Below are 114134 nucleotides of genomic sequence, written 5' to 3'. Positions count from 1 at the left end.
AACGGCAACCGGAAGGAGCGGGGCTCGTCCGGCTTCGTGTACCGGAACACGATCACCGACACGCAGACCACGATGAAGGCGGCCAGAATGCCGATGTTCGTGAGGTCGGCGACCTGCTTGATCGGGAACACCCCGGCGAAGACGGCTGCCGCGCCGCCGGCGATCCAGGTCACCCGCTGCGGCACGCCTCGCCGGTCCGTGCGCGAGAACCACCGAGGAAGGAGACCGTCGCGACTCATCGAGAACCAGACGCGGGTGACGCCCAACAGGAACGTCAGCATCACGGTGAGGATCGACAGGACGGCGAACACGGAGATGATCGTCGCCACCACGGGCAGGCCGACGCTCTGGAACGCCGATGCGAACCCGGCGGTGGGGTCGATGTCGGTGTAGTTCTGCATGCCGGTCAGCACGAGGGTGGCCGCGACGTACAGGAGCATGGCGACGATGAGGGAGAGGATGATCGCCTTCGGCATGTGCTTCTTGCCGTCTTTCGCCTCCTCGGCCGCCGTACTCATCGCGTCGTATCCGAAGACCGCGAAGAAGACCGTCGCGGCACCGGCGAACACCGGCCCGAAACCGCTGGGGAGGAACGGATCGTAGTTCTCCCCGTCGATGTAGAAGACCCCGAGGCCGATGATGAACAGGATGAGCAGGACCTTGATGCCGACCGCGATGAGCTCGAATCGACCGAAGGCCTTCGTCCCGCGACTCAGGATGAAGGTCACGAAGAGACAGACGAAGATGGCGGGGAGATTGACGAGGCCGCCCTTCCCCTCGTCGGCGGTCGAGGTCATCCAGGCCGGCATGTGGATCCCGATGCCGGACAGGAAGGCGTCGAAGTAGCCGGAGATCCCGATCGCGACCACCGCGACGATCGCGATGTACTCGAGCAACAGGTCCCAGCCGATGAACCAGCCGATGATCTCGCCGAGCGCCACATACCCGTAGGTGTAGGCGGACCCGGCTCTCGGGATCATGCCGGCGAACTCCGCGTACGACAACGCCGCGGCCGCGGAGGCGAGACCCGCGATCAGGAACGAGAAGAGGACGGCTGGCCCGACAGCGGGCGAGGTCTCGCTCCCATGAGCGACGAGTCCGGCGAGGGAGAAGATCCCCACCCCGATGATGCCACCGACCCCGATGGCCGTGAGTTGCCAGAGCCCGAGGCTCTTGAACAGCTTCGAACCGGAGGTCTCATCCTCGATCTCCGCGATCGGCTTCTTCCGGAGCAGCGAGCGGCTCCGATCGTCTGTACTCATGCTTGCCTCCGACGATGCTGCGGGCGTCGTTGCACCGCGCCATCGACGATAGCTGAGAACCAGCGCGGAGTGACCCGCCGATTGTCGGCCTACTCGGCCGCGTACCGCTGCGGGATCGCCAGGCGCTGCCCGGGCTCGACACCGGCGGTGCTGAGCTGGTTGAGGTTCATGATCTCGGCGATGACGTCGCGCGGGTCGGCGTCGGGCGCGATGGACTCGGCCAGCTGCCAGAGCGACTCGCCCGGGTCGACCGTGATGTACGTGAACGTGGCTCCCGCCGCCGCTGTGTTGGCCGCGGCACCGCCTGCGGAGAGTCCGACGACCGCGACGCCGATGACCAGCGGGATGGCGGCGAGCGTGGTGAAGACGACGCGGCCGCGCTTCGTCAGGCGGAGTCGGCGTGTGGACGGTGCGTCTGACGCCGGTGTCTGCGCCGTCCGTGCGGGAAGCGCCCGGTGGGACCCGATCAGTGCTGCGCTCATGTCAACCCTCCAAGAGTGTGCTCATCATGTGATGAGGACTCGTACCCGACACTCGACCAGGAGTGCCGGATACGAACCTGTGTTCCGAATATATCTTCGATTGTTCGAATACTCAACCCTGTCTTCGTACCTGAGACGCGCGGGATCGGCGACACGCTCGAACAGATGTTTGTCTGGACGAGCTGGTGCGGATACAGTTTCGAGTGTTGGAAGCAGTACACCACCACCCACCGACATCGGTCACCGACAGCCGATCAGGGCAGGAGCGAAGATGGCAGCGAACACGGCGGGCGACGGAGCCCGGGAGCGCCAGATCGGCGGCACCCGGCGACGGAAGAGCCTGAGCGACAAGCAGCTGGCGATCCTCGACGTCATCCAGCGTTCGGTCTCACAGCGCGGATATCCGCCGAGCATGCGCGAGATCGGCGACGCCGTCGGGCTCGCCTCCCTGTCGAGTGTCACGCACCAACTCGGACAGCTCGAACTCAGCGGATACCTCCGACGCGATCCCAACCGTCCCCGCGCCATCGAGGTGCTCATCGACCTGCCGAGCGCCGTCGAGGGGAGCGATCCCGACTCCGCTCCCCCGGTCGGCGACGCCGCCATGGTCCCGCTCGTCGGTCGCATCGCCGCCGGCATCCCGATCACGGCCGAGCAGCAGGTCGAGGAGATCTTCCCCCTGCCGCGTCAGCTGGTCGGCAAGGGCAGTCTGTTCATGCTGAAGGTCGTCGGCGACTCGATGGTCGACGCCGCGATCTGCGACGGCGACTGGGTCGTCATCCGCGAGCAGAAGACCGCCGAGAACGGCGAGATCGTCGCGGCGATGCTCGACGAGGAGGCGACCGTGAAGGTGTTCCGCCAGCGCGACGGTCACACCTGGCTGCTCCCCCGGAACTCGGCCTTCGAACCGATCCTCGGCGACCACGCCGAGGTCCTCGGCAAGGTCGTCGCCGTGCTCCGGACGGTCTGACCGACCGGACCACTCCGCGACACCGACGAGGGCCGGGACGATCCGTGGATCGTCCCGGCCCTCGTCCGTACCGGACCGACGACGTCAGCCGGTCGCACCGACCCGTGCGCGGACCGCACGCGTGGCCTCGACGATGTTGGCGAGGGAGGCGACCGTCTCCTCGTACCCTCGCGTCTTGAGTCCGCAGTCCGGGTTCACCCAGACCTGTCGCTGCGGGATCCCCTCCAGCGCGATCTCGAGCAACGCGGTCACCTCCGCGACGCTCGGCACCCGAGGCGAGTGGATGTCGTAGACGCCCGGGCCGATGCCGTGGTCGAAACCACTCGCCCGGATGTCGGACACGACCTCCATCCGAGACCGTGCCGCCTCGATGCTCGTCACGTCGGCGTCCAGACGCCGGATCGCGTCGATCACCACCCCGAACTCGGAGTAGCAGAGGTGGGTGTGGATCTGCGTCTCGACGCGCACGCCCGCGGTCGCCAGCCGGAAGGAGCCCACCGACCAGTCGAGGTACCGCCCCTGGTCGGCCCGCCGGAGCGGCAGCAGCTCGCGGAGTGCGGGTTCGTCGACCTGGATGATGCGGATGCCGGCCCGCTCCAGGTCGGCGATCTCGTCACGCAGGGCGAGGGCGACCTGGTTCGCCGTCTCGGCGAGCGGTTGGTCGTCGCGCACGAACGACCAGGCGAGGATCGTCACCGGGCCCGTGAGCATGCCCTTCACCGGCTTGGTGGTCAACGACTGCGTGTAGGCCGACCACTCGACCGTGATCGGCGCCGGCCGCGAGACGTCACCCCACAGGATCGACGGACGGGTGCATCGCGAACCGTAGGACTGCACCCACCCGTGCTCCGTCACGGCGAACCCGTCGAGGTGCTCGGCGAAGTACTGGACCATGTCGTTGCGCTCGGGCTCACCGTGGACGACGACGTCGATGCCGAGGTCCTCCTGCAGCGCCACGACGCGCCCGATCTCCGCGCGCATCGTCGCGACGTAGGCCTCCTCGTCGAGCGTCCCGGCGACCCGCTGCGCACGGGCGCGACGGATGTCGCCGGTCTGCGGGAAGGAGCCGATCGTCGTCGTCGGGAGGAACGGCAGGCCGAGCGCCTGCTCCTGCGCCGTGGCGCGCTCCTGGTAGTCGTCTCGGGTGAAGTCCGCTGGTGCGAGCGCTGCTGCCCGTGCGCGGATGGCGGCATCGACGACCCCGGGCGCGGCCAGCCGATCGTCGAGCGCGGCCGACGCTGCGGTGAGCTCGGCCGCGATGGACGCACGCCCTTGGGTGAGACCGCGTGCGAGGACCGCGATCTGATCCACCTTCTGGTCGGCGAATGCGAGCCAGCTCCGGAGACGGGGGTCGAGCTTCGTCTCCACCGACACGTCGTGCGGGACGTGCAGGAGCGACGTCGAGGTGGACACCGCGAGCTGAGGGAAGCGCTCCGCCGCGCTCGCGAGCAGGTCGGCCGCGGCCACGAGGTCGCCGCGCCACACGTTGTGGCCGTCGATCACTCCCGCGACGACGGTCTTCGTGGCGAGTCCGGGAGACGAGTCCGGCAGGCCTCCTCGGACGAGGTCGACACCGACAGCCTCGACCCCCGAGTCGGCCAGCACCGGGAGGGCGTCGCCCAAGGCGCCGTAGGGAGCCGCGACGAAGATCGACGGACGGTCGGACACGGCGGACAGGACGGCCGTCGATCGTTCGAGCGCCGCGAGGACCGTCGACCTCGGCACGTCGAACGTCTCCGAAACGAGTGCGGGTTCGTCGAGCTGCACCCAGGGCGCGCCGGCAGCGGCGAGGCGCTGGAGGAGTTCCGCGTAGACGGGCAGCAACGCCTCCAGTCGATCGATCGGGGCGAATCCCGCTGAGGCCCCCTCGGCCGCCTTGGACAGCAGCAGGAACGTCACGGGGCCCACGATGACCGGCCGCGTCACGTACCCCTCGGCGAGGCCCTCGCGGAACTGCTCGACCACTCGGTCGTCGGAGAGCGCGAACGGCGTCGACTCGCCGATCTCCGGGACGAGGTAGTGGTAGTTCGAGTCGAACCACTTCGTCATCTCGAGCGGGGCGAGGTCGCCGGCGCCACGAGCGATCGTGAACGCCCCGGCGAGGTCGACCCGACCGTCGGCCCCGACGAGCGACGAGAAGCGCTCCGGGACGGCGCCGACGGTGAGCGCGGCATCCAGGACCTGGTCGTAGAACGAGAAGCTCTCGGGGATCGCGGCGTTCGTCGGGTCGAGGCCGAGCCCCGCGAGGCGGGCACGCGTGGCGGCGCGCAGCTCGGAGGCCGTCCGCTCGAGCGCTTCGGCGTCGATCCGGCCGGCCCAGAAGGACTCGACGGCGCGCTTCAGCTCCCGGTTCGGCCCGATGCGCGGGTAGCCGAGGATGGTGCCGACGGGGAATGCGGAGGTGGGGTTCATCGTGCGTCCTTGCTGGTGAGTGGATCGGGGATGGGATGACGGACCGGTCGGTCGCCTTGCACGGGGATGCCGGCACGGTGCAACACGTCGAGCACCGTCCGATGCTGGTTGAAGGCGTAGAGGTGGACGCCCGGCGCGCCGCCCGCGACGACGTCGCGGATGAGTCGGGCGGAGTAGTCGATGCCGATGTCGATCCGTCCCGCTTCATCCGGCTCGACCTCGAGCGCGATGGCCAGGTCGCTCGGGAGCGCCTCGCCACTCAGCTCGAGCACCCGACGCAACCGCGCCGGACTCGTGATGGGCATCACGCCCGGCAGGATGGGCATGGTGACGCCGTGACGTCTCGCACGTTCGGCGAAGGCGAGGTAGTCGTCGGCATGGAAGAAGAGCTGGGTGATGGCGAGCGTCGCCCCCGCCGCCTGCTTGGCCAACAGGGTGTCGAGGTCCTGCGTCGTCGACCGTGAGCGCGGGTGACCGTTGGGGAACGCGGCGACCGCGATCCGCGGCCGATGGCGTCGCCCGAGCTGCACCGCGCCCGGCAGACCGACCAGCGACCCCTCGGCGTAGGGCTCGTGCTCGGCACTGACCCGGCCGATGAGCTGCACGAGTTCCGCGGCACTCCCCAGATCACCGAGGAAGGCGTCCCCCTCGACGGCTCCGGCGGGCGGGTCGCCGCGAAGGGCGAGGAAACTGTGCACCCCGGCATCGAGGAAGTCCTTGATGAGTCGGCTGGCTTGCGCGTGCGTCGAGCCGACGCACGTGAGATGGGCCATCGGGTCCACCGAGGTCGACGTCCGGATGCTCCGCAGCACGTCCAGGCTCGCCGTTCGCGAGGAACCACCGGCGCCGAAGGTGACCGAGATGAACTCCGGCCCGGCGGCGGCCAGGTGCTCGACCGTCCGAGCGAGCGCGAGGCCGCCGTCGAGCGTCTTGGGCGGGTACAGCTCGAACGAGAAGGGGGTGCGCCCGGGACAGGCGGGCTCCGTCGTGATCATGAGGTCTCGTCTCGGTGGCAGCGGATCGAGAGCCGGCGACCACGCAGCACGCAGCGGTTCCGCTGGTGTGTCGTGGGCGGGTGCCGGGCTCGGCTGTCGCTCCGAATCCGCCGGTGAGGGCGGGTACGATGCGCACGACGATAGCAACGCCCGACGATCCGCGCGACGGACATCTGTCCGACAGCGTCATCCTGCGACACATTCCCCCGGCGGCGCTCCGGTCCTACGCTGATGCCATGACCGTGGGCACCAGGCACCGGGGCGCCGAGCGCCGAGTACTCGGTTCGCGCGTCATCGCGTCCTGCGTGGCGGTGGTGATCGCCCTGTCCGGGTGCACGGCCGCCGGTTCGTCCGCGCCGACGGCGACACGTGCAGCCTCAGCGGAGGACCTCGTCGTCGAGTTCCGTCAGAACCGGGACCAGTACGCGAGCGACGCCGCGATCGTCCGGGTCGGCAACGGCGGCGACCACGACATCACGATCGTCGGACTCGAGCTGGCGGGGTCGGCGTTCACCGCGCCGACCGTCCGGGACCGATCCTCGACGATCCGCGCTGGACAGACCACGGACCTCGCCGTCGAGCTGCCCCCGATCGACTGCGACGCCCGCGACGGGGAGTCGCAGGTCGATCTCCTGCTCCGAGTCGACGACGGCGCGGTCCTCTCCGCCGCCGACCTCCCCGATCCGACGAACGCGCTGCAGCGGATCCGTGCCTCGACGTGCACCGTGGCGGCGGTGCAACGCATCGCCGAGGTGGCCGCGGCTCCCGGGATCCGCCTCGAGGGTGCCGGAGCCACGACGGTCGCCGTCCTGACGATCACGGCCGTGCCGACCGGCGCTCCGGGTCGGCTGGAGCTCGTCGCACTGCGCTCGACCGTCCTGCTGCGACCGGCGCCGACGGACGGCGGCGGTGACCCACCCCAGGACTGGCCGCTCAGCCTGACCGTGGACGCCGCCGACGGTCCGCAGTCCATCGAACTGCGGATCGTGCCGACCCGGTGCGACCCGCACGCCCTGGCGGAGGACAAGGTGGGGACCCTCTTCCCACTCGTCGTGCGGATCGACGACGGCCCGGAGGCCGTCATGACCCTGCCGCTCGACGCCGACACGGCGGAGGCGCTCAAAGATGCCGTCCGCGCGCGCTGCGCGTGAGGAGTCGGGTCAGCCGGCCACGGCGGGTGCCGGGACGACCTCGGCGAACGGCGCGAGGGCGGCGGCGAGCTCGGCACCGACCAGGGCGTGCACGATCGTGCCACGCTCGTCGTAGTCCGTCGACAGCACCTTGCCGCGTTCGTGCAGCAGCGTGACCAGGTCTCCGCGGTCGAAGGGCACGATGACGTGGACCTCATTGCTCGGCGACGGGATCAGCGTCTCGATGCGCTCCATGAGCTCGTCGATCCCGAGCCCGGTCCGGGCCGACACGAAGACCGCGTCCGGGACGAGACCGCGGAGCACGAGCAGCTGGCCGTCGTCCACGAGGTCGGCCTTGTTGAACACGACCAGCTCGGGGATGTGCCGAGCTCCGACCTCACCGATGACATCGCGCACGGTGGCGATCTGGCCGGCGGGGTCGGGGTGCGCGGCGTCGACGACGTGCACGATGACGTCGCTGTCGGCGACCTCCTCGAGCGTCGAACGGAAGGCCTCGACCAGCTGGTGCGGCAGGTTGCGCACGAAGCCGACCGTGTCGGCCAGGGTGTACTCGCGTCCGTCGGAGGTCACGTTGCGGCGGACCGTCGCGTCGAGCGTCGCGAAGAGCGAGTTCTCAACCAGGACGCCGGCCTTCGTGATGCGGTTCAGCAGGCTGGACTTCCCGGCGTTCGTGTACCCCGCGATCGCGACCGACGGCACCGTGTTACGGCGACGGTTGGCCCGCTTGGCCTCGCGCGCAGGCTTCATCGCCGTGATCGACTTGCGCAGTTTCGCCATCCGGGTGTGGATGCGGCGTCGGTCGAGTTCGATCTTCGTCTCACCGGGGCCCCTCGACCCCATACCGGCACCGGCACCACCGACCTGGCCACCGGCCTGACGGCTCATGGACTCACCCCAGCCGCGGAGGCGGGGCAGGAGGTACTCGAGTTGGGCGAGCTCGACCTGCGCCTTGCCCTCTCGGCTCTTCGCGTGCTGGCTGAAGATGTCGAGGATGACCGCCGTGCGGTCGATGACCTTCACGCCGACCGCGTCCTCGAGGGCGCGACGCTGGCTGGGTGCGAGCTCCGTGTCGGCGATCACCGTGTCGGCGCCGAGCGCCTGGACGATGGACTTCAGCTCCTGGGCCTTGCCTCGACCGAGATACGTGCTCGGGTCGGGGTGCGGTTTGCGCTGCAGGAGCCCGTCGAGGACGACGGCGCCGGCGGTCTCCGCGAGCGCTGCGAGTTCGCGCAGGGAGTTTTCCGCGTCGTGGAGCGCACCCTGCGGGTAGACGCCGATGATGACGACGTTCTCCAGCCGGAGCTGCCGGTACTCGACCTCGGTGACGTCCTCGAGCTCGGTCGAGAGCCCGGCGACGCGACGGAGGGCCTGTCGGTCCTCGCGGTCGTACTGCTCGCCGTCGTCGGAGCTGCCGCCCGAGGTATCGCCGGTCTGCAACGCCGCGGCACCGCTGCCGAACAGGGTGTACCCGCTCGATCGGGACGCGGCGCTCGTGAGCACGCGTGCGACGACGTCGTCGGAATCGGTGACCGAGGCGTCGTCCACCACCGCCTCGACATCGACATCGGTGTCGTCTGCGTGGTCCTGGGGTGCGTCCATCGGTGGTCTAGGCATCGCGTTAACCCTACTTCCTCCTGGTCCGGTACCGTTCCTGTATGTCGAACGAGCACTACTTCACCGCCGAACCCGCGAGCGAGTTGCAGCTCAAACCGATCACCGCACGGCTCAGCGGCGTCGACCGTTCGCTCGTCTCGGCGGGTGGCGTCTTCAGCCCGGGCCACCTCGATCAGGGCACCCAGGTGCTGCTCGCGAACACCCCTCCTCCCCCGCCGACGGGCGACCTCCTCGACATCGGCTGCGGCTGGGGCCCGATCGCCCTGTCGCTCGGGCTCGCGTCACCGGACGCGACCGTCTGGGCGGTCGACGTGAACGAACGCGCGCTCGACCTGACCCGGATCAACGCGGAACGCCTCGGACTCGTCAACATCCGTGCCGTCCTCCCCGACGACGTCCCGGACACGGTCCGCTTCGCGACCATCTGGTCGAACCCGCCGATCCGCGTCGGCAAGGACGAGCTGCACCGCATGCTCATGCACTGGTTGCCACGGCTCGAGGACGAGGGTGACGCCTGGCTCGTCGTGCAGAAGAACCTCGGCTCGGATTCACTGCAGAAGTGGTTGCAGGAGCAGCTGCCGACGTCGTTCCACGTCGGACGTGCGGCCATGGCCAAGGGCTTCCGCGTCCTGCACGCCCGGCGCCGGGAGCTCCGTTCGGCCTGAGCGGCTCAGGCCAGGGTGATCGTCCCGGAGTAGACGAGCGTCGCCGGACCGGCCAGCACCACGTGCTCGCCGTCTGCGCCGGGAACCATGCGCACCCCGAGCACTCCGCCCGGCACCTCGACGCGCCAGTCGTTCGGAGCCGCCGCGCCCGCCCAGTGGCGGAACGCGAGCGCCGCGGCAGCCGTCCCGGTGCCACAGCTCAGGGTCTCGCCGCTCCCGCGCTCGTGGACGCGCATGCGGATCCGGGCCACGCCGTCGGCGATGAGCGGCTCACCCGGGACGACCAACTCGACGTTGGCACCGTGCGGCGGTACGGGGTCGAGCTGTGGGACGTACTCCAGTTCCGCTCCGTCGAGTTCGGCGGCGTCGGCGACCGCGACGACGATGTGCGGGTTGCCGACGTCGATACCGATCCCCGGGCGTGCCACGGGCAGCCCCTTCACCCGGACGAGCGTCTCCCGCTCGTCGAGGCTCCAGCGGCCGAGGTCGACGACGTAGCCGAGCGGGTCGTAGCCGACCATCCGGACGCCGGCGCGGGTGCCGATGGCGAGCTGCTCGCCGGGAGCCAGCTCCACGAGTCCGCTCTCGAGCAGGTAGTGCAGGAACACCCGGATGCCGTTGCCGCACATCTCCGCGACCGAACCGTCGGCGTTGTGGTAGTCCATGAACCACTCCGCGGCAGGGTCTTCAGCGAGCACGGCCGCCCCGGCATCGAGGTTCGCGGACCGGACGGCGCGGATGACGCCGTCAGCACCGATCCCGAAGTGCCGGTCGCAGAGCGCCGCGATCTGGCCCGGATCGAGGGCCTCCTGGCCGTCAGCATCGGAGAAGAGCACGAAGTCGTTGCCCGTGCCGTGGCCCTTCGTGAAGGAGAGTGTCGACGCCATCCGACCAGTCTACGGGCGCACTCGGCGGGCCAGCTCACTCGCCTCGGCGCTGCCGCCCTCCACCCAGGTGATCGCCGGATAGCGCTTGAACCAGCTGACCTGACGGCGCGCGTACCGCCTCGTCAGACGCTGGGTCTCGGCGATCGCCTCCGCTTCGGTGAGCTCCGACCGCAGTTGCGCCACCGCTTGGGCGTACCCGATCGCACGGCCGGCGGTGACGCCCTGCTCGAGGCCGTGCTCGAGCAGCTCGGCGGTCTCCGCGACGAGTCCTGCGTCCCACATCATCTCGACGCGCCGGTCGAGGCGCTCGACGAGGACCTCTCGCGGCGTCGAGACCCCGACGACCTCGACCGGCCGCCAGTGGACGGGGCGTTCCGGAAGCGCTGCACCGTGGCCGCGCTCGGCCAACTCGTGGACTTCGAGTGCGCGCACGACCCGGCGGGCGTTCGCCGCATCGATGCGGTCGGCGGTCGCGGGATCGGCCAGGCGGAGCCGCTCGATGAGCGCCGGGAGCCCCTCCTCCTCGAGTTCCCGTTCCAGGCGCTCGCGCAGGGCGCGGTCTCTCGGGGGGAACCGGAAGTCATGGATGACGCTCGAGACGTACAGCCCGGAACCGCCGACGAGGATCGGCGTCACCCCACGCGCGGTGAGCTCGTCGATCACCGCGCGAGCCGTCGGCTGGTACCAGGCGACGGACGCCTCCTCCGTGACGTCCAGGACGTCGAAGAGGTGGTGCGGGATCCCGCGCCGCTCCTCCATGGGCAGCTTCGCGGTCCCGATGTCCATGCCGCGATAGAACTGCATGGCATCGGCGTTGACGATCTCGGCTGGACGCCCCGCCTCGCGGAGAGCGGTCGCCAGCTCGAGCGACAGTGCGGACTTCCCCGTCCCGGTCGCTCCGACGACCGCGAGGAAGCCGGTCACCGACGTTCGCCGTCGCTCGGGTCGTAGATGGGAGACGTGGTCACGCCGACGGTCGGCGCCCCGATGCGCAGCCCCGGCAAGCCGAGTGAGACTCGGCCTGGCTCCGCCGCGGCGGCCGTCGTCGGCACACCGCAGGAGTCGGCCTGAGCTCGATCCCAGGCGTCTCCGGCACGCGTCCGACGGACCCGCAGTGGCTCACCGCCGGGTGCGTCGGCGATGAGGTGGAACGACGCTGCCTCGGTGATGGTCACGGTCACGACGTCGCCCGGTCGCGGCACCTCGGAGCCCGCCGGCACCTCGAAATGGACGAGCCGGGAGTCCTCGGCCCGCCCGCTCAGTCGATGCGTGGCGTCGTTCTTGCGCCCCTCGCCGACCGCGACGAGCAACTCGACCTGCCGGCCCACCTGGCGCTGGTTCTCCTCGAGACTGATGCGGTCCTGCAACGCGATGAGGCGCTCGTACCGCTCCTGCACGACGGCCTTCGGGACCTGATCGGGCATGGTGGCCGCCGGTGTACCGGCACGGATCGAGTACTGGAAGGTGAAGGCGCTGGCGAACCGTGCGGCCTCGACCACGCGGAGGGTCTCCTGGAAGTCCTCCTCCGTCTCACCGGGGAACCCGACGATGATGTCGGTCGAGATGGCCGCGTGCGGGATCCTGGCACGGACCCGGTCGAGGATCCCGAGGAAGCGCTCGGACCGGTAGGAGCGACGCATCGCCTTGAGGATGCGGTCGGACCCCGATTGCAGCGGCATGTGCAGTTGCGGCATCACGTTCGGCGTCTCGGCCATCGCATCGATCACGTCGTCGGTGAAGGCGGCCGGGTGCGGGCTCGTGAACCGGACGCGCTCCAAGCCCTCGATCGTGCCGGCCGCCCGCAGGAGCTTGCCGAACGCCTGACGATCCCCGAACTCGACACCGTAGGAGTTCACGTTCTGCCCGAGCAGCGTCACCTCGATCACGCCGTCCTCGACGAGCGCGCGCAGCTCACCGAGGATCTCGCCCGGGCGACGGTCCTTCTCCTTGCCACGGAGCGACGGCACGATGCAGAAGGTGCACGTGTTGTTGCATCCGACGGAGATCGAGACCCAACCGCTGTAGCTGGAATCGCGTTTGGTCGGGAGGGTGGAGGGGAAGGTGTCGAGCGACTCCAGGATCTCCAGCTGGGCCTCGTCGTTGTGCCGGGCCCGCTCCAGCAGCGACGGCAGTGAGCCCATGTTATGCGTCCCGAAGACGACGTCCACCCACGGGGCCTTCCGGAGGATGACTTCTTTGTCCTTCTGCGCCAGACAACCGCCGACGGCGATCTGCATGCCGCTGCGCTGCTTCTTGATCGATGCCAGGTGGCCGAGGTTGCCGTACAACTTGTTGTCGGCGTTCTCGCGGACCGCGCAGGTGTTGATGACCACGATGTCCGCCTGCTCGCCGTCCGCCTTGATGTAACCGGCGGCCTCGAGTGACCCGCTGAGCCGCTCGGAATCGTGCACGTTCATCTGGCACCCGTAGGTGCGGACCTCATAGCTCCGCTGCCGACCTGACTCGTCGATCGCGGCGGGTGAGGCGCTGATGACCGTGGGCGTCTCGACGATGCTGCTCATACCGGCAGTCTACGCGCGGCCTGAGATGCCTCCGGTCAGCGGAAACTCACGCCGGAACGCTTCGACCCCGACAGGGCACGCGAGCACGCCTCACGGATGATCGCCGAGCCGTATCCGCGTCTCGCGAGATAGGCCGACAGACGTCGCTCGGCCGTCGCCTGATCGAGGGAGCGCAGTTGACCGGCGCGCTTCTCGGCGACGACGAGCGCTCGTCGGAGCTCGTCGTCGTCGTCGATGGCTTCGAGGGCCTCGGAGACGATCGAGGCGTCGATGCGTCGCGAGGAGAGTTCGCGGCCGATCACCGCACGGGACTGCCCCTTGCGGGTGTGCAGGCTCTCGACGAGTTGACGCGCGAGTTCGGCGTCGTCGAGATAGCCGCGTCGGCGGAGCTCGGCGAGGACGTGCTCGACCTCGTCGGGTGCGGCGTCGTGGCCACGGAGGAGTTCCGCGATCTCCCACTCGGAACACCCGCGGCGGGCGAGTCGTCGCACCGCGAGCAGATCGAGTTCGGCCAGCCGGACCTCCGGATCGACCGGAGCCTCGACCTCATCGGCTTCGGCGCGGTCGTCTGCGTCGTCGTCCTCCGGCGCCTCGACGACCGCGGTCCAGGCGAGGGTCCGCGGTGCGGGCTCGGGTGGTGTCGTCGGGTTCGTCGCCGCGGGGAGATCGCTCGACACGTCGCGCGGCGGGGTGGTCTCCGTCTCGGTGCGCTCGGTGGACGTCCGCCGCAACGGAGCGACGGGACGCACGACGGGCGCGGCCACGACCGGTGCGTCGTCGGTCTGCCCGACGAACCAGCCGCTGGGCTCGGCAGCGGCATCGGGCGCCGGACGGCGACCGAACAGCGAGGTCACGGGGGCCACGTGCTCCGACGACTCGTCGGCCGGACCGGCGGGAGGGAAGGAGACGACCATGGTGACCTCGCTGTTCGGGGCGCGCGTTACGCGCTGCGCTTCGCGGCGGACTTCGGTGCGCCGGCGGCTGCGAGCTGCGGGGCTCCACCGGTCGCCGCCTCGAGCGCCGCGGCCTCGGCAGCAGCGACCTCGGCTGCGGCTGCATCCGCGGCCTTCTTGGTGGCGGCACCCTCGGCACCGACACCGAGCTTGCCGAGGATCCGGCGCTCGATCTCAGCGGCGATGTCCGGGTTCTTCAGCAGGAAGTTCCGGGCGTTCTCCTTGCCCTGACCGAGCTGATCGCCCTCGTAGGTGTACCAGGCGCCGGCCTTCTTGACAATGGCGTGCTCGACACCGAAGTCGATCAACGACCCTTCGCGGGAGATGCCCACGCCGTACAGGATGTCGAACTCGGCCTGCCGGAAGGGCGGAGCCATCTTGTTCTTGACGACCTTCACGCGCGTGCGGTTACCCACGGCCTCCGTGCCGTCCTTCAGCGTCTCGATGCGACGGATGTCGAGTCGGACCGAGGCGTAGAACTTCAGGGCCTTACCACCGGCGGTCGTCTCGGGGCTGCCGAACATCACACCGATCTTCTCGCGCAGCTGGTTGATGAAGATCATCGTCGTGTTCGTCTGGTTCAGGCCACCGGTCAGCTTGCGCAGGGCCTGCGACATGAGGCGGGCCTGCAGACCGACGTGCGAGTCACCCATGTCGCCCTCGATCTCGGCGCGGGGCACGAGCGCCGCGACGGAGTCGATCACGATGAGGTCGATGGAACCCGAGCGCACGAGCATGTCGGCGATCTCGAGCGCCTGCTCACCCGTGTCGGGCTGGGAGACGAGCAGCGAGTCGATGTCGACGCCGAGCTTCTTGGCGTACTCGGGGTCGAGTGCGTGCTCCGCGTCGATGAAGGCGGCGATGCCGCCGGCACGCTGGGCGTTCGCGATGGCGTGCAGCGTGAGCGTCGTCTTACCCGAGGACTCAGGCCCGTAGATCTCGACGATGCGGCCTCGCGGGAGCCCTCCGATGCCGAGCGCGACGTCGAGGGCGATCGAGCCGGTTGAGACGACCTCGACCGGTGCGCGCTCGTCGCTGCCGAGGCGCATCACCGAGCCCTTGCCGAACTGACGGTCGATCTGGGCGAGTGCGGTTTCGAGGGACTTCTCGCGTTCAGCTGGACTTGGCATGGTGTGCTTCTCTCTGCTCGGTGTCGGGTGCCTATAGGCTGTCGCCGCGTGTTCCGGGACCCGCTTCTGCTGAAGGTCGGGGCCCGAGGGAGACAAGGCGTCGGTCGTTCCTGATGTCTCCGACGGTACGCGCCACCACCGACATACACCGGCGGACGGCCCGATCCGTGCAGAACGCACTCACGAATGATCCTGTGGAGGACACTAGCACCACTAGAACGGATGTTCGATACCGATCGGGCGGCGTGTCGAAGACCGCTTCGCCCGTGGCCCTGGACGCGCTACGCGCCCGGCTGCAGTCGTCCGACGCCGTGGCGTCGCTCGTCCGGCACGTCGGTCGCGGTGCAGAGCGCGATCCAGACGTCGCGGGGCGGGACACCGGCGCGCAACGCCTCCTCGGCGGTCTTCGAGCCGAACTCGGTGAGTCCGAGGTCACCGGTGAGTACCGCTCCGTAGGCCGCGCCGAACTCGTCGGCGACGGCCGTCCTGAACTCACTCAGCTTCATTCCTGCTCCTGTCCCTTCCTCCGTCGTCCGTCCGGACGCGGAAACGCCCCGGGAGAGGGATCCCGGGGCGTTCTGCTGCCGTGCTCGCTCGATCAGCGGGAGACGAGTTCGTCCAGCTCGTTGACCAGTTCGTCCGGAACGGTGTCCGGGATGTTCGGGGAGAGACCCTCGATGACCGCGAGGCGGTCTCCGACCTCTCGCATGATGACGGAGATGGGGGTGTCGAGGGCGTCGGCCACCGATGCGAGGATCTCGCTCGATGCCTCCTTCTGGCCTCGTTCGACCTCGCTCAGGTATCCGAGTGCGACGCTCGCCTTGCTCGCCACCTGGCGCAGCGTGCGACCCTTCTGCAACCGGAAGTCCCTCAGCACGTCGCCGATCTCTTGACGGACTAGAACCACGTGACCCTCCCTCTGTGCTCTACGACCTCGTGTCGTACAGCGCTCTGCTTCTGCAACGCGGATTCACGTCGTCCCAGCTGATCGCCGTCTCGTTCGTGGATGGCCAACATTACAACCACCGTATGCCGAACAGTAACCAGGATCACTGGGCTTTTCTTGTGAATACGTCATCTGTAACGCGATGGAAACGGACGGTATTCCGCCGATCGGAGTCGGCGTTCACTCGAGTGCGCCGAGTTCGCGCACGAGGGCTTCCAACGCCAGCTCGACGGTCCGGTGTCGGATCTCCTGACGGCCCCCGTCCAGGGTGAGCGGCACCACCCGTCCACCCGCTCGCGTCACGATGCCCACGAAGACCGTCCCGACGGCCTGGCCGTCCTGCGGGTCGGGTCCGGCGACGCCGGTCGTCGCGATACCGACGTCGGCTGGAAGCCCGTCGATCGCCAGGGCACGGCGCACGCCGTCGGCCATCTGGAGGGCCACCTCCGGGTGCACGGCGCCATGGAGCGCGAGGAGGCCGGCGTCGACTCCGAGCAACGAGTGCTTCAGGCGGGTGTCGTACGCGACCACACCGCCTCGGACCGTGGCGGACGCACCGGGAACGCTGATGAGCGCCGCGGCCAGCAGCCCGCCGGTCAGGGACTCCGCGACACCGATCGTCAACCGGGCGTTGATGAGGGCGTGGACCGCCGAGGCGGCACCGGCATCGGCCGACTCGACGGCATCGGACGTCATCGCTTGACCTGCCGGTCGGCGCGCGACCCCCGGACGGCGGTGACGACGTAGTCGATGCCGCTCGCGATGGTCAGGAGCACGGCGATGGTCATGAAGACCCCGTTCACCCAGAGCACCCAGTCACCGAGGAGCACCCAGAACGGCGCGAGGGCGAGTGAGATCGCGACGGCCTGTGCGAGAGTCTTGAGTTTCCCCATCCACGCGGCGGCGACGACATGGTCGGAGATCACGATGAAGCGGTGGACGGTGATGCCGATCTCGCGCACGAGCACGACGATCGTGACCCACCACGGCAGTTCGCCGAGGATCGACAACGCGACGAGCGCTCCGCCCGTCAGCACCTTGTCGGCGATCGGGTCGAGGATCTTGCCGAGGTCCGTCACGAGGTTGCGACTGCGGGCGATGTGCCCGTCGATGCCGTCGCTCGCGATCGCGACGACGAAGAGCAGGGCCGCCCACCACCGCAGTGCGCCGTCGGATCCGTCGTCCGCCAGCAGCATCCACATGAACACGGGCGCGAGCACGATCCTCGCGACGGTGATCGCGTTCGGGAGGTTCCAGTTCGAGATGCGCGGCGCAGCAGCCGACGCGTTCGATGCCGTCATGTCTACTCCCGACCGGTGAGACTCCAGGCGTCTTCGTCAGAACCGCCCTCGACCTCAGGATAGTCCTGGAACTGGGCCTCGACCGGGTCCGCACCGTAGCGGTCGGGCTCGACGCCACCGGCGGCACCGACGACCGGGGCGGCCACGGCGGCTGTCGAGGCCGCCGCTGCGGGGGCCGGAGCGGCCGAACCGTCGTCCTCGCCGCGCAGACGGGCCAGGACCCCCGGCAGCTGCTCGGCGGTGACGAGGACGTCGCGGGCCTTCGAGCCCTCGGACGGGCCGACGATCTCGCGAGACTCCATGAGGTCCATGAGCCGGCCGGCCTTCGCGAAACCGACCCGGAGCTTCCGCTGCAGCATCGACGTCGATCCGAACTGCGTCGACACCACGAGCTCCGCTGCAGCGAGCAGGAGTTCGAGGTCGTCGCCGATGTCCGCGTCGATCTCCTTGCGCTCCGCGACGGCCTGGACGTCCTTCCGGTACTCCGGCCGCGCCTGGTTCGTGACGTGTTCCACGACCCGCTGGATCTCGTTCTCGCCGACCCATGCACCCTGCACGCGGATGGACTTGTTCGCACCCATCGGCAGGAACAGGGCGTCGCCCTGACCGATGAGCTTGTCGGCGCCCGGCTGGTCGAGGATGACCCGCGAGTCGGTGACGCTCGTGACGGCGAAGGCGAGGCGCGAGGGGACGTTCGCCTTGATGAGGCCGGTGACGACGTCGACCGACGGACGCTGCGTCGCGAGGACGAGGTGGATACCGGACGCACGGGCCAGCTGCGTGATGCGGACGATGGAGTCCTCGACGTCGCGGGGGGCGACCATCATCAGGTCGGCGAGCTCGTCGACGACGACCAACAGGTACGGGTAGGGCTTCAGCACGCGTTCGCTGCCCGCGGGGAGGACGATCTCGTTGGCCACGACGGCCTTGTTGAAGTCGTCGATGTGCCGGTACCCGAAGCTCGCGAGGTCGTCGTACCGCATGTCCATCTCCTTCACGACCCATTGCAGCGCTTCCGCCGCCTTCTTCGGGTTCGTGATGATGGGCGTGATGAGGTGCGGGACGCCCGCGTACGGCGCGAGCTCGACGCGCTTGGGGTCGATGAGGACCATGCGCACCTCGCTCGGCTTCGCGCGCATGAGCAACGAGGTGATCATGGAGTTCACGAAGACCGACTTGCCGGAGCCGGTGGACCCGGCGACCAGGAGGTGCGGCATCTTCGCGAGGTTCGCGACGACGTAGCCGCCGCCGACGTCCTTGCCGACGCCGATCGTCATCGGGTGGTTGCTGTTCGTGGCCGCCGTCGAGCGCAGGATGTCGCCGAGGGTGACGATCTCGCGGTCGGTGTTCGGGATCTCGATACCGATGGCGCTCTTCCCCGGGATGGGCGAGAGGATGCGGACCTCGTTGGACGCCACGGCGTAGGAGAGGTTCTTGCTGAGCGCCGTGACGCGCTCGACCTTGACGCCTGGGCCGAGCTCGATCTCGTACTGCGTCACGGTCGGGCCGCGGGAGAAGCCGGTGACCTTCGCGTCGACGCCGAACTGGTCGAGGACGCTCGTGATCGCGGCGACCGCTTCGTCGTTGGCCGCACTGTGGGTCTTCGCGGGCTCCCCCGCCGCCAGCGTCCCTGCGGACGGGAGACGGTACGGCGTGTCGTCCTGGCCCTGCTGCGCCATCGGGCGCGCCGAGAAGTCGATCTGGTCGGGTGCGCCGAGGAGCGCCGGATCGAGGTCTTCGATGACCTCGGTCGCGCCGGGGATGCTGTCGTCGTGCAGACCCGTCTGCGGCTTGATCTCGCCCGTGTTGAACCGCTTGACGGCGCTCTCCGCCGCTTCGAGGTCGCCGAGGAGCTCGGAGCCGAAGGCGTCGTGCACCGGCGCGGCTTTCGGCGACGCGGCAGGCGCGGCCACCGGTTCGAGCGGCGAGTCGAATCCGCCGGACGGCTTCTCGAGGCCGAGGAGCTCGGTCATGTTGTCGCCCATGAGCGGGTCCTCGAACGTCGGGTCGTCCTCGCGTCGGCTCGTGTTGCGACGCCACCACGGCAGGGCCGCCGGCTCGTCGGGTTCCTCGTCGAGGTCGTCGAGTCGCTTCGTCCGCGCACTCTTCGGCTCTGCGGGCTCTCCCTCTGGTGCCTCCGGCTGCTCGCCGAACATCCAGGTGGAGAACTGCCGCACGCGGGCACCGACGCGGTTCGGCGGCGTCTTGGTCACGATGAAGAGACTGAGGAGGATCAGGAGCGAGATGAGGACGGTCGCGCCGATCGGGGTGATGATCGCGGCGAGCGGAGCGCCGAGGATCCACCCGAGGAGACCGCCGGCCTGCGCCAACGCGGGCAGGCCCTGACTCGGGTTCGGCTGGCCACCGTGGATGTGACAGAGCGCCGAGATGCTGATCAGGAGCAGACCGAGGCCGATGCTGATGCGACCGTTGTCGTCGACCGAGGCCGGGTGCCGGAACAGCCAGACCGCGAAGACGATCATGATGACCGGGAGCACGAAGGCGAGTCGGCCGAAGAGGCCACCGAACGACCAGGCGTCAAAGGTCTGAGCGACCGGGTCGGCCGCGCCGAACCACTCGACGACGGCACCGACGACGGCCAGGAGGAAGAGCAGGAAGGGGAAGCCGTCGCGACGGTCCTCCTTGGCGATGCGCTCGGGACCGAGGGCGCGGACCGCTCCACCGACGCCGTGCGCGAGACCGAGCCACATCGAGGTCAGCACACTGCGCTGCTCCTCGGCGGCCGGATAGGCGACGGTCTTCTGCTGCTTCGTCGTCGACGCGCCCGCCTTGGGGCCGGGCTTGGTGTTCGTCTTCGTGCTCGTGGTGCGCGACGAAGCGCCACTCGGCGAGGAAGCGCTGCGCGAACGGCTGGTCGAGTTGGAACGTGCGGCCATGCGTTCACGGTACTCGTCGCCACCGACGCAGCCCGGCAAGCTGGCGGGGTGTCCACGATCCGCGATCCGCCGGGCGGTCAGCGCAGATTCAGGACCATCGTGTCGCGGGTCCCCCGCCGGTCCACGGTCGCGAACCCCTCGGTGCGGTACAGCGAGACGGCGTGGTTCGCCCGCTCCACGCTCAGGCTGATGCGCTGGTACCCGGCTGCTCTGGCGAGCTGCACGGTCGAACGGAGCAACTGCCGTCCGACGCCCTGGGCGCGGTGGATCGGGCTGACCCCGAGGATGAGTTCGGGGACCCCGCCCGCCACATAGCCGAAGCCGGGTGTATCGGACGGGAAGAGTCGATACCAGCACGCGCCGACGGGCGCTCCGTCCTGCCCGACGGCGACGACCCCGGCGTCGCCGGGTCGACGCCAGCCGTGCACATACCGGGTGTGCTGCGCATCGGCGAGGACGGCGGACCGGGGACGCGGCGCGACGGCGTTCCAGTTCGCCGCCTCGACCATCATGTCGGTGAGGACGCGCACATCAGCCACCGCGGCTTCGCGGATCGAGTAGACCGCCATGGACGGATGGTACGCCAACGGTGTTTCGAGCAGATGACGCGTGAGGGGTCGCCGGCGCTCAGTACCGGATGGCGTCGATCACCTTCACGCGGACGGCGACGAGCGCCGGGAGGAGCCCGGCGATCGCCCCGACGGCCGTGGCGCTGACCAGCCCGAGAACCGCCGCCTCGATGGGGAACGGCGGGAAGTCCGTCACGAGCCCCTGACCGATGAACTGCTCGACGATCGGACTCTTCACGACGGCGACGGCGAGCATGACACCGATGACCCCGGCGACGAAGGTGGCGACGACACTCTCCATCATCACGGCGAAGAACACCCGCGGCGCGGTCGCCCCGAAACTGCGTCGGATCCCGATCTCGCGGATCCGCTGGCGGACGGTGACGAGCGAGAGGTTGATCAGCCCGAGGGCCCCGAGCAGGAGGATGAGTCCGGCGACGGCACCGACCACGAGCTTCAACGACAGGAGCGGGTCCTCCCCTGTCTGGCCGAAATCGTTGCGGAACACGTCGACGCTGTACGCGTCACCGAGTTCGGCACGCAGGTCGGACTGGATCCGCTGGGTGAAGGCTTCGGCGTCCGCGTTCGGGACCCAGAACTCGAACTGCGGCAGCTGACCGGGCTGGCCCATGCCCTCCTCGGCGCCGGCCACCGGACCGATGAGCGCCGTCCCCGCGGGCAGGATCGACAGCTGCGGTTCGGTGTCCCACTCGTTGCTCGCGTACACCCCGACGATCACGGCCGTGACCGGGTGTTCACCGTGGACCGTGACCGTCGGGTGCGCCTCGATGGGCGGCGACCCGAGGCGCTGCCAGAACGCCGGGTTCACGACGATCGCGGGTGCGAGGCGGTCGCCGTCGTCCTCCTGGAACCAGGTGCCCTCGTCGAGTCTGATGCGGTGCATCTCGCCGTACGGGACGTCGACGACGGTCGCCGGTACCGCAACCGTCCCATCGGCGAACTGCACGTTGAGCTGGGTGCTGCCGGATTGCGAGACGTACCCGATGCCGTACCGCTCGGCGAGGTCGTGCACCGCCGCGATGTAGGTCTCCGGGTCGGGTTGCTCGGTCCCGGTGCCGTAAGCCGACGCCATCAGGGTGGCGGGTCGGCCGCCGTAGCGTTCCTGCGACTCGGTCTGGGCCTGCGCCGCGAGCGATGACATGCCGACCATGCTCGTGAGGGCGCACACCGCGACGCCGACGCCGATGAGCGAGAGGATGACCCGGCCACGATGGATCCGCAGCTCCTGGGCGGCCTCGACGACCGCTCCGACGATCGAGGTCAGGATCCTAGACATCCGCGGCCTCCAGTTCGTGGTCAGGGGTGAGCACGCCGTGGTCGAGACGGTGGTGGGTCGTCGCGAGTCGGGCGATCGCCCGGTCGTGGGTGATCGTCACGAGGGCGGCGCCCGTGGAGGTCGCCACCTCGTCGAGCAGGGACATGACGGAGGTGCCGGTCTCGACGTCGAGAGCGCCGGTCGGCTCGTCCGCGAGGATGAGCCGTGGCCCGCGGACCAACGACCGTGCGATCGCGACGCGCTGCTGCTCGCCGCCGGACAGTTTCGTCGGCATCGCATCGAGGCGGTCGCCGAGTCCGACGCGTTCGAGCATCGCGGCGGCGATCTCGCGGCGACGCCAGAACGAGCGTCCGCTCGCGTAGAGGAGCGGCGTCGTGACGTTCTCGAGCGCGGTCCGGCCCGGCAGGAGGTTGAACTGCTGGAAGACGAAGCCGATCTGGGCTCCGCGCAGGCGGTCGCGCGCACCGGACCCGAGACGCTCCGCCGGCCGGCCGTCGAAGACGAGCGATCCGGAGGTCGGCTTGTCGAGCAGGCCGAGCAGGTTCAGGAGCGTCGACTTGCCCGAACCCGACCGACCGACGATGGAGACGCGATCGCCCTCGTGCACCTCGAGGTCGACGCCGTCGAGGATCGTCAGCGGCGGCGCATCGGGGATCTGGACGACCCTGGTGATCCCGCGGAGTTCGAGGAGCGTCACCCGACCGACCCGTCGCAAGCCATGCTGCCGTCCGGAAGCGTGGTGCAGCCTTCGGGCGCGGGTGCGACGGCTCCAGGGACGAACTGGAGCACCGAGTCGCCTTCGGCGACACCGTCGACGATCTGCACCTGCTGCCCGTCGTTCAGTCCCAGCGTGACCGGCCGTTCCTCCTGCGCACCGTCGGCGCCGACGACCCAGACGGTCCCGGTCCCGGCAGAACCCTTGACCGCGGTCGTCGGGAGCACGAGGACGTTCTCGGCGACGCCGCCCGCGAGTTCGATCGTCGCGGCGAGTCCGGCGAAGACCCGGACGTCACCGGGCACCGCGCAGGTGACGGCGGTTCCGCCGGCACCGGGTGTCTGCCCGGATCCACCGCCCGTCGTCGGCTCCTCCTCGTCGCCACCACTCGACGGCGTCGTGACGCGCACCGCCGGACAGACGAACGGGGCCGGGCCGCCGTTGATGGTGACCGTCGCCTCGCCGGGGATGGTGAGCAGACGGTACTGCTTGTCGGCGCTCAACGCCCCGGTGATGGAGAACGTGGCCGGCGACACCTGCGCCACCGCGTCGCCGATCTGCACCGACTGCCCGTGGATGAGCTTGACGTTGCCGAGGGTGCCCGCGACCGGCGCGGTCACCTGCACGTACCGCTCCTTGCCCTCCTCGTCGATCGTCTTGACGTCGAGGATGGGATCACCCTCCGCGAGGACGGCCCCCTTGGCGGCGAACACCTCGTCGACGGTGCCGGCGACGGTCGACTTCGCCGTGCTGGCCGGGTCGGCGACGACCTGGCCCTCCACCGAGACGGTGTTGACCACGGTGCCGAGCGCGGCCTGGACCTGTGGTTCCACGAGGCTCCCCGTCGGCTGCGTCGGCCCCTCCTCCTGCGGTGCGTCCGGGAAGAACGCGACCTTCACGAGCGCCACCGCGATCGCGGCGAAGACGAGCAGTTTCAGAATGGGGAACACCCAGGTGCGGACAATGCCCACGCCGACCTCCGGAATCCACCGCAGTCGGAGTGACGAGCGGCCATAGGGGATTCCAAGGTAGCAACGCGGAAGGCGGCCGGACATCACCCTCGCGAATGATGTTCGACCGCCTCCTGGCGGGTGGGACCGAGCGGACCCGACCGGTGATCAGGCCTCGATGACGAGCGGGACGATCATCGGGCGGCGGCGGAAGGACGTGTTGACCCAGCGGCCGACGGTCCGACGGATCACCTGCGACAGCGCGTGCGTGTCTCGGACGCCGTTCTCCGCCGCCTCGGCGAGTGCCTTGGCGACCTTCGGCTTGATGTCGGCGAAGACCTTGTCGTCCTCGGCGAAGCCCTTCGCGTGCACCTCGGGGCCGGAGATGATGTGGCCGGTCTTCGAGTCGACGACGACGATGACCGAGATGAAGCCCTCCTCCGCCAGGATGCGACGATCCTTGAGGTCGGCGTCGGTGATCTCGCCGACGGTCGAGCCGTCGACGTAGACGAGCCCGACGTCGAGCTGGCCGACGACCTTCGCGACGCCGTCCTTCAGGTCGATGACGATGCCGTCCTCGCCGATGAAGGTGTTCTGCGCCGGGACACCGCTGTCGATCGCGAGCTTCTGGTTCGCAACGAGGTGACGGTACTCGCCGTGGACCGGGAGCACGTTCTTCGGCTGGAGGATGTTGTAACAGTAGAGCAGCTCACCGGCGGCCGCGTGACCGGAGACGTGGACCTTCGCGTTGCCCTTGTGGACGACGGTGGCGCCGAGCTTCGTCAAGCCGTCGATGACGCGGTAGACCGCGTTCTCGTTGCCCGGGATGAGGCTCGAGGCGAGGATGACGGTGTCGCCCGGGCCCGGCTCGATCGCGTGGTCGAGGTTCGCCATCCGACTGAGGACGGCCATCGGCTCGCCCTGTGACCCGGTCGACATGTAGACGATCTTGTCCTCGGGGAGGTCCTTCGCCTTCTTGTAGTCGATGAGCAGGCCCTCGGGGACGTTCAGGTACCCGAGGTCGGCTGCGATACCCATGTTGCGCACCATGGAACGACCGAGGAACGCAACGCGGCGGCCGTGGGCGTGAGCCGCGTCGAGGACCTGCTGGACGCGGTGCACGTGACTCGAGAAGCTCGCGACGATGACGCGGCGCTCGGACTTCGCGATGACCTGGTCGAGGACCGGCCCGATGGACCGCTCGAGCGGCGTGAATCCCGGCACGTCGGCGTTCGTCGAGTCGACGAGGAAGAGGTCGACGCCTTCTTCACCGAGGCGGGCGAAGGCGCGGAGGTCCGTCAGGCGGCCGTCGAGCGGCAGCTGGTCCATCTTGAAGTCACCGGTCACGAGGACGGTGCCGGCGTCGGTGTCGATGAACACCGCAAGCGCGTCCGGGATCGAGTGGTTGACCGCGACGAACTCGAGGTCGAACGGCCCCAGCGCCTCGATCTGGCCCTCCTTCACCGGCAGGGTGTAGGGGACGATGCGGTGCTCCTTGAGCTTCGCCTCGATGAGCGCGAGCGTCAGGCCGGAACCGATCAGCGGGATGTCCTTGCGGAGCTTCAGGAGGTACGGCACGGCGCCGATGTGGTCCTCGTGACCGTGCGTGAGCACGACCCCGACGATGTCGTCGAGCCGGTCCTTGATGGAGGTGAAGTCGGGCAGGATCAGGTCGACGCCCGGCTGGTGCTCTTCGGGGAAGAGCACGCCGCAGTCGACGATCAGGATCTTGCCGTCGATCTCGAAGCAAGTCATGTTCCTGCCGATCTCGCCGAGTCCTCCGATGGGGATGACGCGGAGCGTCCCCGGCTCGAGGACTGGCGGATCGATGATGGTATTGGGCATGTAGCCCCCCTCTGGTTTGTCTAGCGAGTCGTACCGGCGACCTTGGGCAGCGCGCCACCGGCGGCGGCGTTGCGGTCTGGCCGGAAGTTGCGGAAGTCGACGCCTGGGATGTCCTTCACCAGGTCGATCTCATCCTCGATCTGCGCGGCCTCCCACTCCTCCGGACCGACCAGCGGAAGACGTACCCGCGGGCTCTGGATCCGGCCGAGGCCGTGCAAGATGTATTTGGCGGCGACGGTGCCGGGCACGTGGGTCATGACCGCGCGCACGAGCGGCTCGAGCTGCCGGTGCGCTGCGGTGGCTGCGGGGAGGTCGCCGGAGTTCACCGCGTCGACCATGTGTCGGTAGGGCGTCGGCGCGATGTTGGCCGTGACGCCGATGAGGCCGGTGCCGCCGATGGCGAGCGTCGGCAGTGCGTTGGCGTCGTCGCCCGCGAAGTACATGAGGTCCGTCTGGTTCATGACCCGGCTCACCTCGCTGAGGTCGCCCTTGGCGTCCTTCACCGCGAGGATGTTCGGGTGCTTGGCCGCACGCAGGATCGTCTCGTAGGTGATGGGGATGCCGGTTCGCCCCGGGATGTCGTAGAGGATGACCGGCAGATCCGTGGAGTCGGCGATCATGCGGAAGTGGGTGAGCACGCCGGCCTGGGTGGGCTTGTTGTAGTACGGGGTGACGATCATGTTGCCGTCGGCGCCCGCCTGCTCGCTCTTCTTCGCGAGCTCGATCGCGTGGGCCGTCTCGTTGGAGCCACCACCGGTGATGATCTTCGCGCGCCCGCCCGCGACGGCCTTGCCGACCTCGACGAGCTTGACCTTCTCCGGGTCCGTCAGCGTCGAGGTCTCACCCGTGGTGCCGGTGACGACGATGCCGTCGGCCCCCGCGGTCACGACGTCGTCGATGTGTCGCTCGACGGCCTTCCAGTCGACCTCGCCGTCGGCGGTGAACGGCGTCACCAGGGCGACGAGGACTTGACCGAAGGGGTTCTCTGCACGCGACACCCTCTCAGGCTATCGGGTTTCCCTCTTGCGGGTCACCATCCGCACGGCCGTCACCTCGCGTCACACTGGCCGAGGGACCGGCACCCGGAACCTATGCTGACGGACACCATGTCCCCGCTGCCCGCCCTCTCGCTGATGCTCGTCCTCGTCCTGTCCACGACGGCGGTGGGTCTGGTCGTGCGTGCACGGAGCGGGCGTGCGTCGCACCGCACCGACGGGGACCGCCTCTCGTCGGCGGCACTCGGGACGACCACTCCGCTCGGCCGATCGGCCACCCTGGTGCAGTTCAGCACCGAGTTCTGTGCCCAGTGCCCCGGGACCAGACGACTGCTGCACGAGCTGGCCGACGGGGAGGCGGGCGTGGGCGTCCTCGACGTCGACCTGACCCACCGTCCCGACCTCGCGGACCGCTTCTCCGTCCTGCAGACGCCCACCGTCCTCCTCCTCGACCGCGCCGGGATCGTGCGCGGTCGGTTCTCCGGGGCCGCACGCCGTGCGGTACTCGCCGGCGAGCTCCGATCCGTCCTCGGGAGACCAGCATGACCTCGAACCCTCCAGCAGCACAGCCGACCGGCATCGACCCGCGCAGCCCGCGGTTCGGCGCGACCGTGACCGCCGTGCTCCTCCTCGTCGCCGTCTTCCTCGCGCTGACGGCGCCGCTCGCCGACACGCTGCCCGCGCGGGCCGGCCAACCGGCCTTCGTCCTCCTCGTCGTCATCGCAGCCCTGTTCGCGTGGGGCGCGTTCGCCGGGATCCGACGCCACCCGTACGGCGTCGTGTTCCGACGCCTCATCCGCCCGAGGCTCGGCCCGCCCGTCGAACTCGAGGCACCTGAACCACCGACCTTCGCGCAGGGCGTCGGGCTCGTGGTGGTCGCGATCGGACTCGTGCTGCACCTCGTCGGGTTGCCGGGATCCCTCGCCGTCTCCGCCGGTGCCGCGTTCGTCGCCGCCTTCCTCAACGCGGCGTTCGGGTTCTGCCTCGGCTGCCGCCTGTATGTGCTCCTCCTCCGCGCCCGCGTCATCGGACGACAAGCGTGACGGTGGCCTGAAGCACCTGTCGACACCGTTTGTCGACGGGGTGACCGTCCAGGTCGATCCGGTTAGGCTGACCCCACGAACACCAGCGCCGATGCGCTCCTGCACGGCCCGACGATGGAGGTTGCACCATGGCGGTAACAAGCGAAGCCACGACGGTCTGGAACGGCACGCTCTTCGAGGGATCCGGGCACACGAGCCTCGACACCTCCGAGGCGGCCGAGTTCGCCGTCGACTGGAAGGCACGCTCGGAGGGCTCCAACACGACGACGACCCCGGAGGAACTGCTCGGGGCTGCTCACGCCTCCTGCTACTCGATGGCGTTCGCCAACGAGCTCACCAGCGCCGGATTCCCGCCGGAGCGCATCCAGGCGACCGCAGCGGTCTCCTTCACCCCCGGCACCGGCATCACCGGCAGCCACCTGCTCGTCAGCGCGGTCGTGCCCGGCATCTCCGAGGCCGACTTCGAGCGCATCGCCACGGTGGCGAAGGACGGCTGCCCGGTCTCACAGGCGCTCGCCGGCATCCCGATCACCCTCGAGGCCAGCCTCGCGTAACCACCACCGTCCAGCAGCACGACCAGGAAGGCGACGCGCATGCGCATCGTGATCGGCGGAGCCTCCGGGCTCATCGGAACGGCGCTCGGGCGCTCCCTCGAGACCGACGGCCATGACGTCGTCCGGCTCGTACGACGTCCGGCGCGTGGTGCCGGAGAAGCGGAGTGGGATCCGCTGGCAGGCGTACTGGATCCGGCGGTCCTGAGCGGCGCCGATGCGGTCGTCAACCTCTCCGGCGCCTCCCTCGGCAAGCTGCCTTGGACGGCGGCCTACCGATCCACGATCCTCTGGTCACGACTCAGCGCCACCCGGACACTCGTCGACGCCATGAACCGGGCGGAGCAGCCACCGGCCGCCTTCCTCAGTGGTTCGGCGGTCGGGTACTACGGCGACCGTCCGGGAGAGACCCTCACGGAGGACTCCTCCAGAGGGACCGGATTCCTCGCCGATGTCGTCGTCGCCTGGGAGGACTCGGCGCTCGCGGCGCCCGACGCCGTCCGCACCGTGCTGCTCCGCAACGGCATCGTCGTCGACCTGGCAGGCGTGCTCAAGCCGCTGGCACCGCTCACCCGGTTCGGGGTCGCCGGTCCGCTCGGTTCGGGCCGCCAGTTCTGGCCGTGGATCGGGCTGCAGGACGAGGTCCGGGCGATCACCCACCTCCTGACCTCGACGCTCTCCGGACCGGTGAACCTGTGCGGTCCGCAGGCCGCCCGCGCCGACGACCTCATGTTCGAGCTCGCCAGACGGATGAACCGGCCCTATCTGCTCCGCGTCCCGAAGTTCGCCCTCAAGGCGCTCCTCGGCGACGCCGCCGACGGACTGCTGCTGAGCGATCAGCGCGTCGAACCTCGTCGGCTCCTGGACGACGGCTTCACGTTCAGCACGCCGACCGTCGAGCAGGCGTTGGCCGAAGCACTCGCCCGCGACTGAACGACGGGACGCCGCCGCTCCGGTCAGCTCCGCGAGAGCCGGATCGCCTGTCGGATGGCCTGCCGTGCGCGGCGGCGGTCTCCGGCACCGTCGTAGACGAGTCCGAGGCGGTACCAGGATCGCCAGTCGTCTGGAGCGGCCTCGGCCGCGTCGCGGTACTTCGGGAACAGCTCGTCTGCAGCATCACGCATCGGCCGGCCGCTCTCGCGGGTCTCGACCTGCTCGGGCGGAAGGCCGCCCTCGACCTCGAGGCGGACTCCGAGTCGCTCGGCGCCCAGCCCGAAAGCGATCTCGCGCCAGAGCGCCCAGACGCCGAGGATCGGCAGGACGATGAGCGCCGCACCCATGGCGATGCCGACAGGCTCGCCCGTGCCGAGGAGGACGACGGCACGGTACCCGACGAGGACGATGTAGAGGACGAGCAGGGCCGCGATGATCGCGACCATGACGCGGGTCTTCACAGGGCGCTGGCCGCCGCGGCTTGACCGGAGACGTGCTCGGGCGCCCCCTGGGCGGGCCGCCGACCCGCCGGCCCTGGGCGATCGAGTCCGAGGTCGAGCAGACTGTCGAGACCGACGGTGACCCCCCGGGCGTCGCGGGCGGCGACGAGGGCGAGCCGGATGCCCCGCTCGTAGGACGCGGGCGAGATCGTGTCGTGCGTGATCGTGACGAGTTCGTCGACGCCACCGAACACGACCTCCTGGCGGGCGACGACGCCCTGGAGCCGCAGGCTGTGGATCGGGATGCTCGAGACCTGCTGTCCCCTCGCCCGCTGGTCGGTGTGTGGGGCGGCGACCGGCCCACGGTCGCCACGCGCGGCCATCATCAGCTCGGCGGTGCGCACGGCGGTCCCGGAGGGCGAGTCCACCTTCGTGTCGCGGTGGGACTCGATGATCTCGATCGAGTCGAAGAAACGAGCCGCGACGGTCGCGAGACTCGTCGACAGGACGGACCCCAGCGAGAAGTTGGGGATGATGACGACGCCCTGCTCGGGCAGCTCGGCGAGCCGGCGGTCGAGTCGCTGGATACGCTCGGCCGACCAACCACTCGTCCCGACGAGCACGTTGATGCCCTGAGCGACGGCGTGGTCGACGATCCGCTGGCTGACACCCGGGACCGTGACGTCGACGACGAGGTCCGCCCCGTCCATCTCGCTCAGCTCGTTCGACGAACCGAGCGACGCGACCAGCTCGAAGTCGTCGAGTGAACCGATGATGCTGGTGAACAGTCGGCCCATCTTGCCGCTCGCGCCGGCTAGCGCCACTCGTGTCGTCATGCCCTCAGCTTACGTGCTGCCCGTCCGGGAGGAGGCGGGCCGCCCGGCTAGACGATGTGCGGCTCGGGAAGACCCGTGCGGAGCTCCATGGGGAGGTGCGCGAGGTCGTTGTGGGTGATGAGGCTCCACGGACGCCCGGCGCGCTGGTGCAGCACCGTCAGTCCGCCGTTGGCCTGGTTGATGCTCACCCAGCGCCATGCGGGCGCCTGGAGCGCCTCGCGGACGAGCCACCCGATGACGAAGTTGTGCGTGATGAGCAGCTCGTGATGGTCACCGCGCTTCGGCGAGAGGAACTCGGCGGCGGCGTCGGCCATCTGCGCTTCGCCCGCCTCGATCTCCGCCTCGGTGATCGAGCCGAAGAAGGGGTCGAACGCCGACGGCGTCTCCGGTGTCCGACCGCTCGGGACGCAGTCGAAGAGCAGTGACGACGGCTCCGGTGTGACGGCCGGCATCCGCTCGGCGATGATCTGGGCGGTCTCCGCGGCACGCTGCAACGGCGAGTGCCACGCCGCGGTCATCGGGACACCACCGAGGCGCTCCGCGAGCAGCTGTGCCTGACGCCGACCGCGTGCCGACAGTGGTCCGTCGGGCAAGCCGTGCTCAGCATGCTGCTGCTCGCCGTGTCTGACGAGATACAGGTAATGGGACATTCAACGCACCCCCGCGATGATCGGAGCGAAGGTGTCCTCGTCGACGGCTCCGACCGCCGACACCGTGATGGGCTGCGCGGCGAGGTGCTGCGCGAGCTGCTGGACGTCGTCCTGACCGACGGACTGCAGGCGACGGATGCTCTCGTCGAGGTCGATGAACTCGCCGAGGGTCAGCTCCGCTCGACCGAGGCGGCTCATCCGCGAGTCCGAATCCTCCAGCGCCAGCGCCGAGGCGCCGCTCAGCTGGCCGAGCGCGCGCGACAACTCCTCGTCCGTCACGCCGTGCTCGGCGAGCCGGTGGAGTTCGGCGAGCATGAGCTCGGCGACGGTCGCCGCCTTCGCCGTGGAGCAGGCGGCAGCGAGGCCGAAGACGCCGGCGTCCGAGTAGCTGCCGGCGAACGAGTACACCGAGTAGGCGAGCCCGCGCCGTTCGCGGATCTCCTGGAACAGGCGGCTGGACATGCCGCCACCGAGGATGGAGTTGAGCATGCTCATGGCGAATCGTCGCTCATCGCCCGCGATGAGGCCCGCTCCGCCGATCTGCAGGTGGACCTGCTCGGTGGGCCGGTGTACGACCGAGAGCGGCGAGCCGCCGACGATGGCAGCAGGAGCGAGCGTCCGACGCGCGACCGGTGCGGCCACCGCGTCCGCCGGCCAGCCCGCATGCACGAGCGCCTCGGACACCTGGGCGACGAGCGCGTCGTGGTCGACCGCGCCGGCCGCCGTCACGATGACGTCGTTCGCGCGGTAGTTGGCTCGGTAGTGCGCCACGACGGCGTCCCGGCCGACCTCGACGATCGACTGCGGGTGACCGCCGATGGGACGCCCGAGGGGGTGCTCGCCGAGCACGCGCTCGAAGAACCGTTCGTTGGCGACGTCCCCCGGATCGTCGTCCATCATCGCGAGCTCTTCGAGGATGACGCCGCGTTCGTTCTCGAACTCCTCCGGGTCGAGCAGCGAGGAGGTGAGCATGTCGGTGATGACGTCCACCGCCATCGGCAGGTCGCGATCGCGCACCTTGGCGTAGTAGCAGGTGTGCTCCTTGGCCGTGAGCGCGTTGTGCTCGCCGCCGACGGCGTCGAAGGCGACCGCGATATCGAGGGCGGAACGCGACGGCGTGCCCTTGAACAGGAGGTGCTCGAGGAAGTGCGTCGAGCCGAAGGTCGCCGGTCGATCGGCGGTCGCCGGTTGTTCGTCGCGGGAGCCGACGGCCACCCAGTAGCCGATCGTCGCGCTACGGCTGCCCGGCATGTGTTCGCTCAGGATGCGCAGCCCGTTGGGCAGGACCGTCCGGCGGACGAGCGCGTCCCCGGATGCGGTGAACGCGAGCTCGGGACGAGTGAGCGGAAAGTCGACGGCGGCGTTCATCACCCCAACCATACGTCAGGTTCCCGGGCGTCGCGCGCGAGCGACCGTGCGCAGGCGACCGCCGGTCGACTCAGCGCAAGCGACCGGAGACGCGGTCGAGCTCGAGGATCTGCCCGCGGCTCAGCCGCACGTCAGCGGCCGCGATGAGCGAGTCGACGTGAGCCGGCTGGGACGCGCTCGCGATGGGCGCGACGACGCCGGGACGTGACATGGCCCAGGCGAGCGCGGCCGAGGCCACCGTGCAGCGGTTCTCCTCCGCGATCTCGTCGAGGACGTGCAGGACCCGCAGTCCGCGGCGGTGGAGATGGGTCGCGGCGCGACTGCCGCGGGTGCTCGGGTCGAGGTCGGAACGAGTGCGGTAGCGGCCCGTCAGGAACCCGTTCGCGAGGGCGAAGTAGGGCAGGACACCGAGGTGCTGGGCCGTCGCGACGAGCGCCAGGGTGCTCTCGTACGGCTCCCGGTGCATGAGGCTGTAGTGCGTCTCGAGCGCGACGAACTGGGTGAAGCCGCTGGCCGAGAGGATCCGCGCCTCCATCAGCCGCTCGGGGGTCGTGTTCGAGGTGCCGAGGTAGCGGACCTTGCCGGTCTCGATCAACCAGTCGACCGTCCCCAGGCTGTCGGCCAACGGGATGCTCGGGTCGTCGTCGTGGAAGGACAGCAGGTCGATGTGGTCGGTCTGCAACCGTTCGAGCGCCGCCTCGACCGCACGGATGATGCTCACCGAGCCGAGACCCGGGTAGTCGGGGTGCCGGCCGATCTTCGTCGCGACGACCATGTCGTCCCGATTGCGTCGCTTCCGCATCCAGTTGCCGATGAGGATCTCGCTGCGGCCGCCCGCGTAGCTGTCGGCGGTGTCCACCATGTTGCCGCCGGAGTCGTGGAACCGGTCGAGGATGTCCGACGTCGTGTCCGGGTCGACCGTCCACCCGAACACGCTGCCGCCGAGCACGACCGGGAAGACCGACAACTCGGAATCTCCGATCGTGCGCCTCGGTGCTTCAGAGGGCTCGGGGTCCTGGACGGGCGTCGGGAAGGACGGGTGCGGGACGAGCTGCTCGGGACGCCGACTCGCGTCGTCGTCGACGCCGTCCGCTGCTCCGCCGACGAGAGAACTGCCACGGGTGCTCGACGAGCGCCAGAGGTGTGGCATCCCCTGCCCCTCTCTCGGTCCGCCGACCGGTGACGCGCTGCACCGTCGGGATCCGCGCGTGGAGCGACGGGCCGGTGCTTGCTCACCAGGCTAGAGGAGACCGGCGACTTCGGCCGGACGACATCACGACCGGGTGGCAACTGATTCGTAACGATTGCGGGAGTCGGTCGATCACCTCGGACCGACGGACACCTCGGCACGGGCGAGCACGAGTCGCGCGTGTCGCAGGAGGGGCTCGTCGACCATGCGTCCCTCGTGCCGGAACACGCCGGCGGCTCCCGCTGCGGCGTCGAGCAGCGCACGAGCCGCTGTCACCGATCGGGGGTCCGGGCGGTAGGCGGCGCGAACGGTCGGGACCTGACCAGGGTGGATGCACGCGGAGGCGATACACCCGCCGGCGGCCGCGTCCGCCGCCTCGTCCGCGAGCCCGTCGAGATCGTCGATGTCGAGGTGGACCGCGTCGATCGCGGCCACCCCGGCGGCTCCCGCGGCGAGCAGCACCCACGACCGCGCGTGTCCGACGACGTCCCGGTATCGCCCGTCGGCCCGTCGACTGCTCGTGCCGCCCAAGGAGGCGATGAGGTCTTCAGAGCCCCACATGAGCGCGACGACCGCAGGATGGGCGGCCAACGCGGGTGCCTGCACGACTCCGGCAGCGGTCTCGCACAGCGCGATGATCCGGACGTCCGGGATCGCGTCCACGAGCCGGTCGAGCGCCGCGGTCGTCTCCGTCTTCGCCAGCATGACCGTGCGATAGGCGGTGTCCGCGAGCGCCGCGACATCATCGTCGAAGTCGACGGTCCCAGCCGGGTCGACCCGGACGACCGTGTGCGAGGGATCGAGCGGATGGTCGACGATCGCCCGGCGGGCGGCCGGCTTGTCGGCCGGGGCCACGGCGTCCTCGAGATCGAGGATGACGGCATCCGCGCGCTCGGCCGCTTTCGCGAAGCGGTCCGGACGGTCCGCCGGGACGAAGAGGATCGCCGGCCCCAGGTCGAACGCCGCGGCGCCGGTCACGATGCACCCGAGCACTGGACGAGCGTGCTCCTGGTCGCGGTCGCGACGACGACGCCGTCCTGGTTCCGACCCGTGTGGAGCAGGGTGACGACACCCTCGCCCGGCCTCGACGACGACAACCGTTTGGCCGTCACGAGCGTCTCGGCGTACAGCGTGTCGCCATGGTGCATCGGGTTCGGGAAGGCGATGTCGGTGAAGCCCAGGTTCGCGACGATGGTCTGCTCGGTGAGCTGCGCGACCGACAGCCCCACGAGCGTCGAGAGGGTCAACATCGAGTTCACGAGCCGTTCCCCGAAGGGCCCGGTCGCAGACCACGCGGCATCCACGTGCAGTGATTGCCCGTTCATCGTGAGGGTCGAGAACAGGACGTTGTCGGCTTCCGTGAGGGTGCGCCCGGGGCGATGGCGGTAGGTCGCACCCACCACGAACTCCTCGAAGTACAGACCTCGCTGCTCGATCACGGGGCCGGACGACGTCTCGGACGAGTCGGTCATCATGACCTCACGACGCGAAGCCGAGTTCGCGGGCGATGATCATGAGCTGCACCTCGGTGGTGCCCTCACCGATCTCGAGGATCTTCGAGTCCCGGTAGTGCCGCGCCACCGGGTTCTCGTTGAGGAACCCGTAGCCGCCGAAGATCTGGGTCGCGTCACGGGCGTTGTCCATCGCGGCCTCCCCGGCGACCATCTTCGCGATGGAGGCCTCCATCTTGTAGGGCGCTCCCCGGAGCATGCGCGACGCGGCGTCGTAGTAGGCCTGCCTGGCGGTGTGGACCCGCGCCTGCATCTTCGCGATCCGGAAGGCGATCCACTGGTTGTCACCGATCGCCCGACCGAACACGACCCGCTCCTTGGCGTAGCGGATCGCCTCCTCGAGGCAGCCCTGGGCAGCTCCGACGGCGAGCGCGGCCACGGCGATCCGTCCACCGTCGAGCGCCGTGAGGAAGTTGGCGTATCCGCGCCCGCGTTCGCCGAGCAGGTTGCCCTCCGGCACGCGGACGTCCTCGAACCGCAGCGGGTGGGTGTCGGAAGTGTGCCACCCGACCTTGTCGTAGGGCGGTAGCGCGGTGAAGCCCGGCGTCGGGACCGGCACCAGGATCGACGACAACTCCTTCGTCACCCGGCCGTCGGATCGGACCCGCTCCCCCGTGACGGCCGTGACCGTCACGAGACGGGTGATCTCGCTCCCGGAGTTGGTGATGAACTGCTTCGTGCCGTTGATCACCCACTCACCGTCGACGAGTTCGGCGGTGGTCTCCGTCGCGCCTGCATCACTGCCGGCACGCGCCTCGGTGAGGCCGAACGCGGCGAGCGCCTGCCCGCTCGCGAGCTGCGGGATCCATTCCTCGCGCTGGGCGTCGGTGCCGTACAGGTAGATCGGCATGGCTCCGAGGCCGACGCCGGCCTCGAGGGTGACGCCGATGCTCTGGTCGACGCGTCCGAGCTGCTCGACGGCGAGGCAGAGCGCGAAGTAGTCCATTCCCCCGCCGCCGAGTTCCTTCGGGAACGGCAGCCCGAAGAGTCCCAGCTCCCCCATCTGCGCGATGATGTCGTACGGCAGACGGCGTTCGGTGTCGTACTGATAGGCGGCGGGCGCGACGACCTCGTCGGCGAACGCCTTGACCGTGTCGACGATCCGCTGGTGCTCGGGGCTGAGCTCGGTGTTCATGCTGATGCTCCGTTCGTGGGTGCTGGATCGGTTGGGGCTGCGTTCAGGTGGGCTGCGACGGGGTCTGCGGCGATCGTCGCGACCGACTGACGGGTGGCGACCGTGCCACCCGTGGCGACGTGGAGGGTGACCGTGCCGTCGGTCGTGGCGGTGAGGAGGTGCTCCATCTTCATCGCTTCGACGGTGACCAGCGGCTGACCGGCCGTGACGGCGTCGCCGCTCGTGACGTGCACGGCCGTGACGGTGCCGGGCATCGGCGTCCGCACCTCCGGATCGACCGCACCGGCCGCAGTCGGATCCCCGCCGGCTGGGAGCGCCTCACGCGGGACCACCTCGACCACACTGATGGCACCGTCGAGCGCGATCCATCGCTCGTCCCCCACGCGCACGGTCTCCAACGGGGCGCTGACGCCGTCGTGCTCGAACCGCAGGGTGCCGTCCGACCGGCTGAGGACTGCGGCCCGGGTCGGTGCCGCGTCACCGACGGAGACGCTCGCGTCGTCGCTCGACCCATGCACCTCGATGCGGACGATGCGTCCGTCCTCAAGACGCAGGTGCTGTCGCGTCGGTGCTGCCGCGCCGAGGCGCCACCCACCGGGATCCGACCACGGCGTCCCGAGTCCGGCGGTCCGTGCTGCGGCCTCGGATCGCCGGTCGTCCGTTTCGGCGAGCGCCACGGCGGTCAGGGCCCGCTCGGACGTCGCGGCGGACGGGCTGTCGTCGAGCAGGTCGGCGATGAGACCGGTGTGCAGTCGTCCCGCGAGGACGTCCTCGTCGGCGAGGAGCCGCCGGAGGAAGCCGAGGTTCGTGCGGACACCGAAGACCACCGTCGCCGCGAGCGCGGCGTCGAGTCGCCGGAGCGCGGTCCCGCGATCCTCGGCCCAGCACACGATCTTCGCGAGCATGGGGTCGTACCAGGGGCCGACGAACTGCCCGGCGACGATGCCGCCGTCGACGCGGACGCCCGGCCCGTGCGGCAGACGCACCCGCTCGAGCACCCCGGTCTGGGGCAGGAAGCCGCTCGACGCGTCCTCCGCGTACAGCCGTGCTTCCACCGCGTGACCACGCAGGACGACGTCGTCCTGCGTCATCGTCAGCGGTTCACCGGCGGCGACGCGCACCTGCCACTCCACGAGGTCGAGCCCCGTGACGAGCTCGGTGACCGGATGCTCCACCTGCAACCGCGTGTTCATCTCGAGGAAGGCGAACTCGTCGGGTCGGTCGTCGGCGACGAGGAACTCGACGGTCCCCACCCCTCGGTAGCCGACGCTCCGGGCGACCGTGCAGGCCGCCTCGCCGAGTCGCGCCCGCTGCCGGTCGTCGATGAGCGGCGACGGGGACTCCTCCACCACCTTCTGGTGCCGACGCTGGAGCGAGCACTCGCGCTCCCCGAGGTGCACGACCGCACCGTGGGCGTCCGCGAGCACCTGCACCTCGATGTGCCGGGGTCTCGTGACGAACCGCTCGAGGAGGAGCGTGGCGTCGCCGAAGGCCGCCTCGGCCACCCGGTGCGCGGAGGCGATGGCCGATGGGAGCTCCTCGGCGCACTCCACCACCTGCATCCCCTTGCCGCCGCCACCACCCGCCGGCTTGACGATGAGCGGGAAGCCGATGGCGACGCCGGCACGGACGAGTGCGTCGTCGTCGAGCGAGGCGTCGGCGACGCCCTCGATGATCGGGACGCCTCGAGCCGCGACGTGCTCCTTCGCCCGGATCTTGTCGCCCATGAGGACCAGGGCGCGCTCGTCCGGTCCGATGAAGACGATCCCGGCAGCGGCGAGCGCCCTCGCGAGCGCGGGTTGTTCGGACAGGAAGCCGTAGCCCGGGTGCACCGCCTCGGCCCCGGTCGCGACGGCGGCTCGGACGACGGCGTCGACGTCGAGGTAGCTGTCCGAGGCCGGCGCGGGTCCCAGACGGACGGCGCGGTCCGCGAGCCGGACATGCGGGGCGTCGCGGTCAGCGTCGCTGAAGACCGCGATGCTCTCGATGTCCATCGCTGTGAGCGTGCGGATCACACGACAGGCGATCTCGCCGCGGTTCGCGACGAGGACGGAGCGGAAGGGACGCGCGGATGCGTGGCCCGGCCGGTTCGGTGTCTGGATCGTCATGCCGTCACATCCTGAAGAGGCCGAAGCCGGGTTCTGGCAGGGGCGCGCGGGAGCACACCTCGAGCGCGAGTCCGAGGACCGTGCGGGTCTGGGCGGGATCGATGATGCCGTCGTCCCAGAGCCGCGCGGTCGAGTAGTACGGGTTGCCCTGCTCCTCGAAGTCGGCGAGGATCGGCGCCCGGAAGTCATCCTCCGCCTGGGCGGTCCACACCTCACCGCGAGCCTCGAGCTGGTCGCGCTTGACGGTCGCGAGCACGCTCGCCGCCTGCTGTCCCCCCATGACGGAGATGCGCGCGCCCGGCCACATCCAGAGGAACCGGGGGTCGTAGGCCCGGCCGCACATGGAGTAGTTGCCGGCGCCGAAGGAACCGCCGATCACGACCGTCAGCTTCGGCACCCGGGTGGTCGCGACCGCGGTGACCATCTTCGCGCCGTGCTTGGCGATGCCTCCGGCCTCGGCGTCCCTGCCGACCATGAAGCCCGAGATGTTCTGGAGGAACAGCAACGGGATGCCGCGCTGGTCGGCGAGCTCGATGAAATGGGCGCCCTTCAGGGCCGACTCGCTGAAGAGGACGCCGTTGTTCGCGATGATGCCGACGGGGTGCCCGTGCACCCTCGCGAACCCGGTCACGAGGGTGTCGCCGTACTCGCGTTTGAACTCCGAGAAGTCACTGCCGTCGACGAGCCGCGCGATCACTTCACGGACGTCGTAGGCCGTCTGCAGCTCCGCCGGCACGACGCCGTACAGCTCTGCCTCCGGGACGACCGGCGGCACGCTGGGACGCACCTCCCACGCGCGCGGGTGGGGCGCCGGCAGCGTCGCGACCGCATCCCGGAGGATGTCGAGCGCGTGCGCGTCGTCATCGGCGAGGTGGTCCGTGACCCCCGACACCCGGGCGTGGAGGTCGCCGCCGCCGAGTTGCTCCGGCGTCACGACCTCGCCGATCGCGGCCTTCACGAGGGGTGGACCACCCAGGAAGATCGTGCCCTGGCCACGCACGATCACGTTCTCGTCGCTCATGGCGGGGACGTACGCACCTCCGGCGGTGCAGGACCCGAGTACGGCGGCGAGTTGCGGGATGTCGGCCGCCGACATCCTGGCCTGGTTGAAGAAGATCCGGCCGAAGTGGTCCCGATCGGGGAAGACCTCATCCTGCGTCGGGAGGTTCGCTCCCCCGGAGTCGACGAGGTACAGGCACGGCAGTCGGTTCGCGGCCGCGATCTCCTGGGCCCGGAGGTGCTTCTTCACCGTCATCGGGAAGTACGAGCCGCCCTTCGCGGTCGCGTCGTTCGACACGACGAGCACATGTCGTCCGTGGACGAGGCCGATCCCGGCGATGACCCCGGCGCCGGGAGTCGCGTCGTCGTACATGCCGTGCGCGGCCAAGGGCGCGATCTCCAGGAAGGGGCTGCCCTCGTCGAGCAGACGGTCGACCCGATCGCGCGGCAGCAGCTTCCCCCGGGCGACATGCCGGGCCCGCGACGCCTCCGGTCCGCCCAGGGCCGCGGTCGCCATCGTCTGCTCGAGCACCGTCACGAGCGTCCGCTGGGCCGCCTCCTGCTCGCGGAATCGGGCTGAGGTGGGATCGGCATCGCTCGTGAGGGTGGGCACTCGGGCTCCTGTCGTCATCGACCGTGAGTGCATTCAGTTACTCACCACTCACTGAAAGAGAGGTTACAGTTCATTAACTGAAAAAGTCCACCCCGAGGAGATCCGATGACCGGTCGTGACACACCGTCCCCGAACCCGCCGCACCTCGGGCGCTCGGAGGCGAAAGCGGCACGTCGCTCGGCTCTCCTGCGGTCAGCAGCCGGACTGTTCGCCGAGCGCGGCTTCGCCGGGGTGTCGATGGAGGACCTCGGAACGGCCGTCGGCATGAGCGGACCCGCCGTCTACCGCCACTTCCCGAGCAAACAGGCCGTCCTCGCGGCACTCCTCGTCGGCGTCAGTCAGGATCTGCTGGACGGCGGGACCCGCGAGGTCGAGCAGGCTCCGGACAGCGATCGGGCACTGCGTTCACTGGTCACCTTCCACGTGGCATTCGCCCTCGACGACCCCGACGTGATCCGCATCCAGGACCACGACCTCGACAGCCTGGCACCGGACGACCGCCGCGCGGTCCGCACCCTCCAGCGGCGGTACGTCGAGCGGTGGGTGGACGTCCTCACGACGCTGCATCCCACGATCCCCGCGACGGAACTGCGGGTCCGCGCGCTCGCGGGCTTCGGACTGATCAACTCCACGTCCCACAGCACCTCCCTCGGCAGGAACGAGGCCGGGACACCCGACCGCGAAGCGGTGCGTTCGACGCTCGAGCGGATGGCACTGGCCGCCCTGCTCGCCGCATGAGGACGCGGGACAGGGTCAGTCGACGAGCACGGACAGGACGTTCCCCGCTGGATCGGTGAACCACGCGATGTCCGGGCCGTTCCCGCGCATGATCCCCTTCGCATCCGTCGGCAGGACGTCGTCGGGGTAGAGCTTCGTCACCACACCGCGGGCCTGCAGCTCGTCGACCGCCGTGTCGATGTCGTCGACCACGAGGTTCAGCACGGTGAACGAGGCTGGTGTGTGGTCAGGCTTCCCGTAGACGAGCACCGACCCGCCGGCGGGCAGCGCCACGTCCAGGAATCCCATGGCGTTGTCGGTGACCGTGAGACCGAGGACGTCCCGGTAGAACGCCCTCGCCGCGTCGATGTCGTCGACCGAGAACCCGCTGAAGACATCCGTGTAGGTGACCATGAGCCGCTCCTTTGCTGATTCCCGATGCGTACACGATGCACGATGCCACGTCGCGGCCGTCGCGTCCAGGCCCGAACGGCCGCCGGGGCCGGCGAGCGCGAGGGCCTGGACTCGACGATCACACCATCGTCAGGACCATCGCCGGATCGGAGAGCATCGTCCCGAGGTCGACGAGGAAACGGGACCCCTGCGCTCCGTCGATGAGCCGATGGTCGAACGACAGCGACAGCGTCACGACGTGTCGCAGCGCGACCTGCCCCTCGAACTCCCACGGCTGGCGACGGACGGCACCGAGCGCGATGATCGCCGCCTCACCGGGGTTCAGGATGGGCGTCCCCGCATCGACGCCGAAGACGCCGACGTTGGAGATCGTGATCGTCCCCCCTCGCAGTTCCGCCGGAGCGGTGCGTCCCTCGCGGGCCGTGCGCACGAGGTCCGCCACGGCGTCCGCGAGTTCGAACAGGCTGAGCTCCTCGGCCCGTGCGATGTTCGGGACGAGGAGTCCCCGCGGCGTCGCTGCGGCGATCCCGAGTCCGACGTGTCCGTACTCGACGATCTCCCCGGCACCCTCGTCCCAACTCGCGTTGACCGCAGGGGTGCGTCTGACGGCGATGCACACCGCTTTGGCGAGGACGGTCAGGATGTTGACCCGGTGGTCCCCGGTCCGAGGCGAGCGGGCGAGCGCGTCCAGCAGCGACATCGTCGGCGTCACGTCGACCGTCAGGAACTCCGTCACGTGGGGAGCCGTGAACGCGCTGCTCACCATGGCCTCGGCGGTCCGGCGCCTGACCCCCGTGATCGGCCGACGAACCGACCCGTCGGACGCCGTGGCCGGCGCCTCTGGGGTCCCGGCCGGTGCCGCTCCCGCTCCGCGAGCACGCTCCGGCAGCTGCCCGCTCAGGCCGGTCGCAGCGCGCTCGACCTCCTCACGCGCGATCCGACCACCGACACCGGTGCCGACGAGCGTTCCGAGGTCGACGCCCAGATCGCGCGCGAGTCGCCGGACCGGCGGTGTCGCGCGGGGCCGGGAACGCTCCGGCACCGGGGCGGTGTGCGCCGGGGCAGGTGTGTCATCGCCGTCGGACCGGGCACGACGCCGTGGCCGCTCCCCGCTCGCCGTGCGAGGGCCGTAGCCGACGAGGACCGGCTCGCGGTCCGCCGCCCCACTCGGACGGTCGACCTCCGCTCGGTCGGCCTCGGGGACCGACGGGGGCGGAGCGGTCTCACCATCGGGCGCGAAGTCGACGAGCGCTTCGCCGACGAGGACCGTCGTCCCCGGTTCGACGTGGAGCCTCGTGACCACGCCGGCGGTCGGCGCGGGCAGTTCGACGAGCGCCTTCGCGGTCTCGACCTCGGCGATCACCTGGTTGAGCTCGACGTGGTCGCCGACGGCGACGCGCCAGGAAACGAGTTCGCTCTCGGTCAGACCTTCACCGAGATCGGGTAGGGAGAACCGCTTCATCGCCGTCCCTCCCCACCGGTCACAGGCCGGGCATCGGCCCTGCCCACAGCGGAGGCCGAGGACCGACGCCCCAGCGCGCGATCCACCCCGTCCAGGATCCGGTCGAGGTCCGGGAGGAAGTGGTCCTCGAGCGCCGACGCGGGGTAGGGGGTGTCGAACCCCGTCACCCGCACCGGGGCCTCTTCGAGGAGGTCGAAGCAGCGTTCGGTGATCGAGGCCGCCAGCTCGGCTCCGACCCCTCCGGAGCGTTGCGCCTCGTGCGTGATGACGAGTCGCCCGGTCTTCTCGACCGAGGCGGCGACCGCGTCGACGTCCAAGGGCGCGAGGGATCGGAGGTCGATCACCTCCAGGTCGACACCCTCGTCGGCCGCAGCCTCCGCAGCCTCGAGCGCCGTTTGGACGAGCGGACCGTAGGCGACCAACGTCGCGTCCGTGCCGGCGCGAACGGTCCGCGCACGGGTGAACGCGAGCGGATCGGCGGGGAGGTCGTCGAGGACCTCACCCTTCGTCCAGTACCGCCGCTTCGGTTCGAAGAACAGCACCGGGTCGTCGCACGCGATCGCCTGACGGATCATGGTGTGCGCGTCCTGGGGGTCCGAGCACGTCACCACGCGCAGTCCCGCCGTGTGCGCGAAGTACGCCTCCGGGGACTCGGAATGGTGCTCGACGGCGCCGATGCCTCCGCCGTACGGCACGCGGATGGTGACCGGCATGCGCACGGCGCCCTTCGTCCGGTAGTGCAGCTTCGCCAACTGCGCGACGATCTGGTCGAAGCCCGGATAGATGAACCCGTCGAACTGGATCTCGCACACCGGGCGGAAGCCTCGGAACGCCAGACCGATCGCCGCTCCGATGATCGCCGACTCCGCCAGCGGCATGTCGACGACGCGATCGGCGCCGAACTCCGCCTGGAGGCCGTCGGTCACCCGGAACACCCCACCGAGCCTGCCGATGTCCTCGCCGAGCAACAGGACCCGGTCGTCATCGGCGAGGGCGTGGTGCAGTCCGGTGTTGATCGCCTTGCTGAGGGTGAGCGCGGTCATCTGGCACCGCCGTCGAACATCGCGAGGTACGAGCGGTACTCCTCGCGTTGCCGTTCGAGCCCGGGGTGGGCGGTGGCGTAGACCTCGTCGAAGAGCGAGAACGGGTCAGGTGCGGGCAAGGCGAGGCACCCCGCACGGACCCGGGCGGCAGCCGAGTCGGCGACAGACGCGACGTGGGCTCGGGCCGTCTCGTCGAGGACCCCCTCGGACTCCAGCAGACGCTCGAGACGGGCGATCGGATCCTTTGCACGCCACGACGCGACCTCGCTCTCGTCCCGGTACCGCGTCGGATCGTCCGAGGTGGTGTGCGGCCCCATGCGGTAGGTGACGGCCTCGATGAAGGTCGGCCCACCACCGGAACGTGCGCGGTCGACGGCGATCCGCATCGCCGCCGTCACGGCGAGCACGTCGTTGCCGTCGACCCGCATGCTCGGCACCCCGAAGCCCGGTGCCCGGTCCGCGATGGGGCGCTGGGCCTGCAGCCCGACGGGCTCGGAGATCGCGTACTGGTTGTTCTGGCAGAAGAAGACCACGGGTGCCTGGAAGCTCGCGGCCAGCACCAGCGCCTCGTTCACGTCGCCCTGACTCGTCGCCCCGTCGCCGAAATAGGCCACGGCCACCGCGTCGGACCCGTCGCGCTGACAGCCCATCGCATAGCCCGTCGCATGGAGCGTCTGGGCACCGATGATGACCGCCGGCGTCGCCATGCCGACCGCGAACGGATCCCAGCCCGACAGCGCGGTCCCCCGCCACATCGCCATCAGTTGGTCGAGTTCGACGCCCCGGCAGTAGGCGACGGCCTGTTCGCGGTAGCTCGTGAACACGAAGTCCCCGCGCCGCAGGACCCGCGCCGACCCCACCTGGGCGGCCTCCTGCCCGAGCGACGGCGGCCACAGACCGATCTCGCCCTGCCGTTGCAGAGCCGTCGCCTCCGTGTCGATGCGACGCGTGACGACCATGTCCTCGTAGAGCGCGAGCAGCTCCGCGTGACCGAGGTCGGCGACGAAGAGATCGTAGAGGGCGTCCTCCTGACGGACGCCGTCCGGATCGAGGAGCTGGACGCACCCCTGGTCGACCGGGACCGGTTCGCGTGCATCACCGCCCCGCTCGTCGGAATCCTGCGGGAATTGGGTGTGAGTCTCCATCGACACGATGCACGCCGCCTTGAGTTCGGTGACCTCACGGCGGTGCCTCGTGAGCGATGCCGTGCCCTCGCGTCATCGCGAGGTGGTCCGAGGCTACGCCGGATCACCCTGGCGCTCAACCGTCGACACTCCGCGCAACGGCGAACGCCCGCCCCGCGGAAGCGGGACGGGCGTTCGGATACAGCTGGTGAGACCTAGCCTTCGGCCGGGGCCTCAGGGCCCTCGCTGGCAGCGTCGCTGCCGTGCGTGTCGGCCTCATCGGCGACGACCGGAGCGAGCGAGAGCTTGCCGCGGTCGTCGATCTTCGTGATCTCGACGAGGATCTTCTGGCCGACGCCGAGCACGTCTTCGACGTTCTCCACACGCTTGCCACCGGCGAGCTTGCGGACCTCGGAGATGTGCAGCAGGCCGTCCTTGCCCGGGAGCAGCGAGACGAACGCGCCGAACGCGGCGATCTTGACGACGGTTCCGAGGAACTGCTCGCCGACCTCCGGGTTGGTGGGGTTCGCGATCGCGTTGACCTGGGCACGAGCGGCCTCGGCCGACGGACCGTCGACGGCGCCGATGTAGACGGTGCCGTCCTCCTCGATGGAGATGTCGGCGCCGGTCTCGTCCTGGATCGAGTTGATCGTCTTGCCCTTCGGGCCGATCAGCTCGCCGATCTTGTCGACGGGGATCTGGACGCTGATGACGCGAGGTGCGGTCGGCGCCATCTCGTCAGGAGCGTCGATCGCCGCGTTCAGCACGGAGAGGATCGTCGTGCGGGCGTCCTTGGCCTGCTGGAGCGCACCGGTCAGGACCGAGGTCGGGATGCCGTCGAGCTTCGTGTCGAGCTGGATGGCCGTGACGAACTCGGAGGTACCGGCGACCTTGAAGTCCATGTCGCCCAGGGCGTCTTCGGCGCCGAGGATGTCGGTGAGTGCCGCGTAGCGGGTCTCGCCGTCGACGACGTCGGAGATGAGGCCCATGGCGATACCGGCGACGGGTGCGCGGAGCGGCACACCGGCGTTCAGCAGCGACAGGGTCGAGGCGCAGACGGAACCCATCGAGGTCGAACCGTTGGACCCGAGGGCCTCGGAGACCTGACGGATCGCGTAGGGGAACTCCTCGCGGCTCGGCAGCACCGGCACGAGTGCGCGCTCGGCGAGGAAGCCGTGCCCGATCTCGCGACGCTTCGGCGAACCGACCCGGCCGGTCTCACCGGTCGAGTAGGGCGGGAAGTTGTAGTGGTGCAGGTAGCGCTTCTTCGTGACGGGCGACAGCGAGTCGATCTGCTGCTCCATCTTGAGCATGTTCAGCGTGGTGACACCCAGGATCTGGGTCTCGCCGCGCTGGAAGATCGCGGAACCGTGGACGCGCGGGATGACCTGCACCTCGGCGTCGAGCGGACGGATGTCGGTGAGGCCACGGCCGTCGATGCGGATGCCCTCGCGGAGGACCCGGCCGCGCATGACGACCTTCGAGACGGACTTGTACGCCGCCGAGAACTGGGTGAGCACTTCGGCGTCGAGCGAACCGGCCTCGACGCGCTCGGTGATCTCAGCCTTGACGCGGTCCTTGAGGGCGTCGTCGGCGTTCTGGCGCTCGATCTTGTCGGCGATCTGGTAGACGTTCACCAGTTCGTCGTGTGCGAGACCGGCGACCGCGTCGTAGCTCTCCTGCGTGTACGGGAGGAACACGGGGTAGGCCGCGATCTCCTTGGCCGCCTGAGCGGCGAGTTCGCTCTGCGCCTTGACGAGCTGCTTGAGGAACGGCTTGGAGGCCTCGAGGCCGGCCGCGACGACCGCCTCGTCGGGCTTCGTGGCGCCGCCCTTGATGAGGTTCCAGCTGTTCTCGGTGGCTTCCGCCTCGACCATCATGATCGCGACGTCTTCGTTGCCGTTGGCGTCGGTCACGATGCGACCGGCGACGATGATGTCGAAGACGGCCTCCTCGAGCTGGTCGACCTTCGGGAAGGCGACCCACTGGTCGGCCTCGCCGGCCTGGCCGGGGATCAGCGCGAGACGGACGGCGCCGATCGGACCGGAGAACGGCAGACCCGAGATCTGGGTGGACATCGACGCCGCGTTGATCGCGAGGGCGTCGTAGAACTCACCCGGAGCGATCGAGAGGACGGTGATGACGATCTGGACCTCGTTGCGGAGGCCGGTGACGAACGACGGGCGCAGCGGTCGGTCGATGAGGCGGCAGACGAGGATCGCCTCGGTCGAGGGGCGGCCCTCACGACGGAAGAACGAACCGGGGATCTTGCCGGCGGCGTAGGAGCGCTCCTCGACGTCCACCGTGAGGGGGAAGAAGTCGAAGTTGTCCTTGGGGTGCTTTCCGGCCGAGGTGGCCGAGAGGAGCATGGTCTCCTCGTCGAGGTACGCGGCGATCGCGCCCTGTGCCTGCTGCGCGAGGCGGCCGGCTTCGAACCGGACCGTGCGCTTGCCGAACTTGCCGTTGTCGAGAACGGCCTCGGCGAACTTGATTTCTGGACCTTCCACAGGTCTCTCCTTCGTACGTGTGCGCTCCCGTCGAGTGACGGGCCGCGCGTCCCGAATGGACGCGCCGTCGAGCGCGGTCGTGCATGATGCAGCGCGCAACACAGCCGCAGTACTTGCTCAAGCCGCCCGGTCTTCCGGGACTTGGCTGGCCACCAGTAGAACACCACCCGCGGATCGCGAGGGATACACCACCGAGGACCAGCTTCCTGTCGGCTGGCTGTGCGCGGAGCGGACCATCACGGTCCGCCGTCGGCCAGCCTAGCAGAGGGGGGTTCGGCGATCCCCGGAACGACACGGATCCTCAGGTGATGGGCGGGGTGCCAGGGGCGTCCGGAGACGCCGCGCGCCGACGGTCGCGTCCCCACGACACGAGCAGGAGGAGCATCGCGACGGCCGCTCCGAGGAGGGTGTCGAGCACGCGCTCCCCCACGATCGCGAGCACCGGTTGCGTCGACGAGGACGTGCTGATGATGAGCACGAGCGGCGTGATGAAGACGAGCGCCAACGCGTAATGCCGGATGACGACGAGCTCGATCGTGAACTGCAGGGCGGCCAGCACGAGCGCGAGGATGTAGCCGTGCGGCTGGAGCGAGGCCACGGCGAGGAAGATCCCGGCGCCGACGACCGTCCCGAGCACGCGGTGCACGCCGCGTGTCGCGCTCAGGGTGCGCGAGTGCCCGACGCTGAGGATGGCGACGGCGGACCCGGCGATCCAGTACCCGTGACCGAGGCCGAGGACCGCTCCGAGGACCGCACTGATCGCGAGCGCGACCGTGAGCCGTGTCGCGATCCGGCGGTCGGTCGCGCTCAGCCGGTACTCGGGGAACAGCACCCGCATCGGCGTCGGCTTCCCCGCGCCGCGGTGGACCGCCGGCACGAGCAACGGCGCGACGACCACCAGCGAGGCGAAGGCGGAACCGGCCGCCACGAGGAGGATGACCAGCCCGCCGTCGAGCCCGGCGCCGCCGATCGGGACGGGCGCGGTCAGGTGGCCGGCGATGCCGAACACGAGGATGAAGAACAGCGCGCCCGGAGGGCCGAGGACGATGCCCTGCACCAGCCAGATCACCACCGACCCGACGACGATGAGACCGATCGCGGTCAGCGGCCGAGAACCCGACATCGCGACACCCAGAGCCGCGGCCGTGACGAGTCCTGCTCCGATGAGCGGCAGCACCCGGAGACGGTCCCGGCGGCTGAGCGGCGCGCAGTAGAGCGCGGTGAACGCCCCGAGGCCGGTGAGCAGGCCGAGCGGGGTGAGTCCGAAGAACGTCGCGACCGCGACCGGCACGGCCATCGCGATGGCCGCGGTCAGCGCGGCTGGCCAACGTTTCGGCGACGGCGCGAAGCTGATCAGTGAGGTCTTCAGACCGCGTTCAGCCATCCGGTCCTCCGCTCTCGTGCAACCATCCAACGCTACGCCATCCTGAGCCCGGCGCCCGGGCCCCGTCGTCGCGCGTGCCGCCCCGGGCTACGCTGGTGCGGACCCCAGGAGGTGACGTTGACGCATCCCGCGCCGGCAGCCGCTCGCCCGAAGCAGCGCGTCCCGTTCTGGGACAACGCCCGTTTCGCGTGCATCACGCTCGTGGTCATGGGCCATGCGATCCAGCGCCTGACCTCCGAGTCCGACCCCGCGCTCGTCGTGTACCTGTTCCTCTACGCCTTCCACATGCCGGCGTTCGCGATCATCAGCGGGTACTTCTCGAAGTCGGCCCCTCCCGGACGACGACAGATGCGTCGGGTGATCACGGACATCCTCCTGCCCTACCTGATCATGGAGGGGATCTGGTCCCTCGTGCAGTTCCTCGTCGAGGGCAAACGCGCGTTCAACCCGACCCAACCGTCGTGGACGCTCTGGTTCCTCCTCGCGCTCGGCATCTTCCGCCTCGTCCTGCCCTACCTCGCGCTCCTGCGCTGGCCATTGCTCTGGAGCGTGGTGATCTCGGTCGGCGTCGGCTACCTCGACAACGTCGACAGCACGTTCTCGCTCTCGCGCGCACTCGGGATCCTCCCGTTCTTCGTGCTCGGGTGGCAGATCAACCGGTGGCGTCTTGTGGACCGCTGGCGGCTCGTCCGCACGAGGACCTGGTGGATCCGGATCGCCGCCGCCGTCGTCCTCATCGCGTGGGCGGTCGTCCTCGTCGGCGGGATCGACCTGTGGCGGCGCATCGACCTGCGCTACTGGTTCTTCTACGACCGGGGCTACACCGCGCTCGGCAACGAGGACGGGACGGGCGGCCTGGTGCGACTCGCGGCGATCCTGCTGGCCGTCGTCCTCACCGCGGCGTTCTTCGTGCTCGTCCCCCGCGGCCAGTCGTGGATCACCCGGTACGGCCAGTCGACGATGTACGTCTACCTGCTGCACTCCTTCGTGCTCTACCCGCTGCGCGAATCGGGCGTCCTCACTGACACGGGCAACCCGGACCTCGTGCTCGTCGGTCTGCTGGTGCTGTCGGTCCTGATCGTCGTCGTGCTGTCCAGCGGACCCGTGCGCCGCATCACGAGACCGCTCATCGAACCCCGCGCGGCGTTCATCTTCAGTCGCAAGCGGGCCTTCGACCCGGAGCCCCCTCGGAGCGACCCGACCGGGTCCCGCCGCGACGTCACGAGGTGACGAGGACGACCTTCCCGCGGACGTGACCGTCGATGAGGTGGCGGTAGGCGTCGACGACCCGCTCGATGGGCCACACGCTGTCGATGGGGAGGACGATCTCACCCCGCGCGATCGACTCGCCGAGCGCGGCCAGCTCGTCGAGCGTCGCGTCCTGTCCGCCGACGCCCCGGAACCCGTGCTCGGCGGCGAAGGGTCGGTCCGCGATCGTGTTGACCCGCTCCGGCGCGACGCCGAGGTCGCGCGCCAGCTCGAGGGTGGGCCGGCCGTGGGTGTCGATGACGGCGGTGATCCCGCCAGGGGCCGCCTCGAGGACACGCTCGCGCAGCCCGTCGCCGTACTGGACGGGGATGATGCCGAGACCGCGGAGGAACTCCTGATTGGCCTCGCCGGCGGTGCCGAGCACGACCGCGCCCGTCCGCCTGGCGAGCTGCGCCGCGAGCACGCCGACCCCGCCGGCCGCAGCACTCACGAGCACCGTGTCCGGCTGCTGGACGCCGACGGCGGCCACCGATGCGATCGCCGCGCGTCCCGCGATGTCGAGGGCACCTGCCTGCTCGATGGTGAGCCCGTCCGGCACGTGATGGAGGATGCCGGCCGGAGCGATGAGGAAGTCCGCCTGCGCGTGGAACCGGTGTCCGCCGTAGACGTGGTCGCCGGTCGCGAATCCCTGGACGCCGCTCCCCACGCCGTCCACCACCCCGGCGAAGTCGTTGCCGTTCCCGCTCGGGACGTCCCGGCCGAAGGAGGCGAGCGCTTCGGGTGATGCCGCGAGCTTGTGGTCGACGGGGTTGAGGCCTGCGACGAGGACACGGACGCGGACCTCGTCGTGGCCGGGCACCGGGATGTCGCCCTCGACGAGGTGGAACACCTCGGGGCCACCGAACCGGTCGAACCGCACGAACCTCGCCATGATGCCTCCTCCGCCGGCTTCCGCCGACCTCCATGCTCACACGCTTCCCGGGCGAGGACCACCCTGCCCGCAGGGGACGTCACGCGCCGTTCACCCGGCCGAGCGAGAATCGCGGACATGGCATGGGTCGATGAGCTGCAGACGGCGATCACGGCGTGGTTGCTCGAGATCGCCGCGTCAGGCTGGGTGTTCCCGGCACTGTACCTGCTGACGGTCGCCGACGCGTTCCTGGTCGTCCTGCCGAGCGAGACCGCAGTGACGGCGCTCGGCGCGATCGCGGCGTCGAGCGGCTCGCCGGACCTCGCCCTCCTCATCGGCGTGGCCTGGGCGGGCGCCGTGACCGGCGACGTGTCCTGCTACCTCCTCGGACGACGGATCGGGACCACACGGTTCGCCTGGATGCGGCGCCCGCGGGTCGCGGGCGCGATCGGACGTGCGGGCGTCGCACTCGAGCGCCGCGCCGCTGCAGCCATCCTCACCGCGCGCTACATCCCGTTCGCGCGCATCGCGGTCAACCTCGTCGCCGGGGCGAGTGGCCTCCGCCCCCGTCGGTACCTGCCGATCACCGTCCTCGCAGGGCTCGCCTGGGCACTGTGGAACGTGGGCGTCGGAGCCGTCGTCGGCCGGTTCCTCCCGGATCAGCCGGTACTCGCGACCGCCGTCTCGATCGTCGTCGCCGTCGGCCTGGGCGTGACCGTCGACCGGATCAGCGCGGCCCTGGCCGCACGACGGCGACGGCCCCAGGCCTCACTCGACGAGCTCGCCCCGCGCCTTCTTGCCGACGATGGAGTGCCGCCGGCTGTAGGCGAAGTAGATGATGAAGCCGAGCGCCAGCCAGACGAGGAACCGCACCCAGGTGAGCGTCGTCAGGTTGAGCATGAGCCAGACGCAGAGCACCGCTGAGAGGATCGGGAGGAACGGCGACCACGGGACGCGGAACGCGCGTGGCAGCTTCGGGTACTTCTTCCGCAGGACGATCACGGCGATGCTGACGAGCACGAACGCGGAGAGCGTGCCGATGTTGATCATCTCCTCGAGGATGCCCACGTCGGTCAGGCCGGCGATCAGCGCGACGAGCGCGCCGACGATGAGCTGCACCCGCACGGGTGTCTTGCGCTTCTCGGAGGTGACACTGAGTGAGCGCGGGAGCAGGCCGTCGCGGCTCATGGCGAAGACCACGCGGGCGAGGCCGAGCAGGAGCACCATGATGACGGTCGTCAGGCCGGCGAGGATGCCGATCGAGATCACCTGCGCCGCCCAGTCCGCGCCGACCGCGATGAACGCCGTCGCGAGTGAGGGGTCCTCAGCCTCGGCGAGCGTCGTGTACGGCACCATGCCGGTGAGGACGAGGCTCACGCCGACGTAGAGGACGGTCACGATGGCGAGGCCACCGAAGATGCCGCGTGGCAGGTTGCGCTGCGGGTTCTTGACCTCTTCCGCGCTCGTGGCGACGACGTCGAACCCGATGAAGGCGAAGAAGACGAGTGAGGCACCGGCGAGCAGACCGAAGACGCCGTACTGCGCGGGCGCGGCCCCCGTCATGAAGGAGAACAGCGACTGCGACCAGGCGTCGGACGCCCCGCCCTTCGTCGGGACCTCGTCGGGGATGAACGGCGTGTAGTTCGCGGCCTTGACGAAGAAGGCGCCGACGACGATGACGAAGATGACGATCGCGACCTTGATGATCGTGAAGACGCTCGCGACACGCGAGGACAGCTTCGTCCCGAGGACGAGCAGGGTGGTGAAGATCGCGACGATGACGAACGCGCCCCAGCTGACCTTGAGCCCGAAGACGTCGAGCTCGCTCGGCACGTCCCAGCCCCAGAGCAGGAAGACGTTGCTGAGGTAGATGCCCCAGTACTTGGCGATGACGGCGGCCGCCGTGAGCATCTCCAGGATGAGGTCCCACCCGATGATCCACGCGAGGAGCTCACCGAGGGTGGCGTAGGTGAAGGTGTAGGCGGAGCCGGCGACGGGCACCGTGGAGGCGAACTCCGCGTAACACATGATGGCCAGGGCACAGGTGACGGCCGCGAGGATGAACGCGAGCGACACGGACGGACCCGCGTAGTTGCCCGCGGCCTTGGCTCCGACGGAGAAGATGCCGGCGCCGACCGCGACCGCGACACCCATGATCATGAGGTCCCAGGTGCCGAGGGTGCGCTTCAGGCTGCGCCCTTCGACGCTGGAATCCGCGAGGGAGTCCTCGATGCTCTTCGTCCGCCAGATGCTCATGGTGCTCCTTGCCGTGGTGCGGTACCTCGTGGCCTCGCTCGAAGCCGACTCTCGACCTTGCCAGATGAGCAGGCTGAGGTCGAGTCGCAGACGTGATGTTCTCCGGCTGCAGGGTTCCTGATCGAACACGAACGGGCCGCCATCCCGGAGGATGACGGCCCGTCACGAAGAAGCTCGCGGTGTCAGCGCCCTTCGACAGGCTCAGGGACCGTGGGTCTCGTGAGCTGGCGGAGGGTTCAGAGTGCTGCCTAGCGGCGGAGTCCGAGGCGCTCGATCAGCGAGCGGTAGCGCTCGATGTCGACGGCCTGGAGGTAGCCGAGGAGGCGGCGACGCTGTCCGACCAGGAGCAGCAGGCCACGACGCGAGTGGTGGTCGTGCTTGTGCTCCTTGAGGTGCTCGGTGAGGTCCTTGATGCGGCGGGTCATGACCGCCACCTGGACCTCGGGGGATCCGGTGTCACCTGGGTGGGTTGCGTACTCTTCGATGATCGCCTTCTTACGGTCTCCTTCAAGCGCCATAGTGGTGATCCCCTCTCTGTTCGTTGCGCGGTGCCCGTCGCCTGATGCGTGGGCTCTCTTGATCCGCGGCCGTTCGACGGCAACCTTGTGATTCTAGCAGGTTCAGAGCGTGGGAGGTTCGCGGTGCGTCGAGCGCCGCTTCGCGTTCGCCCGCTCCTCCGCCTCGGTGGCGGCGACCCGGCGTCGGCGACGCAGCACGAGGATGAGGACGAGCGCGATGAGGTCCAGGACCAGGAAGGCGAGGAGCAACCAGACCCAGAGCGGCGGTCCGGCACCGGCGTTCGGCGCGGGCTCGGCCGCCGCCTCCGCCGCCTCCGCGGTCGTCGTGGAGTCGTAGACGAGCCGGACCGGGTCGCCGAGCGTGGCCCCGCCGTCGGCGTTCGTCGACACGAGAGCGAGGGTGATGTCGTACTCCCCCGCGTCCGCGCCGCGAAGCCACTGGGTCATGTTGATCCTGGTGGACCATCCGCCGTCGCTCCCGATCTCGATCGGCTGGCCGTCGAAGCGGAACTCGGTCGCCCCCGTCCCGCCGGTGGATTGCAGGTCACACGACGCGTCATCGGCCGTGGAGCTGCTGAAGCAGGCCTTCGCCGAGTCGTAGAGGTCGATCGAGCGCCAGTAGGACAGCACGACGTCGGCACCTGCATCGGCGGTGCCGGTGACGTCGAATCCGCTCACCTGCTCACCGTCCAGGGTGTAGTCGACGCGGTAGACGGTGTCGCCGTCGGTCGGGCTCTCGATCGTGCCGGTGCCGGCGGCCGACGCGGGAGCGGATGCGGCGAGCGGCAGGACGAGGGATCCGGCGCCGATCGACACCGCCACCACGGCGAGCGCCGCGGTACGAGCGGCACGCTGCAGCAGCGAACCGAGTCGACGCGCTCCGGGGATCACCTGGCCACCACTCCCTCCGGCGACGCCGGACGGCGACGCACGCCACCAGTATCCCAAAGACCGGGGCGCCGAGCCTGGGAACGACGGAGGCGGGGACCGCACCCGGCGGTCCCCGCCCGCATCGGGGCGATCGGACGGAGACGTCCGATCAGGCCCCGAGACCGCCGAGCAGCTCGGAGAACGGGCGGTCGAGCGCGAACGGGTCGTCCAGGCGCCCGGAACGGTCCGAGGCCGCCACGAGTGCGCTCAACTCACCGGCCGCGCGGTCGATCCGCGCCGGCAGGGCGCTGACCTGCGCGTCGCCCGACCCCCAGTCCTCGGAGGCCGCGAACACGGCGGTCCGCACGGTCACCGCCCGCAGGTAGGCGAACAAGGGACGCACGGCGTATTCGAGGGCGAGCGAATGCCTGGCCGACCCACCCGTCGCACCGAGGACGACGGGCACCCCGGTCAAGGCGGTCGGCTCCACCACGTCGAAGAACGACTTGAACAAGCCGGAGTAACTGGAGGAGAAGATCGGCGTCACCGCGATCACGCCGTCGGCGGCCGTCATCGCTTCGATCGCCTCGGACAACCGTGGACTGGGGAACCCGGTCAGCAGGTTGTTCGTGATGTCCTGCGCGAGGTCGCGCAGCTCGATCGACGTCGTCCGGGCCTCGTACCCGTCCTGCTCGAGGCGTGCCACGGTGGCGTCGCGGAGGCGGTCGGCGAGGAGGCGTGTGGACGACGGTTGACTGAGGCCGGCCGACACGACGGCGAGCGTGCGCTTCGCGGTCATCGGGTCGCCCCGACCGCCGCCGCGCCGAACGCCGATCCGGAGGCGACCCGGCTCGTCTCGACCGCACCGGAGCGCGACGCGAGTTCCGCCTCAGCGGCCGCGACCATCGACGCGTGCGTCGGCGCCTCCGGCACGTCGGCCGGGCGGTCCTTCGCGAACTCCTTGCGCAGCACCGGCACGACCTCGCCGCCGAGGATCTCGAGCTGGTCGAGCACCGTCGCGAGCGGGAGCCCGGCGTGGTCCATGAGGAACAGCTGACGCTGGTAGTCGCCGAAGGTCTCGCGCATCCCGGCGTACCGGTCGATGACCTGCTGCGGGCTGCCGACGGTGAGCGGTGTCTGCTCGGTGAAGTCCTCGAGCGTCGGCCCGTGACCGTACACCGGGGCGTTGTCGAAGTAGGGCCGGAACTGGGCGACGGCGTCCTGCGAGTTCTTCGCCATGAACGCCTGACCGCCGAGTCCGACGATCGCCTGCGCGGCCGTGCCGTGCCCGTAGTGCTCGAACCGCTGACGGTACAGCTGGATGAGGCGCATGTAGTGCTCCTTCGGCCAGAAGATGTTGTTCGCGAAGAAGCCGTCGCCGTAGTAGGCCGCCTGCTCGGCGATCTCGGGGCTCCGGATGGAGCCGTGCCACACGAAGGGCGGCACGCCGTCGAGCGGTCGCGGTGTGGACTGGAAGCCCTGCAGCGGGGTGCGGAACTGGCCCTGCCAGTCGACGTAGTCCTCTCGCCAGAGGCGGTGGAGCAACGCATAGTTCTCGATGGCGAGGTTGATGCCCTCGCGGATGTCCTTGCCGAACCAGGGGTAGACGGGCCCCGTGTTGCCACGGCCCATGATGAGGTCGACCCGGCCGCCGGCCAGGTGCTGCAGCATGGCGTAGTCCTCGGCGATCTTCACCGGGTCGTTCGTGGTGATGAGCGTCGTGCTCGTCGAGAGGATGAGGTCCGTGGTCTTCGCCGCGATGTAGCCGAGCATGGTCGTGGGGCTCGACGGGACGAAGGGCGGGTTGTGGTGCTCGCCGGTCGCGAAGACGTCGAGACCGACCTCCTCCGCCTTCACGGCGATCGCGACCATCGCCTCGATGCGCTCGTGCTCGGTGGGCGTGATCCCGGTGGTCGGGTCGGTGGTGACATCCCCCACCGTGAAGATTCCGAATTGCATCATGCGCTCCCACTCGTTCTTTCATGCGTTTGCATGGACATCCAGGACAACGGCGTTCACACCCGCGCTATTCCCGGCCCATTCGGCATCCTGTCCACAGCGCGCCGCGCGAGCCGTACGCCGTGTCGGCCGGCTATGGCAGGATCACCGCATGAACGGCTCACCGAACCCTTCGTCCAGCATGCCGACACCGGCCCCGCGGCACGTGTGCGGCATCGTCCCGCCCTGGTTGCTCGAGCGCATCGCCGAACTCGACGCTCCGCAGCTGGCACGCGCCGCCAGTGCCGCACGGTACTCGCTGCTCGCCACGCGACCATACCGCTTCCCCGAGCCAGGGTCGGAGCGGGCCGCTGATCCCGTGCGCAGCGCCACGGCCGGCAAGCGTCCGGTCGGCACCCCGGAACGCAGCATCCACGACGCCCGGCGGACCGAGACCCTCCCGGGCACGCTCGTCCGCTCGGAGGGTGAGCCCGCCACCACCGACGCCGCGGTCTCCGCCGCTTACGACGGCCTCGGCGACACCCACGCCCTCTTCGCCGAGGCGTTCGCACGCGACTCCATCGACGGCCGCGGGCTGCCGTTGCTCGCCACGGTGCACTACGGCGACGACTACGACAACGCGTTCTGGAACGGCGAACAGATGGTCTTCGGCGACGGCGACGGCGAGGTCTTCCGCAGCTTCACGAGCTCCCTGAGCGTCATCGGCCACGAGCTGGCCCACGGCGTGACGCAGTACACGGCGAACCTCGTCTACGAGGGGCAGCCTGGAGCGCTCAACGAACACGTGTCCGACGTCTTCGGCGCCCTCGTCGAACAGCATGCGCGCGGCGAGGACGCGGCATCGGCGTCCTGGCTCATCGGCGAAGGGCTCTTCACGGACGAGGTCGAGGGCAACGCACTGCGTTCCATGCTCGCCCCGGGCACGGCCTACGACGACGACGTCCTCGGGAAGGACCCGCAGCCGGCGCATTTCGACGACTACATCGAGACGACCGACGACAACGGAGGCGTCCACCTCAACTCCGGCATCCCCAACCGGGCGTTCGCGACGCTCGCCGTCGCCCTCGGCGGCAACGCCTGGGAGCGTGCGGGGCTCATCTGGTACGACACCCTCATCGGCGGCCTGTCGGAGCGCGCCGACTTCGCGACCTTCGCCGCGGCGACGATCGCTGCGGCCGCCGCCAGGTTCGGTGTGGACTCGGAGGAGCACACCGCGGTCGGGCAGGCGTGGGCGCTCGTCGGCATCGAGCCGTCCGCGTGAGCGTCGTGGCAGCGCCCGGGCTCGCGGAGTAGCATCGCGGCATGAAGGTCACGGTGACGAGGAGCGGCGGTGTAGCCGGTCTCACCCGACGCTGGGAGGTCGTCGTCGACGAGCAGCCCGACGTCGACCGGTGGATCGTCCTGCTCGACCGCCTCCCGTGGGACGACACCCCACAAGGACCACCGGTCCCGGATCGGTACGTCTACCGCATCCGATGCGCCCCCAAGGAGGCCACCCTCGGCGAGCAGCAGCTCACCGGTCCCTGGCAGGAACTCGTCGAACGGGTGCGCGCCGTCCAGCCGCCACGCGACTGACGATTCCTCGCCGGTCGCATGACCCCGACGGTGTCAGTGCTGCGGGAAGCGCTCCGCCAGCAGTTCGATCGTCCGCTCACGTGCGGGCGCCGAGTTCGACGGCGTGCCCTCCCGTGCCGACCCGACGGGCGACACCATGACCTCATCGACACCGAAGCGGTCGGCGAGACCCTGCAGCTCCGCCGCAGCCTGGTCGGCGTCGCCGATGATCCAGGCAGCGCGCATCTGCTCGACGAAGCCGAGCTCGAGATCGCTCTGCTCGGTCGCGGCGGCCTCTTCGACGGTCGCGATGGGTCCGAGCGGCTTGCCGGAACGCAGTCTCGCCATCTGCTGCAGGTTGGGGAGCGCCAACGCCTCCGCCTCGGCGGCCGTGTCGGCGACCACGGCGTTCGCGGTCAGGAAGGTGCGAGGCGCGTCGAGGAGTGCTGACGGCTGGAAACTCGACCGGTAGAGCTCGAGGGCCCGAGCCGTCCCCTGACCGGAGAAATGGTGCGCGAAGACGTAGGGCAGCCCGAGTGCTGCGGCGAGCGCCGCCGAGTAGTCGCTCGATCCGAGCAACCACACGTCCGGCACACTGCCGGCCTTCGGCGTTCCCCGCAGGGCGTACTCCTCGCCGGAGGTCATCCGCACGCTCGCACCGTCGACGCCGAGGAGGGCGACGATGTCCTGCACGTTGTTCGGGAACCGGTCGACGTCGCTCGTGTTGCCCGACTGGCGGAGCACGGCGGAGATGACCGGGTCGCTGCCCGGTGCCCGGCCGAGACCGAGGTCGATGCGGCCGGGCGCGGAGGCCTCGAGGAGCGCGAACTGCTCGGCGACGACGAGCGGAGCATGGTTCGGGAGCATCACGCCGCCGGAGCCGACGCGGATCCGCTGCGTGGCGGCAGCCAGGATGCCGATGACGACCGCAGGGTTCGTCGATGCGACGGACGGCATGTTGTGGTGCTCGGCCACCCAATACCGGTGATACCCCAGCTCGTCGGCGCGCTTCGCCAGGGCGATCGTCGCGGCGAGTGCCGCAGCCGTGTCCTGGTCGGTGCGGACAGGGATGAGATCCAGTATCGAGAGTCGCATGGTCACCTTTCGTCGCGCTGCCGAACGGCGACAGACGCATCAGGGTGCAGCGCTCGGACGGCCTGACATATTCCGCCTCGGCGACCGCAGTGGATTCCCAGGGCGATCCAAGCCGGATGCCACACCTGACGCGTACGCTGGACGCCCGCGACCATGAAGGAGCACAGCATGGGATTCCTCGATCGACTGCTCGGACACCCCGACTCCGATGGACCTGTCCAGGGGACGGGCGGCGCGAGCCCGGCCTCGGCCCCCGCACGGACGGAGGACGAGATCGCCGTCGAACGCTACCGCTACCTCCTGCGGACCGCGCCGCCGGAGACCATCGAACAGGTCCACCAAGAGGCCTTCACGAAGCTCACCCCCGAGCAGCGGGGCATCCTGTACCGACAGCTGTCGGAGGACGCCCCGACCGGTGAGGCACCGGCAGACGACTCCCCCAAGGCCCTCGCGCGTTCGGCCACCCGGGCCGAAGTGCGGCAGCCCGGGACCCTCGAGCGCACCCTCGGTCCGCAGGGCGGCGGGATGAGCTTCGGCAGCATGCTGGCGAGCTCCATGCTCGGCACCATCGCCGGTGTCGTGGTCGGTTCGGCCATCGCGCAGGCGTTCATTCCGGACACCGTCGGAACCGATGCCGCAGCCGATGCCGGCGGCACCGATCAGAGCGGTGCCGAGGCAGGGGCGGGAGACGGCGCGGCGACCGACACCTCCGCCGACGGCGGCGGCTGGGGTGACGGTGGATTCGGCGACTTCGGTGGCGGCGGCGACTTCGGTGGCGGCGGCGACTTCGGGTTCTGAGCCCTGCCGACGCCCGGGCGCGGCGTCATGCGTCCGTCAGCGCCGCTGACCACCCGCGGTACGCGCAGGAGCGGCCGTCCGGAGCTCCACGGCCCGCTGGGCGAGCAACTCGATGACCGCTTCGATCCGTGCATCCCGGTGCGCGTCGTCGGATCGCTCCACCCACGTCGCGAGTTCCCGCTGTGCGCTGTTCGGCAGGCCGCGGAAGAACGACAATCGACCGGCGTCGTCGATCGCCTCCTCGAGGTCCGGCCGCAGCCGCACCACCGTGCCGGTCGCCGAGAGCGGCGCGGCTCCCACATCAGCGTGTCTGCCCATGCGGCAACGGTAGTGGGTCAAGCGGCAGCCGTCGAGCAGCTCGGCTCTGACCGACCTCGTCCAGGTCTTCAGGCCGTCAGGACCTCAGGCGAGTTCCCACGAGGCGACGCCACCGCCGACGACGACGAACACCGGGTGCGGCTGCGGTCGCCAGACCTTCGCCCATCGCGACGCGACGTCCGGGCTGCGTCCGAGCAGGTGCCGCCGCAGGTTGCCCCATTCGTAGTCGAGCTGGCCGTCGGTCACGACGAGAGGGTCCCGGAGGACGCCGGAGGCGACGACCCGCGCGCGGTCGAAGACGATGTCGCGCTCCTGCGCCTCGTCGGCGACACCGTTGAGATAGGCCGCGATCGCCTCCAACGGTTCGTCGGCCTCGAGGAAGCGCTGGAGCTGCGGGTGTGCACGGAGGCTCGATCCTGGCTCCTGCAGGACCCGTTGGGCGATCAGCCCTTCACGCCAGGACGACGTCAGCGCCTGGGCGTCGAAGTACCGGGGATGGATCGACCAGAGACGCATGTCTCCATCCTGCCCGAGCGCGCTGACAACCGACTCCGGGCAGCCCCTGCCCCTCGCCGCAGCGCATGACCCTCGCCGCGGAGCCCTGCCGCGACGCGCGTAGGCTGAGGTGCATGTCTGAGCGCGCCACATCCCGTCACCCGATGCCCCGGTGAGCGCTGCACCCGGATCCGGCCGGCGCGGGCTCCTCGTCGATCTGAGTCCACTCCGGGAGAGTCCCGCCTTCGCCCGCCTGTGGATTGGCGGGGCGATCACCGGGATCGGCGGCCAGATGACCATCGTCGCCGTCGGCCTCCAGGTCTACGACCTCACCGCGTCGACGTTCGCGGTCTCGCTCGTGGGCGTCATCGCCCTCATCCCGATGATCTGCTTCGGGCTCTACGGGGGCATGCTCGCGGACGCGTTCGACCGACGCACGGTCGCCCTGACGGCCGCCGTGGTCACGTGGGTGTCCACGGCGATCATCGCGGTGCTCGCCTGGAGCGGTTCGGAGCTGGTCTGGCCCCTGTACCTCCTCACGACGATCAACGCCGTGTCGACGACCGTCGTCGGGACGACGCGGCAGGCGATCCTCCCCCGACTGCTGCCGGCCCGCCTCCTACCGTCCGCCGCGGCGTTGTCCGGCATCGCCGCGGGGGTCATGGTGACGGTCGGACCAGCACTCGCTGGCGTCCTCGTGGCCGGCGTCGGATTCCGCTGGACCTACACGATCGACGTCGTGCTGTTCGTCGCCGCCTTCCTCGGGATCGCGTCGCTGCCGAAGATCCTGCCCGAAGGCGGCGTCAGTCGACTTCCGGGCCTCGCGAGCCTGGTCGACGGCTGGACCTTCCTCCGGACGGCCCCCAACGTCCGGATGACGTTCATCGTCGACATCGTCGCGATGACGTTCGGCAACCCGCGGGTGCTCTATCCCGCCGTCGGCACCCTGTTGCTCGGCGGCGGCGCGATCACCGTCGGGGTCCTGACCGCGGCCGGCGCGGTCGGCACCCTCCTGTCGAGCCTCGTCTCCGGACGACTCGGCCGGATCGACCGCCAGGGCCGCGCCATCGAGCGGGCCATCATCGTCTACGGGCTCGCCATCGCCTGCTTCGGCGCGGTCCTCGCGTGGGTCACGTTCTCCGGAACGGCGACGCACGATGCCGCCGACGCGAACCTCCCCGCCATCGTGATCGCGGCGATCGCCCTCGCCGTCGCCGGAGCGGCCGACAACATCAGTTCGATCTTCCGGATGACGATCCTCCAGGCGGCCGTGCCCGATGCCGTGCGGGGCCGGTTGCAGGGCGTCTTCACCGTCGTCGTGACCGGTGGACCCCGCGTCGGCGACCTCTACATCGGCCTCGCGGCTTCGGCCTTCGCGCTCTGGGTACCGGCGCTCGCCGGCGGACTCCTGGTCGTCGTCCTCGTCTGGACGCTCGTCCGCGTCCAGGGGGCCTTCCGCCGCTACGACGCCCGGACGCCGACGCCGTAGCGTCTAGGCGGGAGCCGTGGCGATCGAGAAGACGTCGCGACCGCTGAGCGAGGCTCGGCCGGGCAGTCCCTCGAGCTCGAGCACCAGCCCGAGCCCTGCCACCTCGTATCCGGCGCGCTCGATGAGGTTGACCGCCGCACCGCAGCTGCCGCCCGTCGCTAGCACGTCGTCGAGGATGAGCACGCGCGTCCCGGCCGGTAGCTGCTCAGTGCGCAGTTCCAGGGCGGCGGCACCGTACTCGAGTCCGTAGTCCTCGCGGAGCACCTCACCCGGCAGCTTGCCCGCCTTGCGGATGGGGACCAGTCGCGTGTGGGTCGCGTACGCGACGGCCGCGGCGAGCAGGAACCCACGGGCCTCGACACCGGCGACGGCGTCGAAGCGACCCTCGAAGCGCGCCGCCAGCTCGTCGATGATCGCGCGGAAGGCGTCCGCGTCGGCGAAGACCGGGGTCAGGTCGCGGAACAGGATGCCGGGCGTCGGGAAGTCCGGAATGGTCGCCGTCAGGCGGTCGACGTACTGGGTTGCGGTGGTCATGTGGTCCTCGTTCGGTCTGGGAGACATGCGACACCCCTCGCCTCAGCGACGCGTCGGTCGAGAGAGACGAGGGGTGACCTGCGGATGGTTACTTGACGCCCAGGAGGTCGATCACGAAGACGAGCGTCTGGCCGGAGAGCTGGTGGCCGCTGCCGGCCGGGCCGTAGGCGAGCTCCGGCGGGACCGTGAGCTTGCGACGGCCGCCGACCTTCATGCCGGGGATGCCGTGCTGCCAGCCCTGGATGAGGTTGCGCAACGGGAAGTTGATGGACTGCCCGCGGCTCCAGGAGGAGTCGAACTCCTCGCCGGAGTCGTAGCCGACGCCGAGGTAGTGGACGTCGACGGTCGAGGAGGCCTGAGCCTCGTCCCCCTCGCCGAGGAAGATGTCCTCGATGACGAGTTCGGTGGGGGCCGGGCCTGTGGGGGCGTCGACCTCGGGCTTGGTGCGTGCTGAATCGGTCATGACTCCATCCAAGCAGTTCCGCCTGATCGGTTCACGCGGATTTCGCTGAGCGCGTGACACCCCGGCCGGCGCCCGGTGGTGTGCCCGTCGCGCCACACCCGGTACTTGGGGGTTGCGGGCCGTGGCCCCCGGGTGCATGCTGGAGGGACAGACCAACTCATCGCCCGGGCGACTCGCAGGCATTGCCGCAGCACCGGGCGATGAGTCTGTCCGGGGCCGTCGCCCGGGGATCCGTCTCGCCTCCCGTTCCGTCGTGTCCGGGCACCCGCAGCTCGGACCGCTATGTCCACAACGCCCGCGCCCGACGCGCCTGCGATACCGTAGACGGGTGAAGTTCGCCCATTTCGTCGCCACAGACCACCAGCCGAGTACCCCCGCAGAGCCGCGGGTCCGACTCGCCGTCATCAGCGACACCGGGGCGGTGTTCCTCGACGAGATCCTCGAGGACGCCCCGCGCGACCTCCAGGAGCTCATCGAACGCGGCCCTGCCGAGCTGGACCGCGTGCGGAGCTTCGTCGAGACGTCCGTCGCCCACGGTGTCAGCGGAGAACCCCTCGACGGGCTCGTCCACGCGTCCGCGGTCCTCCGTCCGCCGACGATCCTCGCGGTCGGGCTCAACTACTCGGCGCACTCGCAGGAGCTCAACCTCAAGACCGACAACGCCCCCACCATCTTCGGCCTGTGGGCGAACTCGCTCACCGGGCACGAGGGCACCACGAGCTGGCCCGCGGCGATCAGCGAGCAGGTGGACTACGAGGCGGAGCTCGGTGTCGTCATCGGCCGGGCCGCTCGCGATGTCGATGCGGCCGATGCGCTCGGGTACGTGTTCGGGTACACCGTCGTCAACGACATCACCGCCCGCAACATCCAGTACTCCGAGGCGCAGTGGTCGCGCTGCAAGTCCTTCGACGGGTTCACCCCGACCGGCCCGGTCGTCGTGACCGCGGACGAGATCCCCGACCCGCAGGACCTCCACATCTCGACCGTTCTCGACGGCGTGACGCTCCAGGACTCCTCGACCAGCCACATGGTCCGCAGCGTCGCGACGCTCATCGAACACTTGTCGGGCTCAGCGACCCTCCTGCCCGGAACGCTCATCTCGACGGGTAGCCCGGGCGGCGCGGGATACTCGCGCGACCCGCAGGTCTTCCTGACCGACGGCGCGACGGTGACCGTGTCCGTCGAAGGCGTCGGATCGCTCACGACGCACTGCACGGTCACCGCCGGGTAGCGACTCCCCCACAGCACACGACGAAGCCGTCCGGACCCTGGTCCGGACGGCTTCGTCGTGTGCAGCCGCGTCGGTCAGCGACTCGGGTCGGAGTCCGCGCCCGGGATCGGCAGGTCGATGATCGGGATGGCCGAGGTGATGGCCTCGATCCCCGAGAGCCGCGCGGGCGAGAGCTGCTTCGTCACCTCGTCGCGCGTCATGAGGTTCGCCTCGACCACGAGGTCCGCCACATTGCGGCCCGTGAGCAGCGCGGTCTTCGCGAGCGCCGCAGCCGACTGGTACCCGATGAACGGGGTCAGGGCGGTGATGACGCCGACGGACGCGCCGACCATCACCTCGAGCCGTTCCTCGTTCGCCGTGATGCCGTCGATGCAGTTCACCCGGAGCGTCTTGCACGCCTGCGCCATCCAGACGATGCTCTGCAGCAGCGAGTGGGCGATGACCGGCTCGAAGGCGTTGAGCTGCAGCTGCCCGGCCTCGGCCGCCATGGTGACCGTCATGTCGGCTCCGACGACGCTGAACGCCACCTGGTTCACGACCTCCGGGATGACCGGGTTGACCTTGCCCGGCATGATGCTCGATCCGGCCTGTCGGGGCGGCAGGTTGATCTCGCCGAGGCCTGCCTGCGGACCACTCGACAGCAGACGCAGGTCGTTGCAGATCTTGGAGAGCTTGATGGCGCTCCGCTTCAGGGTGCCGCTGAACGACATGAACCCGCCGGCGTCGCTCGTCGACTCGATGAGGTCGGGTGCCGTGGTGAGCGCCAGGCCCGTGATCTGGTTGAGGTGACGGACGACGGCCTCCGCGTAGCGCGGGTCGGCGGTGATCCCCGTCCCGATCGCGGTGGCGCCGAGGTTGACCTCGGCGAGCAGCCAGAGGGTCTCGTGGAGGCGGTCGTAGTCCTCGTTCAGCGTCGTGGCGAAGCCGTGGAACTCCTGCCCGAGGGTCATCGGGACGGCGTCCTGGAGCTGCGTGCGCCCGACCTTGAGGACGTGGGAGAACTCGACGGACTTCGCGCTGCACGAGTCGCGCAGCAGGCCGAGCTCCGTCAGGAGGAACTGCAGCGAGAACGCGAGCGCGATCTTGATCGAGGTCGGGTAGACGTCGTTGGTGGACTGCGACCGGTTGGTGTCGTCGAGCGGGTGCAGGAACTGGTATTCGCCCTTGGCGTGGCCAGCGAGCTCGAGCGCGATGTTCGTGATCACCTCGTTCGCGTTCATGTTCGTCGACGTACCTGCGCCGCCCTGGATCACACCCACGATGAACTCCTCGTGGAAGTCACCGTCGATGATGATCTGGCACGCGCGGTCGATGAGGTTCGCCTTCGCCGGGTCGAGGACCCCGATCTCGGCGTTCGCGCGGGCGGCGGCCTGCTTGACGCTCGCGATGGCGACGACGAGGTCGGGGTAGACGGAGATCGGACGCTTCGTGATGGGGAAGTTCTCGAGCGCGCGTGCCGTGTGGATGCCCCAGTACGCGTCGGCCGGGATCTCCATCGAACCGAGTGAATCCGACTCCGTCCGAGTCTCGTCGCTGTTCGTCCTGTCCGCCATGTCGTCGTCTGCTCCAAGGGTGGTGGGGGTGCTGCTGCTGGTGGTGCTGATCGTCACTCGTGGCTCCGTTGCCTGGTGGGTGGATGTCCCTTCCAGCGTAGCCGGGTGCGATCCGCGATGCCTCTGCGGTGTCTTGGACCCGAGACGGTTCCGTGCCTGCGGTTCAGCGACCGTGGGTCACCGCTTGCGCGAGAACGCCTCCAGCCGCTCGGCCGGGCTCAGGGCGGCCATGCGGTCGATGAACGCCGCACTGAAGGTGTCGGCGGTGGTGTAGTCACCGAGTGGGACCGTGGAGTGGGTGATGCGGTCGTCGTAGACGTGCACGAGGTTGAAGGACTGACCGCCGAACATCCCGTTCACCTCCACGGACGGGAGCGAGAGGTTCATCGAGTAACAGCTCGCGCTGGCGACCTGGACGGGGATGCCGGCGAAGGTGCTCGAGGTGGAGTAGTGCAGATGGCCGCCCAGGATGGCCCGGACGTCGCTCCCGCGCAGCACGGCCTCGAGCCGGTGCTGGTCGCGGAGCTCGAGGATGTCGAAGAACGGGATACTCGACGGCACCGGCGGGTGGTGCATGGCGAGGATGCTGCCGAGCGGCGCCGGCGTGGCCAGCACCGACTCCAGCCACTGCAGCTGGCTGTCCTCGAGCTCGCCGTGGTGCCACCCCGGGACGGTCGAGTCGAGGCCGATGACGCGCAAGCCGCCGAAGTCCCAGACGGCGTCGAGCGGCTGCTCCCCTGCCGGCAGGTCGAGGAGCTCCGTCCGCATGACCGACCGTTCGTCGTGGTTGCCCATGAGCCAGACGATGGTGGTGCCGAGTCGCTCGGCGACGGGCTCGACCCGCTCCCGGAGTCGACGGTAGGCGTCGGCCTCTCCGAGGTCCGCGAGGTCGCCCGTGAACACCATCGCGTCGGGCCGGAGCTGCATGCGCTCGATCTGACGGAGGGCCTGCTCAAGGTTGGCCTGCACGTCGACCGCGTCGTAGAGGCGTCGGCCGTCGGCCAAGAGGTGCGGGTCGCTCAGATGGACGATGACCCTGTCGGGAGCCGGGTACTGACCGAAACGGACGTCGGAAGTCATGGTCCGAGTCTAGGAGTCACCGCCGACGTGCTCCGCCGCGGTCGACCACCCGAGGGCGGCCGACCGCGGACGGTCAGGACGCGACGCCGAGGAGCTGCTCGATGGGTCCGCGGGCGAAGAAGACGAGGAACCCGGCTGCGACGACCCACAGCAGCGGGCTGATCTCGCGCGCCTTCCCGGACAGGGAGCGGAGCACGACCCAGGCGATGAAGCCGGCGCCGATGCCGTTGGCGATCGAGTACGTCAACGGCATGACGACGACCGTCAGGAACACCGGGAGCGCGACCGAGAACTCGGTCCAGACGATGTCCTTGATCTGCGACATCATGAGCGTCCCGACGATGACGAGCGCGGCGGCGGCGACCTCGGAGGGCACGATCTGCGTGAGCGGCGTGAAGAACATGGCGAGCAGGAACAGCGCGCCGGTCACGAGGTTCGCGAGGCCGGTCCGTGCCCCTTCGCCGATGCCCGCACCGGATTCGATGAAGACGGTCGAGGAGGAGGACGAGGTCGCGCCACCGGCGACCGCACCGACACCCTCGACGATGAGCGCCGAGCGGAGTCGCGGGAAGTCGCCCTTGGCGTCCGCCACACCGGCCTCCTTCGAGAGCCCGGTCATCGTGCCCATGGCGTCGAAGAAGTTCGTGAACACGAGGGTGAAGACGAGCATGAGCGCGGCGAGGACGCCGATGCGCTCGAAGCCGCCGAAGCTCACCTGGCCGAGCAGGCTGAGGTCGGGCACCCCGACGACCTGGGTGGGCAGGGTCGGGACGCTGAGGTTCCAGCCACCGGGGTTCTCGCCGCCGTTGGAGGCGCCGACCTTGAAGACGGCCTCGGCGATGATGGCGATGATCGTGGAGGCGACGATGCCGATGAGCAGGGCGCCCTTGATCTTGCGTGCGACGAGCACCCCCGTGAGCAGCAGGGAGATGACGAACACGGCGGTCGGCACGGTGGCGACCGAGCCCTCGATCCCGAGGCCGACGGGCGGCGAACCGGCGCCCGTCGAGCGGACGAAGCCGGCGTCGACGAAGCCGATGAACGCGATGAAGAGGCCGATGCCGACCGTGATCGCGATCTTCAACTGGATGGGCACCGCGTTGAAGATCATGGCGCGGAGTCCGGTCGCCGCGAGGAGGACGATGATCAGCCCGTTGATGACGACGAGCCCCATCGCCTCGGCCCAGGTGACCTGACCGACGACGCTGACCGCGAGGAACGAGTTGATGCCGAGGCCGGCCGCGAAGGCGAACGGCAGCCGCGCCACGAGACCGAAGAGGATCGTCATGACGCCGGCGGTCAGGGCGGTCACGGCGGCGACCTGGGCGAAGCCGAGCTCGCCACCGGTGACGTCGGCCGAGCCGCTCAGGATGATCGGGTTGAGGATGACGATGTAGGCCATCGCGACGAAGGTCACGAGGCCGCCGCGCACCTCGCCTCCGACGGTCGAGCCGCGCTTGCTGATCTCGAAGAAACCGTCGAGACGCTCTCGGAACGAGCGCGGAGCGGTGGGCGTCGTGGTCACTGGACCTCCTGGGTCTGCATCGAAGCAACCAGCGTACCGGCACGGCGGACCGCCCCGCGACGACCGGGATGCGAGGGTGCCGCTACGATCGGCTGGACCCCTTACCCAGCACCCTCCTCACGGAATCGAGCTCACATGGCGCTGCCCTGGACTCTGCACGGCGACGGCAAGCACGTCCCGACCCACGCGATCGTCGGCCCCGGAGAACGGCTCACCTGGCCGCGGACCATCGGACTCGGCATGCAGCACGTCGTCGCGATGTTCGGCGCCACGTTCCTCGTCCCCGTGCTGACCGGGTTCCCGCCCACCACGACGCTGTTCTTCTCGGGCGTCGGCACCATCCTGTTCCTCGTCATCACCAAGAACCGCGTGCCGAGCTACCTCGGCTCCTCGTTCGCCTTCATCGCCCCCATCTCCGCCGCGGTCGCGAGCCAGGGCATGGGCAGCGCCCTCTTCGGCATCCTCGCGGTGGGGCTCCTCCTGGCGCTCGTCGGCGTCATCGTGCAGGTCACGGGCACCGGGTGGATCGATGCGCTCATGCCGCCGGTCGTCGCCGGTGCCATCGTCGCGCTCATCGGGTTCAACCTCGCCCCCGCCGCGAAGAACAACTTCGTGGCGGCTCCGATCACCGCCCTCGTGACGCTCGCGGCCGTCATCCTGTCGACCGTCGTCTTCCGCGGGATCCTCGGCCGACTGTCGATCGTCATCGGTGTCGTGGTCGGGTACATCGTCGCGGCGATCCGTCAGGAGATCGACTTCTCGAAGATCGCGGACGCCGCGTGGGTCGGCCTCCCCGAGTTCCACCTCGCGGACAACCCGATCTCGAACCCGGCGGTCTGGGCGGTCCTCCCGGCGTTCCTCCCCGTCGTGCTCGTCCTCATCGCCGAGAACGTCGGCCACATCCGTGGCGTCGCGCAGATGACCGACGCCTCGGTGAACAAGCAGACCGGTCGCGCGCTCCTGTCCGACGGCCTGGCGACGATGCTGGCCGGCTTCGGCGGCGGTTCGGGCACGACGACCTACGGCGAGAACATCGGCGTCATGGCGGCGACGCGGGTCTACTCCACGGCGGCCTACTGGGTCGCCGGTCTGTTCGCGGTCCTCCTCGGCCTCTCCCCCAAGGTCGGTGCGGTCATCAACACCATCCCGGCGGGTGTCCTCGGCGGCGTCACGACGGCCCTGTACGGACTCATCGGGATCATCGGCGTGAAGATCTGGCTCGACAACAAGGTCGACTTCTCGAAGCCCGTCAACCAGTTCACCGCGGCGACGGCGCTCATCATCGGCATCGCGGACTTCACCTGGGTGGCGGGTGGCGACGTCAGCTTCAACGGGATCGCGCTCGGCACGATCGCCGCGATCGTCATCTACCACGTGATGACGACCATCGGTCGCTGGCGGAAGACCGCCTGACCCGTCCGGTGCGGGTGCGTCAGCGCGGTGCGCTGGCGTCAGCGCGGGTCGTACGCGTGAGCGCGGGTCTCTCGAGCCCCGCGCTCACGTGTGTGACGCGCGGTCACGCCGGGTAGGTGCGGTTCGCGTCAGCGCACCGCGCTGGCGCCCCCACACGGATCGGTCCCGGACCTGTGGCCCGCGCTCGCGTCAGCGCGGTGCGCCGGCGGATCCGAGGGGTCAGCCCTGGTGGAAGAACGGCACGATCAGGTAGATGCCGAAGAGGACCGCCGCCGCACACAGGGCGAAGCAGGCGTAGGCGCCGGCGCGGGCCAGGTTCTGCTGCGCCGGAGTCAACGGGTTCTTCCGAGCGGCCTTCGCGGCCCGCTTCGCCGCCTTCGCGGCCTCCTCCGGCGTGATGACCGTGATCGCGTCGGTGAACTCGGCCGGCGCCACCACGGGCACGCGCCCGGCGGTGGTCAGGAGCCGGAGCCCGAGGGAGTAGAGACTGACGATCGCGGTCGCACCGACGAGCGACGTCGCGAAGACGATCAGGAATGCTGCCCAGTCGATCACTTCTTCACCTTCTTGGGCTTGGGGTTGCGCTTGATCTTGACCGCACGACCGGAGTCGGCGACCTCGCTGACGACGTTGCTGTGGTCGACCTGGTTCCGGCGCGAGATCAGGAAGATGGTGAGGATGACACCGACCCCCACCACGGCGTCGATGATGATGCCGACAAGACCGAGGTGGGCGACGGCGGCGGCGAGTGCCCCGACGATGCCGGCCGCGGGCAGGGTCATCAACCAGCCGAGGGCGATGCGCCCGGCGGTCCCCCAGCGGACCTTCGATCCGCGCCGCCCGAGACCGGAGCCGATGACGGATCCGGAGGCGACCTGCGTGGTGGAGAGGGCGAAGCCGAGGTGGCTCGACGCGAGGATCGTCGCGGCGGTGCTCGTCTCGGCCGCGAAGCCCTGCGCCGGCTTGACGTCGGTGAGTCCCGTGCCGATGGTCTTGATGATCCGCCAGCCGCCCATGTAGGTGCCGAGCGCGATGGCGAGGGCGCAGACGACGATGACCCAGAGCTCGGGGCCGGTGCCGACCGCCTGCACGCCGACCGCGATGAAGGTGAGCGTGATGACACCCATGGTCTTCTGTGCGTCGTTCGTACCGTGCGCGAGGGCGACGAGGGACGAGGAGAAGATCTGCGCGTATCGGAACCCGTCGCGACCGTCGGGCTTGCCGTCGTAGCGGCGCGTGATCCGGTAGGCGAGCTTCGTCGCCGAGTAGGCGACCAGACCCGCCGTGACGGGGGCGATCAACGCCGGGAGGATGACCTTGGAGAGGACGACACCGAAGTCGATCGAGCCGAAGCCGGCGCCGACGATCGCCGCGCCGATGAGCCCGCCGAACAGCGCGTGGCTGGAGGACGACGGCAGACCGAGGAGCCAGGTCAGCATGTTCCAGACGATCGCGCCGATGAGCCCGGCGAAGATCAGCTCCGGTCCGATCCGGATGCCGCCCTCGCCCTCCCGGATGAGCCCGCCCGAGATGGTCTTCGCGACCTCCGTGGACAGGAACGCACCGACGAGGTTGAGGATCGCGGCGAGCAGGACGGCGGTCTTCGGCTTGAGGGCGCCCGTGGCGATCGGGGTCGCCATGGCGTTCGCCGTGTCGTGGAACCCGTTCGTGAAGTCGAAGAACAGTGCCAGTGCGATGACCAGCACGACAGTCAGGGTAACGAGTTCCACTGGTGTCTTTCTCGAGGCGGAGCGAATACGGACACAGTGCTCCCCGACGAGATGTTTGGGGGGAATTCACGTGCTGGATACGGGCGGTTCACCCGCCGTACACGATCCTTACACCCTGCCCGGTCGAGGTCAACTCGACGCCGATCAGCGCCCGCCGCCGCCTCCGCCGCCTCCGCCGCCGCCCGCGAAGCCGCCACCCGTCGAGCCGCCGGACGAGCTCGCTCCCCCACTGGTCGACCAGGACGCCGACGTACTCGACGCCGATCCGGAGAAGCCGGAGAACGCGTTCGCGAACATCGCCGCCTGGAACGGGGTGTTCGAGGCGTACCACGACGGCGCACTCCCGGCCTGCTCGTAGCGGATACCGAGTTCCTTGGCCCACTCGCGCTCCACGCCCCATAGCACGGCGAAGGGCAGGAGCCGTTCGGTGACCCGGACGAGCTGGCCGGGGTCGCCGAGGTCCACCCGTTCGGCACCGTCGGGGCTCTGCAACATGCGGAAGCGGTCCTGCTCCGCCAGCGCGAGGTAGTCGCGGAGGCCGAGCAACTCGTCCCGCGCATCGGCACCGGTGGCGGTCAGCGGTTTCGGCGCGATGGCCAACACGATCCCCGCGAGCAGCGCGATCCCGGTCACGAAGAGCGCGGCGACCGACCAGCCGTTGTCCGCTCGCTGGGAGTAGGCGACCCCGAAGAAGACGATCCCGGCGACGCCCAGGACGGCGAGCGCCCCCACGAGGATCCACGCCCGCCCGGAGGAGACCGAGCGTCGGAGGCCGAGGTCGAGGGCGCTCCGCTTGGCGGCCGCGAGTTCCGCGGTGACCGCCTTGCCGAGCGCCGGGTCGACCTCCTTCATCTCCCGCGGTCGGTTCCGGTCGGGGAAGAGCGCGGCGAGCACGCGCCGTTCCTGCTCATCCGTCGCGCTGTCGTCGAGGTACTGCAGGGAGTAGTCCTTCTTGCCCGGTCCGTCCACGATCCGGAGCTTGCCGCGGACGGCGAGGCTGACGATCTCGGCGGCCATCGACGAGGCGGCGCGACCGGCGAGGTCGCCCGCCAGCAGGAGGTTCATCTGCTTCGGGGCGGAGTACTGCGGCACGATGACGCCACGACCAGGGTGGTCCCGCCAGAAGCGCAGTCGGATCCACAGGAGTGCTCCGAGCCCCGCGGCCGACAGCGCGCCGAGGACGATCGGGACGGTGGAGAAGACCGGTGCCTCGCCGGGGCGGGCCGGTTGGACGAACGTGCCCGGTTCGAACCCGATCGCGACCGTCAGCGTCTGGCGGGCCTGCAACGGGACGGAGGAGGTCGTGAAGACGTCTCCGTCGGCGTCCTCCGCTTGGGAGAGGTCGCACGGCGAGCTGTCGTCCGGATCCCCGCGGTAGCAGGCGCCGTCACCGGTGAGCGCGTCGGCGATGTCGGGCGCGACCCGCACCGTCATGCTGGCGTCGGCGAACGGCTGGTCCCAGCCGGTCCCGGGCGCGTCCCAGTAGAACTCGTCGGAGCGTGTGTCGCGATAGGCGCCGACGACGCCGCGCTGCGTGTAGGTGATGACGTAGCTCTGCGTGCCGCGCACGTAGTCGTCCGTCCCGAGCGACAGCTCGAGGAAGTCACCGTCGCGGTCGGTCTCCCACTCCACGGGCACACCGTCGGCGTCGGTCACCGAGACGATCTCGGTGTGCAGTGGTGCCCGGTCGAACTCGTCCGGGATCGCTCGGATGATGCCCTTGTTCTGGTCGGAGGCGGGGAACTCCGCGACGAAGGTCTCGACCGCGCGCAGCTCGGCTTGACCGTCGCCGCCACGGCTCAGGGTGTAGTCGCCGTCGAAGGACGCGAAGGTGAAGTCGGACACGTCGGTCCGAGCGGCGGCGGTGGCGGGCGTCGTGCTCGCCAGGGTCGCGACGAGCGGTGCACCCACCGCCAGGGCCAGTGCGACGAGGAGCACCCGCGACGCGCGGGCGCGGACCGGGGACAGGCGACGACGTCTGGGCTTCACCCGGCCAAGTCTAGGAGGGGTGCCGGCGGGCGCGCGGACGCGCCCGCCGGGACTCACATCTCCTCGTGGGTGTTGGGGTCGCCGTCGAAGAGCCTGCCGTCCGTCCGCCCGAGTGCAGTGATCGCCTGCACCTCGGTGTCGCTGAGCTCGAAGCCGAAGACGTCGATGTTCGTGCGCTGGCGTTCCGGGGACGCGGACTTCGGGATCGGGAGCACGCCACGCTGGTGGTGCCAGCGCAGGACGACCTGTGCCGGTGAGACGTCGTGCGCCGCGGCGGCCGCTGCGACGGGTTCCTCGGCGAACGGCGCCTGTGCCTTGCCGAGCGGGCTCCACGCCTCGGTGACGACACCGTGCTCGCGGTGGAAGGCGAGGAGCTCCTCCTGCGGGAAGTACGGGTGCAGCTCGACCTGGTTGACGGCCGGCAGCACACCCGTCTCGTCGGCGAGGCGGGTCAGGAACTCCTCGGTGAAGTTCGAGACGCCGATGCTGCGGACGAGGCCCTCGCGCTGCAGCTGGATCATGGCCTTCCATGACTCGACGAAGCGGCCGACGGAGGGGTTCGGCCAGTGGATGAGGTACAGGTCGATGTGGTCGAGGCCGAGCGAGGCCAGGGATCCGCGGCACGAGGTGATGGTCTCCTCGAAGCCGTGGTCGCGGCCGGGCAGCTTCGTCGCGACGACGAGTTCGTCACGGGGGACGTCGGTCTCGCGGACCGCGGCGCCGACGGCGTCCTCGTTGCGGTAGTTCACGGCGGTGTCGATCAGTCGGTAGCCCGCGTCGATGGCGGACAGCGTGGCGTCGGTGCCCTCGCGGCCTCGCAGGGGGTACGTGCCGAAACCGATCGCGGGGACGCTCGAACCGTCGTTGAGCGCGAATGTTGGGATGGTCGTCATCACCCCACGCTAGACCCGGCGGCCCTCGGATGGCTCCGAGCGGGCTGGGAGGGCGCCTCTCGACTAGCGTTGGACCATGGCGAAGCTCTCTGCCCCCCGTGCCCAGACCCGACCGACCGAACGCACCCACCACGGCGACACCGTGGTGGACCCGTACGAGTGGCTCCGTGAGAAGGAGTCACCGGAGGTGATCGCGCACCTGGAGGCGGAGAACGTCTACACCGAGCAGGAGACGGCCCATCTGGCCGGACTGCGCGAGCGCATCTTCCAGGAGATCAAGAGTCGCACGCTCGAGACCGACCTCTCGGTCCCGACCCGTTCCGGTGCGTGGTGGTACTACGGCCGCAGTGTCGAAGGCCGCCAGTACGGCATCCAGTGCCGCATCCCGGTCGCCGACCCGGAGGACTGGACGCCGCCGACCCTGCCTGAGGGCGGCGCGGCCCCCGGCGAGCAGATCATCCTCGACGCCAACGTCGAGGCGGAGGGCCACGAGTTCTTCTCCCTCGGCAGCTTCGACGTGTCGGACGACGGCACGCGACTGCTCTACGGCGTCGACGTCGAAGGCGACGAGCGGTACACCGTCCGTGTCCGGGACCTCGCGAGTGGCGTCGACCTCGACGACGAGCTCCTCGGGACCGCGGGCGGGGCGGAGTTCTCCCCCGACGGCACCGCCATCGTCTACACGACGGTCGACGAGAGCTGGCGCCCCGACACCGTGCACCTGCACCGGGTGGGGACGTCCCAGGACGACGACACTGTCCTCTTCCACGAGCCCGACGAGCGGTTCTGGGTCGGCGCCGGATTCACCCGTAGCCGCGCGCTGCTCCTGATCGAGGCCGGCTCCTCGGTCACGAGCGAGACCCGGCTCGTCCCCGCCGACGCACTGTCCGAGGAGGCGCGGGTCGTCTGGCCGCGGACCGACGGCGTCGAGTACAGCGTCGAACACCGGGTGGCCGACGGCGCAGACCGGTTGCTCATCCTGCACAACCGGGACGCGCCGGACTTCGAGCTCGTCGACGTGCCGCTGTCGGATCCGCTCGGCACGGCGCGGGTCGTCGTCGCGCACAGCAGCGAGCGCCGGCTCGAGGACGTCGAGGCGTTCGAGGCCGTGACCACCGTCTCCTACCGGCGCGACGGCCTGACCCGCATCGGCCTGCTCGACCCGACGAGTGGCGACATCGACGAGATCGCCTTCGACGAACCGCTGTCCACCGTCGGCTGGCACGGCAACGGTGAATGGGCCCAACCGATGCTCCGGTTCGGATACGGGTCGCTCGTGACGCCGTCCACGGTGCTCGAACTCGACGTCCGGTCCGGCGAACGCTTCGTGCGCAAGCAGCAGCCGGTCCTCGGCGACTACGACCCGGCGGACTACGAGCAGTTCCGGGAGTGGGCGACGGCCGTGGACGGGACCCGCGTGCCGATCTCCATCGTGCGCCGGGTCGGTGTCCAGGGGCCAGGGCCGCTCCACCTCTACGGGTACGGCTCGTACGAGGCGAGCATGGACCCGTCCTTCTCGATCGCGAGGCTGTCGATGCTCGACCGCGGCGTGACCTTCGCGATCGCCCATGTGCGCGGCGGCGGCGAACTCGGTCGTCACTGGTACGAGGACGGCAAGAAGCTCCGCAAGCAGAACAGCTTCAGCGACTTCGTCGACGTGGCCGACCACCTCATCCGCGAGGGCTGGACGACGCCTGCCCGGCTCGTCGCCGAGGGCGGCAGCGCCGGCGGCCTCCTCATGGGCGCCGTGGCGAACCGTGCTCCCGACCGCTTCGCGGGCATCCTCGCGGGCGTCCCGTTCGTCGACGCGCTGACGAGCATCCTCGACCCGTCGCTCCCCCTGACGGTCATCGAATGGGACGAGTGGGGCGATCCGCTCCACGACCCCGAGGTCTACGCGTACATGAAGGCGTACAGCCCCTACGAGAACGTCGACCCGGCGAAGCGCTACCCCCGCATCCTCGCGACGACGAGCCTCAACGACACCCGCGTGCTGTGCGTGGAACCCGCGAAGTGGGTGGCCCGCCTGCGGGACGCCGGTGCACCGGCGCTGATGAAGATCGAGATGAGCGCCGGGCACGGCGGGGTGAGCGGCCGCTACAACGCGTGGCGTGAGCGCGCCGAGGAGCTCGCCTGGCTGCTCGATGTGCTCGAACTCACGGACACCGANCTAGCCGAAGAGGATCGCCGCTTCGTCGTAGCGCTCCTGCGGCACGGTCTTCAGCTTGCCGAGCGCCTCTTCGAAGCGGCAGTTGACGAGTTCGGTGCCGCGGAGTGCGATCATCGTACCCCAGTCGCCGGCCATGACGGAGTCGATGGCGGCCATACCGAGGCGGGTGGCGAGCACGCGGTCGTAGGCGCTCGGGACGCCACCGCGCTGCAGGTGGCCGAGCACGGTCGCGCGCGACTCGATGCCCGTGCGGCGCTCGATCTCGGGTGCGAGCACGTCCGCGATGCCGCCGAGGCGGGGACGGTTGAACGCGTCGAGTCCCTTCTCGGAGTGCGCGGTCTCCATGGTGTCGAGTGTGAAGCCCTCGGACACGACGATGATCGGGGCGCGACCGCGCTGGTAGACGCTGTCCGCCCACTCGCAGATCTGCTCGATCGACTGCGGCTGTTCCGGGATCAGGATGGCGTGGGCACCCGCCGCCATACCGGCGTGCAGGGCGATCCAGCCGACGTGCCGGCCCATGACCTCGATGACCATGCACCGCTTGTGGGACTCGCCCGTCGTCCGGAGGCGGTCGATGGCCTCGGTCGCGATCTCGACGGCGGTGTCGAAGCCGAAGGAGTAGTCGGTGGCGTCGAGGTCGTTGTCGATCGTCTTCGGGACGCCGACGATCTTGAGGCCGGCGTCGGTGAGCCGCTTCGCCGCGGCGAGCGTGCCCTCTCCGCCGATGGCGATGAGCGCGTCGATGCCGAGCCGGTCCATGGTGTGCTGGACGTTCTCCGGGCCGCCGTGCGGTCCTTCGAACGGGTTGGTGCGGCTCGTGCCCAGGATGGTGCCACCCTGCTTGGCGAGACCACGCACGCTGTGGCGGTCGAGCGGCATCGTCAGGCCCTCGACGACTCCTCGCCAGCCGTCGCGGATGCCGATGAACTCCTGGTTGTGGATCTTCGTCCCCTTGAGGACCGCTCCTCGGATGACCGCGTTCAGGCCGGGGCAGTCGCCGCCGCTCGTGAGCACACCAATTCTCATATCAACAGTCCTCATGGGGATCGGGGCACCTCAGGTGCCGGGAGTCATCCCCGACAATACCGTCTCGCCGACGGTGCTTCATCCGGCGCGGACGGTCCTCCGGCCCAGAGGGTCGGTGCCTCGTCCACCGGGGTTAGGCTGCTGGGATGAGTGCCGACGACTACCTGCCCGCCGATGGCGGCATCACGATGTTCTCCACGACCTGGTGCGGGTACTGCGCCCGACTGAAGCACCAGCTGTCCGCAGCCGGCATCCCGTTCACCGAGGTCGACATCGAGCAGGTCCCGGGGACCGCCGACCTCGTCGCCTCGCTGAACGGCGGCAACCAGACGGTCCCGACGGTGATCTTCCCCGACAGCTCGACCGCGACGAACCCGTCGCTCGCTCAGGTGAAGGCGGCACTCGGCGTCTGACCAGCCGACGACGTCCGGCCGGGCGACCCGTGGTCACCCGGCCGGACGAACCGGACGTCAGGCGCCCAGCGCCTCGCGGAGCAGGTGGACGAGGGCGTTCAGCTGCACCGAGTCGACCGACGCGACGTCCTGGTCGCTGCCGTCGAGCGCGCGAGCGGCCAGGCCCTGCTTGCTGTCGATGAGTTCCGCGACCTTCGCGTCGATCGTGTGCGCGGCGATGATCCGCCAGGCGGTGACCGGCTCCTCCTGACCGATGCGGTGCACGCGGTCGATCGCCTGGGTCTGCTCGGCGGCCGTCCAGGACAACTCGGCGAGCACGACGTTGGACGCGGCCTGCAGGTTGACCCCGACGCCGGCGGCGGTGAGCGAACAGACCGCGACCGCGACCTCCGGATCGGTGTTGAACGCGTCGATCGCGGCCTGACGCGCCTGCGCGGTCTGGTCGCCGCGGAGCGACACCGTCTTCAAGCCGCGACCCGCGAACAACTGCTCGGCCGCGTTCATGACGTCGATGTGCTTCGCGAAGAACACGACCTTGCCCACGGACCTCGCGAGCTGCGCCGTGTAGTCGGCGGCGAGGACGGCCTTGGCCTGACCGATCTTGCGGATCATGGTGAACACGTTCTCCGTGCCACCGGCGGCCTTGGACTCGTCGAGCTCGGCCTGGGCGACCATGCGCATGAGGTCGGTGTTCGGCTCGTGCAGCGCGTCGACGCGCTCACCACGCGACTCCAGGACCCGCACGTAGCGGGACTTGAGCCGTTGCCCGAGCTCGGCCTCCGCGTCGCGGATGGACCGGATCGCCTCGTCGTCGAGCTCGACCGGGAGGTCGGCGACGCGCTTGGCCGGCAGGTCCTTGGCGACGTCGAGCTTCTTGCGGCGCACGATGCCCATGTCGATGACGGCGGACCGCGCGGCGGCGTAGAAGGCGTGCTCGGCCGGGGTCAGACCGGTGTCCTCGAGCCGCTCCATGAGTTCGGCGGTCGGCTTGCCGTCCTTGATCCAGCCGAGGAACTGCCAGATGGCGTTGAAGTCCTCGACGTCGTTGATCAGCGGCGTACCCGTCAGCGCGAGCAGCAGCGGGTCCTGGCCGGGCGTCGCTTTCCGGATCCGGTTCGCGAGTGACAGCACGTGCTGCGAGCGCTGGGAGTGGAGGTTCTTGATGAAGTGCGCCTCGTCGACCACCATGCCGCGGAAGCCGAGCGTCCCGAGCCAGGCGAGGTGGCGGTCGAGGACCTCGTAGTTCACGATGATGACGTCGGCGAAGGCGTCGAGCGCCTGGCCGTCGCCGTGGATGACCGTGGCGCGTCGGTGTGGCGTCCAGCGCTCGACCTCGCGCGCCCAGTTCATCTTGACGACGTTCGGGACGATGACGAGGAGCGGGTACGCCTCGGCGACCGAGGCGGCGAGGACCGACTGCGCGGTCTTGCCGAGGCCCGGCTCGTCGGCGAGCAGGAAGGAACGGTGTCCTTCACGGACGCTCTCGACGAAGCGCGCCTGGTGCTTCATGACCTCGAGCCCGCGCGGCGAGAGCCGGTCGAGCTTCGGGGCCTCGGGCAGGTCCATCGAGGCCGCTCCCCCGCCGGAACCGAGCTCGAACGCCTTATACAGGGGGCCCATGAGCTCCCAGCTGTCGAGTCGTCGACGCACGGTCGGCTGCGGTGCCGCCTGGCTGAAGTCCGGGGCGAGGAACGGATTGGCCAACTGACGTGCCTTGACCGACTGCGGGATGACCTGCTTCTCGGCGAGCTCGGCCGGGACGACTGATTCCACGACGGGCTTCTCGACGGTGATGATGAGTTCGTCGGCGCTGAGTTCGGCGCCCGACTCGAGGAGCCAGTCGCGCCGGAGCCGCTGCGCGACGGGGCTCGTCGCGGCGTCGGCCTCGAGGAGCTGGATGAGCGAGGTGTCGCGCGCCGCCGTCTTGGCGAGGATGGTCGCCACACCGTCGAGACGCTTCAGGAGCTCGGCCCGCGTGGCGTCGCTGTAGCTCGTGTCGGCCTTGACCCTGGCACGTTCCTCGCGGACGAGGAAGGCGATGACCTGGTACTTGGTCCGGTTGGTTGGCCCGACCTTGCCCTTCTGCGCCTTCGCCTCGACCTCGCGCACCTTGCGGGCGAGGATGGGGATGATCGGCGCGTCGTCGTCGTGACGCGACGAGGACCCTCTGGGGTTCGAGCGGCCAGATGAACGGGTGCTGGAACGCCCCTGGGAACGGCGTTGCTGGCCGGTGTGCGGCATGCTCCTCCTGAGCAGTCGAAGAGCCTCATCGGCCGAGGGGCCGGAAGAGACGGGCGCCGGGCCCGACTGGTCGTCGTGGAGCAACAGAGCGTTGCACGAGACCGACACGGGCGCCCGACGGGCGTGTGCCCAGTCTACGCCATCGGCCGCATCGGTCGCGAGCGCTCAGTCCGGCGCGCTGTCGACGAGTCCGAACCGCTCGAGTTCGGCGTCGTCGAGCATGCGCGAGCGGATGAGGAAGCGCTGCCCCGTCGGGGCCTCGACACTGAACCCGCTGCCGCGCCCTTGCACCACGTCGATCGTCAGGTGCGTGTACTTCCAGTACTCGAACTGGGAACGCGACATGTAGACCTCGACGGGCGCGTCGAGCCCGGGCACGTCGAGCGTGTCGAGCAGGACGTCGACCGCGCCCGTGCGGAACATCCCGACGGGGTAGCACATGGGCGAACTCCCGTCGCAGCAGCCGCCGGACTGATGGAACATGAGCGGTCCGTGCAGCGCGGTCATCTCACGCACCAGTGCGGCCGCAGCGTCGGTGACGTCGACCCGTCCGGTCATGGTGTCCTCCTTCGTCGTGTCGTGGATCCGGCCCTGCCCCTCCGCCGGTCCCTGAGCCTGTCGAAGGGCGCCCTTCGACAGGCTCAGGGACCGGATGGGGACTCAGGGACCGGATGGGGGCTCAGAGACCGGGGATGTCGATCAGAAGAAGCCCATCGGCCCCTCCGCGTAGCTCACGAGCAGGTTCTTCGTCTGCTGGTAGTGGTCGAGCATCATCTTGTGGTTCTCCCGGCCGATGCCCGACTGCTTGTACCCGCCGAACGCCGCGTGCGCCGGGTACTGGTGGTAGGTATTCGACCAGACGCGTCCCGCCTCGATGGCCCGCCCGGCCCGGTACAGCGTCGTCGCCTCACGGCTCCACACACCGGCGCCGAGGCCGTAGAGGGTGTCGTTCGCGATGGAGATCGCCTCGTCGTAGTCGGCGAAGCTCGTGAGCGCGAGCACGGGCCCGAAGATCTCCTCCTGGAAGATCCGCATGTCGTTCGTCCCCTCGAAGACGGTCGGCTGGACGTAGAACCCGCCGCTCAACTCACCGCCGAGGTCGGCGCGCTCGCCGCCGATGAGCAGCTTCGCGCCGCCCTGCTTGCCGATGTCCATGTAGGAGAGGATCTTCTCGAGCTGGTCGTTCGACGCCTGGGCACCGATCATCGTGTCCGTGTCGAGCGGATTACCCTGCTTGATCTTGCCGATGCGGGCCAGCGCGTCGCCCACGAAGCCGTCGTAGATGGAACGCTGGACGAGCGCCCGACTCGGGCAGGTGCAGACCTCGCCCTGGTTCAGGGCGAACATCGTGAAGCCCTCCTGCGCCTTCTCGTAGTACTGGTCGTGCTCGCGCGCCACGTCCTCGAAGAACACGTTCGGGCTCTTGCCGCCGAGCTCCAGCGTCACCGGGATGAGGTTCTCGCTCGCGTACTGCATGATCAGGCGACCGGTCGTGGTCTCACCGGTGAACGCGATCTTCCGGATCCGCGGGTGGGAGGCCAGCGGGGCGCCGGCCTCGATGCCGAAGCCGTTGACGACGTTGAGCACCCCGGCCGGCAGCAGGTCCTTCACGAGGTCGACGATGAGGTGGATCGACGCCGGGGTCTGCTCGGCCGGCTTCAGCACGACGCAGTTGCCTGCTGCGAGCGCCGGTGCGAGCTTCCACACGGCCATGAGGATCGGGAAGTTCCAGGGGATGATCTGTCCGACGACGCCGAGCGGTTCGTGGAAGTGGTAGGCGACCGTGTCATGGTCGAGTTCCGAGATGCCGCCCTCCTGCGCACGGATCGCCCCGGCGAAGTACCGGAAGTGGTCGATCGCCAAGGGGATGTCGGCGGCCAGGGTTTCGCGGACCGGCTTGCCGTTCTCCCAACTCTCGGCGACGGCGATCTCCTCGAGGTGCTCCTCCATGCGGTCGGCGATGCGATTGAGGATCACCGCGCGCTCGGCGACGCTCGTCTTCGACCAGGCGGGGAACGCTTTCCATCCCGCCTCGACCGCTCGGTCCACGTCGGCCGCGGTGCCTCGGGCGATCTCGGTGAACACGGCTCCGGTGACCGGGGTCTGGTTCTCGAAGTACTGACCGTTCGCGGGCGGGACGTACTCGCCCCCGATGAAGTGGTCGTAGCGGGGGGCGTAGCTGAACACGGCACCTTCGGTACCCGGGTTGGCGTAGACGGTCATGTCACTCCTTGTCGACGACGTTGTCGGTGTCGCACCGCTCAGGTGCGTGCCGTCGACGCTAGTCGGCCGGAGGTTGCAGGAGGTTGCGTCGAGGACCGCGGACCGGATCGGCCGTCAGGACGCCGAGAGGTCGGCGTCGATCGCCTCGATGCGGGCGACGAGGCCAGCACGCTTCGGTGACCGCGGCGGCAGCAGTCGGAGGCAGGCGTGCAGGACCTCGACGTCGTCGGGCGCGGCCGCGGTCCGGATGTAGTCGTGCAGCAGGTCCGCCGAGGCGTCGGTCAGCATCGCCTCGCGGAGGCGCGTCGCGACCCGGTCGCGGAGGTCGATGACACCGGGGGCGGTGGAGTCCGGCAGGAGCGGACCCGGGTACGCGGCGAGCGCTGCGCGGTGGGCGCCGCGGTCGAGGAGGGACAGCACCTGGTGGGCGTCGAGCTGGAGCGGGGTGGTGAGCCGGTACGGCCGCGAGGCCGGCACGAGTGTCGGCGCGGTCCCGCCGAGCACCTTCCGCAGCCGGACGAGCTCCGCCCGGAGGGTGACCGACGCCTCGTCCGCGTCGTAGAGCAGCCCGGCGAGCGCGTCGGCGCTGAGGCCCTGGTGGTGCCAGGCCAGCAGGGTCAGGATCTCGGCGTGCCGTCGGCTGAGTTCGGTCGGGCGGCTCGCCCCGTGTCCGACCAGCAGGCCGGTGTCACGGCCGAGCACCTGCAGGCCGGGCCGCACCGTGGTCGTCCGGCGGGGTGTGTCCGTGCGTGGGCGACCGGCGAACCGACGGTCGGCGACCGCGCGCAGCCGCTGCACCATGATCTCGGACTCGACGGCGGCCGCGGTCGCCTCCATGAGCGGCAGTGCATGCGAGGCGACCGCCTGCGGGCCACCGGTGATGTCGATCACGCCGATGATCTGCCGGGTCTCGGGATCGTGCACCGGGACGGCCGTGCAACTCCACGGGTGCACGAGGCGGTTGAAGTGCTCGGCCGCGTGGATCTGGATGCCGTGGTCGAGTTCGAGCGCGGTGCCCGGTGCGCTCGTCCCCACCTCCCGCTCCGACCACCCGGCACCCTCGACGAAGAGCATGCCCTCCGCCCGTCGCCGCAGATGGCGGTCGCCGTCCACCCAGAGCAGTCTGCCCATGGCGTCGCCCACCGCGACGAGCATGCCGGAGTCGTCGTCCGCGTCGTTGACCAGCAGCTTGGTGATCACCGGGAGGACGCCGGCGAGCGGGTGTCCGAGCCGATGGTCGCGCAACTCGTCCTCGTCGAAGGCGAGCTCCGGCATGAGGTTGTCCGGGTCGAGATGACGGCCCATCGACCGTTCCCACGACTCGCGGACAAGCCGTCGGACGAGTCCGCGCTGCGCTTCGGCACGCGCCGGGGCCGCCAGCCACGGACTGGACACCTCACCACCACCCATCCACGTCGACCGGTTCTGCGGACAGTGTATCCGCCGCAGCCCGCCGGTCGACGGGTAACCTCAGGCGGCCGGACGGAACCGGCGGAGGCGCAGGCTGTTGAGCACGACGAACACGCTGGAGAACGCCATCGCCGCACCCGCGATCATCGGGTTGAGGAGGCCGAGGGCGGCGAGCGGGATCGCCGCCACGTTGTACGCGAACGCCCAGAACAGGTTGCCGCGGATGATCCCGAGCGTCCGTCGGGAGAGCCGCACGGCGTCGATCGCCGTGGCGAGGGAACCGGAGACGATGCTGAGGTCGGCTGCGCCCTTGGCCGCATCCGTACCCGTCCCCATGGCGATCCCGAGATCGGCCGTGGCGATCGCCGCTGCGTCGTTCACCCCGTCGCCGATCATGGCGACGCGGTGACCGGCCGCCTGGAGCCGTTCGACGGCGGCGACCTTGTCGGAGGGGCTCGCGTCGGCGATCACCTCGGTGATCCCGACCTCGCCCGCGACCCGCGCTGCGACGGCCGCGTTGTCGCCGGTGAGGAGCACCGGTGTCATCCCCAAGGACACGGCGCGTCCGATGGCGGCGCGGGCCTCCGGCTTCACGGTGTCGGCGACCTCGACGACGCCGCGGACCTCGCCGTCCCAGGCGACGACCACCACGGTGCTCGCACGCTCCGCGGCGGAGGCCAGGGCGCTCGCCGCGTCCGGCCCGATGCGGAAGCCCTGGTCCTCCGCGAAGGCGGGACGTCCGGCCAGCACGCTTCCGCCGTTGATCGTGCCGGTGACGCCGAGACCCTCGAGGCTCGCGAAGTCCGAGACCACCGGACGAGCTGCATCGCGGCGGGTCGCTTCCGCGACGATCGCCTCGGCGATGGGGTGCTCGGATGCCGCTTCGAGCGCCGCGCCGAGCGCGAGCACCTCGTCCGTCGCACCGGCCGCCCAGACCTCCCTGACGCTCATCCGCCCGGACGTGACGGTCCCCGTCTTGTCGAGCAGGATGCGGTCGATGCCGCTCGCCCGCTCGAGCGCCTCCGGTCCGGCGATGAGGATGCCGAGCTGCGCGCCACGCCCCGTCCCGACGAGGAGGGCCACCGGGGTCGCGAGTCCCAGCGCACACGGGCAGGCGATGATGAGGACGGCGACCGCGGCGGTGAACGCCGCCTCCATGGTCGAGCCGGTGAGCGCCCACACGATGGCGGTGCCGAGGGCGATCACCAGGACGACCGGGACGAACACGCTCGAGACGCGGTCGGCGAGCCGTTGGACCCGGCTCTTCCCGAGCTGCGCCGCCTCGACCGCCTGCGCCATGCGCGCCAGCTGCGTCTCGGCGCCGACGGCCGTCGCCCGCACGACGAGACTGCCGCCGCGCGCGATCGTGCCACCGATGACCCGGGAGCCGGCTACGAGCTCGACCGGGACGGACTCCCCCGTGACGAGACTCTCGTCGACACTCGCCGCCCCCTCGACGACGATTCCATCGGTGGCGACGGACTCGCCGGGACGCACGAGGAACTGGTCTCCGACGAGCAGCTGCTCGATCGGGATCCGTTCCTCGGTGCGGGTGGGCGCCATGAGGTCGGTGGGGTCCGGCGCACGGTCCCGGAGCACGGAGACCTCGGAGGCGCCCAGCGTCATGAGGTCGCGGAGTGCCTCGCCGGCGGCACGCTTCGACCGCTGCTCGATGAGGCGGCCGGCGAGCAGGAAGACGGTCACGCCGGCGGCCACCTCGAGGTACAGCGCGCTCGACGGGTCGGCGTCGGGTGCGAAGAAGGTGAACTCGTGCCGCATGCCCGTCATCCCGGCCATGCCGAAGAAGAGCGCCCAGACGGACCACAGGTACGCGGCCCCCGTCCCGAGCGTGATGAGGGTGTCCATCGTCACCGAGCCGTGCCGCAGCGTCACGAACGTCGCCCGGTGGAACGGGTACCCACCCCAGAAGACGACCGGCGTCGCGAGGGTCAGCGAGAGCCACTGCCAGTGGTCGAACTGCCAGGCGGGGATCATCGCGAGCAGCACGACGGGCAACGCCAGCACCGCACTGACGACGAGGCGGGTACGGAGCGTCGTCACGGTCGCCGAGGGGTCCGACGGCGGTCCCGACGTCGGAGTCTGCTCCCGGTTCGCCGCGGCGCGTTCGTCAGCGGGCGGACGCACCGTCGCCGTGTAGCCGGCCTTCGCGACGGCCGCGACCAGCTCGTCCGCGGTGACGGTGGAGGGCGCGGTCACCGTCGCCCGTTCGGTCGCGAGGTTGACCTGCGCCTCGACACCGTCGAGCGCGGTCAGCCGCTTCTCGACGCGTGCCACGCAACTCGCGCAGGTCATGCCCTCGATGTCGAGGTCGAGCTGGATGAGTGGAGCGCTCATCAGCGACGACCCACGAGGGTGTAGCCGGCTTCCTGGACACCGGCACCGATGGCCGCCTCGTCGGCCGATGAGGCACCCGAGACCGTGACCGTCCCCGCGTCGAGATCCACGGCGACCCCGTCAACGCCGGAGAGCGCGGAGAGCTCGGTCGTAACGGCGGACACGCAGTGCGCGCAGGTCATGCCGTCGACCCGGTAGGTGGTGGTTGCGGTGGTTTCGGACATGCGTCCTCCTCAGTGGATCGGAGCCTTCACTATACCCCCAGGGGGTACCCCTTGCAACCGTCCGCGGGACGCGATCGCCGGGTCAGCCGAGCAGGTCGAGCGCCCGCACCGCCGCCCGCTCCTCCTCGAGTTCCGCCACGGAGGCGTCGATGCGGCGCTGCCAGACGGGCGCGACGTCGAGCCCCTCGACCACCTCCCAGCGTCCGTCGACCGAGCGGGCCGGGAACGAACTCACGAGCCCCTCCGGCACGCCGTACCAGCCCTCCGACGGAAGCGCCACGGAGGTCCAGCGTTCCGGCCGGCCCGGGATCGCCGTGCCGTTCACCCAGTCATGCACGTGGTCGATGGCGGCGGCAGCGGCCGAGGCGGCGGACGACGAGCCGCGCACCGCGATGATCTCCGCACCGCGCTTCGCCACCCGTGGGATGAACTCGTCGGCGATCCACTCCTCGTCGACGAGTTCGAGGGCCGGACGACCTCCGACCGTCGCGTGGGAGAGGTCCGGCACCTGGGTCGCCGAGTGGTTGCCCCAGATCACGACGCCGTCGATCTCGGACACGGGTGCGCCGGTCTTGGCGGCCAACTGCGCGACGGCACGGTTGTGGTCGAGTCGGGTCAGGGCGGTGAACCGTTCGGCCGGCACCCCGCCTGCCGCCGACTGCGCGATGAGTGCGTTCGTGTTGGCCGGGTTGCCCACCACCAGGACGCGCACGTCGTCGGCCGCGCCGGCTCCGATCGCCGCGCCCTGCGGTGCGAAGATCCCGCCGTTGGCCGCGAGGAGGTCGGCTCGCTCCATGCCCGGACCACGTGGACGGGCACCGACGAGCAGGGCGACGTCCACCCCGTCGAAGGCGCGCGACATCTCGGTCGTCGCCTCGACCCCCGCCAGGAGCGGGAACGCACAGTCCTGCAGTTCCAATGCCGTCCCCTCGGCCGCTCCGAGACCCTGCGGGATCTCGAGCAGGCGCAGGACGACGGGCCGATCCGGCCCCAGCAGCTGACCTGACGCGATGCGGAAGAGCAGGGAGTAGCCGATCTGGCCTCCGGCTCCGGTGACGGTGACGACGGTGGGTTCGCTCATACGCCCACGCTACTCCGCGGCCTCCGGCGTGGGTCGGGAGGCCTGCATGTCCGCCTCTGCGGAGTCCACTGCGTCGTGCTCCTCGGGAGACACCGGGCCCACCCGGCTCTTCCGCTGGGCCGAGGTCTCGGACGGCAGCGCGACCGCCGCCTCCGTGATGCGGTTCGCCATCCCGTTGAAGATGATCCCGTGGAAGGGCAGGATCGCGAACCAGTAGAGGCGTCCGCCGAGCCCCTTCGGGAAGAAGACGGCGCGCTGCCGGTAGACCGAGCCGTCGCCGACCGGGGTCGCGCTCATCTCGAGCCATGCCAGACCGGGCACGCGCATCTCGGCGCGCAGGCGCAACATCCGACCGCGTTCGAGGTACTCCACGCGCCAGAAGTCGAGGGCGTCCCCGACGCTCAGGTGCTGCGGATCGTCGCGACCACGTCGCAACCCGACACCACCGACGAGCTTGTCCATCCAGCCACGGATCGCCCACGCCAACGGGAAGGAGTACCAACCGTTCTCGCCGCCGATGGACTCGATCACCGAGAAGAGACGGTCGGCGCTCGCGGAGGTCTTCCGTTCCTTGAGATCGATGTAGACGGTGTGTCCGGCCCAGTCGGGGTCGCTCGGCAGCGGGTCGCTCGGCGCGCCGTCCACGGTCGCGTTCCGCCAGGAGGTCTCGACCTCACCGTCGCGCATGCGCTGCAGCGCGAGGCGCACCGCACGTCGGTAGCCCGTCAGGCCGCCCTCCGGCGGCGGGATGACCGCGTCGATGTCGTGGTCGCCCATGACGCAGTCGACGAGCAGCGACTCGATGATCGGCGACGCGAGCCGGCGCGGGATCGGCGTCACGAGGTTCACCCACTGCGAGGCCAACCACGGGGTGAGGACCGGGAGCGGCGCGATCGGGCGCTGCGGGAGGCCGGCCTCGACGGCATAGCCGTTCATCATCTGTCCGTACCGGAGGACGTCGGGGCCGCCGATGTCGAAGGCCCGGTTCACGTCGCGGTCGACCTCGGCGCTCGCCAGCAGGTAGTGCAGGACGTCGCGGACCGCGATCGGCTGGATGAAGTTCCGGACCCAGCGCGGCGCCGGCATGTACGGCAGGATGTCCGTCAGATGGCGGATCATCTCGAAGGAGGTCGATCCCGAACCGATGACCACGCCGGCCTGCAGGACGATCGTCGGAACACCCGAAGCGAGCAGGATCCGCCCGACCTCGGTGCGGGACCGCAGGTGCTTCGACAACTCGACGCCCTCCGGGTGCAGGCCACCGAGGTAGACGATGCGCGACACCCCTGCCGCGGCAGCGCCAGCGGCGACGTGCTCGGCGGCGTCGAGCTCCGTCTGCTCGAAGTCGCCCTTGCCGCCCATGGAGTGCACGAGGTAGTAGACGACGTCGACGTCCGCGCAGGCCGATGCGACCTGAGCCGCGTCGCCGAGATCGCCCTCGACGACCTCCACCTGATCGCGCCAGGGCACGTCGGTGAGCTTCTGCGGCGAGCGCACGAGCACCCGGACCGTGTACCCGGCCTCCAGCAGCCGCGGCACGAGCCGCCCGCCGATGTAGCCGGTGGCACCCGTGACGAGCACGCGCTTCGGAGTCGATGATTCGGTCATGGGTNCACCACGCGGGTGCCACGAGTCGCTACAGGAGCGCCTTCGTGTGCCAGACGGTCTTCACCTCGGTGAACGCGGTGATCCGGTCGAGACTCGCGGGGACCGAGCCCCGGGAACCGTTCGGGCGGACCACCCGTTTGAGCGTCTCGGCCGCGAGGACCTCGAGCTCGATCCAGTCGAGCTCACCGGCGCCGGCGAGGTCGATCGCGTTGACGTCGGCGTGCGATGCGAGCCACGGAGCCATCTCAGCGGGCGATCCGGTCAGCACGTTCACGACGCCGCCGGGGACGTCACTCGTGGCGAGCACCTCGGCGAGGCTGATCGACGAGAGCGGCAGGCGCTCGCTCGCGATCACGACGACCGTGTTCCCCGCGACCAGCGCCGGAGCGACGACGCTCACGAATCCGAGGAGCGACGAGTCCTGCGGCGCGATGAGCGCGACGACGCCCGTCGGCTCCGGAACCGAGAGGTTGAAGTACGGACCGGAGACGGGGTTCGCTCCACCGACCACCTGGACGTACTTGTCCGCCCAGCCCGCGTACCAGACCCAGAGGTCGATGGCCTCGTCGACCTGTGCTGCGGCCTTCGCCTGCGAGACACCTTCGGCCTGGACGATCTCCTCGATGAACTGCGCCCGCCGACCCTCGAGCAGCTCGGCGATGCGGTACAGCACCTGCCCGCGGTTGTAGGCGGTGGCACCCGACCAACCGGCCAGCGCCGATCGTGCGGCGACCACCGCGTCGCGGGCGTCCTTCCGCGAGGCGAGCGATGCGTTCGCGAGGAACTCCCCCTTGGCGTTCGTCACCTCGTACGTCCTTCCGGATTCGCTGCGTGGGAACTTGCCGCCGATGGCGAGCTTGTAGGTCTTCGGGATGGTGAGCCGGCTCATCGCTGGGCTCCCTTCTTGGCAGCCTTGGGGGCCGCGGTGGGGGCGGACAGTGCGGAACCGGCCGGCGCGAGGTAGGCACCGAGCCCGTGGCGGCCACCCTCGCGGCCGTACCCGGACTCCTGGTACCCGCCGAACGGGCTGGCGGGATCGAACCGGTTGAAGGTGTTCGCCCAGATGACGCCGGCGCGGAGCTTGTCCGCGACCGCGAGGATCCGGCTGCCCTTGTCGCTCCAGATCCCGGCCGACAGTCCGTACGGGGTGTTGTTCGCCTTCGCGATGGCCTCCGCGGGCGTCCGGAAGGACATGACCGAGAGGACCGGCCCGAAGATCTCCTCGCGAGCGATCCGGTGGCTGGTGGACACGTTCGTGAAGATCGTCGGCGCGAACCAGAACCCGTTCTGGGGCAGCTCGCAGTCCGGGCTCCACCGTTCGGCGCCTTCGAGCTCGCCGATGTCCGAGAGCTCGCGGATGCGGGCCAACTGCTCGGCCGAGTTGATCGCGCCGACGTCCGTGTTCTTGTCGAGCGGGTCGCCGACGCGCAGCGTCTGCAGACGGCTCTTCAAGCGGTCGACGACCTCGTCGTGGATGCTCTCCTGGACGAGGAGCCGGGATCCGGCGCAGCAGACGTGACCCTGGTTGAAGAAGATGCCGTTGACGATGCCTTCGATGGCCTGGTCGATGGGGGCGTCGTCGAACACGATGTTCGCGGCCTTGCCACCGAGCTCGAGCGTCAGGCGCTTGTCGCTGCCGGCGATGGTCTTCGCGATCTCGCGCCCGACGGCGGTCGACCCGGTGAAGGCGACCTTGTTGACGTCGGGGTGGCGCACGATCGCCGCCCCGGTCGCTCCGGCACCCGTGACGATGTTCACGACACCGGCCGGCAGCTCGGCCTGCTGGAGGATCTCGGCGAAGATGAGCGCCGTGAGCGGCGTGGTCTCGGCCGGCTTGATGACGACCGTGTTGCCCGCGGCGAGCGCCGGTGCGACCTTCCACGCGAGCATGAGGAGCGGGAAGTTCCACGGGATGACCTGCCCGGCCACGCCGAGGGCACGGGGGTTCGCGCCGAGGCCCGCGTAGTCGAGCTTGTCGGCCCAACCGGCGTAGTAGAAGAACCAGGCGGCGACGAGCGGGACGTCGACGTCGCGGGACTCCTTGATCGGCTTGCCGTTGTCGAGGCTCTCCGCCACGGCGAGCTCGCGGGCGCGCTCCTGGACGAGGCGCGCGATCCGGAAGAGGTACTTGCCGCGGTCGGCGCCCGACAGCTTCGACCAGACGCGGTCGTAGGCACGCCGCGCGGCGGTGACGGCGCGATCGACGTCGGCGTCACTCGCCGCGGAGATCGTCGCGATCGACTGCTCGGTGCTCGGCGAGATCGTCTGGAAGGTCCCACCAGTGCCCTCGGTGAACTCGCCGTCGATGAAGAGGCCGTACTCGGAACGGAGGTGGAGGACGGAGGTCGACTCCGGGGCTGGTGCGTATTCGAGGAAGCTCATGATGTCCTAGTCGATGGTGACGTAGTCGGGGCCGGAGTAGTGGCCGGTGGTGAGTTTCTGACGCTGCAGGAGCACGTCGTTGAGGAGGCTCGAGGCACCGAAGCGGAACAGGTGCGGCTGAAGCCACTCCTCGCCGACCGTCTCCGCGACGGTCACGAGGTACTTGACCGCGTCCTTCGAGGAACGGATGCCGCCGGCGGGCTTCACACCGATCTGCTCACCGGTGAGGCGGTGCCAGTCCCGGACGACCTCGAGCATGAGGAGGGTCACCGGGAGGGTCGCGGCGGGCGCGACCTTGCCGGTCGACGTCTTGATGAAGTCGCCGCCCGCGAGGATGGCGAGCCAGGAGGCGCGCTTCACATTGTCGTAGGTGTTCAGCTCGCCGGTCTCGAGGATGACCTTGAGGTGTGCCGACGTGCCGTCGCTCCGACGGCAGGCCTCCTTGACCGCGACGATCTCGTCGAAGACCTGGCCGTACCGACCGGAGAGGAACGCACCCCGGTCGATGACCATGTCGATCTCGTCCGCTCCGGCGTCGACGGCGTCGGCCGTGTCGGCCAGCTTGACCGCGAGGGAGGCGCGTCCGCTCGGGAAGGCCGTCGCGACCGCCGCGACGTTGATCCCGCCTGCGTCGTGCCCCGCACCCGGCTGCGTGTGCGCCGCGCCGAGCGCCTCGACGGCGTACGGCACCATGTCGCCGTAGACACAGACCGCGGCGACGCGCGGGGTGGTCGGGTCCCCGGCGTCCGGCGTGATCGCCTTGGCCACGAGGGAGCGCACCTTGCCGGGGGTGTCGGCGCCCTCGAGGGTGGTGAGGTCGATGAGTTCGATGATGCGGTCGAGCGCCCAGGCCTTCGACGTCGTCTTGATCGAGCGCGTTCCGAGATCCGCTGCGCGCTGTTCGAGCCCGACGGCGTCGACGCCCGCGAGGCCGTCGAGGTAGCGTCTGAGGCTGGCGTCGGTGACGGGGCCGTCGACGAGTTCGAGCGCCGTCGGCTTCGCCACGAGGTCGCCTGGTGGTGTGGTCATGGTGCGTTCCTTCCGAGCAGTTCCTGCTCCGGGGTGTGCTGCTTGGCGGATGATGGTTCGTGGTCGGCGAGCAGTGCCGTCGCGGTCGCCTCGTCGGTGACGAGCACGGTGCAGAGGCCGCTGCTGACGACGGCTCTCGCGACGGCGTGCTTCTGGGCTCCCGCGATGACCGCGATGCTGCGACCGGCACGCCGGAGCGCTTCGAGTCCGAGCCCGACCGTGCGCTCGTCGAGTGTGGGGTCGACGATCATGCCCTCGGCGTCGATGTAGCGTCCGACGACGTCGCCGACGGCACCGCGTGCGACCAGGACGTCGACGTCCGCGGCCGTGAGGTAACCGCTGTGGACGAGGGCGGAGTCCGGTCCGGCCACGCCGGCACCGTACAGGTAGGTGTCGGCCGCTGCGGCCGTGCTGAGCACCTCCGCGACGGTGCGGTCCGACTCGATGCTCAGCTTCGTCTCCAGGCGCTCGAAGATCGCCGGGCTCGGGAGCAGGGTGACGTCGCCACGGCCCTTCTCGGCGATCCGTGCAGCCGTGGCGGCCGCGGTGCCGACGCGCTGGTTGAGGCTCACGCCGCCGTTGATCTGCACGACGGAGAGCCCCGTCGCCCAGCCGTCGGACAGGTGGTCGGCGATATCGCGGAGTGTCCTCCCCCAGCTCACGCCGAGCGTCCGCGGCACCGGTCGCATGGCACCGAGGTAGTCGGCCGCCGCGCGCGCGACGCGTTCGTGGAGGTCGGCACTGTCACTCGGACTCGGCACGACGACCGCGTCCGTGAGTCCGAAGCGCTCGCGGAGCGCCCGTTCGAGTGGGAGGCGGCGTGCGCGCGGGTGCACGATCTCGATGCGGATGTAGCCGAGTTCGCGGGCTTGGGCGAGGAGCCGACCGACCTTCCACCGCGTGATGCCGAGCAGCGCGCCGATCTCGTCCTGGGTCTTCGTCTCGTCGTAGTACAGCTCCGCGGCGCGCACCGCGAGCAGCTCGTCGCTTTCGATCACCTCGGGCCTCCTCCGGATCGTCTCCAGCCTAGGACGCCGTCACCACCCGGACAACGCCTGTTGGTACCCATGCTCAGATGAGCAGAGGCCGGTGCGCGGATGCGCATCGTCGCCGGGGATCCGTCCGGAGGTCGAAACAGACCGGTCAGCGACCGCGTGCTGCGAGGTCTGCCTCGATCGTCGTCGGTCGGCCGGTGATCCGGCCGGCGATGGCGCACAGCGCGCCCGTGGCCAGCAGGAGCAGCAACGGGACGGTCCACGATCCGGTCACGGCGTGCAACAGGCTCACGACCAGGGGGCCGAGTGCACCGAGGGTGTAGCCGACGCTCTGCACGAAGCCGCTCAGGGCGACCGCGCCCTCGTGGGTCGCCGTCCGCAGGTTGATGAGCACGAGGGCGAGCGGGAACAGCAGCGGGCCGAGCCCGGCCAGCAGCACCCACAGCCACGTGAGCGTCGCCGGCCACAGGAGCAGCCCGAGATAGCCGAGCACGAAGCACGCGCTCGCGACGTAGACGAGGACGGCGACGTTCCGCAGCCTCGCGACGAGCATCGGGACGATCAAGCTCGCCGGGACACCCATCGCGGAGAAGAGCGAGAGCAGCAGGCCACCCTGGGCCGGGGTGACGCCGGCGACGTCACCGACGATGGTCGGGAGCCAGGTGAACATCGCGTAGGCGTTCAGCGACGAGGTGGCGAACACCGCCGCGATGGCCCACGCGATCGGCGAGCGGTGGACGAGGACGCGACCGGCGCGGGGCACCTCCTCGATCTCGGGGTCCGTCGCGGCGGCGGCCCGGGCGTCTCGACGCTCCCGGACGATGAGCGTGATCCAGGGCAGCACGGCGAGCATGGCGACGATGGACCACACCCCGAGCGACACCTGCCACCCCGCCGCATCGGCGACCGGTACGGCGATCAGCGGCGGGATGAACGTGCTGACCGACAGGACCGTCGCATAGAGGGAGGTGACGAGGCCGACGCGGTCGGGGAAGTACTTCTTGACCAGCGGTGGGAGCACGACGTTGCCGATGCCGATCCCGGCGAAGCAGAGCGCACTCCCGATCGCGAGGACGGCGAAGTCGGGGGCGAGCGAGCGCATGAGGTGCCCGGCCACGATCGACCCGAGTGCGATGAGCAGCACCGGCTCGAGGTGCAGCCGACGCACGAGTCGCGGGGTGAAGACGCCGAAGAGGGCGAAGCACAGTGGCGGGAGCATCCCGAGGAGCCCCAGCCCGACCGACCCCACGCCGATGTCGCCGTCGATCTCGGCGAAGATCGGCGACAGCGAGGTGACGGCCGTGCGGAGGTTCGCCGCGACCAGCACGATACCGACGAGCGCGAGGGCCCTCCCCCGCCACAGGGGCGGGGTTTCGGGAGTCACGCGCCCCAGTTCGGCGACGGCGCCACGACACGCTCGATCGGTGCGGCGTCCGAACCGATCACGCCGACCGCCCAGGACCGGGATTCGACTCCCGGCTCGTCCCCCACCGGCGGGATGGGCGTGACGTCGGCCCGGATGAACACCCCTGGCGTACCGTCAGGCAGGGTGTAGCGCTGGACATCCTCCGGTGCGGCTCCCTCGGCACCCGAGACCTCCGCAGCCACGGCTTCGGTGTCGTCGCCCACAGCGTAGCCACCGACCACCTCGATCCGGACACCCGACTCCTCGGCGGACTCGACGAACACGACCGTCGCAGGGGTGTACGGCTCGCTCTGCTCGACGTCGCTCTCGACGACGGCCAGGCCACCCCAGGTGTAGCGGGTGCCGGGTGGGGTCTCGTTCCCAGCGGGATCGGCTGAGACGACGGGGTCTGCGCCGAACGCGGCCGTGAGGGCTGCAACGAGCGATGCGGCGGGGTCGAAGTAGCGCGCAGAGGCGATCAGCGTGTCGTCCTCCGCGACGACCTCCACGGTCTCCGCGCCGATCACGACGCGCGAGGCCACCGGCGCGGGTGCCGCCGTAGGTGTGGACGACGTTGCGGTCGTCGTCGGGCTGGCACTCGGCGCAGCCGCTTGCGGCGCGCAGCCGACGAGGAGCAGGAGACCCGCGACGAGCGCAGGCAGGACACGAAGACGTGAGTGCATGGTTGGATTCCCCCGGGTGATGTGGCCCGAACGGGCGTTCACCAGCCTATCGATCGGCACGTTCATGCGCGTCGGAGACACCCCGAGACGCAGCGCGTCGGCTAGGACAGCATCCGGCGCGCGCGCTCGACGTCGTCGGTCATCTGCACGATGAGCGGCTCGATCCCGGTGAAGGCGACCATCCCGCGGATGCGCTCGACGAACTGCACCTCGACCTCGTCGTCGTAGAGGTCGAGATCGGTCTCGTCGAGGACGTAGGCCTCGACCTGCTTCTGCGGGACGCCGTCGAAGGTCGGGTTGTTCCCGACCGAGATCGCCGCCGGATACCGACGTCCTCGCCAGAACAGCCACCCTGCATACACGCCGTCCGCGGGGATGAGACCCTGCGAATCGGGAGACAGGTTGGCGGTCGGGAAGCCGAGTTCCCGGCCACGCTTGGCGCCGTGGACGACGACACCCCGCACGCCGGGCGGACGACCGAGGAGCCGCGACGCCTCGCGGACGTCCCCCTCCTCGAGGAGTTCGCGGATCCAGGTGGACGACACCCGACGCCCGCCGCCGGGACGGACGTCGTCCACGACGCGCACGGAGAAGCCGTAGACCTCACCGAACGACTCCAGCGTGGCGACCGTGCCGAGGCCGCGATGGCCGAAGCGGAAGTCCTCGCCGACGAGGACCGTCTTGGCATGCAACGCTCCGACGAGGATCGAGGTGACGAACTCCTCGGGCGTGAGCTGGGCCAGGGTCTGGTCGAAACGCAGCAGCAGGGCCGCGTCGACCCCGGCGTCCGCCAGGAGACCGAGCTTCTGCTCGTTGCTCACGAGCGACGCCGGGCAGCGGTCGGGGTTGATGAGGCTCAGCGGGTTGCGGTCGAAGGTGACGGCGACGGAGCTGAGACCGGCTGCCGCGGCCTCCTCGAGGAGCGCGGCGACGACCGCACGGTGACCCGTGTGGACGCCGTCGAACTTGCCGATGGTGACGGCCGACGGTCCGAAGGCGTCTGGGACCTGGTCGAGCTCGGTGAACGTGATCATTTGCCGGTACGCCGATGTCCGGCCAACCACCACAGTCCGAGGACCGGGAGGACGAGCGGGATGTAGACATAGCCGCGGCCGAAGCCGGACCAGACCGTGTCGTGGGGGAACAGCTCGGGATCGAGCAGGCTCAGCAAGCCGACGATCAGGACCCCGGCGAGTTCGAAGGAGATCGTGGCCCATGCGATCCGCCGCCAGACGGCGCCTGGAGCGACGAGCGAGACGGTCGCCAGGATGTACACCACCGCGGCGACGGCCGAGAGCAGATAGGCCAGTGGCGCCTCGTCGAACTTGGTCGTGATCTGCACCACGGACCGGCCGGTGGCGGCGAGCGCCAGGATGCCGTAGACGGCGACGAGCACGACCCCGACACCACGGACGCGTGGGCGGGCTGGAGCGGTGGTGGGGAGAGGCATGACCCGACGATTCTATGCGACGCAGGCCCTCACCCCGGCACTTCGCGACGGTCACGCGAGCTGCGGTGCCGTCGTCCTCCACCGCCGTCCGTGCGCCGACGGTCAGCCGAGCTGGACGGTCCAGATCTGCTCCATGCGGTAGAGCATCACCGCGATCGCGAGACAGACGACGCCGAGGACGACCGTCGACCATCGGGTGCGTTCGACGAGCGCCCAGAATCCGCCGGCGATCGGCAGGATCATCGCGGAGACGAGGTAGGTGTAGAACTCGGGCACACTCCCCGTGGCGGTGTTCCCGAACGCGGGCGCGGCGATCGCCACCACCAGCTGCGCGATGAGGAGGACCTCGACGAGTGCCGTCGCCCCCATCGTCAGGTCGTTCGGCGCGCGCCCGGCGAACCCGAGCACGATGCAGAGGAGCCCGGCCGCGACCGCGACCGCGATCTGGGCGAGGGTGAACCACTCGATCATGCCGGTTCCTCCGCCGGGAAGTTCACGACCGACTTGAGCGAGCCGCCACGGCGCTCGACGAGCCCCACCAGTCGGCCGTCCGGCGCGAGGGCGGCGATCGGACCGGTGTGGCCGGCCGGCAGGTCGCGTTCGAGCCGCTTCCCGTGGCCGAGGTCGACCGCCTCCTGCTCCGTGAGCTCGAGGGCACCGAACAGCCGCTTCGCGACGTCGGCCGGGTGCAACAGCGCCGTCTCAACGTCGAGGTCGTCGATCGTCGATGCATCCGTGACGTCGAAGGGTCCGATCCGGGTCCGGCGAAGCGCGGTGAGATGGCCGCCGACGCCGAGGGACGCCCCCAGGTCGCGGGCGAGGGCGCGGATGTAGGTGCCGGAGGAGCAGACGACCCGGACGTCGACGTCGACGGCCGCTCCATCCCGACGGATGGCCAGCACGTCGAACGCGCTGACGGTGACCGCGCGGGACTTCAGCTCCACCTCGATCCCCTCGCGGGCCAGGGCGTAGGCGCGCTTCCCGCCCACCTTGATGGCGCTCACCGTGCTCGGCACCTGCTCGATGTCGCCCGTCAGCGGACGGATCGCGGCGATGATCGCGTCGTCGTCCACGGCAGCCACCACGGCCTGGTCGGCGCGCTCGGTGACCTCACCTTCGGCGTCGTCGGTGGAGGTCGCCTCGCCGAGGCGGATGGTCGCCGTGTACTCCTTGTCGAGACCGACGATGAACGTCAGCAGTCGGGTCGACGAGCGCGTGCCCAACACGAGCAGCCCGGTGGCCATGGGGTCGAGCGTTCCCGCATGCCCCACCTTGCGTGTGCCGGCGAGCCGTCGCACCCGGGCGACCGCGTCGTGGGAGGTGTGCCCCTGCGGTTTGTCGATGAGGAGGATACCGGGACGAGCGGACGCCGACCCGGGTGCTGCTGTGCTGTTCTCGACCACCCTGCAACGGTACCAGCGGCGCTCGGCACCGCCGGGCGGCCGGAGCACCCCTCGGCGGCGGCGCTCAGCAGAAGTCGGCGAAGATCCGCCGTGGGTGCCGCTCGTCCGTGTTGTCCACGAGGGCGGTCGCCCGCGCGGTCGGGTCGTCGTCCTTCCGGTAGAGCGCCTGCCCGCCCACGTAGCGCGCGTTGGACGGCGCCGTCGGCTCGGCGTCGACGCCGAGGCGCTCGTGCAGCCGCTCGTAGGCCGTCGCCATCGGGACGTCGAGCCAGACCGACGCATGCCAGAGGCCGCGGAGCTCGGGACGGTTCAGGAAGACGCCGTCGACGATGAGGACGGCGTCCTGCGGGCCGGTCGTCCAACGCAAGGGAGCGCCGACGTCGCGCTGCTCGTCGAACCCGACGAGTTGGAAGCCGGCGCTGCCTGCCAGTCGGAAGGGTTCGACGAGCACCCGGCGGAACAGCGAATAGTCGAACGAGTCGAGCCAGTAGCCCTCGGCCGAGTCCCGCCCCCGCGCGTACCGTTCCTCGCGAGGACGGTGGAAGTCGTCGATCGAGGCACGGAACACCGCGCGTCCGGCCTCGTCGAACACCTCGGCCAGTCCGTCGGCGAACGCCGCCGTGCCGGAGCCGCTGACGCCGTCCACCGCGATGAGGGTGCGGCCTCGTGGGTAGTCCCGCTGGAACTGGTCTCGCAGCTGCCGGAGCAACTCGATCCGTGGTGTCGTGACGAGCTTCATAGCGCCGAGCCTACCCGCGCGGATCGTAGGCTGGTGCGGTGCCGCCCGAACCCTCCGACCTCGCCCCGCTCGTGACGGGATGGTTCCGCACTAACGCGCGCGACCTCCCGTGGCGACGCCCGGGGTTCCCCGCCTGGGGCACGCTCGTGTCGGAGTTCATGCTCCAGCAGACGCAGGTCAGCCGGGTGATCCCGCGGCTCGAGGAGTGGCTCGGGCGCTGGCCGACGCCCGCCGACCTGGCGGCCGAACCACCGGCCGAAGCCGTCCGCGCCTGGGGCCGACTCGGCTATCCGCGCCGAGCGCTCTGGCTCCATGCGGCGGCCACCCAGATCGCCGAACGGCACGACGGCATCGTCCCGTCGGACGTGGACCAGCTCCTGGCGCTCACCGGCATCGGCGACTACACCGCCCGCGCCGTCGCCGTCTTCGCCTATGGGGACCGGCACCCGGTGGTGGACACGAACACCCGACGGGTCATCGCCCGCGCCGTCCGCGGCCAAGGCGAGCCCGGCCCACCGAACGCCAAGGCGGACCTCCCCGCCATGGAGGCGCTCCTGCCGGAGTCCCGCTCGGAGGCAGCCGTCTTCAACGCAGGGTTGATGGAGATCGGCGCGGTGGTCTGCACGGCTCGAGCCCCGCGGTGCGAGGAGTGTCCGCTCCGCGAGGTGTGCGCGTGGCGCGCGGCGGGATACCCGGCCTACGACGGACCGGTCAAGACGAAGCAGAAGCAGTTCGCGGGCAGCGACCGACAGGTCCGGGGCATCATCATGGCCGAGCTCCGCTCGACCCACCGCTCACTGACGGACGAGGAGCTCCGGGCGCTCTGGCCCGACGGCGAGCAGTTCGACCGCGCACTCGCCGGACTGGTCGCCGACCGCCTCGCGGTGCGCGTCGACGGCGGGTACGCCCTCCCCCACGACTGACCGGTCCCTGAGCCCTGCCCGGTCTCTGAGCCTTATGCGGCCCCTCAGCCCGAACCGCCCCTGAGCCCCAAACGGCCCCTCAACCCCAAACGGCCCCTCAGCCTCAAACGGGCCCTGAGCCTGTCGAAGGGCGCACTTCGACAAGCTCAGTGACCGAACGAAGGAATCCGCCCTTCGACAAGCTCAGTGACCGAACGAAGGAATCCCCTCGTCGACAAGCTCAGTGACCGAACGAAGGAATCCCCTCGTCGACAAGCTCAGTGACCGAACGAAGGAATCCCCTCGTCGACAGGCTCAGTGACCGGATGAAGGAATCCCGGTCCCTGAGCCTGTCGAAGGGGTTGTGCGAGGTGTCTAGTCCTCGGCGTCCACGTCGCGCGGCTTGACGTAGGGGTCCTCGTCGCCGGCGTAGGCGGCACCGGCGGCAAGCCCGGCCACCTCGGTGTCGCGGTTCTTCGCCTCGCGCAGCAGGTCTTCGATGTGCTGCGCGTTCTCCGGGATCGCGTCCAGGAAGAAGTCGAGGCTCGGGGTCAGCCGGGTGTTGATGTTGCGGCCGATCTCGGCACGCAACAGGCCCTTGGCGGACTCGAGCGCGGCCGAGGTGTCGGCGCGTTCCTCGTCGGAGCCGTACACCGTGTAGAACACGTTCGCGTGCTGGAGGTCGCCGGTCACCTGTACATCGGTGATCGTCACGAAGCCGAGCCGCGGGTCGCGGATGCCCTTGTCGAGCCGTTTGGCGATGACTTCCTTGATGCGGTCCGCCAACTTGCGGGCCCTGGGGTTCTCTGCCATCTCGTCCTCCTCTGATGACCGTCGGGCGGAGGGCCGCCCCCCGGATGCTGCACACACAATACAAGCAGGAATCCCCGCCGCCCTCCCGGAGGAGGACGACGGGGACCGGCCGAGCGGACTAGCCGCGCGGCTTCTCCTTCATTTCGATCGTCTCGATCTCGTCGCCGATCTGGATGTCGTTGAACTTGCCGAGACCGATACCGGCCTCGAAGTCCGTACGCACCTCGGTGACGTCGTCCTTGAACCGACGCAGCGATTCGATCGCCAGGCTGTCGCCGACCACGACGCCGTCGCGGATGACCCGCGCCTTGGCGTTCCTCGTGATCGTGCCCGAGCGGACGATGACACCCGCGATGTTGCCGAACTTGGAGGAACGGAACACCTCGCGGATCTCGGCGACACCGGACTGGACCTCTTCGTACTCGGGCTTGAGCATGCCGGTGAGGCTCTGCTCGACGTCCTCGAGTGCGTTGTAGATGACCGAGTAGAACCGGACGTCCACACCCTCACGGGCCGCACGCTCGCGGGCCTTCGGGTCGGGGCGCACGTTGAACCCGATGATGATCGCGTTGTCGATCGTGGCGAGGTTGACGTCGGACTCGGTGACCGCACCGACACCGCGGTGGATGATCCGCAGCTGGACGCTGTCGTCGACGTCGATCTTGAGCAGCGACTCCTCGAGTGCCTCGACGGCACCGGAGACGTCACCCTTGATGATGAGGTTGAGCGACTCGACCTTGCCCTCTTCGAGTGCACGGGTGAAGTCCTCGAGCGAGATGCGCTTGCGAGCCTTGGCCAGAGCGGCGTTGCGCTCCGCGGCTTCACGCTTCTCGGCGATCTGACGCGCGGTGCGGTCCTCCTCGGTGACGAGGAAGGTGTCGCCGGCCCGAGGAACACTCGAGAGGCCCTGCACCTGGACGGGACGCGAGGGACCCGCCTCGGCGACGGTGTCGCCGTTCTCGTCGACCATCGCACGGACGCGGCCGTAGGCCGTACCGGCGACGATCGCGTCACCGACGCGGAGCGTACCCGACTGGATGAGGACGGTCGCGACGGAACCGCGGCCCTTGTCGAGCTTGGCCTCGATGGCCACACCGCGTGCATCCTTGTTCGGGTTGGCGCGCAGGTCGAGACCGGCGTCCGCGGTGAGCAGCACGGCGTCGAGGAGGTCCTTGATGCCGGTGCCGGCACGAGCCGAGACGTCGACGAACATGACGTCTCCGCCGTACTCCTCGGCGACGAGGCCGTACTCGGTCAGCTGCTGGCGCACCTTGGCCGGGTTGGCGTCGGGCTTGTCCACCTTGTTGACCGCGACGACGATCGGCACGTTGGCCGCCTGCGCGTGGTTCAAGGCCTCCACCGTCTGCGGCATGATGCCGTCGTCGGCCGCGACCACGAGGATCGCGATGTCGGTGACCTGCGCACCACGAGCACGCATGGCGGTGAACGCCTCGTGACCCGGGGTGTCGATGAAGGTGATCGGACGCTCGATGCCCTCGTGCTCCGCGACGACCTGGTACGCACCGATGTGCTGCGTGATGCCACCGGCCTCGCCGGCGACGACGTTCGCGTTGCGGATGGCGTCGAGGAGGCGCGTCTTACCGTGGTCGACGTGACCCATGACGGTGACCACGGGAGGACGGATGGCGAGGTCCTCGTCGGACTCGTCCTCCAGCTCCTGGTCGAGGTCGATGTCGAAGCCCTCGAGGAGCTCCCGGTCCTCGTCCTCGGGCGAGACCATCTGGATCTTGTAGCCGAGCTCGGAACCGAGCACGTCGAAGGTCGCCTCGTCGAGCGACTCCGTCGCCGTCGCCATCTCACCGAGGTGGAACAGCACCGTGACGAGGTTGCCGGGGCTGGCGTCGATCTTGTCGGCGAAGTCCGAGATGGACGCGCCACGACGCAGACGGATGATGGTGTTGCCGTCGCCGCGGGGGACGCTCACGCCGCCGAGCGACGGGGCTTCCCGCAGCTCGAATTCGGCCCTCTTCGTCCGCTTCGACTTACGTGCCTTGCTCTTGCCGCCACCGCGACCGAAGGCACCTGCGGTACCACCGCCGGGTCCGCGACCACGACCGCCGCCGCCACCGGGGCGACCCGCGAATCCACCGGCGGGTGCACCACCGGGGGCACCACCGGGACGGAAACCGCCACCGGCGCCACCGGGACGGAAGCCGCCGCCACCGGCGGGACGACCTGCGCCACCCGGACGACCGGGACCACCGGGACGCTGACCCTGGCCGACGCCCGGACGGGGCGAGCCGGGGCGCGGAGCCTGCGGACGCGGGATGTTGCTGGGGTTCGGACGCTGACCCATGCCCTGAGCCGCTGCGAACGGGTTGTTCCCCGGACGCGGCGTGCCGGTCGGGCGCTGGCCCATGCCCTGCGAGGACGCGAACGGGTTGTTCCCCGGACGCGGAGCACCGGGACGGGGGCCGCCCGGCTTCGCGGCGTCGCCGGAGGGCGAGTCGCCGGCGGCCGGAGCAGCGGGTGCGGACGGTGCCGCCGGAGCAGCAGCTGCGGGTGCCTCCGCCGCAGGGGCGGGGGCGGCCGGAGCCTTCGGGCCTGGGGCGGCCTGCTTCGGCGCAGGCGCAGCGGGCGCCTCGGCCTTGGGGGCGGGTGCCGCGGGGGCCGGAGCCTTGGGTGCGGCGGGACCCGGGGTGGGAGCGCCGGGCGTGGCCGGTCGCTTCGCCGGGGCGGCGGGGGCGGCTGACGCCTTCGCGCCCTCGGCCTCGAGGGCGGCGCGCAGCTTGCGGGCCACCGGTGGTTCGATACTGGAAGACGGTCCCTTGACGAACTCGCCCAATTCCTTGAGCTTCGCCATGGCGATCTTGCTGTCTACTCCGAGTTCGGATGCGATCTCGTGTACACGTGGTTTTGCAGCCACAATTCTCCTGTCTGAGCTTGCACCCAGGCAGGGGCAAGCGTTAGTGGTGGACGGTGCTCATTTCGAGCCGCTCATGAGTTGTCCATTAGCCGTTCAGCCTGTTCTCTCGGAATGCCGCACCCGGGTGGGGCGGCAGCAGGATGAAGGCCCGGGATCCGGGCCTGATACCTGCGGTGGGAAGCACGGTGTGCGCCGGAGCGCTCTCGCGTGCACTCACCATCGTACACCCCGACCCTGGGTGCGGGCTCACCACCGGATCGTGAGCGGGTCGTTCGAGCCCGACGACGTCATTCAGCCGTCGGCACGGCCGGTTCCGTCGACACGAAGGCCCGGACCGCCGAGGCGTCGGGTCCCGCGGTCAGTCTGAGCGCCCTCGTGAACGCCCGACGCTGCACCGCCTGGTCGACGCACGCCGACGTCGGGTGCACCCAGGATCCGCGGCCCGGCAGGCGCGCCGCGGCGTCGGGGACGAGCGCCCCCTCGACCGCGACGACGCGCAGCAGTGCCGAGCGCGGCTCGCGACGGCGACAGCCGACGCAGGTCCGCACCGGTTCCATCCGGCTCAGTCCGATTCGAGGATCGAGTCCGGCTGGATGTCGATCTTGGCGCCGGTGAGCTTGGCGGCGAGACGGGCGTTCTGCCCCTCCTTGCCGATCGCGAGCGACAGCTGGTAGTCCGGCACGAGCGCCCGGACGGCCTTGAGCGACTGGTCGATGACGTACGAGCTCGTGACCTTGGCCGGCGAGAGCGCGTTCGCGACGAACGTCGGCAGGTCGGGCGAGTAGTCGACGATGTCGATCTTCTCGGCGCCCAGCTCGTCGGTGACCGCGCGGACACGACGCCCGAGCTCACCGATGCAGGCGCCCTTGGCGTTGATGCTCGGGTCGTTCGCCTTCACCGCGATCTTGGTCCGGTGTCCGGCCTCGCGAGCAAGCGAGACGATCTCGACGATGCCGGAGGCGATCTCCGGGACCTCCAAGGCGAACAGCTTCCGTACGAGTCCGGGGTGGGTGCGCGAGACGGTGATCTGCGGACCCTTGAGGCCCTTCGTCACGCTCGTCACGTACACGCGGATGCGCGCACCGTGCGGATACTCCTCACCGGCCACCTGCTCCTCGGGCGGAAGGATCGCCTCGATGGTGCCGAGGTCGACGTGGATCATGCGCGGGTTCGGGCCCTGCTGGATGACGCCCGCGATGATGTCGCCCTCGCGACCCTTGAACTCACCGAGGACGGCGTCGTCCTGGATGTCGCGGAGCCGCTGGAAGATGACCTGCTTCGCGGCGAAGGCGGCGATGCGGCCGAAGTCGTCCGGCGTGCTCTCGGCCTCACCGATCAGGACACCCTCGTCGTCGAACTCGGGCACGAACACCCCGACGTGGCCGGTCTTGCGGTCGAGCTGGACCCGCGCTGCCGGGACGTCGCCGCGCGCGGTCGTGTCGGTACCCTCGGTGCTCTTCAGGTACGCACTCAGGATGGCCTGCTCGATGATCACGACGAGCTCCTCGAACGGGATCTCCTTCTCGCGTTCGATCGACTTCAACAAACCGAGATCGATGTCCATCGATGGCCTCCTCTATTCAACTGGTGGTGCCGCGGCAAGACGTGCAGCGGCACGACGGGCATGCTGCTGCCGTGCTGCCGAACCCGTCTGTCTACGGTACCGGATGCCGAGGGGTACGTCATCCACCCAGCTGGGAAGCCCCCGCGCGTCCTCGAGGGTCCCGCTCCCGGCTCGACCGCGTCTCGGGGCGGGTGACATGATTGGCCAATGGTCTTGGGCGAGCTGCGGAACGTCATGCGGAGCACGAGGGTGAGGATCCTCGTCGCGATCCTGCTCGCGACGACGCTCGCGATGACGCTCGTGGGCGTCTCCACCTACACGCTCGGCCGGCAGCAGACACTCGCGACCATCGACGCCCGCCTGGAGCACAGCGCCGAGCTCATCGCCTTCATGGTGGTCGGTTCAGGGGACTCCGCCGAGGCCCCGGCGACGAGCGACGCGGCCGTCGACGCGGTGATGCGACGCTGGATCTTCGCCGAGGACGAGACCGCCATCGGTGTGCGCGCCGACGGCTCGACGGTCGCGCCCAGCGCCCCGTCCGCGTTCCGCCTGGACGACGACCCGCAGCTGCTCGAAACCATCACGGCGCGGTCGTCCCGCGGCGTCGTCACGGGCGAGGCCACCGGTGACCGCACCGTGCGGTACGCGATCATCCCGGTGCAGGTCGTCGGCGACCCGAACGTCGCCCACGTCGTCATCGCCACCGACGTGCACGCGGCACTCGCGGAGTCCCGAGGCATCCTCGCCGTCGAGATCGTCGTCGCCGTGGTGTGCCTGCTCCTGCTCGGCCTCGTCGGCTGGCAGCTCGCGGGTGGACTGCTCCACCCGATCCGACTGCTGCGGGACGCCGCCGCCCGCATCACCGAGTCGGACCTCGACGAGCGGATCCCGGTCGTCGGTCGCGACGACGTCTCGGAGCTCACCACGACCGTGAACGGCATGCTGGACCGGCTCGACGAGGCCTTCACCAGTCAACGCCAGCTGCTCGACGACGTCGGCCACGAGCTGAAGACGCCGCTGACCATCGTGCGCGGACACCTCGAGCTCCTTGATCCGTCCGACCCCGCGGAGGTGGCCGCCACCCGCGACCTCGCCCTCGACGAACTCGACCGGATGAGCTCCCTCGTCGCCGACATCACGGAACTCTCGACGGCCGGACTCGCGTCGACCCTCGACCGGGAACCGGTCGACATCGAGGCGTTCACCGCCTCGGTCCACGAGAAGGCCACGGCGATCTCGACCGAACACGAGTGGACCCTGGGCGAGCAGGCCGCACTCACCGCGGACGTCGACGCCGGGCGCTTGGCCCAGGCCTGGCTGCAGCTCGCGGACAACGCCGCGAAGTACTCCCCGGCCGGGTCGACGATCGTGATCTCGAGCCGGTTCGACGAGTCGGACGACCCGGCGCTCGTGCTCTCCGTCGCCGACGACGGGCCCGGGGTGCCGGAGGCGCTCCGCGAACGCATCTTCGACCGGTTCACCCGGGTGAGCGGTGGACGGGGTGTCGCAGGCTCCGGCCTCGGCCTGTCGATCGTGCAGGCGATCGCCGCGGCACACGGCGGGTGGGCCGAGGTCGAGGACACGCAGCAGGCCGGCTCCCTCTTCAGCATCCGACTACCGCTCGCGGTGGCGGACGACGACGAGGGGTCCGACGCGGACCTCGACCTCGACCCGGACGAGACCGCGGCGATCCCCCGCAGCGCGATGGCCCAGGCGATCGCGCTGCGAGAGGCGCAAGCTGCTCAGGAAGCCGCTGAGGCTCAGACGACCGCGGCGATGCAGGCCGGGCCGACACCCGGCGATGCACGCCCCGCGAACGACGCACCACCACGCTCGCGAGCACCGTCCCCTGAGGACGACTTCCCGGACCTCGTCGACACCTCGGCTCGGCGGAGTGCGCCGGAGGACCACGCATGAGCCGGATCCTGGTCGCCGAGGACGAGACGCGGATCTCCGCGTTCGTGAGCAAGGGCCTGCGTGCCGCCGGCCACACGGCAGACGTGACGGTCGACGGATCACAGGTCGTCGAGCTGGCGGAGAGCGGCGACTTCGACCTGCTCGTCCTCGACATCGGACTCCCCGGCGTCGACGGCTTCGAGGTGCTCAGACGGCTCCGCGACGACGGCAGCGAGCTCCCCGTCATCATCCTGACCGCCCGCGATTCCGCGCGAGACCTCGTGGCGGGCCTCGACGGCGGGGCGAACGACTACATGTCGAAGCCCTTCCGGTTCGAGGAGCTCCTGGCCAGGATCCGCCGACGCCTGGCAGAGCGGGCACCGGCGTCGACCACCGCCGTCCAGGAACGGCTGTCGGTCGGGCATCTGGAGCTCGAGCTGCGCGAACGGCGCGTCCTCGTCGACGGTGTGCCGGTCGAGCTGTCCACCCGCGAGTTCGCCCTCGCCGAGGAGTTCTTCCGCCACCCGGACCAGATCCTCAGCCGGGAGGAGCTCCTCAGCCGGGTCTGGGGCTACGACTTCGATCCCGGTTCGAACGTCGTCGACGTCTACGTGCGGTATCTCCGGAACAAGATCGGCAAGGACGCCATCGCGACGGTCCGCGGAGCCGGCTACCGCCTCAGCACGAGAGCGCAGTAGCGGCCCGTCATCAAGACGGGGATGACGACCGCTCCTGCGCTCTCGCGGCTCAGAGGGCGAGGTCGGCGATCGCGACCCGGTCCTTCGTGCCGGCGGCCCGGTCCCAGAGCTCGACGAAGCCCTCGGTGGCCTCGCGACCGACGACCACCACGACGGGCACGCCGATCAGCTCGGCGTCGCCGAACTTGACACCCGGGGACACCTTGCCGGTGCGGTCGTCGTAGAGGACGTCCTTCCCGCTCGCCTCGAGCGAGGCCACGAGTTCCTCGGCCACCTCGAAGATCGCCGCGTCGCGTCCTGCTGCGACGACGTGCACGTCGAACGGGGCGACGGCCTTCGGCCAGATGAGACCGCGCTCGTCGTTGTTGCCCTCGGCGATGATCGCGAGGATGCGCGTGATCCCGATGCCGTAGGAGCCCATGGTCACCGTGACGAGCTTGCCGTTCTCGTCGAGCACCTTCAGTCCGAGCGCCTCGGCGTACTTGCGCCCGAGCTGGAAGACGTGTCCGATCTCCATGCCTCGAGCGAGCTCGACCGGTCCGGAGCCGTCGGGCGCGGGGTCGCCGGCGCGGACCTCCGCCGCCTCGACGAAGCCGTCGGCGGTGAAGTCGCGCCCGGCGACGAGGCCGAAGACGTGCTGCTGATCGACGTTCGCGCCGGTGATCCACTCGGTGCCGTCGACGACCCGAGGGTCGAGGAAGTACCGGATCTCCGTTGCCGACTCCTCACCGAGGACGGGCCCCTGCGGGGACCACGGTCCGATGTAGCCCTTGACGAGCCCGGCGTTCGCGGCGAAGTCCGCTTCGGTCGCGGCCTCCACCTCCGCGGGGCTGAAGGCCACCTCGACGCGCTTGAGGTCGACGTCGCGGTCGCCCGGCAGGCCGATGACGACCAGCTCGCGCGTGCCGTCGAGGTGCCGCAGTGCCAGCACGACGTTCTTGAGCGTGTCGGCGGCCGTCCAGGCCCGTCCGTCGTCGCGCGGGTGTCGCTCGTTGGCGAGGTCGACGAGCGTCGAGATCGTCGGGGTGTTCGGCGAATCGAAGACCGTCGCGGGTGCCAGACCCTCGATGGGGCGGGCCTCCGGGACCTCGGTGGTGTAAGCCTCGACGTTGGCGGCGTACCCGCCGGCCGAACGCACGAAGGTGTCCTCACCGACCGCTGTGGGGTGCAGGAACTCCTCGCTCCGCGAACCGCCCATCGCGCCGGCGTCGGCCTGCACGATCTCGTACTCCAGGCCGAGCCGCGTGAAGATGCGCTCGTAGGCGTCGCGCTGCGCCTGGTAGCTCGCGTCGAGCCCGGCGTCGGACACGTCGAACGAGTAGGCGTCCTTCATGGTGAACTCACGACCGCGCAGGAGGCCTGCCCGGGGACGGGCCTCGTCGCGGTACTTGTCCTGGATCTGATAGATCGACAGGGGCAGGTCCTTGTAGGAGGAGTACAGGTCTTTCACGAGCAGGGTGAAGACCTCCTCATGCGTCGGCGCCAGCAGGTAGTCGGCACCCTTGCGGTCGTGCAGGCGGAAGAGGGCGTCGCCGTACTCCTCCCATCGGCCGGTGACCTCGTAGGGCTCGCGCGGCAGGAGCGCGGGGAAGTGCACCTCGAACGCGCCGGCGTTCGCCATCTCCTCGCGGACGATGGCCTCGATCTTGTTCTTCACCCGCAACCCGAGCGGCAACCAGGCGAAGACACCCGGCGCCTGGCGTCGGATGTACCCCGCCCGCACCAGCAGGCGGTGACTCGTCACCTCCGCGTCGGAAGGGTCTTCACGGAGCGTACGGAGGAAGTAATTCGAAAGGCGCGTAACCACCTGTCCATGCTAGTCCGTCACACGCAGGCCGCCCGGAACCGCTACCAGGGACGATCGGCGAAATTCCCGTTGTCGTTGTTCCGACCGCGGTTCTTGGCGTCCTCGGTCGACTTGTCCTGCTGGGCGTCCTGGCCGGCGTCCTTCAACTTGTCGACCTTCCCGTCGACCTCGCTGTCACCGGTACCGCTCGAGCCGCTCGAGTCGCCGTCGCCTTGTCCCCCGTTCGAAGGATCCTGCTGGCCCTGCCCGCCGGACCGGTCGCGCTGGTCGGTCGCATCCTGACGTTTGCGGTCGATGCGATCGCCGGTGTCCTGCAGGTTCTCACCGGGCGTGCCCTTCGGATCGATCACGTCGGGCTGCTGCCCGGTTCCGCCCTGGTCCCCCTGGTCACCCTGGTCGCCCTGGTCGCCCTGGTCGCCCTGGTCGCCCTGGTCACCCTGACCGCCCTGGTCGTCCTGACCTCCTTGACCACCTTGATCACCCTGGTCCTGCGGGTCCTGGGGGTCCTGCGGGTCCTGGGGGTCCTGCGGGTCCTGGGGGTCCTGCGGGTCCTGAGAGTCTTGCGGGTCCTCGTTCTGGTCCTGGGACTCCCCCTCGAAGCAGCCCTCGCCCTCGTCGACGATGCGCTTCGCGGTGTCGTAGAGGTTGATGGCGCCCTGGAAGAACTGGCCCTTCACGTACTCGTCTGCCTGGGTCTCGTACGCGCGCGCCAGGTTGACCCGGACGATGCAGGCGGTCTCCTCCGTCGGCGCGAGCTCGAGCGCCTTGCCGAGGTCGTCGGTCCCCTGCACCCAGTCCTGTCCCGCCGCGGCCGCGGTGCCCCGGTCGAACCAGGCGATCCACGGCTCGACGACGTTCGCCGTGAAGAGGTGGCCCGCGCTCAACTGCGCCCCGGAGTAGTCCTCGGCGCGGTACTCGGCGATCGCCGACTGCGCGACGACCGGCAGACTCACGAACTTGACCCCGACGACGAGGGCGACGAGGACCAGCGGAAGGGACCACCAGAACAGCCGACGGCGCAACCGGGCGACCTCGGCCGGGGCCAGCGGCGGACGCCGCGGTTCCTCGAGTCGTGGCCGTGGCTCAGGGCTGCGCGGCGCATCGTCGGGCCGGTCGGTGCGGGTCCGATCATCGAAGAGGGTCATGCCTGCCCACCCTTCGTCCGTCGGAGCTCGCTCAGCGCGCCGACCAGGCCGGGGAGCTCGGTGAGGAGCAGCACACCGAACCCGAGCGCGAACACCCAGTACAGCTCATCGGTGCGCCGGATGTCCACCTCGTCCTCGACGGTGACGCCGCCGACGGCGAGGCCGTCGAGTGCGTCGTCGAGCGACGCACCCGGTGTCCTGATCTCCGACTCGACGCCGAGCTGCGACGCGATCGTCTCGAGTGCGCCCGGATCCAGCCGGGACACGGCGGGCTCACCGGTCGAGTAGTCCTGGATGTAGCGGACGCTGCCGTCCTGGTACCCGGAGAACTCGCGCATGGTCCCACCGGCCTCGGTCCCATAGCCGAGCACGCCACCGCCGCCGATGAGCGGTGCGATGCTCTCGAACGACCCGGGGGCCGCGCCACTCGTCTGCTCGCCGTCACCGAGGTAGAACATGATCCGGTTCCGACCCGGCTCCTGCTCCTCGGCCTGGGTCAGCAGCGTGGTCATGAACTCCACCGGTGCGTCGATGCTGCTGCCGCGGGAGTAGGTGGTGATCTCCTGCGTCATCGCCTCCGCAGCCGACCGGAGCGCCGTCGCGTCCGTCGTGAGGGGCATGCGCTGGACGGCCACGGCGTCGAACGTCACGAGGGCGTATCGGGCACCGGCCAGCCGGTCGGCGATACCGGTGATGTCGGCCTTCGCACCGTCGAGTCGGGTCGGCGGCTTCGGGGCGCCGTTCTCGTCCGTCCCCGACGCGGTCTCGTCCGGCCAGTCCTCGGCGGCCATCGAGCTCGTCGTGTCCACGACGAAGTAGACGTCGAGGTCGCCCATCGCGGACGGTGGGCGATGGTTGCCGGGGATGGTCGGTCGGAGGGCGATGATCACGAGCACGACGACCATGGCCAGTCGGGCGATCCAGTGCCAGGCTCCTGGCCGCCGCACCCGGGCGAGGAACTGCCAGACGGCGAAGGACGCGAGGACGGTGCCGAGCACGGCGACGGCCCAGATCGGCAGAACGGGGTTGATGGTCATCGGCGCAACCTCCAGGCGAGCAGCATGAGCGCCGCGAGGCCGCCGAACGCCGCCAGCACGAACACGAACGGCTCGTCGACCTGCACGAGCTGTTTGGCGCCCTTCAGCGTCTTCGTCTGCTCCGCCGTGATCTGCTGGACGATGCCGCCGACCGCGCCGGGGTCGGCGAGCGCGTAGTAGTCCCCGCCGGTGGACGTCACGACCTCGTCCATCTCCGCGGCGAGGTCGTCGAGGTAGTCCTTGCTGGAGACGTCGCCGGGGTTGATCCCGTACACCGTCACGTCCTGCGCCTTCGCGTAGGCGCCGGCCTCCTTGAGCGTGAGGATCGGCTCGCCCGCGACGTAGTTGTCGGTCGCGAGCACGATCGAGCGCGACCGTTCCTCGCCGACCTGGTCGAACCGCATGACGCAGGACCCGAGACCGTCGCCGATGAGGGACGAGCCGTTCCCGAGATCGGTGCCGTTCCAGTACTCGTAGTCGCTCTCCGGCGAGGTGAGGTCCTCGACGAGGTGGTCGAGCTGCGCTGCCACGTAGTCGTAGTCGCTCGTCAGCGGGAAGTACGTGGTCGCGGACGCGTTGAACAGGACGAGCGCGATCCGCTCACCGTCGAACCGCTGCACGAGCTTCTCGAACACCCCGACCAGCGCGGCGTCGTACTCCGTCATCGACCCGGACACGTCGAGGCAGAGCACGATGTCGCGGTTGCGCAGTTCGGGCTGGAACACCGTCGTGCTCACCACGCGTGACCCGAGGGCCGTGCCGGCGAGCAGCAGCACCCCGAGCGCGGCGATCGTCGCGATGATGAGGCGCCGGTACCGCGACAGCGCGCGACGGTAACCGGGGAGCGCGGTGAGCCGTTCGGAGTGCGCGACCCACAGGGGCTCGGCGTTCGCCTTCCGGCGCCGCCCGGTGCGGGCCACGAGGACGACGACGGCGACCACCGCGGCCACGGCGAGGAGCCAGACGAGCGGCATCCACCAGTAGATCAGCTCCACGTCGTCACCACCTGGCGGGCGAGCGTGGCGGCCTCGGCGACGCTGCCCGTCTCGGCCTCGCGGAACTCGACCGGGTAGTAGGCCGACACGGCACGACTGAGTGGCGCGAGTCCGGCGCGATCGAGGTCTGCGAGGGTCATGACCTGGGCGCGGACGCCGCTGGACTCGTGCGCGTACATCCGGAGGATCGCGCCGAGCCGTTGGTGGGCGCGCCGCGTACTCAGGGCGCCGTCCCCGTGCTCGCGCTCGATCTCGCCGATGAGCGCGAGGTAGCGGTCGCGCAGGACGGTCGGCGACGGCTGCGGCGCCGGGCGCGGCGCGCTCCCGCGCGCGCGACGGCGCACGTGGGCGAGCATCCAGACGTACCACCCGATCACGAGCGCGATGAGCACGAGTCCGAGCACCGGCCAGAGCAGCGTGTACTGGACCGGTGCGTAGTAGCCGTTATCGCCGGGCATGTCGGTGGGCCTCGAGGAGGTGGAAGAGGACGGGGACGACGTCGTCGGCTCCGGTCACGCGCTGACCGCTGATGCCGAGTTCCTCGAGCTGGTCGAGGTGTCGGGCGGTGGCGCTGGTGACGGCCTCGGTGAACTCACGACGGAGCGCGTCGTCCGACCGGATGAAGGCCGGCAGGGACCGCTCGTCGGCGACGTCGACCATCGCCCGACCGGTGTACTCCGCCCGCATGAGGTCGGCGTCGCCGACCGAGATCCAGAGCACCTCGTGCTGGACGTGCAGGCGGCGGAGGATCTCCGACCGCTTCGGCGTGATCTCCTCGTCATCCGAGACGATCACGAGCAGACAGCGCTGCTTGACCGACCGTGCCGCGTAGCCGAGCAACTCGTCGAGATCGCTCTGGGGTGCCGCGAGCGACGCACGCCGGTCGATGTGCTGCAGCAGGCGCTCGAGTGCCGATTCGGTGCCGGCGGGTCGGACGAGTTCCGGTGCGGCGGCGTCGCCGGCGACGAGACCGACGAGGTCGCCGTGCCGGATCGCGAGGTATCCCAGGATGCCGACCGCGAGGATGGCGACCTCGCGTTTGGTGCTCCCACCCTCGGCGAGCGCCGCGAGATCACGACCCGT

The 114134-nt window shown here is 69.9% G+C and carries 104 protein-coding genes and 2 pseudogenes (2 of these 106 running past the window's edge); 21 read left to right on the top strand and 85 right to left on the bottom strand.

Features of this window, described 5'->3' with window-relative positions:
* Both IFU11_RS08005 and IFU11_RS08000 read right to left on the bottom strand, forming a co-directional pair.
* Positions 1-1262: the 5' portion of an amino acid permease gene (locus IFU11_RS08005; RefSeq protein WP_192018604.1), read on the bottom strand. Its footprint begins 199 nt before the window's first position; 1262 of the gene's 1461 nt are visible here — the first part of the coding sequence; the start codon lies at positions 1260-1262; its stop codon lies off the left edge, out of view.
* Positions 1263-1351: 89 nt separating this feature from the next.
* Positions 1352-1744: a LysM peptidoglycan-binding domain-containing protein gene (locus tag IFU11_RS08000; RefSeq protein WP_191941344.1), complete on the bottom strand. Its 393-nt coding sequence runs from the start codon at positions 1742-1744 to the stop codon at positions 1352-1354.
* A gap of 271 nt (positions 1745-2015) precedes the next feature.
* Here IFU11_RS08000 and lexA point away from each other — a divergent pair, with 271 nt between their 5' ends.
* Positions 2016-2714 carry a transcriptional repressor LexA gene (gene lexA / locus IFU11_RS07995; RefSeq protein ID WP_071262299.1) on the top strand — a complete coding sequence of 233 codons (699 nt, stop codon included), beginning with the start codon at positions 2016-2018 and terminating at the stop codon, positions 2712-2714.
* Between the two features lie 84 nt (positions 2715-2798).
* On the opposite strand, the gene metE is transcribed toward lexA, so the two are convergent.
* Both metE and IFU11_RS07985 read right to left on the bottom strand, forming a co-directional pair.
* A complete protein-coding gene (gene metE / locus IFU11_RS07990; protein ID WP_192018603.1) occupies positions 2799-5126 on the bottom strand; it encodes a 5-methyltetrahydropteroyltriglutamate--homocysteine S-methyltransferase in 2328 nt (775 codons plus the stop codon).
* Positions 5123-6121, bottom strand: coding sequence for a methylenetetrahydrofolate reductase (locus IFU11_RS07985; RefSeq protein WP_137243226.1), 999 nt, complete (start codon positions 6119-6121; stop codon positions 5123-5125). The genes metE and IFU11_RS07985 overlap by 4 nt, the downstream gene beginning before the upstream one ends.
* Before the next feature lie 236 nt (positions 6122-6357).
* On the opposite strand from IFU11_RS07985, the gene IFU11_RS07980 reads away from it, so the two are divergent.
* Positions 6358-7272 carry a hypothetical protein gene (locus IFU11_RS07980; RefSeq protein ID WP_192018602.1) on the top strand — a complete coding sequence of 305 codons (915 nt, stop codon included), beginning with the start codon at positions 6358-6360 and terminating at the stop codon, positions 7270-7272.
* A gap of 9 nt (positions 7273-7281) precedes the next feature.
* Here IFU11_RS07980 and hflX read toward each other — a convergent pair whose 3' ends face one another.
* On the bottom strand, positions 7282-8886 hold the full coding sequence (gene hflX, locus IFU11_RS07975; RefSeq protein ID WP_244631689.1) for a GTPase HflX: 1605 nt from the start codon (positions 8884-8886) through the stop codon (positions 7282-7284).
* Positions 8887-8927: 41 nt separating this feature from the next.
* Between hflX and IFU11_RS07970 the strand changes: the two genes are divergently transcribed.
* A complete protein-coding gene (locus tag IFU11_RS07970) occupies positions 8928-9551 on the top strand; it encodes a class I SAM-dependent methyltransferase (RefSeq protein WP_192018601.1) in 624 nt (207 codons plus the stop codon).
* Between the two features lie 5 nt (positions 9552-9556).
* Here IFU11_RS07970 and dapF read toward each other — a convergent pair whose 3' ends face one another.
* The 16 genes from dapF to dapA all read right to left on the bottom strand — a co-directional run bounded on the left by dapF (position 9557) and on the right by dapA (position 26561).
* The gene (dapF, locus tag IFU11_RS07965) at positions 9557-10438 is read right to left on the bottom strand and encodes a diaminopimelate epimerase (RefSeq protein WP_192018600.1); all 882 of its coding nucleotides are present in this window, start codon (positions 10436-10438) and stop codon (positions 9557-9559) included.
* A gap of 9 nt (positions 10439-10447) precedes the next feature.
* Positions 10448-11362: a tRNA (adenosine(37)-N6)-dimethylallyltransferase MiaA gene (miaA, locus tag IFU11_RS07960; protein ID WP_192018599.1), complete on the bottom strand. Its 915-nt coding sequence runs from the start codon at positions 11360-11362 to the stop codon at positions 10448-10450.
* Positions 11359-12960 (bottom strand): tRNA (N6-isopentenyl adenosine(37)-C2)-methylthiotransferase MiaB, encoded by a 1602-nt coding sequence (gene miaB / locus IFU11_RS07955; RefSeq protein WP_137243230.1) that lies wholly within the window; start codon positions 12958-12960, stop codon positions 11359-11361. Before miaB ends, miaA begins: the two co-directional genes overlap by 4 nt.
* A 35-nt stretch (positions 12961-12995) precedes the next feature.
* Entirely contained in the window at positions 12996-13874 is an 879-nt protein-coding gene (locus tag IFU11_RS07950) for a regulatory protein RecX (RefSeq protein ID WP_192018598.1), read from the bottom strand.
* 26 nt (positions 13875-13900) lie between these two features.
* Complete coding sequence (gene recA, locus IFU11_RS07945; RefSeq protein WP_079707085.1) at positions 13901-15043, bottom strand: recombinase RecA; 1143 nt, start codon at positions 15041-15043, stop codon at positions 13901-13903.
* A gap of 281 nt (positions 15044-15324) precedes the next feature.
* Positions 15325-15549, bottom strand: coding sequence for a DUF3046 domain-containing protein (locus IFU11_RS07940; protein ID WP_079707086.1), 225 nt, complete (start codon positions 15547-15549; stop codon positions 15325-15327).
* 92 nt (positions 15550-15641) lie between these two features.
* Positions 15642-15950: a helix-turn-helix domain-containing protein gene (locus IFU11_RS07935; protein ID WP_056012120.1), complete on the bottom strand. Its 309-nt coding sequence runs from the start codon at positions 15948-15950 to the stop codon at positions 15642-15644.
* Positions 15951-16169: 219 nt separating this feature from the next.
* On the bottom strand, positions 16170-16685 hold the full coding sequence (locus IFU11_RS07930; RefSeq protein WP_192018597.1) for a CinA family protein: 516 nt from the start codon (positions 16683-16685) through the stop codon (positions 16170-16172).
* Entirely contained in the window at positions 16682-17290 is a 609-nt protein-coding gene (gene pgsA, locus IFU11_RS07925; protein WP_137243233.1) for a CDP-diacylglycerol--glycerol-3-phosphate 3-phosphatidyltransferase, read from the bottom strand. Before pgsA ends, IFU11_RS07930 begins: the two co-directional genes overlap by 4 nt.
* 2 nt (positions 17291-17292) lie before the next feature.
* Positions 17293-20187 (bottom strand): FtsK/SpoIIIE family DNA translocase, encoded by a 2895-nt coding sequence (locus IFU11_RS07920; RefSeq protein ID WP_137243234.1) that lies wholly within the window; start codon positions 20185-20187, stop codon positions 17293-17295.
* A 77-nt stretch (positions 20188-20264) separates the two neighbouring features.
* On the bottom strand, positions 20265-20756 hold the full coding sequence (locus tag IFU11_RS07915; protein ID WP_192018596.1) for a GNAT family N-acetyltransferase: 492 nt from the start codon (positions 20754-20756) through the stop codon (positions 20265-20267).
* A 58-nt stretch (positions 20757-20814) separates the two neighbouring features.
* Positions 20815-22053, bottom strand: a complete 1239-nt coding sequence (locus IFU11_RS07910) for an ABC transporter permease (protein ID WP_192018595.1) — start codon at positions 22051-22053, stop codon at positions 20815-20817.
* Positions 22046-22750: an ABC transporter ATP-binding protein gene (locus IFU11_RS07905; protein ID WP_192018594.1), complete on the bottom strand. Its 705-nt coding sequence runs from the start codon at positions 22748-22750 to the stop codon at positions 22046-22048. The genes IFU11_RS07910 and IFU11_RS07905 overlap by 8 nt, the downstream gene beginning before the upstream one ends.
* On the bottom strand, positions 22747-23739 hold the full coding sequence (locus tag IFU11_RS07900) for an efflux RND transporter periplasmic adaptor subunit (protein ID WP_124769515.1): 993 nt from the start codon (positions 23737-23739) through the stop codon (positions 22747-22749). Before IFU11_RS07900 ends, IFU11_RS07905 begins: the two co-directional genes overlap by 4 nt.
* A gap of 147 nt (positions 23740-23886) precedes the next feature.
* Complete coding sequence (locus tag IFU11_RS07895) at positions 23887-25563, bottom strand: ribonuclease J (protein WP_064294449.1); 1677 nt, start codon at positions 25561-25563, stop codon at positions 23887-23889.
* A 20-nt stretch (positions 25564-25583) separates the two neighbouring features.
* Positions 25584-26561 (bottom strand): 4-hydroxy-tetrahydrodipicolinate synthase, encoded by a 978-nt coding sequence (gene dapA / locus IFU11_RS07890; RefSeq protein WP_137243236.1) that lies wholly within the window; start codon positions 26559-26561, stop codon positions 25584-25586.
* A gap of 108 nt (positions 26562-26669) precedes the next feature.
* Between dapA and IFU11_RS07885 the strand changes: the two genes are divergently transcribed.
* From IFU11_RS07885 to IFU11_RS07870, 4 genes are all read left to right on the top strand, one after another.
* Positions 26670-27104 (top strand): thioredoxin family protein, encoded by a 435-nt coding sequence (locus IFU11_RS07885; RefSeq protein ID WP_137243237.1) that lies wholly within the window; start codon positions 26670-26672, stop codon positions 27102-27104.
* Complete coding sequence (locus IFU11_RS07880; protein ID WP_137243238.1) at positions 27101-27601, top strand: DUF4395 domain-containing protein; 501 nt, start codon at positions 27101-27103, stop codon at positions 27599-27601. Before IFU11_RS07885 ends, IFU11_RS07880 begins: the two co-directional genes overlap by 4 nt.
* A 128-nt stretch (positions 27602-27729) precedes the next feature.
* The gene (locus IFU11_RS07875; RefSeq protein ID WP_192018593.1) at positions 27730-28155 is read left to right on the top strand and encodes an OsmC family peroxiredoxin; all 426 of its coding nucleotides are present in this window, start codon (positions 27730-27732) and stop codon (positions 28153-28155) included.
* Between the two features lie 39 nt (positions 28156-28194).
* Positions 28195-29085 carry a TIGR01777 family oxidoreductase gene (locus tag IFU11_RS07870; protein WP_137243239.1) on the top strand — a complete coding sequence of 297 codons (891 nt, stop codon included), beginning with the start codon at positions 28195-28197 and terminating at the stop codon, positions 29083-29085.
* A gap of 23 nt (positions 29086-29108) precedes the next feature.
* Here the strand turns inward: IFU11_RS07870 and IFU11_RS07865 are convergent, their stop codons facing one another.
* The 10 genes from IFU11_RS07865 to IFU11_RS07820 all read right to left on the bottom strand — a co-directional run bounded on the left by IFU11_RS07865 (position 29109) and on the right by IFU11_RS07820 (position 39952).
* A complete protein-coding gene (locus IFU11_RS07865) occupies positions 29109-29531 on the bottom strand; it encodes a hypothetical protein (protein ID WP_199862194.1) in 423 nt (140 codons plus the stop codon).
* 11 nt (positions 29532-29542) lie between these two features.
* Positions 29543-30361: a 4-hydroxy-tetrahydrodipicolinate reductase gene (dapB, locus tag IFU11_RS07860; protein WP_192018591.1), complete on the bottom strand. Its 819-nt coding sequence runs from the start codon at positions 30359-30361 to the stop codon at positions 29543-29545.
* Between the two features lie 47 nt (positions 30362-30408).
* The gene (locus tag IFU11_RS07855; protein WP_071262315.1) at positions 30409-31011 is read right to left on the bottom strand and encodes a histidine phosphatase family protein; all 603 of its coding nucleotides are present in this window, start codon (positions 31009-31011) and stop codon (positions 30409-30411) included.
* A complete protein-coding gene (locus tag IFU11_RS07850; RefSeq protein WP_192018590.1) occupies positions 31012-32379 on the bottom strand; it encodes a M16 family metallopeptidase in 1368 nt (455 codons plus the stop codon). It abuts the gene before it with no gap.
* Between the two features lie 70 nt (positions 32380-32449).
* A complete protein-coding gene (locus tag IFU11_RS07845) occupies positions 32450-33529 on the bottom strand; it encodes an aldo/keto reductase (protein ID WP_079002693.1) in 1080 nt (359 codons plus the stop codon).
* A 171-nt stretch (positions 33530-33700) separates the two neighbouring features.
* Positions 33701-34546, bottom strand: a complete 846-nt coding sequence (locus tag IFU11_RS07840) for an HpcH/HpaI aldolase/citrate lyase family protein (protein WP_192018589.1) — start codon at positions 34544-34546, stop codon at positions 33701-33703.
* Positions 34543-35040 carry a MaoC family dehydratase gene (locus IFU11_RS07835; protein ID WP_079707383.1) on the bottom strand — a complete coding sequence of 166 codons (498 nt, stop codon included), beginning with the start codon at positions 35038-35040 and terminating at the stop codon, positions 34543-34545. The genes IFU11_RS07840 and IFU11_RS07835 overlap by 4 nt, the downstream gene beginning before the upstream one ends.
* A gap of 7 nt (positions 35041-35047) precedes the next feature.
* Positions 35048-36214, bottom strand: a complete 1167-nt coding sequence (locus tag IFU11_RS07830) for an acyl-CoA dehydrogenase family protein (protein WP_064294458.1) — start codon at positions 36212-36214, stop codon at positions 35048-35050.
* Positions 36211-38322, bottom strand: a complete 2112-nt coding sequence (locus tag IFU11_RS07825) for an ATP-binding protein (protein ID WP_192018588.1) — start codon at positions 38320-38322, stop codon at positions 36211-36213. Before IFU11_RS07825 ends, IFU11_RS07830 begins: the two co-directional genes overlap by 4 nt.
* Positions 38323-38326: 4 nt before the next feature.
* A complete protein-coding gene (locus IFU11_RS07820) occupies positions 38327-39952 on the bottom strand; it encodes a carboxyl transferase domain-containing protein (RefSeq protein ID WP_192018587.1) in 1626 nt (541 codons plus the stop codon).
* Positions 39953-40039: 87 nt separating this feature from the next.
* On the opposite strand from IFU11_RS07820, the gene IFU11_RS07815 reads away from it, so the two are divergent.
* Positions 40040-40672, top strand: a complete 633-nt coding sequence (locus tag IFU11_RS07815; RefSeq protein ID WP_192006573.1) for a TetR/AcrR family transcriptional regulator — start codon at positions 40040-40042, stop codon at positions 40670-40672.
* 15 nt (positions 40673-40687) lie between these two features.
* On the opposite strand, the gene IFU11_RS07810 is transcribed toward IFU11_RS07815, so the two are convergent.
* The 6 genes from IFU11_RS07810 to IFU11_RS07785 all read right to left on the bottom strand — a co-directional run bounded on the left by IFU11_RS07810 (position 40688) and on the right by IFU11_RS07785 (position 48585).
* Complete coding sequence (locus IFU11_RS07810) at positions 40688-41065, bottom strand: VOC family protein (RefSeq protein ID WP_086473891.1); 378 nt, start codon at positions 41063-41065, stop codon at positions 40688-40690.
* Positions 41066-41183: 118 nt separating this feature from the next.
* Positions 41184-42527 carry a dihydrolipoamide acetyltransferase family protein gene (locus tag IFU11_RS07805; protein WP_192018586.1) on the bottom strand — a complete coding sequence of 448 codons (1344 nt, stop codon included), beginning with the start codon at positions 42525-42527 and terminating at the stop codon, positions 41184-41186.
* Positions 42524-43570: an alpha-ketoacid dehydrogenase subunit beta gene (locus IFU11_RS07800; RefSeq protein WP_192006578.1), complete on the bottom strand. Its 1047-nt coding sequence runs from the start codon at positions 43568-43570 to the stop codon at positions 42524-42526. Before IFU11_RS07800 ends, IFU11_RS07805 begins: the two co-directional genes overlap by 4 nt.
* Complete coding sequence (gene pdhA, locus IFU11_RS07795; protein ID WP_192018585.1) at positions 43567-44715, bottom strand: pyruvate dehydrogenase (acetyl-transferring) E1 component subunit alpha; 1149 nt, start codon at positions 44713-44715, stop codon at positions 43567-43569. Before pdhA ends, IFU11_RS07800 begins: the two co-directional genes overlap by 4 nt.
* Before the next feature lie 194 nt (positions 44716-44909).
* Positions 44910-47201 carry a polyribonucleotide nucleotidyltransferase gene (locus IFU11_RS07790; RefSeq protein ID WP_079707114.1) on the bottom strand — a complete coding sequence of 764 codons (2292 nt, stop codon included), beginning with the start codon at positions 47199-47201 and terminating at the stop codon, positions 44910-44912.
* Positions 47202-47502: 301 nt separating this feature from the next.
* Positions 47503-48585 (bottom strand): FUSC family protein, encoded by a 1083-nt coding sequence (locus IFU11_RS07785; RefSeq protein ID WP_192018584.1) that lies wholly within the window; start codon positions 48583-48585, stop codon positions 47503-47505.
* Between the two features lie 117 nt (positions 48586-48702).
* Here IFU11_RS07785 and IFU11_RS07780 point away from each other — a divergent pair, with 117 nt between their 5' ends.
* Positions 48703-49815 (top strand): acyltransferase family protein, encoded by a 1113-nt coding sequence (locus IFU11_RS07780; RefSeq protein ID WP_244631688.1) that lies wholly within the window; start codon positions 48703-48705, stop codon positions 49813-49815.
* On the opposite strand, the gene IFU11_RS07775 is transcribed toward IFU11_RS07780, so the two are convergent.
* Positions 49805-50725 carry an NADP-dependent oxidoreductase gene (locus IFU11_RS07775; protein WP_159879101.1) on the bottom strand — a complete coding sequence of 307 codons (921 nt, stop codon included), beginning with the start codon at positions 50723-50725 and terminating at the stop codon, positions 49805-49807. The two genes, IFU11_RS07780 and IFU11_RS07775, sit on opposite strands and share 11 nt — an antisense overlap.
* A gap of 117 nt (positions 50726-50842) precedes the next feature.
* Here IFU11_RS07775 and IFU11_RS07770 point away from each other — a divergent pair.
* Positions 50843-51328: pseudogene (locus tag IFU11_RS07770) on the top strand (DedA family protein); the annotation flags it as partial.
* A gap of 144 nt (positions 51329-51472) precedes the next feature.
* On the opposite strand, the gene IFU11_RS07765 reads toward IFU11_RS07770, so the two are convergent.
* The 5 genes from IFU11_RS07765 to IFU11_RS07745 all read right to left on the bottom strand — a co-directional run bounded on the left by IFU11_RS07765 (position 51473) and on the right by IFU11_RS07745 (position 56307).
* Entirely contained in the window at positions 51473-52960 is a 1488-nt protein-coding gene (locus tag IFU11_RS07765; RefSeq protein WP_071262327.1) for an amino acid permease, read from the bottom strand.
* 248 nt (positions 52961-53208) lie between these two features.
* Positions 53209-53478, bottom strand: a complete 270-nt coding sequence (rpsO, locus tag IFU11_RS07760; RefSeq protein WP_056012204.1) for a 30S ribosomal protein S15 — start codon at positions 53476-53478, stop codon at positions 53209-53211.
* 102 nt (positions 53479-53580) lie between these two features.
* Positions 53581-54369: a hypothetical protein gene (locus IFU11_RS07755; RefSeq protein ID WP_137243251.1), complete on the bottom strand. Its 789-nt coding sequence runs from the start codon at positions 54367-54369 to the stop codon at positions 53581-53583.
* A 148-nt stretch (positions 54370-54517) separates the two neighbouring features.
* Positions 54518-55147 carry an FMN reductase gene (locus tag IFU11_RS07750; protein WP_192018583.1) on the bottom strand — a complete coding sequence of 210 codons (630 nt, stop codon included), beginning with the start codon at positions 55145-55147 and terminating at the stop codon, positions 54518-54520.
* Positions 55144-56307: an LLM class flavin-dependent oxidoreductase gene (locus IFU11_RS07745; RefSeq protein WP_079707385.1), complete on the bottom strand. Its 1164-nt coding sequence runs from the start codon at positions 56305-56307 to the stop codon at positions 55144-55146. Before IFU11_RS07745 ends, IFU11_RS07750 begins: the two co-directional genes overlap by 4 nt.
* A gap of 151 nt (positions 56308-56458) precedes the next feature.
* On the opposite strand from IFU11_RS07745, the gene IFU11_RS07740 reads away from it, so the two are divergent.
* Positions 56459-57568, top strand: a complete 1110-nt coding sequence (locus IFU11_RS07740) for a M4 family metallopeptidase (protein WP_228501989.1) — start codon at positions 56459-56461, stop codon at positions 57566-57568.
* 41 nt (positions 57569-57609) lie between these two features.
* On the top strand, positions 57610-57882 hold the full coding sequence (locus IFU11_RS07735) for a protealysin inhibitor emfourin (RefSeq protein WP_064294474.1): 273 nt from the start codon (positions 57610-57612) through the stop codon (positions 57880-57882).
* Positions 57883-57915: 33 nt separating this feature from the next.
* Here the strand turns inward: IFU11_RS07735 and IFU11_RS07730 are convergent, their stop codons facing one another.
* A complete protein-coding gene (locus IFU11_RS07730) occupies positions 57916-58956 on the bottom strand; it encodes an LLM class flavin-dependent oxidoreductase (protein ID WP_192018582.1) in 1041 nt (346 codons plus the stop codon).
* 168 nt (positions 58957-59124) lie between these two features.
* Between IFU11_RS07730 and IFU11_RS07725 the strand changes: the two genes are divergently transcribed.
* Positions 59125-59754 (top strand): hypothetical protein, encoded by a 630-nt coding sequence (locus IFU11_RS07725; protein ID WP_192018581.1) that lies wholly within the window; start codon positions 59125-59127, stop codon positions 59752-59754.
* A 36-nt stretch (positions 59755-59790) separates the two neighbouring features.
* Here IFU11_RS07725 and IFU11_RS07720 read toward each other — a convergent pair whose 3' ends face one another.
* Together IFU11_RS07720 and IFU11_RS07715 are read right to left on the bottom strand one after the other, a co-directional pair.
* Positions 59791-60072: a YdeI/OmpD-associated family protein gene (locus tag IFU11_RS07720; protein ID WP_137243255.1), complete on the bottom strand. Its 282-nt coding sequence runs from the start codon at positions 60070-60072 to the stop codon at positions 59791-59793.
* Between the two features lie 84 nt (positions 60073-60156).
* Entirely contained in the window at positions 60157-60588 is a 432-nt protein-coding gene (locus IFU11_RS07715; RefSeq protein ID WP_064294478.1) for a pyrimidine dimer DNA glycosylase/endonuclease V, read from the bottom strand.
* Between the two features lie 151 nt (positions 60589-60739).
* Here IFU11_RS07715 and IFU11_RS07710 point away from each other — a divergent pair, with 151 nt between their 5' ends.
* Positions 60740-62056, top strand: a complete 1317-nt coding sequence (locus IFU11_RS07710; protein ID WP_192018580.1) for an MFS transporter — start codon at positions 60740-60742, stop codon at positions 62054-62056.
* A 3-nt stretch (positions 62057-62059) separates the two neighbouring features.
* Here the strand turns inward: IFU11_RS07710 and IFU11_RS07705 are convergent, their stop codons facing one another.
* Together IFU11_RS07705 and IFU11_RS07700 are read right to left on the bottom strand one after the other, a co-directional pair.
* The gene (locus IFU11_RS07705; protein WP_124769542.1) at positions 62060-62590 is read right to left on the bottom strand and encodes an adenine phosphoribosyltransferase; all 531 of its coding nucleotides are present in this window, start codon (positions 62588-62590) and stop codon (positions 62060-62062) included.
* A gap of 88 nt (positions 62591-62678) precedes the next feature.
* Positions 62679-63053 (bottom strand): FKBP-type peptidyl-prolyl cis-trans isomerase, encoded by a 375-nt coding sequence (locus IFU11_RS07700; RefSeq protein ID WP_064294480.1) that lies wholly within the window; start codon positions 63051-63053, stop codon positions 62679-62681.
* A gap of 328 nt (positions 63054-63381) precedes the next feature.
* Here IFU11_RS07700 and IFU11_RS07695 point away from each other — a divergent pair, with 328 nt between their 5' ends.
* Entirely contained in the window at positions 63382-64284 is a 903-nt protein-coding gene (locus tag IFU11_RS07695) for a fumarylacetoacetate hydrolase family protein (protein WP_371742742.1), read from the top strand.
* 74 nt (positions 64285-64358) lie between these two features.
* Here the strand turns inward: IFU11_RS07695 and IFU11_RS07690 are convergent, their stop codons facing one another.
* The 3 genes from IFU11_RS07690 to IFU11_RS07680 form a co-directional block, all read right to left on the bottom strand.
* Positions 64359-65837, bottom strand: a complete 1479-nt coding sequence (locus tag IFU11_RS07690; protein WP_086474295.1) for an aspartate ammonia-lyase — start codon at positions 65835-65837, stop codon at positions 64359-64361.
* A gap of 177 nt (positions 65838-66014) precedes the next feature.
* The gene (locus IFU11_RS07685) at positions 66015-66917 is read right to left on the bottom strand and encodes a phosphodiesterase (RefSeq protein ID WP_191941368.1); all 903 of its coding nucleotides are present in this window, start codon (positions 66915-66917) and stop codon (positions 66015-66017) included.
* Between the two features lie 73 nt (positions 66918-66990).
* On the bottom strand, positions 66991-68442 hold the full coding sequence (locus tag IFU11_RS07680; RefSeq protein WP_137243259.1) for an NCS2 family permease: 1452 nt from the start codon (positions 68440-68442) through the stop codon (positions 66991-66993).
* 135 nt (positions 68443-68577) lie between these two features.
* Here IFU11_RS07680 and IFU11_RS07675 point away from each other — a divergent pair, with 135 nt between their 5' ends.
* On the top strand, positions 68578-69855 hold the full coding sequence (locus IFU11_RS07675) for a uracil-xanthine permease family protein (protein ID WP_079707128.1): 1278 nt from the start codon (positions 68578-68580) through the stop codon (positions 69853-69855).
* Positions 69856-70074: 219 nt separating this feature from the next.
* Here the strand turns inward: IFU11_RS07675 and IFU11_RS07670 are convergent, their stop codons facing one another.
* From IFU11_RS07670 to IFU11_RS07655, 4 genes are all read right to left on the bottom strand, one after another.
* Entirely contained in the window at positions 70075-70410 is a 336-nt protein-coding gene (locus tag IFU11_RS07670; protein ID WP_086473906.1) for a peptidase, read from the bottom strand.
* Positions 70407-71585: an inorganic phosphate transporter gene (locus tag IFU11_RS07665; protein WP_079707130.1), complete on the bottom strand. Its 1179-nt coding sequence runs from the start codon at positions 71583-71585 to the stop codon at positions 70407-70409. Before IFU11_RS07665 ends, IFU11_RS07670 begins: the two co-directional genes overlap by 4 nt.
* A 144-nt stretch (positions 71586-71729) precedes the next feature.
* Positions 71730-73574: a DUF2207 domain-containing protein gene (locus IFU11_RS07660; RefSeq protein WP_192018578.1), complete on the bottom strand. Its 1845-nt coding sequence runs from the start codon at positions 73572-73574 to the stop codon at positions 71730-71732.
* Between the two features lie 53 nt (positions 73575-73627).
* Positions 73628-74467 carry an aldo/keto reductase gene (locus tag IFU11_RS07655; RefSeq protein WP_192018577.1) on the bottom strand — a complete coding sequence of 280 codons (840 nt, stop codon included), beginning with the start codon at positions 74465-74467 and terminating at the stop codon, positions 73628-73630.
* Between the two features lie 76 nt (positions 74468-74543).
* On the opposite strand from IFU11_RS07655, the pseudogene IFU11_RS07650 reads away from it, so the two are divergent.
* Positions 74544-76636: pseudogene (locus tag IFU11_RS07650) on the top strand (S9 family peptidase); the annotation flags it as partial.
* Position 76637: 1 nt separating this feature from the next.
* On the opposite strand, the gene IFU11_RS07645 reads toward IFU11_RS07650, so the two are convergent.
* Complete coding sequence (locus tag IFU11_RS07645) at positions 76638-77666, bottom strand: 6-phosphofructokinase (protein ID WP_064294489.1); 1029 nt, start codon at positions 77664-77666, stop codon at positions 76638-76640.
* Positions 77667-77812: 146 nt separating this feature from the next.
* Here IFU11_RS07645 and IFU11_RS07640 point away from each other — a divergent pair, with 146 nt between their 5' ends.
* A complete protein-coding gene (locus IFU11_RS07640; RefSeq protein WP_192018576.1) occupies positions 77813-78079 on the top strand; it encodes a mycoredoxin in 267 nt (88 codons plus the stop codon).
* Between the two features lie 57 nt (positions 78080-78136).
* Here IFU11_RS07640 and IFU11_RS07635 read toward each other — a convergent pair whose 3' ends face one another.
* The 19 genes from IFU11_RS07635 to IFU11_RS07545 all read right to left on the bottom strand — a co-directional run bounded on the left by IFU11_RS07635 (position 78137) and on the right by IFU11_RS07545 (position 99307).
* The gene (locus IFU11_RS07635) at positions 78137-80320 is read right to left on the bottom strand and encodes a DEAD/DEAH box helicase (RefSeq protein ID WP_159879123.1); all 2184 of its coding nucleotides are present in this window, start codon (positions 80318-80320) and stop codon (positions 78137-78139) included.
* Between the two features lie 165 nt (positions 80321-80485).
* Entirely contained in the window at positions 80486-80878 is a 393-nt protein-coding gene (locus IFU11_RS07630) for a DUF779 domain-containing protein (protein WP_079707135.1), read from the bottom strand.
* Between the two features lie 141 nt (positions 80879-81019).
* Positions 81020-82543, bottom strand: a complete 1524-nt coding sequence (gene exaC, locus IFU11_RS07625) for an acetaldehyde dehydrogenase ExaC (protein WP_137243262.1) — start codon at positions 82541-82543, stop codon at positions 81020-81022.
* Positions 82544-82657: 114 nt separating this feature from the next.
* Positions 82658-83848 carry a GAF domain-containing protein gene (locus IFU11_RS07620; protein WP_161578599.1) on the bottom strand — a complete coding sequence of 397 codons (1191 nt, stop codon included), beginning with the start codon at positions 83846-83848 and terminating at the stop codon, positions 82658-82660.
* Positions 83849-84013: 165 nt separating this feature from the next.
* The gene (locus IFU11_RS07615; RefSeq protein WP_192018575.1) at positions 84014-86308 is read right to left on the bottom strand and encodes a heavy metal translocating P-type ATPase; all 2295 of its coding nucleotides are present in this window, start codon (positions 86306-86308) and stop codon (positions 84014-84016) included.
* The gene (locus IFU11_RS07610; protein WP_137243265.1) at positions 86308-86532 is read right to left on the bottom strand and encodes a heavy-metal-associated domain-containing protein; all 225 of its coding nucleotides are present in this window, start codon (positions 86530-86532) and stop codon (positions 86308-86310) included. The genes IFU11_RS07615 and IFU11_RS07610 overlap by 1 nt, the downstream gene beginning before the upstream one ends.
* Positions 86533-86614: 82 nt before the next feature.
* Positions 86615-87613 (bottom strand): malate dehydrogenase, encoded by a 999-nt coding sequence (locus tag IFU11_RS07605; RefSeq protein ID WP_191941373.1) that lies wholly within the window; start codon positions 87611-87613, stop codon positions 86615-86617.
* Between the two features lie 9 nt (positions 87614-87622).
* A complete protein-coding gene (locus IFU11_RS07600; RefSeq protein WP_192018574.1) occupies positions 87623-89221 on the bottom strand; it encodes an SDR family oxidoreductase in 1599 nt (532 codons plus the stop codon).
* A 28-nt stretch (positions 89222-89249) separates the two neighbouring features.
* Positions 89250-90110 carry an aldehyde dehydrogenase family protein gene (locus tag IFU11_RS07595; RefSeq protein WP_086473916.1) on the bottom strand — a complete coding sequence of 287 codons (861 nt, stop codon included), beginning with the start codon at positions 90108-90110 and terminating at the stop codon, positions 89250-89252.
* Complete coding sequence (locus IFU11_RS07590) at positions 90107-91603, bottom strand: aldehyde dehydrogenase family protein (protein WP_192018573.1); 1497 nt, start codon at positions 91601-91603, stop codon at positions 90107-90109. Before IFU11_RS07590 ends, IFU11_RS07595 begins: the two co-directional genes overlap by 4 nt.
* A gap of 6 nt (positions 91604-91609) precedes the next feature.
* On the bottom strand, positions 91610-92632 hold the full coding sequence (gene deoC / locus IFU11_RS07585; protein WP_192018572.1) for a deoxyribose-phosphate aldolase: 1023 nt from the start codon (positions 92630-92632) through the stop codon (positions 91610-91612).
* Positions 92629-93630, bottom strand: a complete 1002-nt coding sequence (locus IFU11_RS07580) for a sugar-binding transcriptional regulator (RefSeq protein WP_137243268.1) — start codon at positions 93628-93630, stop codon at positions 92629-92631. The genes deoC and IFU11_RS07580 overlap by 4 nt, the downstream gene beginning before the upstream one ends.
* A 145-nt stretch (positions 93631-93775) precedes the next feature.
* Positions 93776-95011 (bottom strand): MFS transporter, encoded by a 1236-nt coding sequence (locus IFU11_RS07575; protein WP_079707148.1) that lies wholly within the window; start codon positions 95009-95011, stop codon positions 93776-93778.
* Positions 95008-95715: a hypothetical protein gene (locus tag IFU11_RS07570; protein WP_137243269.1), complete on the bottom strand. Its 708-nt coding sequence runs from the start codon at positions 95713-95715 to the stop codon at positions 95008-95010. The genes IFU11_RS07575 and IFU11_RS07570 overlap by 4 nt, the downstream gene beginning before the upstream one ends.
* Positions 95716-95816: 101 nt before the next feature.
* Entirely contained in the window at positions 95817-96749 is a 933-nt protein-coding gene (locus IFU11_RS07565; RefSeq protein WP_064294502.1) for a bifunctional riboflavin kinase/FAD synthetase, read from the bottom strand.
* Complete coding sequence (locus IFU11_RS07560) at positions 96746-97165, bottom strand: hypothetical protein (RefSeq protein WP_064294503.1); 420 nt, start codon at positions 97163-97165, stop codon at positions 96746-96748. The genes IFU11_RS07565 and IFU11_RS07560 overlap by 4 nt, the downstream gene beginning before the upstream one ends.
* A 102-nt stretch (positions 97166-97267) precedes the next feature.
* Complete coding sequence (locus tag IFU11_RS07555; RefSeq protein ID WP_192018571.1) at positions 97268-97636, bottom strand: hypothetical protein; 369 nt, start codon at positions 97634-97636, stop codon at positions 97268-97270.
* Complete coding sequence (gene truB / locus IFU11_RS07550; protein WP_192018570.1) at positions 97633-98568, bottom strand: tRNA pseudouridine(55) synthase TruB; 936 nt, start codon at positions 98566-98568, stop codon at positions 97633-97635. Before truB ends, IFU11_RS07555 begins: the two co-directional genes overlap by 4 nt.
* 64 nt (positions 98569-98632) lie before the next feature.
* Positions 98633-99307: a uridine kinase gene (locus IFU11_RS07545; RefSeq protein WP_192018569.1), complete on the bottom strand. Its 675-nt coding sequence runs from the start codon at positions 99305-99307 to the stop codon at positions 98633-98635.
* 38 nt (positions 99308-99345) lie between these two features.
* On the opposite strand from IFU11_RS07545, the gene IFU11_RS07540 reads away from it, so the two are divergent.
* Positions 99346-100230, top strand: a complete 885-nt coding sequence (locus IFU11_RS07540; RefSeq protein WP_307783492.1) for an A/G-specific adenine glycosylase — start codon at positions 99346-99348, stop codon at positions 100228-100230.
* Positions 100231-100584: 354 nt separating this feature from the next.
* Here IFU11_RS07540 and rbfA read toward each other — a convergent pair whose 3' ends face one another.
* The 4 genes from rbfA to nusA all read right to left on the bottom strand — a co-directional run bounded on the left by rbfA (position 100585) and on the right by nusA (position 105473).
* Complete coding sequence (gene rbfA, locus IFU11_RS07535; protein ID WP_079707157.1) at positions 100585-101022, bottom strand: 30S ribosome-binding factor RbfA; 438 nt, start codon at positions 101020-101022, stop codon at positions 100585-100587.
* A gap of 118 nt (positions 101023-101140) precedes the next feature.
* The gene (infB, locus tag IFU11_RS07530; RefSeq protein WP_138944642.1) at positions 101141-103909 is read right to left on the bottom strand and encodes a translation initiation factor IF-2; all 2769 of its coding nucleotides are present in this window, start codon (positions 103907-103909) and stop codon (positions 101141-101143) included.
* 287 nt (positions 103910-104196) lie between these two features.
* The gene (locus tag IFU11_RS07525) at positions 104197-104466 is read right to left on the bottom strand and encodes a YlxR family protein (RefSeq protein WP_124769566.1); all 270 of its coding nucleotides are present in this window, start codon (positions 104464-104466) and stop codon (positions 104197-104199) included.
* A 5-nt stretch (positions 104467-104471) separates the two neighbouring features.
* Positions 104472-105473 carry a transcription termination factor NusA gene (gene nusA, locus IFU11_RS07520; protein WP_079707160.1) on the bottom strand — a complete coding sequence of 334 codons (1002 nt, stop codon included), beginning with the start codon at positions 105471-105473 and terminating at the stop codon, positions 104472-104474.
* A 207-nt stretch (positions 105474-105680) separates the two neighbouring features.
* On the opposite strand from nusA, the gene IFU11_RS07515 reads away from it, so the two are divergent.
* Positions 105681-107390: a sensor histidine kinase gene (locus IFU11_RS07515; protein ID WP_192018568.1), complete on the top strand. Its 1710-nt coding sequence runs from the start codon at positions 105681-105683 to the stop codon at positions 107388-107390.
* The gene (locus IFU11_RS07510) at positions 107387-108067 is read left to right on the top strand and encodes a response regulator transcription factor (protein WP_064295346.1); all 681 of its coding nucleotides are present in this window, start codon (positions 107387-107389) and stop codon (positions 108065-108067) included. The genes IFU11_RS07515 and IFU11_RS07510 overlap by 4 nt, the downstream gene beginning before the upstream one ends.
* Positions 108068-108116: 49 nt before the next feature.
* Here IFU11_RS07510 and IFU11_RS07505 read toward each other — a convergent pair whose 3' ends face one another.
* The 6 genes in view from IFU11_RS07505 to IFU11_RS07480 are tightly spaced (at most 41 nt apart) and all read right to left on the bottom strand, a layout consistent with a single transcriptional unit that may run on beyond the window.
* The gene (locus IFU11_RS07505) at positions 108117-109874 is read right to left on the bottom strand and encodes a proline--tRNA ligase (RefSeq protein WP_079707162.1); all 1758 of its coding nucleotides are present in this window, start codon (positions 109872-109874) and stop codon (positions 108117-108119) included.
* A 41-nt stretch (positions 109875-109915) separates the two neighbouring features.
* Positions 109916-111019 (bottom strand): hypothetical protein, encoded by a 1104-nt coding sequence (locus tag IFU11_RS07500; RefSeq protein WP_192018567.1) that lies wholly within the window; start codon positions 111017-111019, stop codon positions 109916-109918.
* Positions 111016-112056 carry a VWA domain-containing protein gene (locus tag IFU11_RS07495; RefSeq protein WP_192018566.1) on the bottom strand — a complete coding sequence of 347 codons (1041 nt, stop codon included), beginning with the start codon at positions 112054-112056 and terminating at the stop codon, positions 111016-111018. The genes IFU11_RS07500 and IFU11_RS07495 overlap by 4 nt, the downstream gene beginning before the upstream one ends.
* On the bottom strand, positions 112053-113051 hold the full coding sequence (locus IFU11_RS07490) for a vWA domain-containing protein (RefSeq protein WP_137243278.1): 999 nt from the start codon (positions 113049-113051) through the stop codon (positions 112053-112055). The genes IFU11_RS07495 and IFU11_RS07490 overlap by 4 nt, the downstream gene beginning before the upstream one ends.
* On the bottom strand, positions 113042-113509 hold the full coding sequence (locus tag IFU11_RS07485) for a hypothetical protein (RefSeq protein WP_079002737.1): 468 nt from the start codon (positions 113507-113509) through the stop codon (positions 113042-113044). Before IFU11_RS07485 ends, IFU11_RS07490 begins: the two co-directional genes overlap by 10 nt.
* On the bottom strand, positions 113496-114134 hold the 3' portion of the coding sequence (locus tag IFU11_RS07480; protein ID WP_236555491.1) for a DUF58 domain-containing protein. Its footprint extends 252 nt past the window's final position; the window shows 639 of its 891 coding nt (coding positions 253-891); its start codon lies beyond the right edge, outside the window; it ends in the stop codon at positions 113496-113498. Before IFU11_RS07480 ends, IFU11_RS07485 begins: the two co-directional genes overlap by 14 nt.

It is taken from the genome of Plantibacter sp. CFBP 8804 (assembly GCF_014841225.1).
In the GTDB taxonomy this organism is placed as follows: Bacteria; Actinomycetota; Actinomycetes; order Actinomycetales; family Microbacteriaceae; genus Plantibacter; species Plantibacter auratus.
This window is presented reverse-complemented; position numbering and strand designations above follow the sequence as displayed.

Excerpts from the sequence above, each read along its gene's own strand:
- dapF (WP_192018600.1), bottom strand. The coding sequence starts at position 10,438 with ATGGCGTCGACACTCTCCTTCACGAAGGGCCACGGCACGGGCAACGAC.
- IFU11_RS07560 (WP_064294503.1), bottom strand. The coding sequence starts at position 97,165 with ATGCCTCTCCCCACCACCGCTCCAGCCCGCCCACGCGTCCGTGGTGTC.
- IFU11_RS07715 (WP_064294478.1), bottom strand. The coding sequence starts at position 60,588 with ATGCGTCTCTGGTCGATCCATCCCCGGTACTTCGACGCCCAGGCGCTG.
- IFU11_RS07545 (WP_192018569.1), bottom strand. The coding sequence starts at position 99,307 with ATGAAGCTCGTCACGACACCACGGATCGAGTTGCTCCGGCAGCTGCGA.
- IFU11_RS07820 (WP_192018587.1), bottom strand. The coding sequence starts at position 39,952 with ATGACGACAGGAGCCCGAGTGCCCACCCTCACGAGCGATGCCGATCCC.
- rbfA (WP_079707157.1), bottom strand. The coding sequence starts at position 101,022 with ATGGCAGAGAACCCCAGGGCCCGCAAGTTGGCGGACCGCATCAAGGAA.
- IFU11_RS07525 (WP_124769566.1), bottom strand. The coding sequence starts at position 104,466 with ATGGAACCGGTGCGGACCTGCGTCGGCTGTCGCCGTCGCGAGCCGCGC.
- IFU11_RS07495 (WP_192018566.1), bottom strand. The coding sequence starts at position 112,056 with ATGACCATCAACCCCGTTCTGCCGATCTGGGCCGTCGCCGTGCTCGGC.
- IFU11_RS07595 (WP_086473916.1), bottom strand. The coding sequence starts at position 90,110 with ATGAGCCGGCTCACCATCCCGAAGACCTACAAGCTCGCCATCGGCGGC.
- IFU11_RS07775 (WP_159879101.1), bottom strand. The coding sequence starts at position 50,725 with ATGGCGAGGTTCGTGCGGTTCGACCGGTTCGGTGGCCCCGAGGTGTTC.
- recA (WP_079707085.1), bottom strand. The coding sequence starts at position 15,043 with ATGCCAAGTCCAGCTGAACGCGAGAAGTCCCTCGAAACCGCACTCGCC.
- dapB (WP_192018591.1), bottom strand. The coding sequence starts at position 30,361 with ATGACGACACGAGTGGCGCTAGCCGGCGCGAGCGGCAAGATGGGCCGA.
- IFU11_RS07875 (WP_192018593.1), top strand. The coding sequence starts at position 27,730 with ATGGCGGTAACAAGCGAAGCCACGACGGTCTGGAACGGCACGCTCTTC.
- IFU11_RS07735 (WP_064294474.1), top strand. The coding sequence starts at position 57,610 with ATGAAGGTCACGGTGACGAGGAGCGGCGGTGTAGCCGGTCTCACCCGA.
- IFU11_RS07815 (WP_192006573.1), top strand. The coding sequence starts at position 40,040 with ATGACCGGTCGTGACACACCGTCCCCGAACCCGCCGCACCTCGGGCGC.
- pgsA (WP_137243233.1), bottom strand. The coding sequence starts at position 17,290 with ATGACGGCATCGAACGCGTCGGCTGCTGCGCCGCGCATCTCGAACTGG.
- IFU11_RS07705 (WP_124769542.1), bottom strand. The coding sequence starts at position 62,590 with ATGACCACCGCAACCCAGTACGTCGACCGCCTGACGGCGACCATTCCG.
- IFU11_RS07730 (WP_192018582.1), bottom strand. The coding sequence starts at position 58,956 with ATGCGACTCTCGATACTGGATCTCATCCCTGTCCGCACCGACCAGGAC.
- IFU11_RS07765 (WP_071262327.1), bottom strand. The coding sequence starts at position 52,960 with ATGAGCATCTGGCGGACGAAGAGCATCGAGGACTCCCTCGCGGATTCC.
- IFU11_RS07570 (WP_137243269.1), bottom strand. The coding sequence starts at position 95,715 with ATGCACTCACGTCTTCGTGTCCTGCCTGCGCTCGTCGCGGGTCTCCTG.
- IFU11_RS07745 (WP_079707385.1), bottom strand. The coding sequence starts at position 56,307 with ATGCAATTCGGAATCTTCACGGTGGGGGATGTCACCACCGACCCGACC.
- IFU11_RS07510 (WP_064295346.1), top strand. The coding sequence starts at position 107,387 with ATGAGCCGGATCCTGGTCGCCGAGGACGAGACGCGGATCTCCGCGTTC.
- IFU11_RS07910 (WP_192018595.1), bottom strand. The coding sequence starts at position 22,053 with ATGTCTAGGATCCTGACCTCGATCGTCGGAGCGGTCGTCGAGGCCGCC.
- IFU11_RS07810 (WP_086473891.1), bottom strand. The coding sequence starts at position 41,065 with ATGGTCACCTACACGGATGTCTTCAGCGGGTTCTCGGTCGACGACATC.
- deoC (WP_192018572.1), bottom strand. The coding sequence starts at position 92,632 with ATGACCACACCACCAGGCGACCTCGTGGCGAAGCCGACGGCGCTCGAA.
- IFU11_RS07825 (WP_192018588.1), bottom strand. The coding sequence starts at position 38,322 with ATGACGATCCAGACACCGAACCGGCCGGGCCACGCATCCGCGCGTCCC.
- IFU11_RS07600 (WP_192018574.1), bottom strand. The coding sequence starts at position 89,221 with ATGACCGAATCATCGACTCCGAAGCGCGTGCTCGTCACGGGTGCCACC.
- IFU11_RS07850 (WP_192018590.1), bottom strand. The coding sequence starts at position 32,379 with ATGAACGCCGCCGTCGACTTTCCGCTCACTCGTCCCGAGCTCGCGTTC.
- exaC (WP_137243262.1), bottom strand. The coding sequence starts at position 82,543 with ATGACCGTCTACGCCAACCCGGGTACCGAAGGTGCCGTGTTCAGCTAC.
- IFU11_RS07565 (WP_064294502.1), bottom strand. The coding sequence starts at position 96,749 with ATGATCACGTTCACCGAGCTCGACCAGGTCCCAGACGCCTTCGGACCG.
- IFU11_RS07555 (WP_192018571.1), bottom strand. The coding sequence starts at position 97,636 with ATGATCGAGTGGTTCACCCTCGCCCAGATCGCGGTCGCGGTCGCGGCC.
- IFU11_RS07845 (WP_079002693.1), bottom strand. The coding sequence starts at position 33,529 with ATGCCACACCTCTGGCGCTCGTCGAGCACCCGTGGCAGTTCTCTCGTC.
- IFU11_RS07610 (WP_137243265.1), bottom strand. The coding sequence starts at position 86,532 with ATGTCCGAAACCACCGCAACCACCACCTACCGGGTCGACGGCATGACC.
- IFU11_RS07690 (WP_086474295.1), bottom strand. The coding sequence starts at position 65,837 with ATGGCGGACAGGACGAACAGCGACGAGACTCGGACGGAGTCGGATTCA.
- IFU11_RS07685 (WP_191941368.1), bottom strand. The coding sequence starts at position 66,917 with ATGACTTCCGACGTCCGTTTCGGTCAGTACCCGGCTCCCGACAGGGTC.
- pdhA (WP_192018585.1), bottom strand. The coding sequence starts at position 44,715 with ATGGAGACTCACACCCAATTCCCGCAGGATTCCGACGAGCGGGGCGGT.
- IFU11_RS07870 (WP_137243239.1), top strand. The coding sequence starts at position 28,195 with ATGCGCATCGTGATCGGCGGAGCCTCCGGGCTCATCGGAACGGCGCTC.
- IFU11_RS07675 (WP_079707128.1), top strand. The coding sequence starts at position 68,578 with ATGGCGCTGCCCTGGACTCTGCACGGCGACGGCAAGCACGTCCCGACC.
- IFU11_RS07830 (WP_064294458.1), bottom strand. The coding sequence starts at position 36,214 with ATGAACACCGAGCTCAGCCCCGAGCACCAGCGGATCGTCGACACGGTC.
- IFU11_RS07805 (WP_192018586.1), bottom strand. The coding sequence starts at position 42,527 with ATGAAGCGGTTCTCCCTACCCGATCTCGGTGAAGGTCTGACCGAGAGC.
- IFU11_RS07855 (WP_071262315.1), bottom strand. The coding sequence starts at position 31,011 with ATGTCCCATTACCTGTATCTCGTCAGACACGGCGAGCAGCAGCATGCT.
- IFU11_RS07930 (WP_192018597.1), bottom strand. The coding sequence starts at position 16,685 with ATGACGTCCGATGCCGTCGAGTCGGCCGATGCCGGTGCCGCCTCGGCG.
- IFU11_RS07865 (WP_199862194.1), bottom strand. The coding sequence starts at position 29,531 with ATGGTCGCGATCATCGCGGCCCTGCTCGTCCTCTACATCGTCCTCGTC.
- nusA (WP_079707160.1), bottom strand. The coding sequence starts at position 105,473 with ATGGACATCGATCTCGGTTTGTTGAAGTCGATCGAACGCGAGAAGGAG.
- IFU11_RS07590 (WP_192018573.1), bottom strand. The coding sequence starts at position 91,603 with ATGAGCTTCCTCGAATACGCACCAGCCCCGGAGTCGACCTCCGTCCTC.
- IFU11_RS07485 (WP_079002737.1), bottom strand. The coding sequence starts at position 113,509 with ATGCCCGGCGATAACGGCTACTACGCACCGGTCCAGTACACGCTGCTC.
- IFU11_RS07720 (WP_137243255.1), bottom strand. The coding sequence starts at position 60,072 with ATGGGCAGACACGCTGATGTGGGAGCCGCGCCGCTCTCGGCGACCGGC.
- IFU11_RS07500 (WP_192018567.1), bottom strand. The coding sequence starts at position 111,019 with ATGACCCTCTTCGATGATCGGACCCGCACCGACCGGCCCGACGATGCG.
- IFU11_RS07785 (WP_192018584.1), bottom strand. The coding sequence starts at position 48,585 with ATGGCTGAACGCGGTCTGAAGACCTCACTGATCAGCTTCGCGCCGTCG.
- metE (WP_192018603.1), bottom strand. The coding sequence starts at position 5,126 with ATGAACCCCACCTCCGCATTCCCCGTCGGCACCATCCTCGGCTACCCG.
- lexA (WP_071262299.1), top strand. The coding sequence starts at position 2,016 with ATGGCAGCGAACACGGCGGGCGACGGAGCCCGGGAGCGCCAGATCGGC.
- IFU11_RS07920 (WP_137243234.1), bottom strand. The coding sequence starts at position 20,187 with ATGGCCGCACGTTCCAACTCGACCAGCCGTTCGCGCAGCGCTTCCTCG.
- IFU11_RS07950 (WP_192018598.1), bottom strand. The coding sequence starts at position 13,874 with ATGGTCGTCTCCTTCCCTCCCGCCGGTCCGGCCGACGAGTCGTCGGAG.
- IFU11_RS07605 (WP_191941373.1), bottom strand. The coding sequence starts at position 87,613 with ATGAGCGAACCCACCGTCGTCACCGTCACCGGAGCCGGAGGCCAGATC.
- IFU11_RS07655 (WP_192018577.1), bottom strand. The coding sequence starts at position 74,467 with ATGACGACCATCCCAACATTCGCGCTCAACGACGGTTCGAGCGTCCCC.
- IFU11_RS07885 (WP_137243237.1), top strand. The coding sequence starts at position 26,670 with ATGTCCCCGCTGCCCGCCCTCTCGCTGATGCTCGTCCTCGTCCTGTCC.
- hflX (WP_244631689.1), bottom strand. The coding sequence starts at position 8,886 with ATGCCTAGACCACCGATGGACGCACCCCAGGACCACGCAGACGACACC.
- IFU11_RS07750 (WP_192018583.1), bottom strand. The coding sequence starts at position 55,147 with ATGACCGCGAAGCGCACGCTCGCCGTCGTGTCGGCCGGCCTCAGTCAA.
- IFU11_RS07740 (WP_228501989.1), top strand. The coding sequence starts at position 56,459 with ATGAACGGCTCACCGAACCCTTCGTCCAGCATGCCGACACCGGCCCCG.
- IFU11_RS08000 (WP_191941344.1), bottom strand. The coding sequence starts at position 1,744 with ATGAGCGCAGCACTGATCGGGTCCCACCGGGCGCTTCCCGCACGGACG.
- IFU11_RS07800 (WP_192006578.1), bottom strand. The coding sequence starts at position 43,570 with ATGACCGCGCTCACCCTCAGCAAGGCGATCAACACCGGACTGCACCAC.
- IFU11_RS07645 (WP_064294489.1), bottom strand. The coding sequence starts at position 77,666 with ATGAGAATTGGTGTGCTCACGAGCGGCGGCGACTGCCCCGGCCTGAAC.
- IFU11_RS07980 (WP_192018602.1), top strand. The coding sequence starts at position 6,358 with ATGACCGTGGGCACCAGGCACCGGGGCGCCGAGCGCCGAGTACTCGGT.
- IFU11_RS07915 (WP_192018596.1), bottom strand. The coding sequence starts at position 20,756 with ATGGCGGTCTACTCGATCCGCGAAGCCGCGGTGGCTGATGTGCGCGTC.
- IFU11_RS07635 (WP_159879123.1), bottom strand. The coding sequence starts at position 80,320 with ATGCCGCACACCGGCCAGCAACGCCGTTCCCAGGGGCGTTCCAGCACC.
- IFU11_RS07640 (WP_192018576.1), top strand. The coding sequence starts at position 77,813 with ATGAGTGCCGACGACTACCTGCCCGCCGATGGCGGCATCACGATGTTC.
- IFU11_RS07940 (WP_079707086.1), bottom strand. The coding sequence starts at position 15,549 with ATGAAGCTGAGTGAGTTCAGGACGGCCGTCGCCGACGAGTTCGGCGCG.
- IFU11_RS07615 (WP_192018575.1), bottom strand. The coding sequence starts at position 86,308 with ATGAGCGCTCCACTCATCCAGCTCGACCTCGACATCGAGGGCATGACC.
- IFU11_RS07895 (WP_064294449.1), bottom strand. The coding sequence starts at position 25,563 with ATGCCCAATACCATCATCGATCCGCCAGTCCTCGAGCCGGGGACGCTC.
- miaB (WP_137243230.1), bottom strand. The coding sequence starts at position 12,960 with ATGAGCAGCATCGTCGAGACGCCCACGGTCATCAGCGCCTCACCCGCC.
- IFU11_RS07630 (WP_079707135.1), bottom strand. The coding sequence starts at position 80,878 with ATGACCGGACGGGTCGACGTCACCGACGCTGCGGCCGCACTGGTGCGT.
- rpsO (WP_056012204.1), bottom strand. The coding sequence starts at position 53,478 with ATGGCGCTTGAAGGAGACCGTAAGAAGGCGATCATCGAAGAGTACGCA.
- IFU11_RS07700 (WP_064294480.1), bottom strand. The coding sequence starts at position 63,053 with ATGACCGATTCAGCACGCACCAAGCCCGAGGTCGACGCCCCCACAGGC.
- IFU11_RS07620 (WP_161578599.1), bottom strand. The coding sequence starts at position 83,848 with ATGGGCCGTCATCTCGACCCGGACAACCTCATGCCGGAGCTCGCCTTC.
- IFU11_RS07725 (WP_192018581.1), top strand. The coding sequence starts at position 59,125 with ATGGGATTCCTCGATCGACTGCTCGGACACCCCGACTCCGATGGACCT.
- IFU11_RS07880 (WP_137243238.1), top strand. The coding sequence starts at position 27,101 with ATGACCTCGAACCCTCCAGCAGCACAGCCGACCGGCATCGACCCGCGC.
- IFU11_RS07970 (WP_192018601.1), top strand. The coding sequence starts at position 8,928 with ATGTCGAACGAGCACTACTTCACCGCCGAACCCGCGAGCGAGTTGCAG.
- IFU11_RS07835 (WP_079707383.1), bottom strand. The coding sequence starts at position 35,040 with ATGACCGACTCGTCCGAGACGTCGTCCGGCCCCGTGATCGAGCAGCGA.
- IFU11_RS07515 (WP_192018568.1), top strand. The coding sequence starts at position 105,681 with ATGGTCTTGGGCGAGCTGCGGAACGTCATGCGGAGCACGAGGGTGAGG.
- IFU11_RS07985 (WP_137243226.1), bottom strand. The coding sequence starts at position 6,121 with ATGATCACGACGGAGCCCGCCTGTCCCGGGCGCACCCCCTTCTCGTTC.